Source organism: Falsiroseomonas sp. E2-1-a20 (genome assembly GCF_051433195.1).
Classification (GTDB): domain Bacteria; phylum Pseudomonadota; class Alphaproteobacteria; order Acetobacterales; family Acetobacteraceae; genus Falsiroseomonas.
Map to the genome: position 1 here is coordinate 220,512 of NZ_JBHMFT010000001.1, position 109,960 is coordinate 330,471.

Consider the following 109,960-nt stretch of genomic DNA (forward strand, 5'->3'; position numbering starts at 1 on the left):
AGGATGCCCGAGTTCCTTGAAGGTCGGCAGGTCCGGCCAGCCTGGCACGCGGGCCTCAGCGGTCACGGCCAGCAGCCGGAAGCGCTCGTTGCGCCCGGCCTCGACCAGCGTGGTGATCATGGATTCCAGCGCCCCGCCGGCGACGTCGTTCATCATCGGGCCGCTGCCGCGATAGGGCACATGCGTCGTCTCGATGCCGGCGGAGCGTTGCAGGATCGCCTGCTTCGCGTGGGAGGAGGTGCCGTTGCCGGGCGAGCCCACCGCGAGGCCGGGCCGTGCCTTCGCCGCCTCGATGAACTGCGCCAGGTCGCGGATCGGGCTGGCGACGTTCACCGCGAGCACGGAGGGGATTTCGGCCAGCAGCGCCACATGCGCGAAATCACGGACGGAATCATAGGGCATGGCGGGATAGACGCTTGGCCCGACGCCGAAGCTGGCGATGTTGGACACGATCAGCGTGTGGCCGTCCGGCGGGCTCTTCGCCACATGGTCGGAACCGACCGTGCCGCCGGCGCCGGCGCGGTTCTCCACCACGAAGGACTGGCCAAGCACCACGGCCAGCCGCTGTCCGACCAGGCGGGCGATGAAATCGGTGGTGCCGCCGGGCGGGAAGGGCACCACCATCCGCACCGGCCGCGACGGCCAGGCCGGCTGGGCCTGCGCCAGGCTCGGCGTCGCAATCGCGCCGGGTATCAAGGTCAGCAGGTGGCGGCGGCGCATGGCGTGGGTTCCGGCGGCGGGAAGCGCGAAACCTAGCGCCGATGCCGCGGGGCAGGCAAACCTTCGCCATGCAGCCAGGGACCGCGAATGCCATGACCGTCGAATACGCCCCGCGCGGCCTGGTCGGCGTACTGACGCCGCAGGCCAACACGACGGTGGAGCCGGAATTCGCCATCCTCTGGCCGCCCGGCATCGCCATGCTGAATGCGCGGCTGACCAGCACGAAGCCCAGCATCGTCGCGCGCCTGCTGGACTATCTGCGGGACCTGCCGGGCGCCGCGGCGCAATTCGCCAATGCGCCGATCGGCACGCTCGCCTTCGCCTGCACCGGTGCCAGCTACTACTCCGGCGTGGCGGAGGAGGATGCGCTGGTGGCGCGGATGCAGGATGCGCTCGGCATCCCCGTCATCACCGCGGCCCTGGCGGTGCGGGATGCGTTCCAGGCCGTCGGGGCGGAGCGGATCGGGCTGGTCTCGCCCTATCCGGACGACCTGACGGAGGCCGCGACAACCTACTGGACCGCGCGCGGCTTCGATGTGGCGGCGGTGTCCCGCGGCGCGATGGCCGATGGCAGCTTCCACCCGATCTACGCGATGTCCGCGGCCGGCGCCGCGGCGGCGCTCGCGGCCATGCCATCCGGCCGGGTCCAGGCGGTGGCGATGCTGGGCACGGGGATGCCGACGCTGGGGCCCATCCTGGGCCAGCCCTTCGTCGGGGATGCGCCGGTCACCTCCTGCATGCACGCGCTCGCCTGGCGCAGCGTCTGCGCCGTGACCGGGCAGGCGCCAGGCCGGGACAACTTCCTGGCCTGGGTACGCGGCGAGGGCTGGGGCGCCCGGTACCGGGAGCGGATGGGCTAGGGCGGTTTCACCTGTGCCATGCACAGGTGAAACCGCCCTGGCTTTTGATTTGGCGCATTTTCCGAGCCGTCAGGCGTATCCGCCCGACTTGAAAATTCTCTAGCCGCGCAGCGAATCCGGCACGCGCCCGCCATTCTCGGCCAGCTTCGTCATCACCTGGCGGTGCAGCCAGATGTTCATCGCGGCGGAATCGCTGGTGTCGCCGGAATAGCCCAGCTCCCGCGCCAGCTCCTTCCGCTGCTCCAGGGACGAATCCAGGCCGAGCAGCTTCATCAGGTCCACGATCGAATGCCGCCAGTCCAGCTTCTGCGGGTTCTGCTCCGCCATGCCGGCCAGGATTTCCTCGACATCCACCGGCGCGGTGGGCGCGGCCGGCGTCGTGCCGGGCGCCATGGTGGCGAGGTCGGGCTGCGCCTGTGGCGTCGGGGCCCCATCGGCGGCCGGTGTCTCCGCGGCCTGCGCGGTGCGCTTGCCGAAGATCTTGGACATGATCGAGCTGAAGACACCCATGCGACGCACTCCTGTTGTTGGACGTGCCAACGGTTGCGGAGGCGTCTGGTTCAGTCCCCCCGCCGCAGCCAATCCCGCAGCAGCGCATCCACCTCCGCCGCCGCCTCATAGGCCACCCAATGCCCGGCACCGGGGACCACGGCGATGCGGGCATCCGGCCGGGCGCCGTGCAGCGCATCCACCCGCTCATGCAGGTTGGGCCAGGCGACGGCGTCGCGCTCGCCCCAGATGGCGTTGAGCGGCACGCCCTGCGCCGCGGCCAGCGCGTCGCGCAGGTTGCCGCTGGGCGCGAATTGCCGGCTTTTCAGCCGCGCACCATTCGAGTTGATCTCCTGGATCTCCAGCGCCAGCGCGTCGATCCGGGACGGGTCGCCGAACATCAGGCTGGCCAGGTTGTGGCGATGCGCCTCCACCTTCGCCGCGCCGGTCTTGTCGCGCACCTTCATCATGCTGACCGGGCTGCGCGGCGTGCCCAGCGCGCCGGCCCCGCAGATGGTGACGCTGCGCAGCCGGGGCGCCAGCAGCTTGGCCACGAAGCCCGCGGTCAGTGCGCCAAAGGAGAAGCCGACCAGGTCCATCAGCGAGGTGTCCGGCACGATGCCGGCGAGGCCCTCGATCAGCACCTGCGCGATGGTCGCGGGGTCCTGCGGTTCCGGCGGGTCGTCACTTTCGCCGAGGCCGGGGATGTCGGGCGCCACCACCATGCGCTCTGCCGCCAGCCACGGGATCTGCTTCACCCAATGCCGCCACGACCCGCTGCCGCCATGCAGCATCATCACCGGTGCGCCGCCGCCCGCGTTCCAGACGCGCCACACCATGCGGCCATCGCCGCAGGGCGTTTCATGGCGGGTCGCAGCGGCTTCGAGTTCGGCCAGCATTCAGTAACTCCGGGGAAGACCGAGCACCCGCTCGGCGATGTAGCAGAGGACCAGCTGCGGGCTGACCGGGGCGATGCGCGGAATCAGGCTTTCGCGCAGCAGGCGTTCCACGTGGTATTCCTGCGCGAAGCCATAGCCGCCGAGGGTCATCACCGCCTGCTGGCAGGCATTGAACCCGGCCTCCCCCGCCAGGTATTTCGCGGCATTCGCCTCCGCGCCGCAGGGTAGGCCCTGGTCGTAGCGCCAGGCGGCCTGCATCACCATCAGCCGTGCCGCTTCCAACTGCATCCAGCAGGCGGCGAGGGGGTGCTGGATCGCCTGGTTCTGGCCGATCGGGCGGCCGAATACGACCCGGTCCTTGGCATAGGCGGAGGCCCGGGCGATGGCGGCGTGGCCGATGCCGATGGCCTCCGCGGCGACCAGGATGCGCTCCGGGTTCAGCCCGTGCAGGATGTAGTCGAAGCCGCGTCCCTCCTCGCCGATGCGGTCTTCCTCCGGCACCTCCAGCCCATCGATGAACAGCTCGTTCGAATCGACGGCATGGCGGCCCATTTTTGCGAGTTCACGCACCTGGACCTTGCTGCGGTCCAGCCTGGTGTAGAACAGCGAGAGACCCTCGCTGCGCTTGCGGACATTCTCCAGTTTCGTGGTGCGCGCCAGGATCAGCATGCGGTCCGCCACCTGCGCCGTGCTGATCCAGACTTTCTGGCCGGTGATAACGTAGCCCGCATTGCTGCGAGCCGCGAAGGTCTGCAACTGCGTCGTGTCGAGCCCCGTATTCGGCTCCGTCACCGCGAAGCAGGCCTTCTCGGCGCCCGAGATCAGCGGCGGCAGCATGCGGTCCTGCTGCGCTTCGGTGCCATGCACCACCACCGGCATCGGGCCGAAGATGTTCATGTGGATGGCCGAGGCGCCTGACATGGCGGCGCCGGATTGCGCCACCTCCTGCATCATGATGGCGGCCTCCGTCACACCGAGCCCGGTGCCGCCGACGCGTTCCGGCATGCAGATGCCGAGCCAGCCATCGGCGGCCATGGCGGCGTGGAATTCCTGCGGGAAGCGGTGCGCGCGATCCGCCGCCAGCCAGTAGTCGTCGCCGAAGCGGGCGCAGATGCGGGCCACCGCTTCGCGCAATGCCTCCTGCTGCTCGGTCAGGGCAAAATCCATGGCTGGCTGTCTTCCCGTGTCGCCCGGCTTCTCGCCGCGTCGGCCGCACCGTGCCAAGCTTCCGCCGAAGCGCAACCCCGGCAGGACCCGTGCCCCTTTTCAACCCCGCCGATTTCCACATCCCGCCCGGCCTCGTGCATGTCTGCGCCGCCGGCGAGACGCCCGTGCTGCACGCCCAGGCCATGGCCCTGTCGCGCCACGCACAGGACAAATCCACCGGCCCCGCCGGCCGCGCCAGGCTGGATGCGGAGGTCGAGCGCCTGCGCGCCCGGCTCGCTGGCTTCTGGTCCGTGGCGACCGAGGAGATCGGGCTGGTGTCCTCGGTGGCAGAGGGCATGTCCCTGCTGGTCGAGAGCCTGGACTGGCGGGAGGGCGACAACGTCGTGCTCGACCGCAACGAATACGCCTCCGTCGTCGCGCCGGTGTCGATGCGCCGCGGTGTGGAACTGCGCTTCGCCCGCATGGCGGACCCGGCGGAGGTGGCGCGGGTGGTGGATGCGCGGACGCGGATGGTCGCCGTCAGCGCGGTGTCCTACCTGGATGCGCGGCGGCACGATCTGCCGGCGCTGCGGACGGCGGCGGGCGATGCGCTGCTGGTGGTCGATTTCACCCAGGCCAGCGGCTGGCTGCCGATCGAGGCCTCGGTCGCCGATTTCGCCTTCTCCGCCTGCTACAAATGGATGCTGGGCCTGACCGGCACCGCCATCGCCTACTGGAACCGGGCGCGCCAGCCGGGCTGGGCGCAGGCGACGGCGGGCTGGTATTCCATCGTCACCGGCCCGCGCCCCGACTATGCCGGGAAGCTGGTGCTGCGGCCCGATGCCGGGGTCTTCACCCGCGGCAACCCGGCGCATGCGCCGGCCTACGCGCTGCACGCCGCGCTGGACCATTTTTCCCGATTTGAGCGCGATGCGGTGCGGCGCCATGTACAGGGCCTGACGGTGGCGCTGCTGGACCGGCTGCGGCAGGCCGGTATCGGGAGCATGACCCCGCCCGATCCGGAACATCACGGTGCCAGCGTCTGCATCGCGCATGAACGCGCCGGCGCCATCGTCGCGGCCATGGCGGTGCGCGGCGTGCTGGCCTGGAACGGCCGCGGCCGTATCCGCATCAGCTTCCACGGCTACAACGATGTTTCCGAGATTGACCCCATCATGGTCGCTTTGACCGCCGCCTTGGCCGACTGAGGAACCGACAAAGATGCTGCAAGCCCCACCCGCCGAACCCGGCATGCGCGAGGAGGATGTCGAGACCCCGGCGCTGCTGCTGGACCTCGATGCCTTCGAACACAACCTGGATACCATGGCCGCGATCCTCGCGCCGACCGGCGCGAAGCTGCGCGCCCACGCCAAGACGCACAAATCCCCGGTGGTCGCGTTGCAGCAGATGCGCCGCGGCGCCATCGGGCAGTGCGTGCAGAAGGTGGCGGAGGCGGAGGCGCTGGCCTGGGGCGGCGTCACCGACATCCTGGTCAGCAACGAGGTGATCGCCCCGCGCAAGCTGGCGCGCCTCGCCGCGCTGTCCGGCATCGCCAGGGTCGCCGTCTGCGCCGACCACGAAGCCGGGATAGCCGCCATCGAGGAAGCGGCCGAGCACGCCGGGCTGCGCATGACGGTGCTGGTCGAGATCGACTGCGGCGCCGGCCGCTGCGGCGTGACGCCGGGGCCGGAGGCGGTGGCGCTGGCCGAGCGCATCGCCGGCAGCCGGCACCTGGTCTTCGGCGGCCTGCAATCCTACCACGGCAACGCCCAGCACCGCCGCACGCCGGAAGCGCGCGCCGAGGCGATCGCCGGTGCCGCGGAAGGCACCCGCCGCACCGTGGAACAGCTCCGCCAGCGCGGCCTGGACTGCGCCATCATCGGCGGCGCCGGCACCGGCACCTTCCAGAACGAATTGGCCACCGGCGTCTGGAACGAGATCCAGGCCGGGTCCTACGCCTTCATGGATGCCGATTACGGCCGCAACGAGGACCCGCCGCCGTTCCGGCAATCCCTGTTCGTGCTGGCCCAGGTGATGTCCAGCCCGCGTCCGGGCTTCTGCGTGGTCGATGCCGGGCACAAGGCGGTGGCGATCGATTCCGGCCTGCCGCTGGTGCATGGCTTCCCGGGCGTGACCTACACCGGAGCCTCCGACGAGCACGGCAACCTGAAGGCGGAAGACCCGTCGGCGCTGCCGCGACTCGGGCAGCATGTGCGGCTGGTGCCAGGACACTGCGACCCGACGGTGGATCGCTACGACTGGTATGTCGGCGTCAGGCGCGGCCGGGTGGAGTGCCTGTGGCCGGTGGCGGCGCGGGGCGGCATGGCCTGAAGGCTGACCGCCGCGCCGGGAGACCTCAGCGGCGCTGCGGCGGCCGCATCGGCGTCGCGCGCCGCGGCGCGATGCTGCTGCGGGTCACGACGCGGGCCGGCGCGGCGGCGCGGCGCGGCGGCGTGGCGACCGGGGTACGGGCGGCGCTGCGGTTCGTTGCCGCCGTGCGGGTCGTCGCGGTGCGAACCGCGGGCGCCGCGGCCCGGGACGCCGGGCGGTTCACCACGGCGCGCGGAGCCTGTCGGGCGCCCGCGCGGGGCGCCTGCCGGGCAGCCGCGCGGGAGGTGCGGGCCGGTGCGCGGCGGGACGCGGTGGCGCGGCCGGCCTGGCGGGCCGGTGCCACCACGGCGGCGCGGGCGCTGCGCTGCACCGGCGCGGCACGGGCGCTGCGCAGGATCAGCGGTGCCGCCGGCTGCGCCATCTCGGTCCGCGGCGCGACGCCGATGCGGTCGAAGCCCTGGTCCAGCATGGCCGTCATGTGCTGGTCCCGCTCGACCCAGGAACTGCCGCCGAACACCGCACCCACGATCCGCCTGCCGTCGCGGCTGGCGCTGGTGACGATGTTGAAGCCGCTGGCCCGGATGTAGCCGGTCTTGATGCCGTCCACGCCGTCGTAGCTGGTCAGCATGCGGTTGTGGCTGCGCAGGCGCAGGCCGCGGAAGGCGGCCTCGGTGCGGCCGAAATAGTGGTAGCGGTCCGGGTAATCCAGCAGCAGGCGCCGGCCCAGCGTCGCCATGTCCCGCGCCGTGGTCACCTGGTCCCAGTCCGGCAGGCCGGAGGCGTTGCGGAAGGTGGTGCGCGTCATGCCCAGGCTGCGGGCGCGCTGCGTCATGATCTGGCCGAAGCGCTCCTCCGACCCGCCGAGCAGCTCGCCCACCGCGGCGGCGACGTCGTTGGCGGATTTGGTCACCAGCGCCAGGATCGCCTGTTCCACGGTGACGCTGCCGCCGGCCGGGATGCCGAGCTTGGAGGGGGGGCGGGACGCCGCCTCCTCCGAGATCGGCACGCTGGAGTTGAGCGCGATGCGGCCTTCGGCCAGCGCCTCGAACACCAGGTACAGCGTCATCATCTTGGTGAGCGAGGCGGGATGCCGCGTCTCGTCGGCGTTGGCGGCGACAAGGATGCCGCCCGTGCGGTGGTCCAGTACGATGGCGGCGTAGCGTTCGCTGCCGATCTGCGCCCGGGCGGGCGCAGCGGCGGTGAACAGGCAAGCCGCGAGCGTGACCAGGCCAGCCAGGGTCCCGAGCCGGATGGACATGGCGTTCAACCCCCTGTGTGGCCCACCCCCCGTGCGCCACCGGAAGTTGAGCCTAGGGAGTTTCGGGGCAATTTGTCGACGGGGGCGAAAGCAGAACATGATGTGGCAACAAGTAGTTGGGCATCACGCCTGCCATCGCGACTCCGTCGCCGCCATCGATCTGCGGGCGCATGAGTTCCACCGGGATCATGCTGCACTGCAAAAAAACACTTGCCTCGCCTCGCCATGCCTTGATAGAAGGCGGTCGTGCTGCACCGCAGCAAAAACAGCCCTGGAGCCGGGTCGAAGGCTCCCGCACTGGCGCTTGCGCCGGCGAGCAACAAACCGAGGAGCTGGATCACATGGCCGCAGAACTCAAATCCGACGCGAAGACCGAAGCCAAGCGCGGCATCGCGCTGGTCGACGCCGTCGCCACCCAGGCCGCCGCGCAGGCCGAAGCCCAGATGAACACGCAGGCCGAGCCGGCCCGGAAGATGATGGAAGACGGCGCCGCCAAGGCGCGCGAGACGATGGAGCAGGGCATGCAGCAGGCCACCAAGACCGCCGAGGGCTTCTACAAGGCCGCCGAGCAGGCCGCCGAGTTCAGCCGCGGCAACCTAGAGGCGATGACCAAGGCGACGCAGACCCTGACCACGGGCATGCAGGACCTCGGTCGCCAGTACTTCGCCATGTCCCAGGCGATCACCGACCACGCCATGGAAAGCGCCAAGGCGCTGTCCGGCGTGAAGAGCCTGAAGGAAGCCACTGACATCCAGGCCGCCTTCGCCAAGGCCTCGCTGGAGCGCACGATGGCCGAGACCGCGAAGCTGCAGGAGGCCGCCTATCGCCTGGCCGAGCAGGCCAGCGCGCCGCTGACCGCCCGCATGACGCTGGCCGCCGAGAAGTTCGGCAAGCCGCTCGCGGCCTGACCTTTCGCTGCCTGAACGTCGGCCGGCCCGCGGGCCGGTCGCCGAGATGCCGATGGCCCGTCCGGGTCGTGTCCTGCCGCAAGGCAGGCGCGACCGGGGCGGGCCTTCTGCATTGTGGGCCATGCCGGTTTTCCCGCATCCTGCCCCTGGCCCCGGGGCCTGCGTTAACCCAAATAGTCGCTGGCGCGGGTAGAATTGCGTCAAGCCCTTCCCGTGCGGCCCTGCGCTCCGATATCCTACGGTATCAGGCGCCCTCAACCGGCAACCCGGCAACCGGCCACCAACGACCGGCAAGCCGGGATCAGCAACCAAGGCAGGCATGAGCGACAGCGACAAGCGCCCCGGGCAAGGCAATACGGGGAACAACGGATCGGACGGCCCGAACACCGGCGTGGTGGTCAAGGCGCGGCCGCGCACCCGCAAGCCGGCGATGTACAAGGTGTTGATGCTGAACGACGACTACACGCCGATGGAATTCGTCGTGCACGTCCTGGAACGCTTCTTCCAGAAGTCGCGGGACGAGGCGACGCGCATCATGCTGCATGTCCACCGCCGCGGCGTCGGCGTCTGCGGCGTCTATACCTACGAGGTCGCCGAGACCAAGGTCACGCAGGTGATGGACCTGGCGCGGCAGAACCAGCACCCTCTGCAATGCACCATCGAGAAAGAATGATGGCGAGAACGAGTAACGGCGATTCGCATTGATCCGGCTACGAACGAAGTGCGAGCCTGGACCTGTCGCCGGAGCAGGGGCATGACCACATTGAGGGCAAACCGTGCCGGGGTGCTGCGTTGAGCACCCAGGCCACCCGTTAGGGAGCGTCAGACCATGCTGTCCCGCAACCTCGAGCAGACGCTCCACCGTGCCCTCGGCCTCGCGAACGACCGCCGGCACGAATACGCGACACTCGAACACCTGCTGCTTGCCCTGGCCGACGACGTGGACGCCGCCACCGTGCTGCGTGCCTGCGGCGTCGACAGCGACAAGTTGAAGCGCGACCTCGCCGATTTCCTGGACAAGGATCTCGCGGGCCTCGTCTCCGACCGTGCCGGCGATGCCAAGCCCACCGCGGGCTTCCAGCGCGTCGTCCAACGTGCCGCCATCCACGTCCAGTCCTCGGGCCGGGACGAGGTGTCGGGGGCCAATGTGCTGGTCGCGCTGTTCTCCGAACGCGAAAGCCACGCGGTCTATTTCCTGCAATTGCAGGACATGACCCGGCTGGATGCGGTGAACTTCATCAGCCACGGCATCGCCAAGGCGCCTGGCCGCAGCACGTCCCGCCCTGTGCAGGGCAGCGCCCAGACGCCGGAGGAGCCTGTGGAGAAGGAGGAGAAGCCGACCCGCGGCGGGGCCAACCGCGGCCAGGACGCGCTGTCCAACTACTGCGTCAACCTCAACAAGAAAGCGCAGGCGGGCAAGATCGACCCGCTGATCGGGCGCGACTCGGAAATCGAGCGCACCATCCAGATCCTGTGCCGCCGCACCAAGAACAACCCGCTGTATGTGGGCGACCCCGGCGTCGGCAAGACCGCCATCGCGGAGGGCCTGGCCAAGCGGATCATCGAGGGCGACGTGCCGGAGGTGCTGGCGAAGTCCACCATCTTCGCGCTCGACATGGGCAGCCTGCTCGCCGGCACCCGCTACCGTGGCGACTTCGAGGAACGCCTGAAGGCCGTGGTGAATGAGCTGGAGCAGCAGCCCGGCTCCATCCTGTTCATCGACGAGATCCACACCGTGATCGGCGCCGGGGCGACCTCCGGCGGCGCCATGGATGCCTCGAACCTGCTGAAGCCCGCTTTGGCCCAGGGCACGCTGCGCTGCATCGGCAGCACGACCTACAAGGAATACCGGCAGCACTTCGAGAAGGACCGCGCCCTGGTGCGGCGCTTCCAGAAGATCGACGTCAACGAGCCGAACCTGGAAGACGCGGTGAAGATCCTCCAGGGCCTCAAGACCAACTACGAGAAGCACCACAAGGTCCGCTACACGCCGGAGGCGATCCGCGCGGCGGTGGAGCTTTCCGCCAAGTACATCCATGACCGTAAGCTGCCGGACAAGGCGATCGACGTGATCGACGAGGTCGGTGCGTCGCGGATGCTGCTGCCGGAGGGCAAGCGCCGGAAGACGGTGACCTTGAAGGATGTCGAGGAGATCGTGGCGAAGATCGCCCGCATTCCCCCGAAATCCGTCAGCTCGGACGACAAGGAGACGCTGCGGAACCTGGAGCGCGACCTGAAGTCCATGGTCTTCGGGCAGGAGAAGGCGATCGACGCGCTGTCGGCCGCCATCAAGCTGTCCCGTGCCGGCCTGCGCGACGCGGAGAAGCCGATCGGCAACTACCTGTTCAGCGGCCCGACCGGCGTCGGCAAGACCGAGGTGGCGAAGCAGCTGGCCAAGACGCTCGGCATCGAGCTGATCCGCTTCGACATGTCGGAATACATGGAGCGGCACAGCGTCAGCCGGCTGATCGGCGCGCCGCCGGGCTATGTCGGCTTCGACCAGGGCGGCCTGCTGACCGATGGCATCGACCAGCATCCGCATTGCGTGCTGCTGCTCGATGAGATCGAGAAGGCGCACCAGGACCTGTACAACATCCTGCTGCAGGTGATGGACCACGGGAAGCTGACGGACCACAACGGCAAGACCGTCGACTTCCGCAACGTCATCCTGATCATGACGACCAATGCCGGCGCCTCCGACATGGCGAAGAACAGCATCGGCTTCGGGCGCGACAAGCGCACCGGGGAGGATGAGGACGCCATCAAGCGCCTGTTCACGCCGGAATTCCGCAACCGGCTGGACGCGGTGATCGGCTTCGGCGGCCTGACGCCGGAGATCGTGGCCCGGGTGGTGGACAAGTTCATCATGCAGCTTGAGGCCCAGTTGGCCGATCGCAACGTGACGATCGAACTGTCCTCCGCGGCGCGGGAATGGCTGTCCGAGCGTGGCTACGATCCGCTCTATGGCGCACGCCCGCTCGGCCGCGTGATCCAGGAGGTGGTGAAGAAGCCGCTGGCGGAGGAGCTGCTGTTCGGCAAGCTGGTCAAGGGCGGCTCGGTGAAGGTCGGCCTCAAGGACGGCGCGCTGGTCTTCGACTATTTCGAGGCCGCCCCGCCCGCTTTGCCCAAGCCGGAGGACAGCGGCGACGGCGAGGCGGAGAAGGAGCCGGAGACGGCGGAGTAGGCTCCGCCACCCGACGCCAGGCATATCCGGAAGGTGTCTCCCGCAGGGGAGGCACCTTTCTTTTTGAACGGTCTTCTGGACCGGAAGGACGAACGATGACCACCGATACGCGGATCGAGGACTGGGACAGCTACAGCGCCGGGCTGCGCGACCGCGGCCGGGAGCTGAAGGAATTGCACCCGGAGGTGGTGAAGGGCTTCGGCGCGCTCAGCCGGGCGGCCTCGACCACGAAGCTGCTGGACGCCAAGACCCGCGAGCTGATCGCCATCGCGGTTGCCGTCACCACCCGCTGCCAGGGCTGCATCGACGCCCACGCCCGCAAGGCCAAGGCGGCAGGCGCGAGCCGGGAGGAGATCGCGGAGGCGCTCGGCGTCGCCATCGCCGTCAATGCCGGGGCGGCGCTGACCTATTCCCTGCATGTGCTGGACGCGGTGGCCGGGGCAGGGGAGGGCTGAGAGGCGAGCCGGGACGCGGTTGATCGGCCTCGACCGGATTGAACGATATGGCCCCGATGCAGGTGCCGGTCAGCGGCACCTTCACCCTGGGCGGGCGGACGACGGCAGAGCTGCCCGGCGCGGCGCCGCCTATTGAATCGGCGGCCGGATGCCGACGATGGCGGCGGTCGACTCCAGAAAGGTGTTCGCGTAGCCGCTGTCCTTCCAGTACTTGTCCAGGAAGGCTGCGATCAGCGTGTGGTCCCGCACCACGAAGTGCCCATTATTGGCATCGAAGAAGTGGAAGCGGTTGTCCCGCCCGTGCCGCAGCGCGATGGCGTGGCTGCCGCCCGTGCCCGTCACGGTGATGCCGTAGCAACCATAGGCCTTGGCGGCGATGGAACGGATGAAGCCGCCGGTCAGCATCGTGGCCCGCCTCGCCTTCAGCCCGTCCGACAGCGTCATCTGGAAGGGGCCGGTGGCGGCGGTCCAGTAGTCCAGCCATCTGGCGGCGAGCGTGCCGTCTGACAGCGTCTGCGACATGGTGGATTTCCACGGCGGGTTGTCGCAGACCTTGGCGCCATCGAACGGGAAGTTCTTCGCCTGGTATTGCAGGGAGATCCAGGTGGCGGCGAGGCCGATGCAGTAGCCGTCGGTGGAGGTGCCCCAGGGCCCCGGCTGGGTCATCGCCGGCGTCTGCGCCTGGTTCATGGCGAAGACGAGCTGGCCCTTGGCCTTGGCGGCATTCTGCAGCGCGTTCCATTGCATGGCGATGCACCTTCCGGGGTGATGCACCCTATCCCCCAGGTCGGCCGCCCGCGATCGATGTTTCGTTTCGGGTGTTTCGCGCTACCCCGCCGGGATGCCGACGAAGTCCAGCACCTCCCGGTACACCGGCGCCGCCGCCAGGCCGATGGTCCGCAGCGGCGCGGCGAGGGCGGCCATGATGCCGATATGGCCGACATCCTCATACAGCTGCGCCCGCACCGGCCGGCTGGCGGCCTGGAGCGCCGCCGTCAGCTCGCGGGTGTGGAACGGCCCGACCACCGTATCCGCCAGCCCGTGCAGCAGCAGCATCGGCGGCGCGCCGGCCAGGGTGGCGCGGTCCGGCGTCGCCTGGATCAGGCCACCGGGCGCCTCGGCGAAGATGCTGATGATCGGCTCGTAGTCCGGCTGCCACCAGATCGGCGCGGCCAGCAGGATGCCGCCGGCGAGGCCAGGCTGCACGCCCCAGCCCGGGTCCAGCGCCAGCGATGCCGCCAGGAATCCGCCGGCCGAATGGCCCATGGCATAGGCCGGCCCGCGCGGGACCTGCGGCGCGGTCCGCAGCCAGCGCATGGCGAGCGCCGCATCCTCGACGAAATCCGGCCAGCGTGCCTCAGGCCACAGCCGGTAGTCCGGCACCGCCACCGCGATGCCGCGCACCGCCAGGGTGCGGGCGAGGAAGGCGTAGTCCTTGCGGCTGCCGGTCTCCCAGCCGCCGCCATGGAAGAACACCACCAGCGGCGTCTCCGGCCCCGGCATCGGCGGCAGGGTCAGGTCCAGCCGGTGGCGGGGCAGGGGGCCATAGGCCAGGTCCGGCACCAGCATGCTGCCGCGGCGGGGCGTGAACGCATTTGCCAGGTCGGTCGGCGAGCAGCCCGCGAGCAGCGGCGCGCCGAGCAGGAGGCGGCGGCCGATCAGGCGCCGAGATCCTCGCGCGCCTGCACCAGGGCGCGGCGCTGGGCGTCGGTCACTACCGGATAGTGCAGGGCTAGATCCTCCAGCGCCTTGGCGATGGCGGCGGCGACCACCAGGCGGGTGAACCACTTGCGGTCCGCCGGCACCACGTACCAGGGCGCGTCGGGCGTGGCGGTGGCGCGGATCGCGGCCTCGTAGGCGGCGTGATAGGCGTCCCAGTGCTTGCGCTCCGAGACGTCGTTGGCGCTGAACTTCCAGTGCTTCTCCGGCTCCGCGACCCGCTTCAGGAAGCGTTCGCGCTGTTCCTCCGGGCTGACATGCAGGAAGAACTTCAGCACCACCACGCCCTGCCGGCCGAGGTAGCGCTCGAAGGCGGCGATATCCTCCAGCCGCTCGTCCCAGATGCGCTTGGTCAGCAGCTTCGGCGGCAGCTTCTGCGACTCGACGATGGCCGGATGCACGCGCGCCACCAGCACTTCCTCGTACCAGGACCGGTTGTGGATGCCGATGGTGCCGCGGCTGGGCATGGCAGTGACGTGGCGCCAGAGGAAATCGTGGTCCAGCTCGTTTGCGCTCGGTGCCTTGAAGGACGTCACGTGGCAGCCCTGCGGATTGACGCCGGAGAAGACGTGCTTGATGGCGCCGTCCTTGCCCGCGGCGTCCATCGCCTGGAAGATGCAGAGGACCGCCCAGCGATCCTGCGCGTACAGCATGTCCTGCTGCGTCGCGAGGTAGTCGACCCCGCGCTGCAACTGCTCGGCGGCTTCCTTCTTCTTCATCTCGAGGCCGGCGGTGTCGTCCGGGCGGTGGTCCTTCAGGTGGAAGGCCTTGCCATCCTCCACCCGGAAGCGCGACAGCACCGATTCGATCAGTCGTTCCACCTGTCGCGTTCCCTTGCTCATTCCGGCCGCAGCATCCGCCAGCCGGCCACGGCCTGCAGCGCCAGCGTCATCGCCAGGGCCCAGCCATATCCGGCCGTATTCCAGCCGCCATCCGCGCCGGTCGGCCAGAGGTCGAGGATCCAGCCGATGGCATTCTGTAGCAGGAACACCAGCACCAGCATCGTCACGTTGATGGCGGTGGCGACCCGCCCCGCCAGTTCCGCACCGAAGCGCTGGCCGATGGCGGCATAGCCGGAGGGGCCGGCGGCGCCGCACAGCGCGAAGGCGAACCAGACCAGCCCGAGCGCCACCATCCCGCGCGGCGGCTGCGCGATCAGCAGGACCTGCACCAGCGCGATGCCGCCCATGGCGAGCCACGGCACCAGCATCGGGTGGTGCCCGCGGCGTTGCAGGAGGGAGGCGAGCTGGCCGGTGCCGGCGCTGCCCACCATCAGCCCGGCGGCGTAGCACAGCAGCAGCAGGGCCCGCGCCGCCTCCGCTTGCTGTCCCACGTCGCGCAGCCACGGCCCGGCCCAGAGCCCCTGGTAGGTGAAGTTCAGCGCCGAGAGCAGCGCGACGGAGGGCGCGAAGCGCAGGAAGGCCGGGTGGCGGAAGATGCGGCCGAACTCGCCGATCTCCTGCCCCAGCCGCCGCTTCGGCGGGGAAGCTGCCCCCGGCCCGCGATCCGGCACCGAGATCCAGATCCACAGGCTGACGCCAACGGACATCGCGGTCAGCAGCCCGAAAATGCCGCGCCAGCCGATCTCCGGCACCAGCAGCGCCACCGGCACCGTCGCGGCGATGCTGCCGAAGGAGCCGACCAGGACACCATAGCCGGTCATCCCGGCGACGCGGTCGCGCGGGTACCACTGCGTGTTGACCTTCAGCATGGCGATCAGCCCGGCCGAGATTCCGAACCCCGTCACCACCCGGCCGAGCGCAAGCCCGAAGGTGCCGGTGGCCAGGGCGCACAGCAGGAAGCCGGTGGCCGCGACCAGCGCCAGCACGGCCTGCACCCGCCTTGCGCCCCACAGATCGATGGCGAGCCCGACCGGCAACTGCGCCGCCGCATAGGCCGCGAAGAACATCGCGGCCAGCAGGCCCAACTCGCTGGCGGACAGCGCGAATTCCAGCGCCAGCAACGGGCCGAGCGTCGCGATCATGGTGCGCGACGCCTGGTTGACGAAGTTCAGCCCGGCCAGGGGCAGCGTGATCCGGGCGAATTGCCGCATGAAATCAGGGCAGCCGGAGGCGGACGCTGACGGGGCAGTGGTCGGACAGGGTCTGCCGGTAGCGGTTGCCGCGCTCGGCATAGGCCATCACGGCCAGGCTGCGCGGCACCAGCCACTCCCGCGCCGGCCCGCCGAGCCAGAGATGGCTGACGAAGGGCCGCCCGCCGCGCGCATCGGCCCAGCAGGGGGAGGACAGCCCCTCCGTCGCGCGGATCATGGGTGCTGCGTCGTCCAGGATGGTGCCGAAATCATCGCCGGGCCGGATGCGACGGTTGAAGTCGCCGAGGATGGCGAAGGCCACGCCCTCCCGCTCCCGCGCCGCCGCCCATTCGGCGATGATGCGGCCCTGGCGCGCCAGGTTGTCGCAGTCCCGCGGGGCGGAGGGGCCGAAGCGGTCCTCCCGGCAGCCGGCGTCGAGATGCACGGACAGCAGCCGCAGGCGGGCGCCACCGCTTCCCTCCGTGGCGGGGGCCTCCACCAGGATATCGGCGCCGCGGCGCAGGCTGTAGCGGGCACGCGGAAACAGGTCGAGGCCGCGCAAATCGGGCATCGGCGTGGCGCGCAGGGTGCGGCGGATGGCGAAGCCGGGGCGCTGGACGTCCGCCTCGTCGGTCAGGTGGATGGTCCAGTCGGCCGGGTCGAAGACGCGGGCGGCGGCCTCCGCGCCGTCGATCTCCTGCAACGCCACCACATCGGCGGCGAGGCGGCGGGCGTAGTCGCGCAGCAGCCGGAAATCGGCGGGCTCGCGAGCCGCGATGTTGCGCGGCAGGGCGGGGTGGCCCTCCGGCTTCAGGGTCAGCCAGGCGATGTTCCAGGTGGCGAGCTTGAGCTCCGCCGCCTGGGAAGGGGCGGCGAACAGGACCAGCAGGGCGAACAGGATACGGCGCATGGCGCGGCTATAGCAGCAGGGCGGGCGCGGTGTCCTGCCGCGGCGGGGTCGAAACTTCCAGCGTGCGAGCACCGCATAGCAGTAGAAATTCGGCGACGGCGTCCATCTCCGCCGCGTCGCGCGTCGGGTCGTGGAACGGGTCGGCGCGCGGGCTGCCGCGCGGTACCCAGATGACGGTCTCGTAGCGGGCGCGGGTCAGCAGCACGCGGTAGGTGTTGCGGATGAAGGTCGCGTCCTTCCCAGCCCGCTGCCAGGCCGCGCCCACGAAGCTGCGCGCCTGCCAGGCACCGCCGCGACGGATGAAGTCGCCGCCCCAGGCGAGGCCGGCGACATCCAGTTCCAGCCCCTGGCAGTCATATTCCGTGGCGATGGTCTCCAGCGCGTCGGAGCCGCGCACGTCGGGCCAGCGGCGCAGGAACCAGTCCGCCACATCCTCCAGCTGCACGCCGAGCCCCTCCGCCCGCAGCCGCTTTGCACCCGCCGAGGCCAGCAGCCCGGCGCGGCGCTGCCCGCGCGCCAGGCCGCGCAGCGCGGCGCGCATCGCCGCCAGGTCACGGGTCACCAGGAAGGGCAGGGTGCAGCCGGCAGCGAGAGCCCGCGCCTCCGCCACCGCCCCGCGCAGCACCGCATCCACCCAGGCGGCGCCGGCGGTTTCGCGGATGCTGCGGATCGGCGTCACCAGGTCCAGGGCCGAGTCCAGCGCCAGCCAGCCGGCGCCGGGCACGTCCAGCCCCTGCTGCCCGCGCGGCGCGGCGACGGCGCGCCAGCGCGAATCGGACTCGATGACCCGGCCCCATTCGGCGAGGCCGGCCTCGCCGGTGTTGATCTCCTGTCCCTGGCCGATCAGCGCGACCACCACGGCCCAGCCCTCGTGCCGGCCCATGATGTCCAGCGTATGCCCGGGCTCGCTCAGGCTGAGGCGAGAGGGGCGGTTGCGGGTGCCGAGGCGCGCCTTGGCCGCATCCCAGGCGCGCTGCGCCTCGTCGAAGACGATCATGCGCTCGGGCGGCGCGGCGGCGGCCCCGGCGTTGTCCTCGAGGAACCGGTGCACGTTCTGCAGCGCGGCCTTGACGCGACGTTCGGCCTCCGCCCGCCCGCATTCGCCGCGCAGCACGGCATCCCGCACCAGGGCGGCACGCAGCACGGCGATCAGCGGCGCGTTGCCGGTGAGGAAGGCGGCGCCATCCTGCTTCGCGGCGCCGAAGATGGCGTTGAGGCCGCAGAGGGTCTTGCCCGCGCCCGGAATGCCGGTGACGAACACCACCGTCTTCGCCTTCTCCTGCCGCGCCAGGGCGACCGCGCGGCTGATCGCGGCGGCCGTCCGTGTCAGGTTGGCGGCGTCGGCGCGGGCGCTGGCGATCTCGGCGACGCCGTTGCGGGCGTAGAGCAGCGTCGCCGCCTCCACGATCGTCGGCACCGGGCGGTAGGGCGCGGCGAGCCAGGCCGCGCCATCCAACGCGCCGCCCAGGGGGGCGGTGGACTGCACCCAGGCCAGCAGGTCGCCAAGGCCGGCCGCACCGCAGGCCAGCGGTTGCAGCACGCCGTCCCAGAACAGCGGCGGCTGAGGCGGCGGGCGGAACCCGCCCTCGCCGGCGACCAGCACGGGCAGGATCGGGTGGCGGCGGCTGCCGGCGTGGAAGTCGCGCAGGTCCAGCGCGTAATCCTCGGCCTCCGCCAGCGCGGCGGGGGTGGCGGCGGCCGTCTTGAACTCCAGCGCCAGGATGGCGCGGTCGGTCAGCAGCACCGCGTCGACGCGCTTTTCCAGCCGCAGCAGGTCGTATTCCAGCGCCAGCGTCCAGGCCGCGCCGTCGGCTTCGGCGACCGCCTGCCGCAGCGCCGCCACCTGGCCGCGCCAGGCGAAATCCTGGTCCGGCGAGCCGGGATAGCCGTGCGCCTGCTGCGCGGCGGCAAGACGGCCGACGATATCCGCGGGATCGCGGGCCAGCAGTTCGAACCCCGTGCAGGACAGCCAGGCGCGCATCCGCGCGAGCCTACACGTTGCGCTTCCGGGATGGCCAGGTGGCCAGCAGCATGCTGCCGGTCAGCAGGCAGAAGCCGGCCGCATGCGCGGCGGTGAAGGTCTCGCCCAGGAACGCCACCGCCACCACGGCCGCCGTCGCCGGCAGGAACGCCGTGAAGATCCCGGCGATCCCGGCCGGGGCGCGCTTCATGCCGGCGTACCACAGCAGCAGGCACAGCACGCTGGTGGTCAGGCTGTGGAACACCAGCAGGCCGGCCACCGCCGGGTCCGCCAGTGCCGCGACGCTGCCGAGCACCGGCAGGCAGAAGGGCAGCAGCATCAGCACGGAGAAGCCCTGCATCCACAGGCTGGCGGTCACCACCGGCACGCGCCCGGCGATGCGCTTGGCGAGCAGCACATACATCGCCTCGCCGCAGACGCCGCCGAATACCAGCAGGTTGCCGAGCAGCGACCCATGCCCCTCGGCCCCGACGCGGGCCACCGTGATGGCGCCCATGCCGAAGGCGGCGAGCGCGACCGCGGCCCATTGGCGCGGCGGCAGCGTCTCCCGCAGCCACACCGCGCTGCCGATGGCGACCACGGCCGGCAGCGTCGCCAGTACCAGCCCGGCCTCCAGCGCCGTGGTCAGCCGCAGGCCCGCGAGCAGGCCGGCATTGTAGATCACCGTGCCGAAGGCCGCCTGCAACGCCAGGTTCCACAGGCTGCGGCCATCCACCCGCACGCGCCCATCCATCGCGCGCGCCAGCGGCCACAGCACGGCGACGGCCAGCGCGCAGCGCAGCCCGGCGATCATCGGAATGGGCAGGGAGGCCGCCAGCAGCTTCGCGACGCCGACATTGGCGCCGACCAGCGCCATGGAGGCGGCGAGTTGCGCGTAGGCGGTCAGCACATCGTCAGGCTTCGCCGTCGCGCCTGAACGGCGACATCTGGCCCAGGGCCTCCATCTCCGCCAGCATCGCCGGGCGCTCCCGGTCCAGGAAGTCCGCGATGGCGCGGCGCAGGCCCGGGTGCTGGATCCAGTGTGCGGAGTAGGTCGGCACCGGCAGGTAGCCGCGCTGGATCTTGTGCTCGCCCTGCGCGCCGGCCTCGACGCGGGGCAGCCTGTGCTCGATCGCGAAGTCGATGGCGCGGTAGTAGCACAGCTCGAAATGCAGGAAGGGCGCATCCACGATGCAGCCCCAGTTGCGGCCGTACAGCGCCTCCGACCCCAGCAAGTTCAGCGCGCCGGCCACCGGTTCGCCATCCTGCTCGGCCACCATCAGCACCACCTTGTCGCCGAGCCTCTCGCCGAGCAGTGGCCAGAACGCCTTCTTGAGGTAGGCGCTGCGGCCCCAGCGCTTGTCGGTGGTGGCCAGGTAGAATTGGTGGAAGGCGTCCCAGTGGCGCCGGGTGATCTCGTGCCCGCGCAGCGTCTTCAGCACGAAGCCGGAGGCTTCGGCATCGCGCCGCTCGCGCTTGATCTGCTTGCGCTTGCGGCTGGACAGCGCGGCCAGGAAGTCGTCGAAGCTCGCATAGCCCGGGTTGGTCCAGTGGAACTGCGTGCCGATGCGTTGCAGCCAGCCGGCTGCGCCGAGCGTCTCCCATTCCTCCGGCGTGCAGAAGGTGCAGTGGACGGAGGACAGATCGAGCTGCCCGCAGGCCTGCACCAGACCCTGCGCCAGCGCTCCCGCACCGATGCCCGCATCGGGCCGCACCAGCAGCCGCGGCCCCGGCACCGGGCTGAACGGGGAGGCGACCTGGAGCTTGGGGTAGTAGCGGCCGCCCGCCCGCTCATAGGCATCCGCCCAGGCGAAATCGAACACGTATTCGCCCTGGGAATGCGCCTTGGCGTAGCAGGGCGCGCAGGCCAGCAGGCGCCCGGCCCCGTCCCGCAGCGCCGCATGCTGCGGCAGCCAGCCGCTGCGCCCGCCGGTGCTGCCGGATTCCTCCAGCGCCAGCAGGAAGGCGTGGCTGACGAAGGGGTTCTGGTCGCCGGCGCAGGCATCCCACTCCAGCGCCGGGATCTCGGCGATGGAGCGGTGGAGCGCGAGGCTCAGTTCAGGCTGGTCGTCGGGCATGGCAGGACAGGTTGGGCGCGCGGCGGCCGCCGCAACCGGTCAGCCAATCTCGAACATGCCTTCGACTTCCACGGCCGCATCCGCGGGCAGGGAGGGCACGCCGATCGTGGTCCGCGCATGCCGCCCGGCCTCCCCGAACACCGCCACCGCGAGGTCGGAGGCGCCGTTCATCACCACCGCGTGCTGGGTGAAATCCGGCCCCGCGGCAATGAAGCCACCGAGGCGCACCACCCGCTTCACCCGGTCCAGGTCACCCACCGCCGCCTTCACCTGTGCCACCAGGTTGATGAAGCAGAGCCGCGCCGCCTCCTGCCCCTGTTCCAGCGTCACGCCCTGGCCGACCTTCCCGGTGAAGGCCACCTTGCCGTCCTTGAACGGGATCTGCCCGGAGACCACCAGCAGGCTGCCCACCTGGTTGAAGCCGATGTAGTTCGCCACCGGGGCCGCCGGCTGCGGCAGGGTGATGCCCAGTTTCTGGAGAGTAGCCTCGACCGACATGCCCGTTCCCTATCCCACCAGCTTGAGTTGCCGCCGCCGGGCGCGCGGCGCCGGGGCGGCGGGCAGGTCCATCGGCAGCAGCGGCAGTTGTTCCGCGGCGTGGCCCGTCGCATCCGGCGCGCAATCCGCCTCGGAGGGGTCGGACAGGTCGCGCCGGCCGAGATAATCCAGCGCCAGCCGCCGGAACGCCCAGTCCAGCACGCTGGTGGCGCGGCGGATCGCCGGGTCGCCCTCCACCAGGCCGGCAGGGCCGAAGCGGGTATAGGCATAGGCCTCGATGTAGGCGTCCAGCTTCACGCCGCCGGCGAGCCCGATGGAAACCGCCTGCAGCATCGCGTCCATCAGGCTGCGATAGGCGGCGGATTCCTTGCTCAGCGCGACGGTGACCTCGGCCAGCCGGCCCTCGGCATCCTCCGCCGTCCGCAGCACCACCTTGTGGCCGCCGACCGAGACGCGCCAGACGGCACCGGATGGGCGCAGCGCGCGCGCCGGTTCCAGCAAGGGCGGCGCGGCGCGGGCCGGAGCAGCCTCGGCCACCGGCATCGGCGGCGCCACGTGCAGCCAGGGGGAGGCGGCGCGGGCCATCGCGGCCCAGTCGGCATCCGGCACCGGGGCCAGCAGAGTCTCCGCCGCGGCGCGGCCGATGCGCAGCGCGTTGCGGGTGGGCACCTCGGCCACCCAGCCGCCGCGATCCAGCGAGAGCCGCGTGGCGCCGGGGGCAGGGGCGAGCCCGCCGGTCTCGGCCCCCAGCATCGCCTCCACGGCATCCGGGGCGGCGAGCGCGACCAGGACCTGGTGGCGCAACCCGGGGCTGCCGGCCGCCGCATCCAGCGCGGCCCGCGCCGCCTCGGCCAGGCCCGGCACGACCGTGGCGCCGGGCGGCGGCGGCGCGAACAGCGCCACCGGCTCCTTCGCCCCCAGAAGCTCCGCGATGCGGCCGGATTCGGCTTCCGCCGCGCCGCGCGTCAAGGCCGCGATGGCGGCGCCGACGGCACGCGCCTCGGCCGAGCCGTAGCGCAGGCCAAGGCCTGCGAAGAGCCCGGCCAGGTCGCAGAAGCCGACGCCCAGCCGCGGCGCCTTGGCCCCCGTCCAGATATCGAGCGCCCGCACCGCCACGCCGACGGCCGCGACGTAGCCGGCCGCATCGAAGCCGCCCTCCGCATCCAGGAAGGCCGGCAGGTTCAGCACGAAGCGGGCCGGGCCACGCGCCTCGCCGCGCCAGATGGCGACGCCGGGGGCGCCGCGGCGGGACAGCAGCAGGGCGCGCAGGGCGGCGGCGAAGCGGTCCTGCGCCGCGGCATCGGCGAGCACGCCAAGCTCCCGCCCCCGCAGCGCCAGCCGGCCGATCCAGGCCTCCGCCAGCTTCGGAAACACCACCGGGCCGCTGCCCGGTGCCAGCGCGGCGATGGCCTCCGCCGCCGCCTCGTCCCAGTCGAGCGGCAGGGCGATCGGGCGGGGGGCGGCGTCGGGGTCCGGCGCGGCGCGCACCCGCCACAGCCCGACCCGATCCCACAGCGTTCCGGCGAGTGATGTCATGGGATCAGCCTAGAGCCCCCCGGCGCCCGGCGGAAGCCGTATCTGGTGGGTCGAACCGCCCGTTCGCGCAACATCCTGTGGACAAGCGCCGATTTTGCGCCGGGCCGGGGGTTGTGCGAAACTGCGTGCCTCCGCATCTGCCCGACCGCGGATGCACGGAGCCCGAGGACCGCATATGTCGCTGATGCTGCGCCTGACCGCCACCCTGTCCGGCCGCAAGATCGGCACCGACCGCTTCGGCAATGCCTACTACGAATCCCGCAAGGATTACCTGGGCTATGGCCGCAAGCGCCGCTGGGTGCTGTATGCCGGCACGCCGGAGGCGACTAGCGTGCCGCCGGAATGGCACGCCTGGCTGCACCACACCTCCGCCCTGCCGCTGGACGAGGCGAAGCGCCATCCCTGGATGGTGGAACACCGCCCGAACCCGACCGGCACCGCCCAGGCCTGGCACCCCGCTGGCCATGACTATTCCGGCGGCCGCCGCCAGGTGACGACCGGCGACTACGAGGCGTGGACCCCATGAAGGGCCGTTCCCTCACGGAAGTCCTGGCCGGCGCCCTGGTGCTGCTGGTGACCGGCAGCTTCCTCGCCTACGCCGTCACCAACAGCGGCCGCGGCGGCTTCTCCGGGCCCGGCCTGACGCTGAGTGCGAAGTTCGAGCGGATCGACGGCCTGGCACCGGGTGCCGATGTGCGGGTCGCCGGGGTCAAGGTCGGCAGCGTGGTGGACCAGCGCATCGACCCGACCACCTTCCTCGCGGTGCTGACCATGCGGATCGACGCATCGCTGCGCATGCCGGCCGACAGCTCCGCCGAGATCGCCAGCGAGGGCTTGCTCGGCGGCCGCTTCGTCTCGCTGGTGCCGGGCGGGGCGGATCGTATCCTGGCCGATGGCGGGGAGATCACCATCACCCAGTCCGCGATCAGCCTGGAGAGCCTGCTCGGCCGCTTCATCTTCTCGATGACGGAAGCGCCGGCGCGCGGCGGCGAGGCCGCGCCGACCCAGCCATGACGGCGCTGGACCCGCCCGCAAGCTGGCCCGGCGCCGATGGCACGCCGCTGTCCTGCCGGGAGAAGCTGAAGGTGCTGGCGGAAAACCACCGTGAGGCCGCGCAGGTGCTGCGCGACGCCTTCGAGGATGCGGTGCTGATGGGGGTGGACGAGGCCGCCATGCGGCGCATTTTTGCCGAGATGGTCGCGGCCCTGCCCAGCCCGAAGCGCGGCGCATGATCCGCCTCGCACTGGCCTTCACCCTGCTCGCGCTGCCCGCCATGGCTCAGGAATGGCGGCCGCAGCGCGTTGCAGTATTGCAGGCGCTGGACAAGGTGACGGCGCGCATCACCCTGCTGCGCGCCACGCTGAACCAGCCGGAACGCTTCGGCAGCCTGACCATCACCGTGCGGTCCTGCTTCGCCCGGCCGCCGGACGAGGTGGCGGACGCCTCCGCCTGGATGGAGATCACGGACAGCCGCGCGGCGGCCGATGCGCCGCCCGCCTTCCGCGGCTGGATGTTCGCCCAGGCGCCGGGCGTGAACATGCTGCAGCACCCGGTCTACGACATCCGCATCCTGGAATGCCGGTCTCAATAGCCGGGGCGCAGGTGCCGTTCAGTCGCCGCGCAGCTTCAGGATCTCGGCGCGAACCTGATCCGCGTCCACCGCGTCGTCCCAGCGCGCCTGTTCCTCCACCGCCTCCGACAGCAGGCGCTTGTAGAACTGGCGCGGCACCTCGTGGCAGCCGAACTGCGCGAGGTGGGCGGTCTGGAACTGCGCGTCCAGCAGGGTGAAGCCGAACAGCCGGAGCCGCGCCGCCAGATGCACCAGCGCCACCTTGGAGGCGTCGCGGGCGCGGCTGAACATGCTCTCGCCGAAGAAGGCGCCGCCGAGCGCCACGCCGTACAGCCCGCCGACCAGTTGCGGCCCGCCGTCGCCGGGCAGCCAGGCCTCCACCGAATGGGCATGGCCCATGCGGTGCAGGGCGCCGAACAGGCGCTCGATCTCGGGATTGATCCAGGTGTCCTCGCGCCCTTCGGCCGGGGCGGCGCAGGCGGCGATGACGCCGTGGAAGTCGCGGTTGGTGGTGACGGTGAAGCCGCCGGACAGCACCGTGCGCCGCAGCCGGCGGGACAGGTGGAAGCGGTCCAGCGGCAGCACGCCGCGCTGTTCCGGGTCCAGCCAGTACAGCCGGTCCCCGCGCCGCGTCTCGGCCATGGGGAACAACCCCGCCCGATAGGCGCGGAGCATCAGGTCAGGCGTGATTTCAAACTGGCGCCGGCTCACCCCGCCAGTATGCGCCAACCTGGATGGCGCTGCGAGGGCAGGTTGCCGCAGCGGCTGTCAGGTTTATGTTGGCATTGTCAAGATTGTTGAGAGACGAATTTCTCCAGCCAGTGGATCGTATAGTCGCCGGCCTGGAATTGCGGGTCGGCTACGATGCGCTGGTGCAGCGGCAGCGTGGTCTTGATGCCGCTGACCACCATTTCCGCCAGCGCGCGGCGCAGGCGGGCGATGGCTTCCGGCCGGGTCTGGCCATGCACCACCAGCTTGGCCACCAGGCTGTCGTAGTGCGACGGCACGGTATATCCGGAATACAGCGCGCTATCGACCCGCACGCCGAGCCCGCCGGGCGCGTGGTACATGTCCACCCGGCCGGGGCTGGGGGCGAAGGTCTCGGGGTCTTCGGCCGTGATCCGGCACTCGATCGCGTGGCCGGAGAAGCGCACCTCGTCCTGCGTATAGCCGAGCGGTTCGCCGGCCGCGATGCGGACCTGTTCCTTCACCAGGTCGACGTTGCAGACCATCTCGGTGACGGGATGCTCGACCTGCAGGCGGGTGTTCATCTCGATGAAGGCGAACTGGCCATCCTGCCACAGGAACTCCAGCGTGCCGGCGTTGCGGTAGCCGAGCTGGCGCAGACCGCCGGTGACCTGCGCGCCGAGCGCCATGCGTTCGTCATGCGTCAGCACCGGACTGCCGGCTTCCTCCACCAGCTTCTGGTGGCGGCGTTGCAGCGAACAGTCGCGTTCGCCGAAATGCACGACGCTGCCGTAGTTGTCGGCCAGCACCTGCAACTCGATGTGGCGCGGCCGGTCGAGGTACTTCTCGAGGTAGACGCTGTCGTCGCCGAAGGCGGCCTTGGATTCGGCGCGGGCGACGCGGAAGGCCTCGTCCAGCTCGTCCTCGCTGCGCGCCACCTTCATGCCGCGCCCGCCACCACCGGCGGCCGCCTTGATCAGCACCGGGTACTTCACCTGGTCGGCGACGGCGCGGGCTTCCTCGAAGCTCGTCACGGCGCCCTCGGAGCCCGGCACCAACGGCACGCCGAGCCGGCGCATCGCGTCCTTGGCGGCGATCTTGTCGCCCATCATGCGGATATGCGCGGGCGAGGGGCCGATGAAGGCGAGGCCATGCGCCTCCACCATCTCGGCGAAGTTCGCATTCTCCGACAGGAAGCCGTAGCCGGGATGGATCGCCTCCGCCCCGGTGATCGCGGCCGCCGAGAGGATCGCCGCCATGTTCAGGTAGCTGTCGCGGGCCGAGGGCGGGCCGATGCAGACGCTTTCATCGGCCAGCCGCACATGCATCGCGGTGTTGTCCGCGGTGGAATGCACCGCGACGGTGCGGATGCCCATCTCCTGGCAGGCACGATGGACGCGGAGCGCGATCTCGCCGCGGTTCGCGATCAGAACCTTCCTGAACATCACTCGATGATCATCAACGGCTCGCCGTATTCCACCGGCGACCCGCCATCGACGAGGATGCGCGTCACGGTCCCGGCGCGCGGGGCGCGGATCTGGTTGAAGGTCTTCATCGCCTCGATCAGCATCAGCGTCTGGCCCTGCGCGACCTTGGCGCCGAGCGTGACGAAGGCCGCGGCACCCGGCTCGGGCGAGAGGTAGGCGACGCCGACCATGGGGGAGGTGACCAGGCCCGGATGCGCCGCATCGGCCTCCGCCGCCGACACCGCGGCGACCGGCGCCGCCACGGCGGCCGGCGCGGCCGCGGCCGGCACATGCGCCACCGCCTGCACCGTCACCTGGCGCGCCACGCGGATGCGGCTGTCCTTCTCGACCAGCTCGATCTCGGTGAGGTCGGTCTCGCGCAGGATCTTGGCGAGTTCACGGATCGCGTCCGCGTCGAATCGCACGCCCGACATCAGGGCTCTCCCTCTGCGGCCACGAGCTCGGCCATCGCCTGGAGCGCCAGCGCATAGCCCTGGATGCCAAGCCCGGCGATGACGCCGGTGGCGGCCTTGGAGACGTAGCTCAAGTGGCGAAATTCCTCGCGGCGGTGGATGTTGGAAATGTGGACCTCGATCACCGGCAGGTCGACGGCCTTCAACGCATCCATTAGGGCGATGGAGGTGTGGCTGTAGCCGGCCGGATTGATGATGATGCCGGCGGCGCGGCCGCGGCATTCCTGCACCCAGGTGATCAGCTCGCCCTCGCCGTTCGTCTGCCGGAAGTCGATGGCGAGGTCGAGCTGGTCCGCGGTCTCGGCGCACAGTGCCTCCACGTCGTCGAGCGTCGCGGCGCCATAGATCTCCGGCTGGCGGGTGCCGAGCAGGTTCAGGTTGGGGCCGTTCAGGACGACGATCAGCGGCGGGGTCACGGGAATCCCGGGTTTTTCAGGGTGGGCCGGGCTAGCACGGCCCGAACGGCAGGGGCAAGCCGGCCGCCAGGCTTCCATATGCCAGCCCTGCGCCGGGTGCGTCTTGTTCGCGGCCCGGGCGGCGGCCATCTTCCGGGCATGACAGAGACGCGCATGACGATCTCCATCGAGGTGAACGGCGAGGCCCGGCAGGTGCCGGAGGGCGCCTCCGTGGCCGAGCTGCTGACGCTCATCGGCCTCGCGGCGCCCAAGGTCGCGGTCGAGCGCAACCTGGAGATCGTGCCGCGCTCCGCCTGGGCCGCGACACGGCTGGCCGAGGGCGACCGGCTGGAGATCGTGCATTTCATCGGGGGTGGCTGAGATGGACGGATTGGCACAGGCTGACGAGGGCTGGACCGTCGCCGGCCGGCGCTTCCGCTCCCGCCTCGTGGTCGGCACCGGCCGCTACAAGGACCTGCCGGAGACGCAGCGCGCCATCGAGGCCTCGGGCGCGGAGATGGTGACGGTGGCGGTGCGCCGCGTGAACCTGTCCGATGCCAGCCAGCCGATGCTGCAGGATTTCGTCCCCCCCGACCGCTACACCTACCTGCCCAACACCGCCGGCTGCTTCACCGCGCAGGATGCCGTCCGCACCTTGCGCCTGGCGCGGGAAGCGGGGGGCTGGAACCTGGTGAAGCTGGAGGTGCTCGGCCCGCCGCCCTTCCTGTATCCGGACATGGCCGCGACCTTCGAGGCCGCGGCGGCGCTGCTGGCCGATGGCTTCGAGGTGATGGTCTATTGCGCCGACGACCCGGTGGCGGCGAAGCGGCTGGAGGAGATGGGCTGCGTCGCCATCATGCCGCTCGGCGCACCGATCGGCTCCGGCCTCGGCGTCGCCAACCCCTTCATGATCAAGGCGATCATCGCCCAGGCGAAGGTGCCGGTGCTGGTCGATGCCGGCATCGGCACGGCGTCGGACGCCGCGCTGGCGATGGAGCTCGGTTGCGACGCGGTGCTGCTGAATTCGGCCATCGCCCATGCCGGGGACCCGGTGCGGATGGCCCGCGCCATGAAGGCGGCGGTGGAGGCGGGGCGGGACGCCTTCCTGGCCGGCCGCATGCCGCGCAGCGCGGCGGCGGACCCGTCCTCGCCGGTCTCCGGGCTGATCCGCTGAACGCAGGCTTGTTCCCAGACGTGAACTAAGTTTAGCGTTATTCCCGTGGCGAACGGTTCGCCATGGGAGGAAAGCATGTTCAGCCGTCGGTTGTGGTCCCTGTTCGGGGCCGTTGCGCTCTCAGCCTGCGTCGAGGCGCCGCAGCAGGCCGTCTATGTCCAGCCGCAGGGCCAGATCCAGCAGCGCGCCGTGGTGACCCGGCCGGCCTGCAACACCGCCTTCCGCGTGGTCAACCAGTCCGGCCGCACGGTGGAGCGGCTGTATTTCAGCCATTCGAGCCTGGGCGCCTGGGGCAATGACCAGCTCGGGCGGTCCGTGCTGGCGCCGGGGCGGCAGGTGACCTACCGGGCCGCCAATGAAGGCTCCTACGACTTCCGCGTGGTCTGGAACAACGGCCAGGCCTCCGAACTGCGCCGCATCAATGTCTGCGCCGCGAGCCAGATCACCATCACCAACCGGGGGCTGATCGCCAGCTGAAGGTGATGCGGCCGGTTCAGGCGGATTCGCTTGGAACCGGTCGCCTTTTCAGGAGGCATCACGGGCGCCCCCCGGGGCGGGCAGGGGGGCTTTCCGGCGCTTCACGGCGTTTCGCGGAAAAAAAACGGCCGGCTTGGTGAAAACCGCTTTCCCCCTCGCGGCATCGCGCCTATATGCGCCGCAGACGCAGTACGCACGTGCCGAAGGCCCCAGGCCCACGGAGCAGCCCGAATGATCGGGGTTGCCACCGCGGCGCAAGGTTAACGCAACGACGTCAAGCGTTCTGGCACCCCGGCGGGCTCAACCCCGCCGGTTTCTCTTTGGTCGCTGGTTCGTTCGACCGTTTCGTCAATCTAGGGGCCGCCCCCGCAGGGGCTGTCTCCGCCATTCCAGGGGAGTACGGGCGCGATGAACCCGAAAATCGCTTCGTATCTACGCGACCAATCGCCCGCCACGCCATGCCTGGTGCTGGATGTGGACCGCGTTGCGCAGAACTACAGCAGGATGAAGTCCGCGCTGCCCCTGGCGCGCGTCTACTACGCCGTGAAGGCGAACCCGGCCGCGCCGATCCTGGATCGGCTGAGCGCGCTCGGCTCCTCCTTCGATGCGGCGTCCTGGGAGGAGATCCAGGCCTGCCTCGAGGCCGGCGCGGCGCCCGCCGACATCTCCTTCGGCAACACGGTGAAGAAGGAGAGCGCCATCAAGGCCGCCTTCGCCGCCGGCGTGACGATGTTCGCCTTCGACTCGGAGCCGGAGCTGAAGAAGCTCGCCCGATCCGCCCCGGGCGCGCGCGTCTACTGCCGCATCCTGGTGGAGAACAAAGGGGCCGAGTGGCCGCTCTCGCGCAAATTCGGCTGCGAGCCGGAGATGGCGAAGGCGTTGATGCTGAAGGCCGCCGAATGGGGCCTCGACCCCTACGGCATCTCCTTCCACGTCGGCAGCCAGCAGACGCAGACCGGCGCCTACGAGGCGGCGATCGCGCGCGTGGCGATGATCTTCACCGATCTGCGCGATGCCGGGATCAACCTGCGCATGGTGAACCTCGGCGGCGGCTACCCGGTGCGCTACCGCGCCGAGGTGCCGGAGATCGACCAGTTCGGCGATGCCATCATGGGCGCGATGACGGAGCATTTCGGCAACGCGCTGCCGGAGATGGTGATCGAGCCGGGCCGCTTCATGGTCGGCGATGCCGGCGTGGTGTCGTCCGAGGTGGTGCTGGTGTCGCGCAAGTCGGAAGATGATCCGGTGCGCTGGGTCTACCTGGATATCGGCCGCTTCGGCGGGCTGGCGGAGACGGAGGGCGAGGCGATCCGCTACGACTTCCGCACGCCGCATGACGGCGCCGCGGAAGGCCCGGTGACCATCGCCGGCCCGACCTGCGACAGCACGGATACGCTGTACGAGAAGTCCAACTACCGGCTGCCGCTGGCGCTGGATTCGGGCGACCAGGTGCAGCTTCTGTCGACCGGGGCCTATGTGACGACCTATGCGAGCCAGGCCTTCAACGGCTTCCGGCCGCTGGCCGAACACTACATCTGACGGCACTCGGCGCGGATCGCCGGAAAAGATGCGGCGGGCGAGAGCCCGCCGTTTCTTTTTTTGTCCGGGCTGGGCTAATCTCCGCCCATGGATGAAATCGACCGGAACCTCGTCGTCGCGCTGCAGGAGAACGGCGCGGCCGGACTCGCGGAATTGTCCAAGGTCGCGGGCCTGTCGGTCTCCGCGACCGCCGAGCGGGTGAAGCGGCTGGAGGAACGGCTGGTGATCCGCGGCTGGCGGATCGACCTCGATCCGGTCGCGGCCGGCTGCCCGCTTCTCGCCTTCGTCTTCGTCGCCATGCATCCCGGGCAGGGCGATGCCAACTTCATGGCGGCGATGAAGGACCATGAGGCGGTGCTGGAATGCCACACCGTCACCGGCGCCTGGTGCTACCTGCTGAAGCTGCGGCTGGCCGATATCGCGGCGCTGGAGACCTTCGTCTCCGAGGCCGTGCGCGGCCAGCCCGGCGTCGCGCGCACCGAGACGATCCTGGCGCTGGCCTCGCCCAAGGAAACCGCCATCCTGCCCGTCGCCGACGCCGAGGAGGAGTAAAGCCCTCTCCCCCTCGGGGAGAGGGTTGGGTGAGGGGGCTCCCGCCCGCCTTCAATTGGCCGGCCGCGCCCCCATCGCCACCGTCCGCTCATCCATCCGCGGCTCGTAGGAGATCCCGCGGCGGGTCGCCCAGAAGTTCACCAGCTGGAACAGCGGGATCATCGCCGTCTCGCGGTCCACCATCGCCACCGCCTCCTGCAGCAGCTTCTCGCGCGACGCATCGTCCAGCGTGCCGGCGGCGCGCGCCGTCAGCGCATCCAGCTCCGGGTTCGAGTAGCGGGAATTGTTGGAGGCGCCGGTGCGGCGTTCGCGGTTGTAGGTGCCGAAGATGTTGACCAGCATGTAGCTGGCCTCCCCGGTCACGCTGCCCCAGCCGGCCAGGCGGGCGTTGAACTCCTGGCGGGAATTGCGCGCGGCATAGCTGGTCCAGGGCAGCGCCTCCACCGCCGTCCGCACGCCGACCCGGCTCCACATCTGCGCCACCGCCTGCGCGGTGCGGGCATCGTTCGGGTAGCGGTCGTTCGGCGTCGTCAGCGTCAGCCGGAAGCCCTGCGGGAAGCCGGCCTCGGCGAGCAGGCGGCGGGCACCCTCCGGGTCCACGCGCGGGGTCTGCACCGCCGGGTTGTAGGAGAAGGACCCCGGCGGCAGCCACTGGCCGGTCGGCTTCGCCGTGCCCTCCATCACCCGTTCGGCGAGCGCCTCCCGGTCGATGGCGATGGACAGCGCCCGGCGCACGCGGGGATCGAGCATCGGGTTGCGCGGCAGCGGGCGGCCTTCGTTGTCGCTGACCAGCACCGGCGCGGTGTCGGTGCGGGAGAAGTCGGTCATCAGGTAGATCAGGCGCAGGCCCTGGATCTCCGAGATGTTCAGCCGCTGGTCGCGCCGCAGCCGGGCGATGTCGGTGGACGGCACCTGGTCGATCACGTCGAGGTCACCGGCCAGCAGGCCCGCGGTGCGCGCCGCGTCGTTGGCGACGAAGCGGTAGGAGACGCGGCCCCAGGGCTCGGCGCCCTTCCAGTAGGCCTCGTTGCGGGCGAATTCGGTGCGGTCGCCGGGGCGGTAGGAGACCAGGCGGTAGGGCCCGGTGCCGATCGCGGCGCGGCCGGCATTGTAGTCCTCCGTCGCCGCACCCTCGCCGACATGGCGGGAGATGATCTGGATCGAGGCCAGTTCGGTCGGCAGCAGCGGGTGGGCCTGGGCGGTGTGGAAGCGGATGGTCAGCGGGTCCACCACCTCGACGCGGCTGATGGCGCGGACGAAGCCGCCGAAGCCGCCCGGGCTGTTCGGCACGTTGGGCGCGCGGCCGATGGTGAAGGCGACGTCTTCGGCGGTGAAGTCCCGCCCGTCATGCCACTTCACGCCGGCGCGCAGCTTGAACTCCCAGGTGGTCTCGGACACCGCGCGCCAGCTTTCGGCCAGCGCCGGCTGGATGCGCGCCGTCGCATCCTGTTCCACCAGGCGGTCGAAGATATGCATGGTCAGGCTGATGTTGGGCGAGGCGTTGTAGAAATGCGGGTCGAGCGAAGTCGGCGATCCGCCGATGCCAATGGTCAGGTTGGGTTGCGCCAGGACCGGGGCGGCGCCCAGCAGCAAGCTTGCGGCCAGCAGGGCGCGCCCGAGGCGGGGGCGGGATGGTGTCATTATGCGGATACTCTCGGCAGTGGCAGGAATGCGGCAGCCTAGCCGCATGGCTGCCATGCTGCTACAGGTGCCGCTTCGGGGAAGCTTCGAATGAGGAGAGCGTGATGCGCAACAGCATCCGGAATGCCACCACGGTGGCCGTGTCGGCCTTGGTCCTGGGCCTGGCACCGGTCCACCTCGCATCGGTCCACGCCCAGACCTTGAACATGGGCGTCGGCTCGCCCGTCACGTCGCTCGACCCACACTACCACCAGCTGTCGCCGAACAATGCCGTCAGCGACATGATCTTCGACAAGCTGGTCAGCACGGATGCGGCGGCGCGCAACATTCCGGGCCTTGCGCTGTCCTGGTCCGCGACGGGCCCGACCACCTGGGAATTCAAGCTGCGGCCGGACGTGAAGTTCCACAACGGCAACGCCTTCACGGCGGAAGACGTGGTCTTCACCATCAACCGCCTGCCGAACGTGCCGAACAGCCCGTCCTCCTACGCCGCCTATGCGCGGCCGATCGAGCGGATGGAGATCGTCGACCCGCTGACGATCCGCTTCCACACGCGCGCGCCCTATCCGCTGCTGCCGCTGGACATGACCAATGTCCGCATCCTGGATTCGGAGACGCATGCGGATGCGACGACCGAGGATTTCAACAACGGCCGCGCCGCGATCGGCACCGGTCCGTGGCGCGTCGTCGCCCATCGCAACGGCGACCGCATCGAGTTCGCGCGCAACGATGACTACTGGGGCGACAAGCCGGCCTTCGAGCGTGTGAACTACCGCATGGTCACCAACGACGCGACGCGCACGGCATCGCTGCTGTCGGGCGACCTCGACATCATCGACCAGGTGCCGACCAGCGACCTCGCCCGGCTGCGCCGCGACCCGAACATGAACGTGGCGGAGACCGTCGGGCTGCGGCTGATCTTCCTCGGGCTCGACCATCTGCGCGGGGCGAACGAGAATTCGCCGCAGATCACCGACAACAACGGCCAGCCGCTCGGCCGCAATCCGCTGGCCGATGTGCGGGTGCGCCGCGCGCTGTCCATGGCGATCGACCGCAAGGCGATCGCGGAGCGTGTGATGGAGGGGGCGGCGACGCCGTCCGGCCAGTTCCTGCCGCCGGGCACCTTCAGCCATGTGCCGGACGTGCAGGCCCCGGCCTACGACGCCGACGCCGCCCGCCGCCTGCTGGCCGAGGCCGGCTATCCGAACGGCTTCCGCATCACGCTGTCCGGCCCGAACGACCGCTACATCAACGACAGCCGCATCATCCAGGCGGTCGGCCAGATGTGGACCCGCATCGGCGTCCGCACCGCGGTGGAGGCGCAGACCTGGTCCACCTTCGTCGGCCGCGCCGGGCGGCAGGAATTCTCCTCCTTCCTGATCGGCTGGGGCTCCAACCCGGATGGCAGCCACCCGCTGCGCAACATCATCGGCACCGTCTCGCGCGAGCGCGGCTGGGGCGCGTCGAACCGCGGCCGCTATTCCAACGCCGAGGTCGACCGCCTGCTGACGGAGGCGCTGGTGGAGCTGGACGAGCCGAAGCGCGAACAGCTGCTGATCCGCGCGCAGCGCATCGCCGCCGAGGACGTGGCCGTCATCCCGCTGCACATCCAGACCAACATCTGGGCGATGCGCCGCGGGCTGACGCATACCGCACGGGTGGATGAGCTGACGCGGGCGCAGGATACGCGCCCGGCCGCAGCCCGGTAACGCCCGCCGATGAGCGTCTACCTCCTCCGCAGGCTGATCCAGGCCGTCGGCGTCGTGCTGGCGATGTCGGTGATCGTGTTCATCGGCGTCTTCGCCATCGGCGACCCCGTCGAGATCCTGATCAGCCCCGATGCCGACCAGATCGAGCGGGAGCGCGCGGTGGCGGCGCTCGGGCTCGACCTGCCGCTGTGGCAGCAATACCTGGTCTTCCTCGGCAAGGCGGTGCAGGGGGATCTTGGACGCTCCTTCGTGTTCAACGAACCGGCGCTGCAACTGATCCTGCAGCGCATGCCGGCGACGCTCGAGTTGGCTTTGGCCGCGACCGTCGGCGCGATCATCATCGGCCTGCCGCTCGGCCTGTATGCGGGCCTCAAGCCGAACAGCATCGCCAGCAAGGGCATCATGGCCGGGTCGATCCTCGGCTTCTCCCTGCCCACCTTCTGGGTCGGGTTGATGCTGATCATGGTGTTCGCCGTGCAACTCGGCTGGCTACCCTCCACCGGGCGCGGCGAGACGCGGGAGCTGCTGGGGCTGCAATGGTCCTTCCTGACGCTGGACGGGCTTTCGCACCTGGCGATGCCGGCGCTCAACCTGGCCCTGTTCAAGATCAGCCTGGTCATCCGCCTGACCCGCGCGGGGGTGCGGGAGACGATGCTGATGGACTACGTGAAGTTCGCCCGCGCCAAGGGGCTCAGCCCGTTCCGCGTCACCTTCGTGCACGTGTTCAAGAACATCCTGATCCCGGTCGTCACGGTGACTGGCCTGGAGTTCGGCAGCACCATCGCCTTCAGCGTGGTCACCGAAAGCATCTTCGCCTGGCCGGGGATGGGCAAGCTGATCATCGACAGCATCAACGTGCTCGATCGCCCGGTGATCGTCGCCTACCTGATGATCATCGTGCTGATGTTCATCACCATCAACCTGGTGGTGGACCTGATGTATTCGGTGCTGGACCCGCGCGTCCGGCTCGACAGCAAGTGAGGGGAGGCACGCCATGAGCGCCGTCGTCGGCCAGGAAGCGCCTCCCCGGGATCCCGCGAAGGACAAGGTGGAGACACCGTTCCAGCGCTTCGTCTCGGAGTTCTTCGAATCCAAGCTGGCGGTCGGCGGGCTGGTGGTGATCTCCATCATCATCCTGGTGGCGATCCTGGCGCCCTTCATCTCGCCGCAAAATCCCTACGACCTCGCCGTGCTCGACATCATGGATGGGCGGCTGGAGCCGGGCGAGAAATCCGGCGACGGCGCCACCACCTTCTGGCTCGGCACGGACGACCAGGGGCGGGACATGCTGTCCGGCATCATGTACGGGCTGCGCATCTCGCTCACGGTGGGCGCCGGGTCGGCGCTGATCGCGTGCCTGGTCGGCGCCTCGCTCGGCCTCGCGGCCGCCTATGCCGGCGGCAAGACCGACAGCCTCATCATGCGCATCGTCGACCTGCAGCTGTCCTTCCCCTCCATCCTCGTCGCGCTGATGATCCTGGCCTTCCTCGGCAAGTCGGTGACCAACGTGGTCATCGCGATCGTCGTGGTGGAATGGGCCTACTACGCGCGGACGGTGCGCGGCACGGCGCTGGTGGAACGCCGGCGCGAATACATCGAGGCGGCGGAATGCCTGGCGCTGCCGCGCTACCGCATCCTGTTCCGCCACCTGCTGCCGAACTGCCTGCCGCCGCTGATCGTCATCGGCACCATGCAGGTGGCGCGCGCCATCGCGCTGGAGGCGACGCTGTCCTTCCTCGGCCTCGGCGTGCCGATCACCGAGCCGTCGCTGGGCCTGCTGATCGCCAATGGCTATGAATACATGCTGTCCGGAAAATACTGGATTTCCTTCTATCCGGGCATCGCGCTGCTGGTGACGATCGTCGCCATCAACCTGGTCGGCGACCAGTTGCGCGACGTGCTGAACCCGCGGCTGCAGAAGTAAGGTTGGGAATGGTCGAACCGTTGATCTCGGATGCCGCGCTGACGCCGACGCTGGAAGTGCGGAACCTGCGGACGCATTTCTTCACGCGCGGCGGCGTGGTGAAGGCGGTGGATGATGTCTCCTTCACCGTGGGCCGCGGCAAGGTGCTGGGGCTGGTGGGCGAAAGCGGCTCCGGCAAGACCGTGACGGGCTTCTCCATCATGGGCCTGGTCGACCCGCCCGGCCGCCTCGTCGGCGGATCGATCCTGTTCAAGGGCCAGGACCTGGCGAAGCTGTCCGAGGAGGAGATGCGGAACCTGCGCGGCAACCGCATTGCCATGATCTTCCAGGACCCGATGATGACGCTGAACCCGGTCCTGCGCATCGACACGCAGATGATCGAGACGGTGCAGGCGCATGAGAAGGTTTCCGACGCCGAAGCCCGTGCCCGGTCGCGCGATGCGCTCGGCATGGTCGGCATCCCGTCCCCGGATGAGCGCCTGAAATCCTACCCGCACCAGTTCTCCGGCGGCATGCGCCAGCGCGTCGCCATCGCCATCGCGCTGCTGCACCGGCCCGACCTGATCGTGGCGGACGAGCCGACGACGGCGCTCGACGTCACCATCCAGGGGCAGATCCTGGCGGAGGTGCAGAAGCTGTGCGCCACCACCGGCACCTCCATGCTGTGGATCACGCACGACCTGTCGGTGGTCGCCGGCCTCGCGGACGATATCGCCGTGATGTATGCTGGCCGCGTCGTCGAACATGGCGACGTCGGCGAGGTGCTGGATGCGCCGCTGCATCCCTACACCCACGGCCTGATCGGCAGCGTGCCGTCCCGCAACAAGCGCGGCGTGCCGCTGCGGCAGATCCCGGGCATGACACCTTCGCTGCTCAACCTGCCGGAAGGCTGTTCCTTCCGCACCCGCTGCCCGCGCGCGGCGGCGGATTGCGTGGTGATGCCGGAACTGCATGGCTGGCTGCCGGGCCGCCTGGCGCGCTGCCACCACCCGCATCTCGAGGAGGTGGCGACGGCATGAGTGAAGTCCAGGAAGCGCCCCGCACCTTCACCGACACCGAGACCCCGATGGTGGAGCTGCGCGGCGTCTCGCGCCGCTTCTCCAAGAAGCTCGACATCGCCGCCCGCCTGGCGCGCCGCCTCGGCGCCTCGGTGAAGGAGGAGATCGTCCATGCCGTGGACGGCGTCGACCTCCGCGTCCGCAAGGGCGAGGTGGTGGGCCTGGTCGGCGAATCCGGCTGCGGCAAATCCACGCTCGGCCGCATCGTCGCGGGCATCCTGCCGCAATCGGAAGGCGACGTGTTCTGGAACGGCCAGAACGTCGCGGCGATGCAGGGCGAGGCCGCGAAGATCGCGAAACTGCGCCGGCAGATGATCTTCCAGGACCCCTATGCCAGCCTCAACCCGCGCATGCGGGTGGCGGACATCGTGGGGGAGGCGCCGCTGGTGCATGGGCTGACCAACCGGTCCGGCTTCGATGCCTATGTCGATGCGCAGATGCGCCGCGCCGGGTTGGACCCCGTCTTCAAGCGGCGCTACCCGCACCAGTTCTCCGGCGGCCAGCGGCAGCGCATCGGCATCGCCCGCGCGCTGGCGGTGGCGCCGGAATTCATCGTCTGCGACGAGGCGGTGGCGGCGCTCGACGTGTCGATCCAGGCGCAGATCCTGAACCTGTTCATGCAGCTTCGGCGCGACCTGGACCTGACCTACCTGTTCATCAGCCACGACCTCGGCGTCGTCGAACACCTCAGCGACCGCGTGGTCATCATGTATCTCGGCCGCGTGGTCGAGGAGGCGCCGACCGAGCGGGTCTTCGCCGCCGCGAACCACCCCTACACCCAGTCGCTGCTGGCCAGCGTGCCGCGCATCGGCAACCGCAAGCGGGCCTTCGCGACGGTGAAGGGGGAAATTCCGTCGCCGCTGAACCCGCCGCCCGGCTGCCACTTCCACCCGCGCTGCCCGCACGCCTTCGACCGCTGCCGGGTGGAGGTGCCGAAGCTGCGGGCCATCGCGCCGGACCAGCGCAGCGCCTGCCACCTGAACGACGCGGCCTGATCCCGCCATTCCGCGCACAATGGGAAAGCCGCGGCCTGGTCGCGGACTTCCTGGCGGGGCGTGACGCGGCGACGGACCCGCGCTGGGCCACGAGCGGCGCAGAAGACCAGGGTGAATATGCGCGCTGGGCCGAACACCTCTGCGGCTGCGCCTGCCTGCAGATGGTGCTCGGTGCGCTCGGCCGCCCGGTGCCGCCGATCCATCAGGTGCGGCGCGGCGTGCAGGCGGCGGGCGGCTATGTCGAGACGCCCGAGGGCATCCGCGGCCTGATCTACGCCGGCGCCGTCACCTGGCTGGCAGGGCAGGGCATCCCGGCGCGCATCCTGTTGGAACAGTCGGCGCAGGATGTGGCCCGGCTTGTCGAGGCGCCGGCCAGACTGTTCATCGCCTCCGTCCACCCCGGCATCCGGCGACCGGAGACGCCGCCGCCCGCGCGGGGCGGGCACCTGGTGCTGGTCTTCGGCCTGGACGCGGCGGGCGCGCTGCGCCTGCACAACCCCTCCGGCGACAGCCCCGCGACGCAGGCGGATGCGCGCCTTCCGGTCGCGCAGTTCCAGGACTTCTTCGCCGGGCGCGGCATCCTGGTCGGCTGAGAGACCGTTTGAGAATACCGGGCGGGTCGGCTCCGCGGGTCTTTTCCGCCCCTGGGGCGTCGTCGAACTTGCCGATGCAACCAGCATCGGCGGCGTCCGCCTTCTGCCAGGGACGCAAAATACCCTGCGGATCCTCAGCCGCCGGCATTCTCAAACGCTCTCCGAGGCCGGTCAGGTCCGCTTGGTCTCCGGCGCGCTGCCGCGGCCGCGGCCGGGCGGGTCGGAGGGATCGCTGTCCGAGGGACCGGCGGCAGGCGGGCGGCTGCCGCCACGACCACGACCCGGCGCGTCGGAGGGGTCGCTATCCGTCGCGCCGGCAGGCGCCCGGTTGCCGCCGCGGCCGCGGCCCGGCGGGTCGGACGGGTCGCTGTCGGACACGCCGGCGCGCGGGCGGTTGCCGCCGCGGCCACCACCCGGCGGGTCGTTCGGGTCGCTGTCGGAGACGCCGCTGCGCGGACGGTTGCCGCCGCGCCCCGCGCCCGGCTCATCCGAAGGGTCGCTATCGGTCAGGCCGCTGCGCGCCGGGGGCGTGGGCGTACTGCCCTTTGCGCCCGGCAGGCCGCCGCCACCGGATTTGCTGCCCTGCGCCAGGCCGGCAGCCGGCGTGGCGGCGACGCCCGCGGTGGCGACCCGCAGCACCAGCAGGCGTCGGCCGAGAAACCCATCGGATGCAGACATGCGGCGTTCCTCCATCGGGTCATGTTCGCGGCGCGGCGGGGGTTCCACAAGGGGTTCGCATGTCGCCTCTGTTTCGACGCTGGACACACTTTCAGTGCTTGCGTTCATGTTCTCATTATGTTCCAGTCACCCCATGAGCACAGCAACCTTCCCCCTCCGTCCGGAGATCCCCGCAGACCTCCGCATCCCGCCCCGCCCGCGCGTGCTGCACGCGCCCCTTGCCCGGGAGCCCCTGTGGCGGGAGGCGATGCGCTGGTCGACCCTCGCGCTGTCCGCCAGCCTGGTGGCGGGCGAGGTGGCGCTGGCTTTGTTCGGGCCCTGATCTCAGACCGGTATGGTGGCGATGGCCGCGATGCCGCCCTGCGGCCGGTTGCGCAGCACCACGTCGCCGCCATGGGCGCGGAAGATGTTGCGGGCGATGGGCAGGCCGAGGCCGGTGCCGCCGGTTTCCCGGTTCCGGCTTTCCTCCAGCCGGCGGAAGGGCTGGAACACCGTCTCCAGATCCGCCTCCGGCACGCCCGGCCCGTCGTCTTCCACCGCGATCCGTATGCTGCCCGCGACGGGCGGCGCCAGGGCCAGCCGGGCGGACCCGCCATAGATCACCGCATTGGCGACCAGGTTGGCCAGCGCCCGCTTCAGGGACCCCGGCCGCGCCGCGACGGTCAGGTGTTCAGGCCCCTCATAGGTGATGCTGTCGGCATGGTCTGGCCGCGCATCCGCGGCCTCGTCCAGCACGGTGCGGCACAGGGACGCCAGGTCGACGGGCACGGAGGGCTCCCGCGTCGAATCATCCCGCGCGAAGGCCAGCGTGGCGGCGATCATCGCCTCCATCTCGTCGAGGTCGGCCAGCATCTTCCGGCGCTGTTCGTCATCGTCCAGGAACTCGGCGCGCAGCTTCAGGCGGGTGATCGGCGTCTTCAAATCGTGGCCGATGGCCGCCAGCATCTGCGTGCGGTCGCCGACGAAGCGGCGGATGCGCTCGGCCATGGTGTTGAAGGCGCGGGCGGCGGTGGCGACCTCGGCCGGGCCGGTCTCCGGCAGCGGGGTCGCATTCACGTCGCGGCCGAGCCGGTCCGCCGCGGCCGCCAGCGCCGCCACCGGCCGGGTCAGTCGCCGCACCGCCCACAGCGTCAGCGCCACGGCGGCCAGCGTCATCAGCACGAAGGCAACCAGGAAGGTCTCGGAATGCCAGGGCCGCGGCGGCGGCATTTCCAGCCGCAGGTTCAGCCAGCCCTGGTCCGGGAAGCGCAGGCTGACCATCAGCCGACCCGGGTGGCGGTCCGTCGCGATCAGGACCTCCCGCGGGCGAAAGCGCGGCGGGGCGTGGCGCAGGCCATCCAGCCGCAGCAGGCGGATCAGCTGCGGCGGCGGTGGCGGAAAGCCGGGCTTCGCCAGCGCGTCGTCATCCACCGTGAGCGACAGCCCCGGCGGCATGTCGAGGTCATCCACCAGCCCGCGGCGCCGCTCCGGCGCCACCTGCAGCAGGCTGCGCCAGGCGCCGTAGGACCGCTGGGAGATCTCCCGCGCCTGCTGGAAGCGCTGCAAATCCACGCGGTCCAGCGCATGGATGGTCAGGCCCGCCACCTGCACCAGGATCAGGCCGGTCAGCAGCACCAGCGCGGTGCGCCCCGCGAGGGTCTGGGGCCAGAGCCATCGCAGCCAGCGCATCCCGGCTCAGCTGCGTTCGACGGTGGCGGACAGCACGTAGCCACCGCCGCGCACGGTCTTGATGACCTGCGGGTTGCGGCCGTCATCCTCCAGCTTGCGGCGGAGGCGGGACACTGCCACGTCGATGGCGCGGTCGAACGGCCCGGCCTGCCGGCCGCGCAGCAGGTCCATCAGCATGTCGCGCGTCAGCACCCGGTTCGGGCGTTCCACCAGCACCATCAGCAACTCGTACTCGCCGCCGGTCAGCGGCACCTCCGCGCCCTGCGGGTTGACCAGGCGGCGGCGCGTCGGCTCCAGCACCCAGCCGGCGAAGCGCAGGATGCGGGCGGGCGGTTCCTGGGAGGGTCCGGTGCTGCTGTCGGCGGTGGCGCGGCGCAGCACGGCGCGGATGCGGGCCAGCAATTCGCGCGGGTTGAAGGGCTTTGCCACATAGTCGTCGGCGCCGAGTTCCAGCCCGACGATGCGGTCCGTATCCTCCCCCATCGCGGTCAGCATGACGATCGGCACCTCGGATTGCGTGCGCAGCCAGCGGGCCAGGTCGAGCCCGGATTCGCCCGGCATCATGAGGTCCAGCACCACCAGGTGGTAGCGGCCGAGCGGCCAGAGCTTCCGCGCCTCCCGCGCATCGCGGGCCACGGTGACGCGCAGCGATTGCTTCTCGAGGAACTTGCCGAGCAGTTCACGAATTTCACGGTCGTCGTCGACGACGAGGATGTGGGGGGCGGTGGCGTCCATGGCCGTAACATAGTGCGGCGCGGGCCGGCACCTAACGCCGATTGGCAGATGAATGTTGCAGCATGTGACGGGCGCGGCCGCGGCAACGAAGCGTTGCAATTCAGGTGGTTCCAGACCCTTGGACGGTGGCTGCGTCGGGGCAAATTGCAGGGGGCAGGACGCTGGCCCGGCACGGCCCCGATGGGGCCACGGGGCCACCCCCCTCCCGGCCCGGGCTGGCGTGCTGTAGTGGCGGCGGGGATGAGCCCCCCTCCTGCATCCCCGCCGCCGAACTTCCCCGCGGGCCCTGCCTGGGCGCGGCAGGCGGTGGCGGCGCTGGTCGCGGCGGACCCCGACCTCGCGGCGATCGAGGCGGCGGCCGGTCCGCTGCCCTGGCGGTCGCGCCCGGCCGGCTTCGGCGGGCTGCTGCGCACCATCTGCGGGCAGCAGATCTCGAACCAGGCGGCGGGCGCCATCTGGCGGCGGCTTTCCGCCATTCCAGGCGCGCTGGACCCGGCCGGTCTGGTGGCCATGGAGGATGACGTGCTGTGCGGCGTCGGCGGCCTGTCGCGGCCGAAGGCGGCGCATGCGCGGGCGCTGGCGGCGGCCTGCCTCGACGGATCGCTGCGCCTGGACCGGCTGGGGGCGATGGCGGATGAGGAGGCGGTGGCGCACCTGTCCGCCGTGCGCGGCCTCGGGCGCTGGACTTCGGAGGTGCACCTGCTGTTCGCGCATGACCGGCCCGACATCTTCCCGAGCGGCGACATCGCGCTCGCCGCCAGCGTCGCGCAGTTGAAGCGGCTGCAGGTGCGGCCGGCGCCGAAGGAGCTGGCGCGGATCGCGCTGGCCTGGGCGCCCTGGCGCGGCGTGGCGGCGCGGCTGTTCTGGCATCATTGGCGGCACGTCACGGGCCGTCCGATCATCGAGGATGATCCGGCGGCCGCATTGCCCGCGCCGGCCGGTGGCGGCACGCTGCCCGCATGAACCTCTCCGCCCGCCTTCGCGAAACCGCCGAGCCACCGATCCCCGCCGCCCGCGCCTGGGCCGCGCGCTATGCCGGCGGCGCCGGGCCGGCGCTGGACCTGACGCAGGCGGTGCCGGGCTACCCGCCGCCGCCGGAGTTGCTCGTGCGGCTGGCGCAGGCCGCCGGCAGCCGGGACTGCGCCGGCTATGGCGCCATCGACGGCGACCCGCCGCTGCGCAAGGCGCTGGCCGACGACATGTCCGCCGTCTACCGCGCCGGTATCAAGGCCGCCGACATCGCGATTACCGCCGGCTGCAACCTCGCCTTCGCCATGACCATGGCAGTGCTCGCCGAGCCCGGTGAGGCGGTGATGCTGCCGGCGCCCTGGTACTTCAACCACCAGATGGCGCTGACGATGCAGGGCGTTCGCGCCGTGCCGCTGCCGACCCGGCCGGAGAACGGCTTCGTGCCGGACCCTGCGGAGACCGCCGCGCTGATGGACGCACACCCGGTCCGTGCCCTGGTCCTGGTCTCGCCCAACAACCCGACCGGTGCCGTCTATCCCGCCGCGGTGATCCAGGAATTTTCCGAGATTTGCCGGGCGCGCGGTACCTGGCTGGTGCTGGACGAGACCTACCGGGACTTCCTGACGCCGGAGCAGTCGCCGCCGCACGGGCTGTTCGGCGACCCGTCGTGGCGCGACGGGCTGGTCCACCTGTATTCGTTCTCGAAGGCGTATTGCGTGCCGGGACACCGGATCGGCGCCATCGCGGCGGGGCCGGCCTTCCGCGCGCAACTCGCCAAGGCGCTGGACACCTGGCAGATCTGCCCGGCGCGGCCGGCGCAGGAGGCCCTGGCCTGGGCGGTGTCGGGGCTGCTTGAATGGCGCGAAGGGAACCGTTTGCTGATGGCGGACCGCGCCAAGCTGTTCCGCGCTGCCGTGGCGCAGCTTCCGGGCTGGCGGCTCGACGCCATCGGCACCTACTTCGCCTATCTCCGCCTGCCGGAGGGGGCGCCGGATGCGTTGGAATCCGCGGAACTGCTGGCCTCGACCCAGGGGCTGATGACGCTGCCCGGCCCCTTCTTCGGCCCCGGCCAGCAGCGCCACCTCCGCCTCGCCTTCGCCAATGCGGGGGCGGAGGTGCTGGCCCAGGTGCCGGGGCGGCTGGCAGCGCTGGGCTGAACCTCCCATATCCGCGGCAGCAGGAGAGAGAACCGCCATGACCCAGCCCGTCCGCACGCTCGACATCGTCTCCGACGCGATCTGCCCCTGGTGCTGGATCGGCAAGCGGAACATGGAAGCCGCGCTGGCCGATCTGGCCACGGACGGCCTGCGCTTCGCCATCCGCTGGCGCCCCTTCCAGCTCAACCCGGACATGCCGGAGGAAGGGGTCGAGCGCGCCACCTACCGCGCCCGGAAATTCGGCTCCGAGGCGCGGGGGCGGGAGCTGGATGCGAATGTGGCGGAGGCCGGCCGCGCCGCCGGGCTGGAATTCCGCCACGACCGCATGCTGCGCACCCCCAGCACCGTCCGGGCGCACCGCGTCATCCGCATGGCGGAGGCCGCCGGCGTGCAGGATGCGGTGGTGGAAGCGCTGTTCCGCGGCTACTTCCAGGAAGGCCAGGACATCGGGGACATCCTGGTGCTGGCGACGCTGGCCGATGGCGCCGGGCTCGACTCCGTCGCCGTCACCACGATGCTGCGCGGCGAGGAGCACCTGGCGGAGGTGCTGGCGGAGGATGCCGCCGCGCGGCAGGGCGGCATCTCCGGCGTGCCGTCCTTCCTGATGGACCGGCACCTGCTGTTCAGCGGCGCCATGCCGCCGCCGCGCATGGCGGAGGCGTTCCGGCGCGCCGATGGCATCCTGGCGGCCCGCGCCGCGGCGGCGTAACGTCCCCGGCTTCCGGATGGGGGTCGCCGCATGGAATGGGTGCTGCTCGGTCTCGTCGTCCTGCTGCTGCTGTGGCTGGTCGTCATCTACAACCGCCTGGTGTCGCTGCGGCAGGTCGTGGCGCAGGCCTGGGCGGATATCGAGGTGCAGCTCAAGCAGCGGCACGATTTGATCCCGAACCTGGTCGAGACCGTGAAGGGCTACGCCGCGCATGAAAGCGGCACGCTGGAGGCGGTGATCCAGGCCCGCAACGGCGCCGTCCGCGCCCAGGGGCCGGAACAGGCCAGCGCGGCGGAGGGCCAGTTGGGTGCCGCGCTCGGCCGGCTGTTCGCGCTGTCCGAGGCCTATCCGGACCTCAAGGCCAACACCAACTTCCTGTCTCTCCAGGCCGAACTGTCCGGCATCGAGAACACCATCGCGGCGGCGCGGCGCTTCTTCAACAATGCCGTGGCCGAGTTCAATGCCGCGATCCAGTCCATCCCGGCGGTGTTCTTCGCCGGCAGCCTCGGCTTCCACCCGCGCGGCTTCTTCGAGCTGTCGGAGGCCGAGCGTGTAGCCACCCAGGCGCCGCCGCAGGTGAAGTTCTAGCCCCGGGCCGGAAGGGCACGCGGCGATGCAGGCCGTTGGCCTTCGGACCCACGCCTGGAACACGGCGCTGCGGTCCATCCTGCTGCTGGCCGGCTTTCCCGTGCTGCTGGTCGCCATGGGCTATGCCGTGGCGCTGCTGCTGGTGGCGGGCGACGCGCCGGATGTGCCGACCGGCCTGGTGATGGCGGCGCAGCGCCTGCCTGCCATCATCCCGCTGGCACTGCTGCTGGCCTGCATCTGGTTCGCCATCGCCTGGTTCGCGCATCGCCGCATCCTGGATCTGGTGACCGGCGCCAAGCGGGTGAGCGAGCCGAAGCAGGAGCCGCGCCTGTGGCGGCTGACGGAGGCGCTGTGCATCAGCCGTGGCATGCGCCTGCCGCGACTTTCCGTGATCGAGACCCCCGCCCGCAACGCCTTCGCCGCCGGGATGACGGCCGACCGATCCGCGGTGACGGTGACGCGCGGGCTGCTCGATGCGCTGGACGATGCCGAGATTTCCGCCGTGCTGGCGCATGAGCTTGCGCATATCCGCAACGGCGATGCCCGGCTTGGCGTTGTGGCCGCGGTGTTCGTCGGCGTCATCACGCTGGTGACCGACGGCGCCTGGCAGATGCTGAAGCTGATGCGCTTCCGGCGGATGGGCGGCATCGGGCGCGGCCGTTCCTCCTCATCCTCCTCCCGCACCTCCGGTGGCGGGCGTGGGGGCGGAGCGCTGGTGGTGGTGGCGCTGATCGCCATCGCCATCCTCATCGCCGTGCTGGCGCATCTGCTGGCGGTGGTGCTGCGCATGGCACTGTCGCGCAACCGCGAATACCTGGCCGATGCCGGCGCGGTGGAGATGACGGCGAATGCGGATGCGATGATCTCGGCCCTGCGCAAGGTGGCGCAGCAGCCGGATTTGCCGGCGGTTCCGGACCAGGTGCGCGCGCTGTTCCTGCACGATGCGGTGCTCAGCCGCGGCTGGTCGTGGTTCGCGACGCATCCGCCCATCGAGGATCGCGTCGTCGCCCTGGTGCGCTATGGCGGCGGCCGCGACCCCGGCCCGCTGCCACCCCTCGATCCGGCGCCGCTCAGCCCGCCAGCATCGCCTTCAGCCGACGCACCGCACTCCCCGGCGTCGTCACCACCGGCAAACCCGTGGCATCGGTCACCGCCCGGGCCGCCCGCGCCAGGCTGAACTGGCCGAGCAGGATCACGTCGCAATCCGCAAGCCGCCGCGCCGCCTCCGCCGCCAGCCGGTCATGCGTCGCGCCATCCCCGGCATCGAGCGCCGCCAGCGCCCCCTCCGCCAGGCAGGGCACCACGGTGACGCCGGGCGAAAACTCCGGCGGCATGGAAGTGAGCGTGCCGGGGAAGCTGGCCAGCAGGCCGATGCGGCGGCCGATCGCCACCGCCTCCTCGATCGCCGCCTCGTTCGGCTTCAGCACCGGGATCGGCGCGAGGTCCGCCGCCACCGCCTCGATGCACGGCCCGAAGGCGGAACAGGAAAACAGCACGCCCTGCACGCCGGTGCCGTGGGCATAGCGGCCGAGCGTCAGGAAGCGGTCGGTCATCGCAGGCGTCAGCGCCCCGCCCCGCGCCAGGTCGGCCGAGAGGCTGTCATCCAGCAGGTTCATCAGCCGCGCCTGCGGCCAATGCTCCGCGAAGGCCGCCTCGATCGGCGGCGGGGAATGCCGCAGCGCGTGGATCAGCGCGATCCGCACCGGATCAGTTGCCGACGCAGCGCGTGAGGGGGGAGGGGAACTCGGCGCAGTTCGGGAAGGCGATTTCGTTCTCGCCGCGGCGTTCGACGATCAGCGAATTCGGCCCGCCCGGGCAGCCGAAGCCGACATCGGCGGGCATGCGGGAGGCGAGCGCATTGCCGCCGCCGGCCGCCGGGACGAAGCGGAACTCCAGCGCGTTCGGCGAGGCGGCGACCGTCTCGATAAGCCGCTGGCGATAGGCGACGTCGAAGATCGAGGCGCGCAGCACCACGTCGCGGGTGAAGATCACGCTGGGCTGGCCGGTGCAGCGCGGCCCGCTGGTCTCGCCCGGCGGGAAGATGCCGCCGGTCCAGGAGCCGAACACCCAGGCGTGCGGCGGCTCCGCCCGTGGCGTGGCCGGCTGGGCTCCCGCCTGTTGCGCGGCGGCGCTGCCACCGAGCGCCGCCACCATCGCCACCACCAGGATCGACCGTCGCATCCCGCATTCCTTCACTGATGCGGCGATGATAGCGCGGCCGGGGTGGCCGCGCCTATCGGGGTCGTCCGCGGCTGGCGCCGTGTTGTCCGCGCCTCAGGCCGCCGCCGCCGCGGCCTTGGGCACGCCCGGGTCCTTCACCGGCAGGTGCACCAGCGCCGCGAAGGCGGAGGCGCCGACGCCGATCCACCACATCATGTCGTAGGACCCGGTCATGTCCAGCACCACGCCGCCCATGAAGGCGCCGGTGAAGCCGCCGAGCTGGTGGCCGAGGAAGACCAGGCCGAAGATCGTCGCCAGCCACTTCGTGCCGAAGTTGCGCGCCACCAGCGCCACCGTCGGCGGCACGGTGGACAGGTACAGGATGCCCATGATGGCGGAGAAGACCAGCACGGTGGTGGTGGTCTTCGGCACCAGCATGAAGCCGGTCATCAGCACGCCGCGCGCCGCATAGATGATGACCAGCAGCTCCCGCCGCTTCCAGCGCTGCGTCAACTCGCCGGCCCCGAGCGAGCCCGCGATGTTGAACAGGCCGATCAGCCCGATGGCGCCGGCGCCGACCGCGACCGGCAGGCCGCAGTAATGCACGAAGCCGGGCAGATGGACGGTGAGGAAGGAGATGTGCAGGCCGCAGACGAAGAAGCCGAAGAACAGGTACCAGAAGGTCGGTGTCCGCAAGGCGCGGGACAGCGCCGCGCCCGCGGTTTCATCATCCTGCGCCGCCAGCTTCGCGCGCGGTGGCTCGGCCAGCGGCAGGGCCAGCGGAATCATCAGCAGGGCGACGGCCGCCATCATCGCCAGCGTCACCTCCCACCCCAGCGTGCCGATGCCGAGCCCCGCCAGCGGCACCACCAGGAACTGCCCGAAGGACGACCCGGCGGTGCCGAGGCCCACGGCGCGGCCGCGCTGGTGTTCGGGCAGCAGCCGGGTCAGCGTCGCGATGATCACCGGCATGCCGGCGGCGGAGACCGCGATGCCCATGACGATGCCGGCGAAGAAGGTGAAGACGCCCAGCGCCGAGGCCATCAGCATGCCGAGGATGCCGATGGCGTACAGCACCGCACCACCGATCACGACGACGCGCCCGCCATAGCGGTCCGCCACCTGGCCGCAGATCGGCTGGCTCACCCCGTTCAGCAGCACCTGCAGCGCGATCGCGAAGGAGAAGCCGGAGGCGGTCCAGACATTCGCCTCCGTCATCGGCGCCAGGAACAGGCCGAAGGCGTTGCGCAGCCCCATGGCAAGCGCGGCGCAGAGGACCGCGCAGGTCATGAGCACGCCGGCTGTGACGGCAGGGCGGCTGGTCATCATCTTGCCTCTCCGGGTCGGGCCGCCGCCGATGCAGGTCCGGCCGCGCGACCAGTCAGCACGGAATTCCGGCCCGGTTCCAGCGGCGCGTGGCGCGATGGCCCGCGCCGCTGCCCTGCGCGCCCGGCATGGGTCGCTAGGCCGCCTTGCGAATCGCCAGCCCGAGGGCGGTGAAGACCAGCCCGGCATGCCGCTGCTTCGGCCGCGGTGGGGCATGCGGGCCGATGGAGACCTCGCCGTCCAGCGGGTGCAGCCCCGGGTGGAAGTTCACCGGCAGCAGTTCGTGCCCCATCACCTGGAGCTGCGCTGCCAGCGCCTCCAGGTCCCGCCGGCGCAGCAGGGTCAGGCCGGGGTGCTCCATCGTCACCACGTCGGAGCGGATGTTGAAGGCCAGCGTGTGCAGCGACAGCCCGCCGGGACGCAGCACGCGCAGGCTGTCCTCGAGGAACTGGCTGGCGGCGGCGATCGAGCCCAGGCGGTCCACGGCGGAGGCCGACCAGCAGAAGTCAAACTGCCCGTCGAGGTCGGCCGGCAGGCTGGTCATGTCGATCGGCCGGTAGCCGACCAGCTGCTCGAAATCCGTGAGGTGCAGGATCTCGGGGTGGAACAGCGCCATGAGATGCGCGCCCGGCGGCAACGGCACCTCGGCTGCTTCATGCGGCGTGTCGCTGGCCAGCACCGCGACGCCGCGGGACGCCAGCAGCGCCGGGATGCGCTCGCGCCCCACGCCGAAGCCAAGCCCGCGCCGGCCCGGCTCGATCATCCCGGCGGTGGCCAGCATGGAGACGACCCAGGCCTGTTCCCAGCTGCGCCGCGTCTGCGTCGGCGCCATGCCCATCGCCTCGGCGATCTCGCCGAAGGCCGGATCATCGAATTGCGACATGGTGCAGAACTGGCCGACCGGGTTGTCCAGGTTCGGCGGCTCGAAGCGGAAGGGGAAGCCCGGGTCGGCCGGTGGGCGCATCAGGAACAGCGGCATGCCGTAGCTGGCCGAATTGTCCAGCGCGCGGTCGTAGAAGTCGAAGAACTCCCAGGTATTGGCGAAGACGCGGCGCATCGTGTCGAGGTCGGGCATGTGGCGATGCGCCTCGACCTCCTCCGCCGAGGCCGGCTCGCGCCCGATCAGGTAGCGGAACGCCCAGGTGACCGCCTCGGCGCTCATCGGCTTCGGGGACGCGTCCGGTCCCGCGACGCCCGCTTCCGCCTGTTCGTCCATCACAACCCCTTTGCTGCCTCGATCACCTGCGCCGCATGGGCTTCCGGCTTCACCTTGCGCCAGATCCGCGCGATCCGGCCATCGGCGCCGACCAGGAAGCTCGACCGCTCCATGCCCATGTAGGTCTTGCCATACATCGACTTCTCCACCCAGACCCCATAGGCCTCGGCCACCTTGTGGTCCTCGTCCGAGGCCAGCGGAAAGGTCAGGTTGAACTTGCCCGCGAACTTCTCGATCGGCTTCATCGGGTCGGGGGAGACGCCGATGACGGCCAGCTTGAGCTTGCCGAGCTGCGGCAGCGCTTCCTGGATGCCGCAGGCCTGCTTGGTGCAGCCGGGGGTGTCCGCCTTCGGGTAGAAATACAGCAGGAAGGGCTCGCCCTTCAGCGCCTCCAGGCTGACGGTGCGGCCGCCGGAGGCCGGCATGGTGAAGTCGGGCGCGGCGGCGCCTTCGGCGAGCGTCTCGGACATGCGGGTGGGGCTCCGGCGGATCAGGCGGTTTCGGGGTCGCCGATGTGGCGGGTGAAGCTGGCGCGCACGGCCTGCGCGACCTCGCGCATCTGAGTGCGGAACGAGGCCTGGTCAACCGCGGGCTGCGGCAGGATCGGCGCGGTCGCGGCCAGCAGCGCCAGGGCCACCGGCTCCGGCAGCGCGGGCTCCGGCCAGCGTCCGACGGTCAGGCGCAGATGCGCGGTGACCGCGCGCCACAGCCGGTCGGCCAGGACCAGCGCCTCCGCCTCCTCCGCCGGCAGGATCTTCGCCCGCGCGAGGCCAGCCAGCGCGAGGCGGGTGGTGGGCGACAGCACGGCGGGCAGGCGGTGGGCATGGGCGACCTGCAGGGCCTGGGAGATGAACTCCACCTCTACCAGCCCGCCGGCCATGTGCTTCACATCCCACGGCCCATCCGCCGGCAGGTCGCGCAGCATCCGCGCCCGCATCGCCCGCGCATCGGACAGCACCTGCGCCGGGTCGGCGGCGCGGGTCTGCGCCTGGCGGATCGCCGCCTCCACCCTGCGCTTCAGGGCCGGCGCGCCGGCGACGAAGCGGGCGCGCGTCAGCGCCATGCGTTCCCAGGTCCAGGCCGATTCGACGTGGTAGCGGGTGAAGGCGCCGAGCGAGACGGCGACAGGGCCCTTGGAGCCCGAGGGCCGCAGCCGCATGTCCACCTCGTACAGCCGCCCCTCCGCCCCCGGCGCGGTCAGCGCGCCCACCACCTGGTTGGCGAGGCGGGCGAAATACTGGCTGGCCGGCAGCGCCTTCGGGCCGCCGGCGCTCTCGGTCGCTTCCGCCGCGTGGTCGTAGACCAGGATCAGGTCGAGGTCGGACCCCGGCAGCATGTCCCGCCCGCCGAGCTTGCCGAGCGCCACCACCCCCAGCGCGCCGCCCGGCACCTTGCCATGGCGCCGCGCGAAATCCTGCGCCAGCCGCGGCAGCAGCGCGCCGATGGCGGCATCCGCCAGCGCACTGCGGGCCAGGCCGGCGGCATCCGTCTCCAGCCGCCCTTCCAGCGCCGCCGCGTCGATCTCGAACTTGCCCTCCGTCACCAGGCGCCGTGCCGCCTCCAGCGCCTCCTCCAGGAAGCGGGCATCCTTCACCAGGGCGGGCAGGGAGGCCGCGGGGTCGACCTGCGGCGCGGCATGGCCGGCCAGAAGCCCGTCCAGCGCCGCCGGATTGCGGGAGAAATGGTGCGCCAGGCGGGGCGCGGCGCCGAGCACGAAGGCGAGGCGGTCCAGCAGCGCGGTGTTGCGCGCCAGCAGGCTGAGCACCTGCACGCCGGTGGGCAGGCGGGCCAGCGCGGTATCCAGCCGCATCAGCGCCGCATCCGGCTGCGGCTGCCGCGCGAAGGCGGCCAGCAGCGCCGGCATCAGCGCCGTCAGCAATTCCCGCGCCCGTTCGCTGCGCGTGGCGCGGGTGCGGCCATGGTGCCAGCCGCGCACGGTGGCCGCGACGGCGCCCGGATTCTGGAAGCCGAGGCCGCGCAAGGTCGCCAGCGTCGCCGGGTCGTCCTCCACCCCGGTGAACACCAGGTCGCCGCCGATCTCGTCCCCGGCCGACAGGTCCGGCGCGGTCTCGAACATCCCGGCATAGCGGCGCTCGACGCGGGTGAGGTGGCCGACCAGCGCGCTGGCGAATGCCTCCGGCGTCTCGTAGCCCATGAAGGAGGCGATGTTGGCGAGGCCCGGCGCATCCTCCGGCAGCCTGTGCGTCTGCCGGTCGGCCACCATCTGCAGGCGGTGCTCGACCTGCCGCAGGAAGCCGTAGGCATCGGCGAGGTCCGCCGCCGCGCGCCGGTCGATCTTGCCGGCGGCCGCCAGCGCCGCCAGGGCGCCCAGCGTGGTCGGGTCGCGCAGCGCCGGGTCGCGGCCGCCCCAGATCAGTTGCAGCACCTGCACGGTGAACTCGATCTCGCGGATGCCGCCGCGGCCGAGCTTCACGTCGTGGCCGGCGACCTGCACCTGGGCGTGCGCGCCCTTGTGGCCCTTGTGGGCGTGGATCTGGCGCTTGATGGAATGGATGTCCGCGACGGCGGCGAAGTCCAGGTGGCGGCGCCAGACGAAGGGCCGGATCTCGCGCAGGAAATGCTCGCCGAGCGCCCGGTCGCCCGCCACCGGCCGCGCCTTGATCATGGCGGCGCGTTCCCAGTTCTGGCCCATGCTTTCGTAGTAGCTGATGGCGGCCGGCAGGCTGACCGCCAGCGGCGTCGCGGCCGGGTCGGGGCGCAGGCGCAGGTCGGTGCGGAAGGCGTAGCCATCCTCCGTCCGCTCATCCAGCAGGCGCACAAGATCGCGTGCGAGCCGCACATAGATGGCGCCGGCCCGGTCCGCATCGTAGGTTGCAGTCTCCGGGTCATACAGCACCATGAGGTCGATATCCGAGGAGTAGTTCAACTCCCGTCCGCCGAGCTTGCCCATGCCGAGCACCACAAGGCCCGAGCCCTTGCAGGTCGCCCGTGGATCATGCCGCGCCGCGCCGCCCGCCAGCTTCAGGTCGCCGCGCGCCTGCGCCTCCCGCAGCAGATGCGCGCAGGCGTAGTCGGTGCAGGCATCGGCGAGGTCGGACAGGGCGCCGGTGACGCGGTCCAGCGCCCAGGTGCCGGAGATGTCGGCGACGGCCGCGATCAGCGCCGCCTGGCGCTTGGCGCGGCGCAGCAGCGTGGCGACGCCCGGGCGGGTGGCGGCGGGGTCGGCGCGGCCCAGCGGGTCCAGCGCCAGGGCGAAGGTCGCATCCGGTCCACGGTCCACCAGGCGCAGCAGGGTCGCGGATTCGCGCAGGGCCAGATCGGCCAGGTAGGGGCTGTGGCCGCCCAGCGAGGCCAGCAGCGCGGTTCCCTCGGTGCTGGCGCCGAAGGCCTTCTCCGCCGCGCCACGTTCGGCGAAGCGGGCGGCGAGGCTGGCCGCCGCCTCCGCGTCGTGGGCGCGCGGCAGGGCGGGCGGGGACGCGTCCAGGCTTGGAGCCGGAGCCGGGGTGGGCGCTTGCGGTCTGGGCATTGGCGGGCAGCGTGGCGATGAGGGCCGCCGCCGGTCAAGTGGCGCGGGAGGCGCATCGCGCGCTGCACCTGCTGTTCGGCCTGTTCTTCCTGCTGCTGCTGGCGACGGGCGCGCTGGCCTGGCGGCTGTCCACCGGCCCGGTCGAGCTGCCCTGGCTCGCCAGCACCATCGAGGACCAGGCCAATGCCCCCGGCGCGGATGGCACGCCGCCCGATGCGCTGCTGGAGGTTGGCCGCGCCGCGGTGGGCTGGCAGGGCTGGCGGGAGGGGCGGCTGACGCCGGTGGAACTGCAATTGTCGCAGGTCCGGATGCGCGAGCCGGATGGCAGCCTGCGGCTGGACCTGCCCGATGCCGCCATCACCCTGTCGCTGCCCTGGCTGCTGCGCGGGCAGGTCGCGCCGCAGCAGGTGGAGATGCGCCGGCCCGCGCTGCGCCTGCGGCGCTCGGTGGATGGCGAGGTGACGCTGCTGGTCGGGCAATCCGGCACGGAGGCGCCGGACAGCGCGACCACGGACCCGATGCTGGCCGAGTTGATGCGCGCGCCCTCCGACGACACCTGGCTGTCCGCGCTGCGCCTGGTGCGGATCGTGCAGGCGCGGGTGGTGGTGGAGGATGCGGCGCTCGGCCTGACCTGGACGCTGGACGACGCTGACCTGGTGCTCCGCCGGCGGCCCGGCGGCGGCGTCTCCGGCACCGCGACCGCGACGCTGCTATTGGGCGCGGAGCGCGTGCCGGTCAGCGGCTCCGCCGAGATCGTGGCGGGCGGCGCGGCGGGCGGCGTGGCCGACATCGCCTTCCGCCTGCTGCTGCCGGAATTGCGCCCGGCCCTGCTGGCCGCCGCCGCGCCCGGCCTGGCGCCCCTGGCGCGGCTGGATGCAACGGCGCGGATCGAGGTCGCGGGCCGCATCGACAGCGCGGGCCGCTTCCGCGACCTCCAGGCGCGGCTGGCGGCCGGGGTGGGCTCGATCGATGTCGGGCCCGGCCCGCGCCTGGCGATCGAACGGCTGGAGGTGGCGCTGGAGGCGACGCGGGACCGGCTGCTGGTGCCGGCCGCGACCCTGGTGCTGGCCGGTCCCTCGCCGCCGACCCTGACCCTGGCGGCGGAGGCGAGCCGTGCCGACGACACTTGGCGCGGCACCGCGACCCTCGGCCTGGACGCGGTGCCGATCGCCGATCTCGGGCGGCACTGGCCGGAGGCGCTGGCCCCGCCGGTGCGCCGCTGGATGGTGCAGAACCTGACGGCCGGCACCGCGCGGGACGGGCAGTGGCGGCTGGCCGGGCAGGCCGCGGCGGATGGCAGTGGCCTGCGCGTGACGGAGTTGTCCGGCCGGCTCGCGGTGCAGGATGCGACGGTGCACTGGCTGCGGCCGATCCCGCCCGCCGAACTCGCCAGCGGCACGGTCGATTTCGACCTGCAGGCGATCACCATGCAGGTCACCGGCGGGCGCCAGGCCGGCGTGGTGGTGCGGGATGGCACGGTGCGCTTCCTGCTGCCGCCGCAAGGCCAGGACTCGGCGGAGATCGCCATCAACCTGGCCGGCCCGGTGGCGGATGCCATCGCCGTGGTGAAGCACCCGCGGCTGCGCCTGTTCGAACGCGCGCCGCTGCCCATCAAGGACCCGCGCGGCCAGATGGAAGGGCGGCTGGAAATTGCCTTCCCGCTGCTGTCGGACCTGCCGGTGGAGCAGTTGCAGATCCGCGTGCAGGCGCGGCTGCGGCAGGCGACCATCGCGGATGTGCTGCTCGGCCGGCCGCTGGAGGGCGGCGTCATCGACCTGAACGTGACCAACACCGGGCTGCGCGCCACCGGCACCGCGACCTTCGCCGGCATCGCCGCGCGGCTGACGGTGGAGATGGATTTCCGGGCCGGCCCGGCCAGCCAGGTGGTGCGGCGGGAGACGGTGCGGGCGACCACGAATGCCCGCACCATCGCCGAGCTCGGGCTGGACCTGACGGACCTGGTCGAAGGGCCGGTCGGGCTCGACGTCGCCACCGAGACCCGCCGCAGCGGCCAGGGCCGCGCCACCATAAAGGCGGACCTCCGCAACGCCCGGATGATGATCGACCCGCTCGCCTGGGCCAAGCCGCCCGGCCAGAACGCGGGGGCCGAGGTGGTGCTGCGGCTGAACGGCGAGACGCTGCTGGCGATGGACAGCTTCCGGGTGGAGGCGCCCGCCTTGCTTGTGCGCGGCGCCGCCGCCTTCGGGCGTGGCGCGCGGATGGAACAGCTCATCATCCAGGACGCCGCGGTGGAGGAAAGCCGCCTGAGTGGGGAGGCGCTGCCCCCCGCCGAGCCCGGCGCCCCGTGGGTGGTGACGCTGCGCGGGCCGGTGCTCGACCTGCGCCGGGCCTTCGCCGCCGAGGAGGCCCGTGCGGAGGCGCCGGCGGCGGAGGATCGTTCGCCCGCCTTTTCCGCCAATGCGCGCATCGACCGCGTGCTGATGGGGCCGGGGCGCGAGATCGGCGCGGTGCAGGCGCGGGTGCAGGTGGATGCGCGGGGCGTGGTCCGTGCCGGCAGTGTCACCGGCCGGGCCGGGCCCCGCGGCAATTTCCAGGCCGACATCGCCCCGGCCGGTGCCGGCCGCAGCCTGCGGCTGGAGGCGGAGGATGCCGGGGCGCTGCTCGGCGCCTTCGACGTGCTGCGGACGCTGGAAGGGGGCAGGCTATCCGTGCAGGCGGCCTATGCCAGCAACCGCCCCGGCGCGCCGCTGGTGGGCACCGCCGTGATGAACGACTTCGCCATGCGCAACGCGCCCGGCTTCGCCAAGCTGTTGCAGGCGATGACGCTGTACGGCGTGCTGGAGGCGGTGGCCGGGCCGGGCCTCGGCTTCACCCAGCTCGTCGCGCCGTTCAGCCTGACGCCGGAGGTGCTGACGCTCGGCGAGGCGCGCGCCTTCTCCGCCTCGCTCGGGCTGACGGCGAAGGGGACGCTGAACCGACGAACCCGGCGGCTGGCGATCGAGGGCACCATCGTGCCGGCCTATTTCTTCAACTCGCTGCTTGGCAACCTGCCGATCATCGGGCGCCTGTTCGCGCCGGAAGCCGGCGGCGGGCTGTTCGCGGCGACCTTCCAGTTGAACGGGCCGGCCGAAGACCCGCAGGTCAGCGTCAACCCGCTGGCCGCGCTTACTCCGGGCTTCCTGCGCGGGCTGTTCGGGATCGGGCAGGCGGGGCCGGCGGCGCCGTGAGCAGGGGGGTCTGGTGCCAGCCGGGCGCCAGCACCCACAGCCCGTCGAAGCGGGCCAGCAGGTCGCGGTCCGGGTCATGCCCGGCGCGCGCGGCCTCCAGCATCGGGCCCTCGGCCAGGACATAGAGGCTGCCTGGTTCCGGGTTGCGCCACCGCAGGCGATCCTCGGTGGTCGCATTCAGCGCTGCCACACGGACCGGGTCGAGGCGGGCGAGGTACACCGCATCGGTGGGCAGGCCGTGGGTCGCGGCCAGCACGGCGACCTCCTCCCAATGCGTGGCCTGGAGGCCGGTGGGCGCCAGGCGGATGCGGGCGTAGCGCGTGGTGGCCTCGGACCAGAACGGGTCGGCCAGGCGCAGCGGGGCGGTGGTGGGGGCGGGGCGGAAATAGCCGGCAAGGCGGGCGAAGCCGGGTTGCAGGTCCACCACCTGCACAGCCAGCAGCGCCGCCAGCGCGAAGCCGGTGCGTCGGCCGCCCGACGCATGGGCCAGCGCGGCGATGGCGCCGAACAGCGCGGCATAGGCCAGCGGCCAGAAGAATCGCACGGAAGCGCGCAGCGCATCGGCGAGCGCCAGCACCCGCTCCGGCAGCTCGGCCAGCACAAGCACCACCTGCCCACCGATGGAGACCCGGTGGGTGATGGCGATGGCCAGCATCACGGCGAGCCCCGCCACCAGCGGCCAGCGCCGCGCCAGGCCGGGACGCGGCCGCCAAGCATAGGCCAGCAGCCCCGCCGCGATCAGCAGCAGGCTGCCGAGGCCGAGGTAGCTGTCCTTCGATTCCAGGTGATCGGCACGCGGCAGTTGCGGCAGCAGGCCGCCCCAATGGGTCGGGTCGAAGGGCGCCAGCAGGTCCAGCTGCATTTCGCCGAACCCGCCCCAGGTGCCGCCGAGGCCGCCGCCGAGCAGGAAGAACCCGGCCGCCCAAAGCCCCGCCAGGCCGGCGCCCGGCACGCCAACCGCTTCCACGGCCAGCAGCGCCACCCGGCGCTGCGGTTGCAGGGCGCGGGCGAGCCAATCCGTGGCCCATAATCCGGCGACCATCGGCAGCAGGTAGGCGTGGATCAGGGAGGCTGCCAGCACCAGCCCCGCCCAGGCGAGCGGCCGGCGCCAGGGCGCGGCCGGCGTCAGGCAGAGATACAGGGCCGCCAACAGCAGGAACTGCCCGCCGAGCGCGAAGTGGCCACCCATGCGGTTCAGCAGGATGGGTTGCAGCACGAACAGCGCCGCACCGGCCAGCCGTGCCAGCCCATCCTTCGTCACCAGCCCGATCAGCCGCCAGGCCAGCAGCACCTGCAACGCGCCGCAGGCGAACAGCCAGAGCCCCCAGTATTGCGGCACCTCCACCAGCGGATGCAGCGCCTTGAAGGCGAAGGCCAGCAGCGGGATCGAGTCCGAGTAGAAGATGGAGGAGCCGACCTCCAGCCCCCAATCCGGGTTCGCGCCGGGCGGCCACATCCAGGGCGAGCGGGCGAAATAGGTCCAGCCGAGCCAGTACTGCACCGGGTCCGGCCCGATGGTGCCTTCCAGCATCCATCCGGTGCTTCGGGGCGGCAGGATCTGCCAGCCATAGACCGCGGCCACCACGGCGAGGCCGATCAGGGCGGCGGCGAGCCCCTCGGCCGCAGAAGTCCAACCGCCGCGACGCATGCCCGCAATCTCCACCGTGCCGGCCTTGTGCCGCGGCTTCGTGGCTATTTGTGGATGCTCACCCCGCCTGGCGCACCAGCAAATGCCGCTTGCGGCCGAGTGAGAGCTTCGCCGCCCCATCGCGCAGGTCCGCCACGGTGACCTGCGCCGCTTCGTCGCCGACCGGCGCGTCGTTCAGGCGGACGCCGTTCTGCTTGATCAGGCGGCGCGCCTCGCTTTTGCTGGCCACCAGCTTCGCCTCCGCCAGGATATCGACGATGCCGGCGGGCAGGGCGGTGGCGTGGCTCGGCAGCGTCTCGGCGGCCTCGCCCTGTTCGAACGCGCGGCGGGCGGTTTCGGCGGACGTCTCGGCGGCCGCGCGGCCATGCAGCAGCGCGGTCGCCTCGGTCGCCAGGATCTTCTTCGCCTCGTTCACCTCGGCGCCGGACAGCGCGCCGAGGCGGCGGACCTCGTCCATCGGCAGTTCGGTGAACAGGCCGAGGAAGCGGCCGACATCCGCATCCTCGACATTGCGCCAGAACTGCCAGTAGCCGTAGGGCGCCAGCCGGTCCGGATTGAGCCACACGGCGCCGCCCGCCGTCTTGCCCATCTTGGTGCCGGAGGCCGTGGTCAGCAGCGGCGTGGTCAGGCCGAAGGCCTCGGCCCCCGCCATGCGGCGCACCAGGTCGGCGCCCATGATGATGTTGCCCCACTGGTCCGACCCGCCCATCTGCAGCGTCACGCCCAGCCGCCGGTGCAGTTCCAGGAAGTCATAGGATTGCAGCAGCATGTAGTTGAATTCGAGGAAGCTGAGCGGCTGGTCGCGGCCCAGCCGCAGCCGCACACTGTCCATGGTCAGCATGCGGTTGACGCTGAAATGCCGGCCGACCTCGCGCAGGAAGGGGATGTAGCGCAGCTCGTCCAGCCATTCGGCGTTGTCGAGCATGATGCCCGCCCCATGGCCAAACTCCAACGGGCCGAACTCCAGGAAGCTGTCGAAGGATTTGCGGATCCCGGCCTTGTTCGCCTCGATCTGCGCATCGTCGAGCAGCGGTCGCGCGTCGTCGCGGAAGGAGGGGTCGCCGATCTTCGTCGTGCCGCCGCCCATCAGCGCCACCGGGCGGTTGCCGGTGCGCTGCAACAGGCGCAGCAGCATGATCGACAGCAGGTGGCCGACATGCAGGCTGTCCGCGGTGCAGTCGAAGCCGACATAGGCGCTGACCCGGCCGCTCGCGGCCAGTCCTTCCGCATCCGTCACCTGGTGGATGAAGCCGCGCTCACGCGCGATGTGCAGGAAATCCTGGGTGGCCGTCATGGGTCTTTGGGGCTTCCGAAACTGTGGGCGGCGTAGCACGGTGGCCCCATGCTGAGAACAATCGGGCTGATGAGCGGCACCTCCCTCGATGGAGTCGATGCCGCCTGGGTGGAGACGGACGGAGAGGCGATCGGGCGGCTCGGCCCGGTGCTGACGCTGCCCTACGCGCCGGCGCTGCGCCGCGACCTGCGCGAATTGCTCGACCGCGCGCCGGAGCTGGCGGGCGACGACCCGTTCCTGGCGAGCTGCGTGGCGCGGCTGACCGAGCGGCACATCGAGGCGGTGCGCGCCATCGGCTGGCCGGCGGACCTCATCGGCTTCCACGGCCAGACCATCCTGCACCGCCCAAGCCGACCGGGATCCAACATGCCGGGCTTCACCTGGCAGGTCGGCGATGCGCAGCGCCTGGCGCGGGAGACGGGGATCACCGTCGCGCATGATTTCCGCTCCGCGGATGTGGCCGCCGGCGGGCAGGGGGCGCCGCTGGTGCCGGTGGTGCATGCGGTGATGGCCGCCCGCCTGCCGAAGCCGCTGGCCATCCTGAACCTGGGCGGGGTTGGCAACGTCACCTGGATCGGGGAGGACGGCACGCTCGTGGCCTTCGACACCGGCCCGGCCAACGGCCCGCTGGATGACTGGGCGCGGCGTTCCACCGGCGAGCCCTATGACCGCGACGGCAGGCTCGCGCTGGCGGGGCAGGCGGATGGCGGCGTGCTGGCGCCGCTGATGGCGCATCCCTGGCTGGCCGCGCCGCCGCCGAAATCGCTCGACCGTCTGGATTTCGACCGCGCGCTGAAGGAGGCCGGCGCCGGCGCGCTGTCGCCGCAGGATGGCGCCGCCACCCTGGTCGCGTTCTGCGCCATCTGCGTCGCCGCCGCGGCGCGGCACTTTCCCGCCCCGCCGGTGCAATGGCTGGTGGCCGGCGGCGGGCGGCGCAACCCGGCGATGATCCGCGCGCTGGGGGCGGCCCTGGCGGAGCCGGTGCGGGCGGTGGAGGTGGCCGGCTGGAACGGCGATGCGCTGGAGGCGCAGGCCTTCGGCGTGCTGGCGGCGCGGGTCTGGCGCGGGCTGCCGCTGACCTTTCCGGGGACGACCGGCGTGCCGGCGCCATGGCCGGGAGGGCGGCTGGTCGGGCCGCTGCTCTGAGGAGCGCGCATCTGCGATCTACGCCGCCGGCGCCTGCGCCAGTCGATCCAGCGTCGACAGTTCCTCGGCCAGTTCCTCGACGCTGACCGGCTTGCGCATCACCCGCAGGAGCGGATCGGTCGCGGCCCGTTCGGAGAACTGGCGGTCGAGGTCCTGCTCCAGGTTGCCCGTCAGCAGCAGGGCGGGAAGCCGGGCGAGCGATGGCGAGCCGCGAACCGACTCGATCAGCGCGAGGCCGTTGGTCCCTGGCATCCCGTAATCCGTCACCAGGACATCCGGCTGTTCCCCGGCCGACAGCAGCGCCAGGGCGCCATCGCCGCTGCTGGTCCGCAGGACCGAAAAGCCCTGGTCGGCCAGGCTCTCGGCCAGGAAGTTCCGGACCAGCGCGTCGTCATCGACCAGCAGGATGCGCAGGGGGCGCGTGGCCATGGTCGACGACGTTCGCGGTTTTTCGACCAGCTTCATCGCCGTGGCGGCGGGGAGGCGGATGGTGACGGTGGTCCCGGTGCCGAGGGCGCTCTCGATCAAAAGCGTGCCAGATGATTGTTCGACGAAGCCGCGCGCCATCGCGAGCCCGAGCCCGGTGCCTGCTCCGGCAAGCTTGGTCGAAAAGAATGGCTCGCCGACCCGTGCAAGGACGTCGGGGGCCATGCCCTCGCCGGTGTCACCTACGCTGATCCGGACATACCTGCCGGCATCCAGCCCGAGGGCGCGCGCGCCCTCGGGAGACAGGTATTCCTCCGTCGCGCTGATGCTGAGGGTACCGCCCTGCGGCATCGCGTCCCGCGCGTTCGTCGCCAGGTTCACCAGAACGGTCTCCAGCTGCCCGCGGTCGGTGAGCAGCGCGGGAAGCGGGCGGTCGGCGTCGATCTCGGTCCGGATCTGCGCGCCGAGCGTATGCCAGAGGATCTCCCGCAGGCCGCGCACGAGGCCGGCCGGGTCGACCGGCTCCAGCCGCAGTTCGCCGCGGCGCGCGAAGGACAGGAGCCGCCGCGTGACCGAGCCGCCGCGCTGGGTGGCTTCCTCGACCATCTGCGCCAGGTGCCGCACGGCATCGGGACTTTCCGCGCGCCGGCGGATGAGGCTCGCGCCGCTCTGGATCGCCTGCATGATGTTGTTGAAGTCGTGGGCCACGCCGCCGGCGAGCTGTCCCAGGGCGCGCAGCCGCTGGTCCTGCGCAAGCTTGAGCTGGGCCGCCTCCCGCGCCGCGACCTCGACGCGGACCCGTTCCTCGAGCGAGGTGTTCAGGCGCTGCAGTTCCTCGGCGAGGTGGGCGCTGCGGGCCTTCTCGTCCTCCACCCGGTTGACCGCGGAGTTCATGAGGTGGACCACGACGATATCGACCAGCACGACCGCCACGAAGAAGACCAGGGCGATGACCTCCGGCGTGGTGACGAGCGCGAAGGAGCCGTAGGGCGCGATGAAGAAGTACCAGGCCGCCATCGTGCTCAGCGCCCCGGTGACAAGGCCGGGGCCCATGCCGCCGAAATAGGTCGCCAGCAGCACGGCCGGGAAGAAGGTGAGGAAGGGAAAGCCGAGCGGGGGCAGGATCGGGCCCAGGGCATAGCGCCCGGCGAGTGCGGCGCTGAAAAGGCCGATGCCGAGGAGATGCCCGCGCGCGGTGCCCGTCCCCACGGCCCGGCGGGACTGCAGCCCGGACCGGAAGCTGGAGAGTGACAAATTGGGCCTTTCTCGCGCAGAGGAATCAGGCCCTGCGTGCGCCTGGTTGCGCCCGCAAAAAACCCGGCCGGACCCGAAGCGCGAGGCTTCGGGTCCGGCCGGGTCCTTGCCGCCGGGAAACGTCAGTCGGCGGCGAGCGCCATCCGGTTGCGGTTCAGCATGCCCATGACGTGGTCTTCCGCCGCATCGGCCACCTGTTCCGCCTGGGGCGGGGTGTAGATGTGGCCGGCGCCGGGCATCACGCGGTAGTCGATGGCGATGCCCTTCTGGGTGTTCAGCTTGTCCACCAGCTTCCGCACGCTGGGCTCCGGCACCAGCTCATCGTCGGAGCCATGCAGGATCAGCCCGTTGCAGGGGCAGGGCGCCAGGAAGCCGAAATCGTAGTGGCTGGCGGGGGCGGAGACGCTGACGAAGCCGCCCATCTCCGGCCGCCGCATCAGCAGCTGCATGCCGACATAGGAGCCGAAGGAATACCCCGCGACCCACAGCGAGGAGGCGTTCGGATTCACCGCCTGAAGGAAGTCGAGCGCCGCCGCCGCATCCGAGATCTCCCCGATCCCGCCATCGTAGCGGCCCTGGCTGCGGCCGACGCCGCGGAAATTGAAGCGGAGGGTCGAGAAGCCCATCGCCTGGAAGCGCTGGTACAGCGCGTGAACGACGCGGTTGTTCATGGTGCCGCCATGCAGCGGATGCGGGTGCAGGATCAGCGCGACCGGCGCATGCGCCTGCTTCGCGTGATGATAGCGGCCCTCGAGCCGGCCATCGGGCCCGGCGAACATGACTTCAGGCATCGTTCAAAAGATCCAGTCCATGTTGGGTCCGCGGTGCGCCGGGGAGAACCGGCTGCCACGAACCATGGCCGGGGAGGGATGAGTGCAGCGCATCCGCCCCTCGGCCGTTTGGGGAACCACCACGCCGCCGCCGCGACGCGCCTCGGGCCAGATCGAATCTGAAAGCCGCGCCCATTTCCCGTCCGGCCCGCATAGTTGACGGCGCAGGTCGGGAACAATAGCCTTGGCTTGGCAGCGGCGTCCCGGGGTTGCGTCCAGGGCGGCTGCCTCGCAAGGCGACAGGGGTCGCGGTCATTCGGCTCCGGTCGTAGCTCTGGTGGGTGCGGCAGGCCGCGCCCGAGGACACCCCCGGGCAGGCTCCCGAACCCAGGGGTCCAGCCAATATAGGTGAGGTGCCCTCAGCTTTCATATCGGATTTACGGCATGGCCCGCATGTTCCTGTCTTTGGGCTCCTTCACCGGCCGGTCGTCCGGTCATTTGCGCTGCCCCAGCTTCGGCGGGAGCAGCGATAATGCAGGCTGACACGCAGGGCGGGAGACCCGCATGAGGCTTTCCACCCGCGGTCGCTACGCCGTGATGGCGATGGTCGAACTCGCCGCGCGCCAGCAGGGCGAGTCGGCGGAATGCGGCGCGGTGACGCGGCCGCAGGTCAGCCTGGCGGAGATCGCGCAGGCGCAGCGGCTGTCGCTGGCCTACCTCGAACAGCTGTTCGGCCCGCTGCGGCGCGCGGGGCTGGTCGCCTCCGTCCGCGGCCCGGGCGGCGGCTACATGCTGGCACGGCCGGCGCGGGAGATTTCCATCGCGGTGATCGTCGAGGCGGTGGATGAATCGATCCAGGCGACCCGCTGCGAGGAGGGCGGGCCAGGGTGCCTCGCCGGGGATCGCTGCCTGACGCATGATTTGTGGGCGGAACTCGGCAGCCAGATCAAGATGTTCCTGGAGGGCGTGACGCTGGCCGACGTGGTCTGCGGCCAGGTGATGGGGCGCGCCACCTGCCCAACCGCCGCCGGGCGCTCGCCGGAGCCATGACCCTTTACCTCGACGCCAACGCCTCCGAGCCGCTGCGGCCGGCGGCACGGGCGGCGGTGCTGGCGGCGCTGGACCTGGCGGGCAATCCGTCCTCGGTCCATGCCGCCGGGCGGGCGGCGCGGCGGCTGCTGGACCGGGCGCGGGACCAGGTGGTCGCGCGCTTCGGCCCGGCCGAGGTGGTGTTCACCGCCGGCGGGACGGAGGCGAATGCGCTGGCAATCCGGGGCCTGGCCGCCGGCCGCCGGGTGCTGGTGGGGGCGACGGAACACCCGGCCGTGCTGGCCGCGGCCCCTGGCGCGGCCCTGCTGCCGGTGCGGCCGGACGGCACCCTGGACCTGGATGCGCTGGAGGCGGCCTTGCGCGGGGCGCCCGCGCTGGTCTGCCTGATGGCGGCGAACAACGAGACCGGCGTGATCCACCCGGTCGCGGCGGCCGCGGCGCTGTGTCGCCGGCACGGCGCGCTGCTGCATGTGGATGCGGTGCAGGCGGCCGGGCGCATTCCGGTGACGCTCGAAGCTTTCGGCGCCGACAGCCTGGCGATCTCCGGCCACAAGCTCGGCGGGCCGAAGGGCGCGGGCACGCTGCTGCTGCGGCCGGGGCTCGGCCTGGCGCCGCTGATCGCCGGGGGCGGCCAGGAACGCGGCCGGCGCGGCGGCACCGAACCACTGCCCGCCATCGCGGGCCTGGGCGCGGCGGCGGAGGCGGCGGACCCGGCGGAGGCGGCCCGGTTGGCGGCGCTGCGGGACGCCATCGAGGCCGGCTGCCACGGTGCCGAGGTCTCCGGCGCCGGCGCGCCGCGCCTGCCCAACACCACCAGCCTGATCCTGCCCGGCCATGCGGCGGAGACTCAGGTGATCGCACTCGACCTCGCCGGGATGCAGGTCTCGGCCGGCGCCGCCTGTTCCTCGGGCAAGGTCGGGCGCAGCCATGTGCTGGCCGCGATGGGCCTCGCGGAGGGCGCGATCCGCGTCTCGCTGCCCTGGGATGCGCCGCCCGACGCGGCGGAGCGTTTCGTCCAGGCTTGGTCCGCCATGCGCGACCGCCTCTCCCGCCGCACCCTGGCCGGGGCCAGATGAGCTTCATGACCAGCCGTCCGAACCGCCCGATCTACCTCGACAACCACGCCACCACGCCGTGCGACCCGCGCGTGCTCGCGGCGATGCGGCCGTGGTGGGAGGAGAACTTCGCCAATCCCGGCTCCGTCGAGCACGGCATGGGGCGGGAGGCGGAGGCGGCGGTGGACCAGGCGCGCGCGCAGGTCGCGGCGCTGATCGGCGCGGAGCCCACGGAAATCCTGTTCACCTCCGGCGCGACGGAGGCGAACAATTTGGCGATCAAGGGCGCCGCCCGCTTCGCCGCGAGCCAGGGCACGGAGCGGCGCCGGGTCGTCACGCTGGTGACCGAGCACAAATGCGTCCTGGAAAGCGTCCGTGACCTGGCCGCGGAGGGCTTCGAGCCGGTGCTGCTGCCGGTGCGGCCGGACGGGCTGCTGGACCTCGCGGTGCTGGAGGCGGCGCTGGCCGAGGCGCCGACGCTGCTGGTCTCTGTCATGGCGGTGAACAACGAGATCGGCGTGGTGCAGGACCTCGCCGCCATCGGCGCCATGGTGAAGGCGCATGGCGCGCTGTTCCATACCGATGCGGCGCAGGCGGCGGGGCGCCTGCCGCTGGATGTGGGGGATATCCGGGCCGACCTCCTCTCCCTGTCCGGCCACAAGGTCTATGGGCCGAAGGGCATCGGCGCGCTGTATGTCCGGCGCCGGCCGAGGGTGCGCCTCGCGCCGCTGTTCTCCGGCGGCGGGCAGGAACGCGGGCTGCGCTCCGGCACCCTGCCGGCGCCGCTGGTGGTCGGCTTCGGCGAGGCCTGCCGGATCGCGGCGCTGGAGGGCGCGCTGGATGCCGGGCGCATCGCCGGGCAGCGGGCGCGGTTCCGGGATGCGCTGGCGGCGCAGGTGCCGGGGCTGCTGGTGAACGGGTCGGAGGCGGCCCGCGTCGCCGGCAACCTGTCGCTGTCCTTCCCGGGCGGCGTCACCGCGCAGGCGATCATGGCGGCGGCGCCGGAGCTGTGCGTCTCCACCGGTTCCGCCTGTTCCTCGGCCGAGGTCGAGCCCAGTTATGTGCTGGCCGCGCTCGGTTTGCCGGAGGCGCAGGCCCGCGCGACCTTGCGCATCGGCATGGGGCGCTTTACCTCGCCGGCGGATGTGGATCGAGCCGCCGCGGCCCTGGGCGCCGCCTGGCGCCGGGCCATGGAAACCTCGAACAGGTCCGACAGCCCCCGGACACGCGCGGCGGAGTAGAGTCGAAGATGCCGAAGATGACCTTCATCGAGCGGAACGGGATTCCGAAGGAAGTCGATGCCCCGCTCGGGCTTTCGGTGCTCGAGATCGCGCACAAGCATGGCGTGGATATCGAGGGCGCCTGCGAGGGTTCGCTGGCGTGCTCCACCTGCCATGTCGTGGTCGATGCCGGCTGGTACGGCAAGCTGGCCGGCGCGACGGAGGATGAGGAGGACATGCTGGACCTCGCCTTCGACCTGCAGGAAACGTCCCGCCTCGGCTGCCAGATCATCATGACGGATGCGCTCGACGGGCTGGTGGTGAAGCTGCCCTCCGGCACGCGCAACGCCGGCGGCTGATGTCGGCCTGGGAGACGGATTTCGGCGCGGAGGGCGGGCTGTTCCGCCGGCTGCGCGCGGAAGCTGCCGCGGATTGGCAGGCCTACACCTGGCACGACTTCGTGCGCCGGCTGTCCGACGGCACGCTGCCCCTGGCCGCTTTTCGCAACTTCCTGATCCAGGACTACCTGTTCCTGATCCACTTCGCCCGCGCCCAGGCGCTCGCGGTGTTCAAGGCCGAGAGCCTCCCGGCCATGCGGCAGAAGTCGGGCTCGATCGCGGCCATCCTGGAGGAGACCGCGCTGCATCTCGGCTACTGCGCCGAATGGGGCATCGCCGAGGATACGGTGCGCGCCACGCCGGAATCGGCGGAGACGGTCAGCTACACCCGCTACGTCATCGACCGTGGCCTGGCTGGCGACATCCTCGACCTGGAAGTGGCGCTGGCGCCCTGCACGGTGGGCTATGGCGAGGTCGCGCTGCGCATCCTGGCCGACCCGAACCGCAGGGTGCAGGGCAACCCCTACCAGAGCTGGATCGAGGCCTACGCCGCGCCCGCCTACCAGGCGCTGGCGCGCGGTGCCGCAGCGCGGATCGACGCGCTGGGCGAGAGCCATGGCGGCCACGCGCGGTTCCCCATCCTGGCCGCGACCTTCGGGGAAGCCGCGCGGCTGGAGCAGCGTTTCTGGCAGCAGGGGCTGGACGCGGCGGCATGAGGGTTCTTGTGGCCCCCCTCATGGCGAAGCCATGAGGATCCTTGTTGCCATGTCGGGTGGCGTGGACAGCAGCGTCGTCGCGGCGCTGCTGGTGGAGCAGGGGCACGAGGTGATCGGCGCCACCCTGCAATTGTACGACCACGGCGCCGCCATCCAGAAGAAGGGTGCCTGCTGCGCCGGGCAGGACATCCACGATGCGCGCCGCGTCGCCGACAGCCTCGGCATCCCGCACTACGTGCTGGACCGCGAGCAGCGCTTCCGGGAAGCCGTGATCGACGATTTCGCGGATACCTACGCCCGCGGCGAAACCCCCATCCCCTGCATCCGCTGCAACCAGACCGTGAAGTTCCAGGACCTGGTGGCGCTGGCCGAGGATCTGGGCTGCGAGGCGCTGGCCACGGGCCACTACGCCCGCCGCGTGGAAGGCCCCCAGGGCGCCGAGCTGCACCGCGCCGCGGACCCGCTGCGCGACCAGTCCTATTTCCTATTCGCCACCACCCGCGCCCAGTTGCAGTTTTGCCGGTTTCCGCTCGGCGACATGCCGGACAAGGCTGCGGTGCGGGAGGTGGCGCAGCGGCTGGGCCTGGCGGTGGCGGCGAAGCCGGACAGCCAGGACATCTGCTTCGTGCCCAAAGGCAGCTACGACCGCCTGGTGGCGAAGCTGCGGCCGGAGACGGCGGAGCCGGGCGAGATCGTCGACCTCGATGGCCAGGTGCTCGGCCGGCACCAGGGCATCGGCCGCTACACGGTCGGGCAGGGGCGCGGCCTCGGCCTGGGCGGTGGCGCCGGGGAACGCCTGTTCGTCACCGCGATCGAGCCCGGCCGCCGCCGCATCGTGGTGGCGCCGCGCGCCGCGCTGGCTCGCACCGAGGCCACCGCCGGCGAGGTCAACTGGCTGGTCTCGCCACCCGCCTCGCCCCGCGCGGTGCAGGTGAAGCTGCGGGGGCGGGAGGCGCCGCGCACGGCGGAGGTGGCGTGGGATGCCGATGCGGGCCTGCTGCACCTGACGCTGGCGGAGCCCAACATTGTCGCCGCAGGCCAGGCCTGCGTGCTGTACGAGGGCGACCAGGTGCTCGGCGGCGGCTTCCTGCGCGCCGCCAGCGTTGACAGGGGCGGGGTGGCGGCGTAATCGCGGCGCCGCTTCAGCGACATCCCGAGCGGAGTCCGGGGCGGCGTAGCTCAGCTGGTTAGAGCACGGCACTCATAATGCCGGGGTCAGCGGTTCAAGTCCGCTCGCCGCTACCATCACCCCTGTGGCGCCAGCCGTGCGGGAAAACCTTCCCAAAGTGTGAGCGACAACTTCTTGGGAAGACCCGATTCGCGACTCCGGCAACCGGACGCAACCGACTAACGTTGATGCAAACGTGGGCAGACTGCAATTCCCCGGAGCACAGCGTGGCCTTTGCACGACAGGTCCTGGTGGTTGAAGACGATGTCGGGTTGCGTCGGCTCCTGACCGACGTCATCGCCACCGATCCGGCCTTCACCGCCGATGGCGCCGGCAGCATCGCGCAGGCGGAGGCGCTGCTGGCCGCATCGGGAAGTGGCTATGACGCCATCCTGCTGGATCTGGGCCTGCCGGATGGCGATGGCGGCGAATTCTGCGAGCGCCTGCGGCACCGCGGCGTCACCTGTCCCATTATCATGCTGACCGGCTGCGTCGCGCGGGGCGACCTGGGCCGGGGCCTGGATTGCGGCGCCAGCGACTACCTGGCCAAGCCGGTCGGCGTCGCCGAATTGATGAGGCGTCTGCGGCTTCAGTTGGACCTCGCCCTGCCGCTCGCCCGCTGAAGGCCCTCAGGCCGGCGGCAGCCGCAGCGCGCCGTCCAGGCGGATCGTCTCGCCGTTGAGCAGCGGGTTCGCCGCGATCGCCAGGACCATCGCCGCGTATTCGTCCGGCCGGCCCAGGCGGGGCGGGAACAGCGGCATCTTCCCCAGGCTCTCCCGCGCCTCCGGCGTCAGCGTATCCATCAGCGGGGTGTGGAACAGGCCGGGCGCGAGCGTCACCACGCGCACGCCGAGCCGCGAAAGCTCCCGCGCCGCCGGCAGGGTCAGCGCCACCACGCCGCCCTTGGAGGCGGCATAGGCGCATTGGCCGATCTGGCCCTCATAGGCGGCGATGGAGGCGGTGGCGACGACGAGGCCGCGCTGGCCATCGGGCAGCGCCTCGTTCGTCGTCATCCGCGCGGCGGCCAGGCGCAGCAGGTTGAAGGTGCCGACCAGGTTCACGCGGATCACCCGCTCGAACAGCGCCAGGTCGTGCGGGCCCTGGCGGCCGGCGACGCGGCCGGCGGGGGCGATGCCGGCGCAGGCCACCGCGAGGCGCAGCGGGCCGAGGCCGGCGGCGGCCTCCACCGCCTCGGCCATCGGCGCTTCCTCCGCCACGTCGCCGGCGACCGCGAGGCCGCCGATGCGCTCGGCCACCGCCTGCGCGGCGGCTGCGTTGATGTCCAGCACGACGACCTTGGCGCCGGCGGCCGCCAGCGCCTCCGCCGTCGCGGCGCCGAGGCCGGAGCCGCCGCCGGTGACCAGTGCCGATGCGCCACGAAGATCCATGCTCAGGCCTCCCCCGCCTTGGCCGCCCGCTTCTCCAGGAAGGCGGCGAGGCCAGCCTGGGCTTCCGGGCCGGTCTGCGCCAGGGCGGCCATCATGCTCTCGACGAACAAGCCATCCTCCTCCGACATGTCCTGGATGCGCGGCAGCGCCTGCAGCACGCCGAGCACCGTCAGCGGCGCCATTCTTGCCATTTTGGCCGCCAACTCGCCGGCCTTGTCCGGGGCCGCGCCGGGCGGGGTGACATGGGTGACGAGGCCGGCGCGTTCCGCCGCCGCCGCATCCAGCGCGCGCCCGGTCAGCATCATGTCCGCCATCCGCGCGGCGCCGATGATGCGGGCGACATGCACGCTGGCGCCGCCGCCGACGAAGATGCCGCGCGATCCCTCGGGCAGGGCGAAGAAGGCGGTCTCATCCGCCACGCGGATGTGGCAGGCGGCGGCCAGTTCCAGCCCGCCGCCGACGCAGGCGCCATGCACCGCCGCCACCGCCGGCACCCGCCCGCCCCGGATGCGCCGGAACACCGCGTGCCAGCCGCGCGAATGGTGGAACACCGCGGCCGCATCGCGCGCGGTGTGCTCGGACAGGTCGAGGCCGGCGGAGAAGCAGGGGCCATGGCCGAACAGCACGATGGCCCGCGCGGCATCCTGTGCCTGCGCCACCGCGGCATCGAGCGCGGACAGCAGCCCATCGTTGATGGCGTTGCGCTTGGCCGGGCGGTTCAGGCCGATCCAGGCGACGCCGTCGCGAAGCTCCAGGCTGACCGGGTCCATCGGCGCGTCCCTTTAGTTATGCGCCATAACGATAGGCGCCGAGGCGGGGGCTGGGCAAGCCTCAGCCGCGGGCGATGCGGCGGAGCGCGGACAGCAGCGCGGCGCGTTCGGCGGCATCCAGGGCCGCCGCCAGATGCGCCTCGGTCCGCGCCTCCGCCGCCTCGCCCTGCCGCAGCAGCGCGGCCCCGGCCGGCGTCAGGCGCAGGCGGTTGGCGCGGCGGTTGCCGGCTTCCTCCGTACGCCGGATCAGTCCCTCCGCCTCCAGCGCCGCCAGCAGCACGGTGAGGTTGGAGGGCTTGATGTGCAGCGCCTCCGCCAGCACCGCCTGGCGGATATCCGGGTTCGCCTCCAGCAGCAGCAGCACGCCGAGGCGGCCGGGCGTCAGGCCGAGCGGGCCGATGGCGCGGTGCAGCGTGTCGAAACTCGCCTGTTGCGCCAGGCGCAGCCAGAAGCCGAGCTTGTCGTCGAGCGGCGAAAGGTCGGCGTCTGGCGGCGCCGGGGCTTCGGCGACGCGGCGGCGGGGGATGGCCATGCGCATCTGTTACAGGATGCCGGGTGGGCCTTAAAGGGGGCGCGGGGTTCTTGTTATGATGCATAACAATAATCGCGTCGGGGGGATTGGGATGTCCGCAGCTTCCAGGTCGCCGGCCCCGAGACCGATGGGGGCGGCCCCGGTGCGTTTTGCGCCGCGGCCGGATGGCACGCTGCTGGTCGCGCCCGTCCCGGCGCTCGGCGCCTATCCGCGCAGCCTCACCGAGCGCCTGGCGCAGTACGCGGCCGAAGCGCCGGAGCGCACGCTGATCGCGCAGCGCGACAAGGCGCTGGGTGGCGACTGGCGACGGATGTCCTATGGCGCGATGTGGCAGGCGGTGCAGTCGCTGGGCCAGGCGCTGCTGGATCGTGGGCTGTCGGCGGAACGCCCGCTGGTGTTTCTTTCGGGCAATTGCCTGGAACAGGCGATGCTGACGCTTGCGGCGCTGCATGTCGGCGTGCCGGTGGCGCCGGTTTCGCCGAGCTATTCCCTGCTGGCGACGGATTTCGTGAAACTGCGGCACTGTCTTGCGCTGCTGACGCCCGGGATGGTGTTCGCGAATGACGGCGCCCGCTTCGCCACTGCAATGGCCGCCTGCGTGCCGCCGGGGTGCGAGGTGGTGGCGACGCGCAACGGGGCGCAGGGAACCACGGCTTTCGCCGACCTGCTCGCCACCCCGCCCACCGCCGCCGTCGCTGAGGCCGCCGCACGGGTCGATCCCGATGCACCCGCGAAAATCCTGTTCACCTCGGGGTCCACGGGGCAGCCCAAGGGCGTCATCAACACGCAGCGCATGCTCTGTTCGAACCAGCAGATGCTGCGGGAGGCGTTTCCCTTCGTGGCGGAGGAACCTCCCGTGCTGCTGGACTGGCTGCCCTGGCACCACACCTTCGGCGGCAACCACAATGTCGGCCTGGCGCTGTACAATGGCGGCACGCTGTACCTGGATGACGGCCGGCCGGTGCCCGGCGGCTACGCCGAATCGCTGCGCAACCTGCGCGAGATCGCCACCTCCATCCACTTCAACGTCCCGCGCGGCTTCGAGGAACTGGTGCACCACCTGGGCGAGGATGCGGCGCTGCGCGCGCGCTTCTTCTCCAGGCTGCACATCATGTTCTACTCCGCGGCCGGCCTGCCGCAGCACATCTGGGACGCGCTCGACCGTCTGGCGCTGGCCGAGTGCGGCCGGCGCATCCCGATGTTCACCGGCCTCGGCGCGACGGAGACCGCGCCCTTCTGCCTGATCGTGCGCGAGGCGTTTTCCCAGTCCGGCGCCGTCGGCCTGCCGGCGCCGGGGATCGAGATGAAGCTGGCGCCGGTGGCGGGCAAGATGGAGGCGCGGGTGAGGGGGCCTTCCATCACGCCCGGATACTGGCGCAACCCGGAGGCCACGGCGGCGGCCTTCGACGAGGAAGGCTTCTACCGCTTCGGCGATGCGCTGGTGCCGCTCGACCCCGAAGACCTGCACAAGGGCTTTCGCTTCGACGGGCGGATCACCGAGGACTTCAAGATGGCGACCGGCACCTGGGTCAGCGTCGGCCCGCTGCGCGCGCGCGTGACGGAAGCCTGCGCGCCCTATGTGAAGGACGTGGTGATCGCCGGCCAGGATCGCGACGCGCTCGCCGCGATCCTGCTGCCGGAACGCGAGGCGGTGGCGGGGCTTCCGGCGGACGCGTTGCGCGCGCGCCTGGCCGAAAAGCTGGCGGCGCTGGCGGCGACGGCGACCGGCAGTTCCAACCGCATCGCCCGCGCCGTGCTGCTGGACGCGCCGCTGTCGCTGGAGGCCGGCGAGATCACCGACAAGGGCTCGATCAACCAGCGGGCGGTGCTGGCGCAGCGCGCGGCGCTGGTCGAGGCGCTGTACGCCGATCCGCCCGGCGCCGACATCATCATCTGCACGGAGCCCTCCGCATGACCGCGCTGCACACCGAGTGGCAGGATGCCTGGCTGCTCGCCGGCGCCCGCACGCCCTTCGCCGATCTCGGCGGGCCGCTGGGGAAGGTGTCTCCCATCGACCTCGGCATCCGCGCGGCGCGCGGGTCCATCGCGAAGGCGGGTGTGACTCCGGCGGAGATCGGCCATGTCGTCGCCGGCTCCGTCGCGCAGGCGAGCTTCGACGCCTACATGCTGCCGCGCCATATCGGGCTGTATGCCGGTGTGCCGCAGGACGTGCCGGCACTGCTGGTGCAGCGGGTCTGCGGCACCGGGATCGAGGCGCTGGTGCAGGGCGCGACGGCCGTGGACCGACAGGGCGCCGGGGTTTCGCTGTGCGTCGGCGCGGAGAGCATGAGCCGCAACCCGATCGCCGCCTACACCCATCGCGGCGGCTTCGACCTCGGCGCGCCCGTCGGGTTCAAGGACTTCCTGTGGGAGGCGCTGGACGACCCGGCCTGCGGGCTGAGCATGGGCGGCACGGCGGAGGAACTCGCGAAGCGCCACGGCATTTCCCGCGCCGAGGTGGACGCCTTCGCGGCCCGGTCCTTCGAGCGCGCGCTGGCGGCGCGCGAGGCCGGGTTCTTCGACGACGAGATCGTGCCGGTGGTGTCCGAGACATTCTCACGGGAGGGCCTGCGCGACCGCGGCATAGCCCTGCCGCGCCGGGTGGCGGAGGTCGCGGCCGACACGCATCCGCGACCCTCGCCCATCGAGGCATTGGCAAAGATCCGGCCGGCCTTCGGTGGCGTGCAGACCGGCGGCAATTCCTCCGCCGTGGTCGATGGCGCCGCGGCCGCGCTGGTGTGCAGTGGTGCCTATGCCAAAGGCCGCGCGCCGCTGGCGCGGCTGGTGGCGGCGGCGGCGGTGGGCTGCCCGCCGGAGATCATGGGCATCGGCCCGGTGCCGGCGATCCGCGCCCTGCTGGAGCGCGCCGGGCTGCGGCTCGACCAGATCAACCTGGTCGAGATTAACGAGGCCTTCGGCGCACAGGTCATGGCCTGTTCGCGCGAACTCGGCCTGGATGAGGCGCGGCTGAACGTGCATGGCGGCGCCATCGCGCTCGGCCATCCCCTGGCCGCCACCGGGCTGCGCCTGGCGCTGACCTGCGCGCGGGCGCTGCGGCTGCGCGGCGGGCGCTACGGCATCGCCTCGGCCTGCATCGGCGGCGGGCAGGGCATCGCGCTGCTGATCGAGGCGGCATGACCACGCTGCTCAACACGCGCGCCGTCACCATCGCCTGGGGCGACTGCGACCCGGCCGGCATCGTCTTCTACCCGCGCTACTTCGAGTATTTCGACGCCTGCACCGCCGCCCTGTTCCAGCGTGCGCTCGGCATGCCGAAGATCCGCTGGACGGCAGCGCACGGCATCATCGGCATCCCGATGGTGGATACCCGATCGAAGTTCTCCGTCCCCTCGGTGTTCGGGGACGAGGTGGTGGTGGAAAGCCGCGTCGCCGCCTTCCGCCGTTCCAGCTTCGACATCCACCACCGCCTGCTGCGCCCGGATGGCGCGCTGGGGGTGGAGGGGTTCGAGACCCGCGTCTGGGCCGCCCGCCACCCGGACGACCCCGGCCGCATCAAGGGCGTGCCGATCCCGGCGGAGGTCATCGCCGCCTTCGGCTGAGGTTCTCAGCGGCCCGGTCGCTTGACCGGTCCGAGGCCGCGAATGCGGCCCGCCGCTTATGCGACGAAGCCAAGGAAACCGGAGGTTTCCGCCCGGCGTGTGAGGGCCTTCGGGATTATGCCACATAACAATGGTGCCGCCCGGCGGCACCGTGCAGAGTGTGAACAGACACCGGCGCAACGACGCCGACAGGAGGAGCATCAAGGATGAACATCGTCATCGGGCGCCGCGGCGCAATGGGACTCGGCGCGGCCGCCATCGCCGCATCCGGCGTCCGGCCGGCCTCGGCGCAGACCATCAACCGCACCGTCCGCGCCATCGTCGGCTTCCCGGCCGGCGGATCGTCGGACGTCGTCGCGCGGCTCTATGCCGACAAGCTGCGCGGCATCTACGCGCAGAACATCATCGTGGAGGGCCGCGTCGGCGCCGCGGGGCGCATCGCGGTGGAGGCAGTAAAGGCCGGCGAGGCGGATGGCAGCATCTATTTGCAGACCCCCGCCTCCATGCTCACCCTGCAGCCGCACGTCTTCCCGCGGGAGGTGCGCTACGACGCGCTGACCGACCTGATCCCGGTCTCCACCGTCTGCACCTTCCCCTTCGCCATCGCCGTGCCGAGCAGCCATCCGGCGAAGACACTGGCCGAATTGATCACCTGGCTGAAGGCGCAGAGCGGCGACGTGCCCTTCGCCTCCCCGGCCGCGGGATCGGCGCCCCATTTCCTCGGCGTGATGCTGGGCAAGAAGATCGGCGCGCGGCTGACCCATGTGCCGTATCGCGGCGCGGCGCCGGCGATGCTGGACCTGGTCGGCGGGCGGCTGCCGGTGTTCGTCGGCGTGCTCGGCGACATCTCGCCGCAGCATGGCAGCGGGGCGCGGATGCTGGCGGTGTCCTCCGTGCAGCGCAATCCGCGCTACCCGGACCTGCCGACCTTCGCCGAACTCGGGCACCCCGAGATGAACAAGGACGAGTGGTTCGGCGCGCTGCTGCCGGCCAATACGCCCGCCAACATCGTGGGCGCCCTGCACGCCGCCATCGTGCAGGTGGCGCGAAGCCCGGACATGGTGGCGGCGCTGGACCGGCTGGAATACCTGCCGACGGTGTCCGACAGCCCGGCCGATTTTGCGGCGCGCATCCGGCGGGAACGCGAAGAGTGGGGACCCATCGTGCGGGAAAGCGGCTTCCAGCCCGAGAACTGAGCAATTGCGGCCGGGTGCCTTCGCGGCGCCCGGCTGTGGCCATGGCCATCCGCGATACCGGCGGGAAGATCGGTTGCGCTCCGGCCCCGGCTTTGGGATGGGTAGGGCTCCGGTCATCACGGCCGCGTGAGATGCCATGCTGGATGGACCTGCCCTGACCGCGCCGACCCGCGCCGCATCGCCCGCCACGGCCGATGCCGTGGCCATCCTGCTGCTGCTTGTCGCGGTGGCGCTGCTGCGGCTGAGTTCCTTCGTGCCGGCCGTCGTCGACACCGACGAGGGCCTGTACATGGTGCAGGCCCGCGAATGGCTGCGCGGCGGCTGGCCGCTGGTCGCCGCCTGGGACATGCATCCGGTCGGCGCGCCGGCGATGTTCGCGCTGGCGTTCCTGCTGTTCGGCGTCTCGGTGGAGGCGGTGCGGCTGCTGGGGCTGATCTGCGTCTTCGCCACGGCCTGCGGGTTGTTCGCGGCGGCGCGGGCGGCGGGGGCGCCGCGCGCGGTGGGGGCGGGGGCCGGGGTCACCTATGCCGCGCATACGCTGCTGCTCAGCGGGCTGTGCACCAACACCGAGTTGCTGATCGCGCCGTTCATCACCGCCGCCATGGCGCTCGGCATCCGTGCCGCCGCGCGGGCGGAGCCTCCGGGATTGGGTGCGCTGGTGGCGATGGGGCTGCTGGTGGGCTGGGCGCTGCTGGTGAAGCAGGTGGCGGCGCCGGCCGGATGCCTCGCCTTCGCGCTTCTGGTCGGGCCGGCCTGGTGGCGCGGGGCGCTGCCGGTGCGGCGGGTGCTGGCGATGGCGGCGGCCTATGCCGGCCTGTGCGCGGCGCCGATCCTGCTGATGGGGCTGGCCTACTGGGTGCAGGGCTGGCTGCCGCAGTACCTGGATGGCTCGCTGCTGGCGCCGTTCCGCTATTCGTTGGAGCGTATCGCCCCGGCCGAGGCCTGGCGCCGGATCGGCGCGGCCGCGCTGCCGCTGGGACTCGCCCTGGGTGCCGCGCTGGTGGCGCTGGCGGCGTGGCGGCCGCGCGGGCCGATGGCGCTGCTGACCGTGGTGGCGCTGGCCTGGTTCGTCACGGAATCCCTGGCCATCGCCGGGCCCGGCTTCTACTTCGCGCACTACTTCCTGCTGTGGCTGCCGCCCTTGTCCCTGCTGGCGGCGATCGGCGCCTGGGGGCTGGCGCGGGCGGTGGCGCAGCCGCATCGGGTGCGCGCGGCCTTCGCCGTGCTGGTGCTGGTGCTGGCCAGCCAGGGCTGGCTGCCGGAGGCCACCGCGCGGCTGGAACGCGGCCCCGGCCTGATGCATCGCGACCCGGTGCGGGAGGTGGCGGCGGCGGTGGCGCGCGAAGCCGGGCCGGACGGCGATGCCTTCATCGCCAACTACCACACCAGCGTCTACGTCCTCGCCGATGTCCGCACCGCCACCCGCTTCCCCTTCCCGCCGCACCTGACCGGGGAGTTCGAGGATCTGTCCGACACCAACACGCAGGTGGAACTGACCCGCGTGCTGGCCGCGCGCCCCAGGGTGATCGTGGTGGATCGCGGCTGGATGCAGACCATGCGCCCCGCCGCCGCGGCGCAGGTGATGGCGACGGTGGCCGAGGCCTACGATTTGGCGGCCAGCGTGGCCGAGCAGCGCGGGCCGGTGGAGATCTACCGGCTGCGGGATCTGGGCGCCGTTCAGGGCCCGGGAAACAACGCGTCCGTCCGCCCCATCAGCCAATAGGCCGTCAGTCCGACATATTCCCGCAGCGCCCATTCCGCCTGGTTCAGCCGCGCCGGGAAAGGGCCGTACCACCACAACGAGGGGTCGCGGCTGGCGGTGTAGTTGACCGGCCAGGGCGTGATCCGCCAGCCAGCCTGCCGGAACACGCCGACCGAACGCGGCATGTGGCTGGCGGAGGTTACCAGCAGCCAGGTCTCGTCGGGCTTCGGCGCCAGCATCGCATGGCTCAGGACCGCGTTTTCATGCGTGTTGCGGCTCTCGCTTTCGAACACCAGCCGCTCCGGCGGCAGGCCGAGGCTGGTGAACAGGCGGCGTGCCGTATCGGCCTCGGTGGGGCCGCCGGGCAGCACGGCGGCGGTGCCGCCGGTGAAGACCAGGCGCGCGGCAGGGTGTCGCAGCGCCAGCGCCACGGCTTCCGTCATCCGCTCCGCAGCCCCGTTCAGCGCCGGGATGCCGTGCGCGTTGGTCAGGTCCTGTTCCACCGCGCCGCCCAGCACGACGATGCCGGTGACCTGCGCCGGCTCCGCCGCCGGCCGGGCGAAGCGTTCCTCCAGCGGCAGCGTCAGGAAGGCCGCGACCGGCAGGCAGAACACGGCCAGGTACCAGCCGAGGCCGAGGGTCAGCGGCCAGCGCCCGAAGCGCCGGCCGCGCCAGACCAGCAACAGCCCGAGCGTCGCCAGCACCAGGGCCAGGGTGTTCGGCCGCAGCAGCGCCCACAGCACCTTGGAGGCGACGAAGGCGACACCGTCCATCTCAGAAATCCAGGATGCGGTTCGGGTGCGCCCGGCCGCGCAGCAGGTCCGCCACCGCGCGCAGGTTGCCGCGCAGCCGGCCGAAGCGGTCCACATGCGGCTCCGGCACCAGCGAGCGCAGCGCGTTCATCGCCAGGTGCCGCGCGGCGGAGGGAATGGCGTGGCTCCAGGGAAACGTGCCCTTGCGCGCCAGGTAGATCGGGTTCGCCACCTGGCTGTAGCCCAGCCGGTCGCCGGCGACGCGGCCCGACTTGGCGCCGAGATGCACGCCGCGCGCGCCGGCCAGCCGCAGGATCGAGCCGTGCCGGCCGAGCGCCCGCGTCACGTCGATATCCTCGTACCAGGCATACAGCGGCAGCGCTTCGTCCACCCGGATGCCATGCGCGCGGAGCGGCGCCATGCGAAAGGCCATGTTGCAGCCATAGCCGTTGAAGTGCGGGGTGACCGCAAGCGGATCGTCCTCGTAGTGGTCGGCGGCGAGCACGGCGCGGCCTTCGGCGACGCTCAGGCCGGGGCCCTTGGCGCCATCGGCCAGCACGGTGCCGGTGGTGACGACGCAGCCGGGCTGCGCCTGCAACACCCGTTCCGTCACCAGCAGGTAGTCCGGCGCCGGCAGGAAGTCGTCATCCAGGAACAGCACCGCGTCGCAATCCGTGGCGGCATCCAGGATGGCATTGCGCTGCCGCGGCAGGCCGGCGGGGCTGGCCAGGAACTCGACGCGCAGGAAACGCTCCCGCAGGCCGGCGATGTCGTCCTCCGTCACGTGGCAGACCAGCACGCGGTCGGGCGCGCGGGACTGCCGCAGCAACTCGGCCAGCACCTCGCCCAGGATGGCGGCGCGGCCGCGCGTCGCGATGCCGATGGCGAGCCGCATCAGCTTGGGTCCGAGGCGCGGCCGGTGATGGCGGGGCGGATGCGGCCGGCGGTCGCCTCCCGCTGAACATAGCCGCGCAGGCGGCCGAGGAAGGTCATGGCGTAGTAGCCGGCATCGCGGGGCCGCAGCCGCACAAGGCTCAGCGCCACGCCGCCGAGCGGGCGGATGGCGAAGGGCAGCCAGACCCGGGCCGGCACCGAATGGCGGCGCAGCGCGAAGCCCAGCCCGCGGCCATAAAGGAAGGCCCGCGCCACCGCGACCTCCGACAATCGCTTGTCCGGGTGGATGACGCGCAGCGCCGGGTCGTAGATGGCACGATGGCCCACGGTGACGGCGCGCAGCACCAGGTCGTTGCCCTCCGCCGAGCCGATCGGCGTGCCCGGCCCCATGGTCTCGTCATAGCCGCCGAGGCGCAGTGCCAGCGGGCGGCGGAGCCAGAGGTTGAACTCGATGACGCTGGTCCAGGCGTTCTCCGCGGTGATGGGGCCGGCATCCTGGCGCCAGCGGCCGGAGCCAAGCCCGCCCTCGGGCGCCTCGGCCGGGCCGGTCAGGATGCCGAGGCCGGGGTCGGCGGCGAAGGCCGCCGCGACACGGTCCAGCAGGCCGGGCGGGTACAGGCAGTCATCGTCCGGGAAGCTGACCAGGTCGCCCGTCGCCTGCCGCAGCCCGAGGTTGCGGGCGTGGTTGGCGCGGGCGATGCCGGACCGCATGTGGGTCAGCGGCATCAGCGCCGCATAGGGCGCCAGCAGCGGGACCAGTCGGCCATCCTCGTTCTGGTCGACGACGATGACCTCGATGTCGTCGCGCTTCTGCGCCACCACGCCGTCGAGGAACGCGGCCAGTTCCGTGGTGCGGCCGCGGGTGGCGACGATGAGGCTGAAGCCGGTCAAGGCAGCGGCATCCGAGGCATCGGCATCCCGCGCGCGAGGCTGGCATCTCGCACCACGGACAGGATGCGGTCGCGGAAGGCGGCCTGGGAGAAGCGTTCCGCATTGGCGCGGCAGGCTTCGGGCGAAATTCGCAGCGATTCGAATCGGGTCACGCCGTCGACAATGCCTGCGGCGGACTGCTCGGGGAACAGCACGCCGGTTACATCGGGCTGGATGATGTCCGCGGCCCCGCCGCGCGCGAAGGCGATCAGCGGCGTGCCGCAGGCCTGCGCCTCGACCATGCCGATGCCGAAATCCTCCTCCGCCGCGAAGACGAAGGCGCGGGCATCCGCCAGCAGCCGCACAAGGTCGGCCTGCGGCACACGGCCCAGGATGCGGATGTTCGGCGCATCCCCGGCCGCCGCGCGCACCCGCGCCATCTCCGGCCCGTCGCCGGCGATGATCAACTGGCGGTCGGGCATGGCCCGGAAGGCCTCGGCGATCAGGTCGATGCGCTTGTAGGGGACGAGGCGGGAGGCGACGACATAGGCCTCGCCCTTGCCGGCCTGGAAGGGAAAGCCATCGAGGTCCACCGGCGGGTGCACCACCAGGCTTTCCCGTCGCCAGGCCTTGCGGATGCGCTCCGCGATCCAGGCGCTGTTGGCCAGGATGACGTCCGGCCGCGCGGCGGAGGCATGGTCCCAGGCCCGCATCTTCGCCAGCAGCCAGCGGGTCAGCAGGCCCTTCACGCCCCTGTCCATGCGGGATTGGCGCAGATACTGGTGCTGCAGGTCCCAGGCGTAGCGCATCGGGCTGTGGACGTAGGAGACATGCAGCGTCGCCGGGCCGGTCAGCACCCCCTTGGCAACTGCGTGGGAGGAGGACAGCACCAGATCGTAGCCGGAGAGGTCGAACTGCTCCACCGCGATCGGCATCAGGCCGAGATAGTAGCGGAACCAGGCCCGCGCCCGCGGCAGGCGCTGGATGAAGGAGGTGCGTGGCACCCGGCCGCCGAGGAAACCGCGCTCATGGTCCGGCAGGAAGTCGCAGACGGCGAACAGGTCCGCCTGGGGGAATACCTTGAAAAGCTGCTCGAGCACGCGCTCGGACCCGGCATAGCCGTCCAGCCACTCATGGACGATGGCGATCTTCATCGGGACTCCAGCAGGCCGAGCAGCGTCCCGGCGGCAGCGGACCAGGAATAGGTGGCGGCGCGGGCGCGGCCGGCGGTGCGGAGATGCTCCGAAAGAAGCGGCTCGTCCAGCAGCCGGGCGAGGGCGGTGGCCGGGTTGCGCGGGCCGTTGGCGTCGAACCACAGGGCCGCATCGCCGCAGACCTCCGGTACCGCGCCGGCGGAGGCCGCCAGCACGGGGCAGCCGCACCACATCGCCTCCAGCGGCGGCAGGCCGAAGCCTTCATAACGTGAGGGGAACAGCAGGCAGATCGCGTTCTCGTACAGCGCGCGCAGCTCGGCATCGGTGACGCGGCCGAGGGCGATGGTCGCATCCACATCGGTGGCCCGGCGGAACACGCTGGCATCGGCCGCGCCGGCCACCGCCAGCTTCAGGCCACGGGCGCCGAGCAGCCCCACCGTCTCCCGCAGCATATCCAGGTTCTTATGGGAGGCGCGGGTGCCGACGGCCAGGGCGTAGCCCTGTGGCGCCAGGCCGTGGCGGGCGAGGATGGCGGGTTCCGCCGGCTCGCGCAGCGCATGCTCGCCGCCCTCCGGCATCACGCCGATCATGGCGGGCGGCAGGCCGAGATGCAGCGCGAGGCGGCTGCGGGAAAAGTCGGAGACGGTGACGATGCGGGTACCGCGGCGCGGCAGCGCCCAGTGCAGGGCGCGGTACCAGGCGCGGAAGGCAAAGGAATAGCTCTCCGGCGTGTCGAAGACCCCGGCATCGTGGATCACCACGGTCTGCCGCGCACCCAGCCGCAGCGGGGCGGTATTGCCGAGGTTCAGCAGGTGGTCGCCGCCGATGGCCCTGGGCAGGTCGAACTGCTCCCAGGGCTGGCCGGCGCGGCGGCCGATATGTTCCACCGGCAGGCCGGCGAAGCTGGCGGGCGCATTGCGCGGGGCGAGCAGCCGCAGCGGGGTACCGGTGGCGGCGAGCGCCGTCACCACCTCGCGCGAGAAGCGCTGCACGCCGCTGAGTTTCTGGGTCAGGAAGCGGGCGTTGATGGCAAGCGTCATGCAGTCTCCCCGCGCAGCACGGCCCGCAGGCGCCACGGGCGGCGCAGCAGGCCGCGCGCGTCGCGGCGTTCGGTGGGGGTGAGGGCCTGGAATCCCGCGGCGGCGAAGCCGGCGAGCGCGAGCAGGGCGAGCGGGATGGGCAGCACGCCGGGCAGCAGCAGCGCCAAGCCGATGCCACCCGCCAGCAGCGGCAGGGCAAGCTGCCGGGCGGCATCCCCGGCCACCGGATACAGCCGGGCGACCAGCCAGAGCCGGCCAAAGACATCGGTGGCGCAGCGCAGCGCCCAGGCAGCGGCGGCGCCCTCGATCCCTGCCCATAGCAGCAGCACGGCCGACAGCGGCAGAAAGACCAGCGCCTGCAGCAACTGCCACTTCGCATTGGCATCCGGCCGCCCGATCGCATCCAGCAGCGCGCCCGGCGCGAAGGCGGCGCAGGAGAAGAAGATGCCGACCGACAGGATCTGCAGCACGCGACCGCCACCGGCGGCGAAGTCGGCGCCGAGCCAGAGCCCCAGGATCTCCGGCCCATAGGCCACCAGAACCAGGCAGGCCGGCAGCACCGCCGCCATCACCATCAGCGCGCCGCGGCGCAGCAGCCCGGCGGTGGCCTCGGCGTGGGAGAGGTAGGCGCTGGCCATCGCCGGCAGCAGCGCCTGCGCCACCGCCACCGGCAGGATCCACATGCGCATCACCAGGTCGAGCGGCGTGGCGTAGTAGGCGACGGCGGCGAGCGTCAGCAGAGCGCCGACCAGGAAGCGGTCGGCATAGAGCAGCGCCTGGGTCAGCACGCCGGAGGCGCTCATCCAGCCGCCAATCCGCAGCAGCGGCGCGACCAGGACCCAGCTTGGCCAGACGGGGCGCAGGCCGGGCAGGTCGCGCCGCGCCAGCCAGGCATAGGACAGGGTGTTGGCCAGCCGGCAGGCGAGCAGCGCCAGGATGACGCCGACCAGGCTCTGCCAGACCAGCAGCACCAGCACCGGGCCGAGATAGTAGAAGATGGCGACGGGGATGGCGGCCAGGTTCGCCTCCCGGAACCGCTGGTGCGCCGCCAGCGTGCCCCACAGCGCGGCATTCACCACCACCAGCGGTGCGGCGGCGCAGAGCCAGCGGAAGGCGGTGATGGCCTCGGCCTGCAAATCGGGCGGGGTGTTCAGCACGCCGGTGACCAGCAGCGGCACGAAGGCAAAGGCGAAGGCGGCGATGACGGCACTCAGCAGGCCGAGTGCGCTGATCGCGGCGCCGGCCAGGTCCGTCGCACCCTCAAGCTGCCCGGCGCCGATGCGGGCGGACAGGGCCCGGGTCAGCGCGGCACCGACGCCGAGGTCGAAGACGCCGAAGACGCCGACCAGGGCGAGCGCCAGGGTGAACAGCCCCCAGCGGTCGATGCCCATCTGGGAGACCAGCACCGGGGTCAGCGCCAAAGCGAGGAGAAGCGGCAGGCCGCGGCCAGCGGCGTTCCACAATGTGCCGGACAGCAGCCGGCCGCCGGAAGCGCGGTCCTCAGTCCCAGCCATGACCTGCGCCATTTCCTTGCAATCCGCGGCCGGGGCCGCGGACCCGACGAGGCTCGGCCTCAGTACGCGCCGCGGCGCGCCAGCACCGCCATCGGCGTGCGCAGCAGGATCTTCACATCGTTCAGCAGCGAGGGCTGGCGGGCATAGGCCACATCCAGCGCCACGCGCTGGGCGTAGGAGGTATCATTGCGGCCGCTGACCTGCCAGGGGCCGGTGATGCCGGGGCGGACCGTCATGTAGTGCTGCGCCGCCGGGCCATAGAACACGGCGAGTTCGGCGGCCTGCACCGGGCGCGGCCCGACCAGGCTCATCTGCCCGGCCAGCACGTTGAGGATCTGCGGCAGCTCGTCCAGCGAGCTGGCGCGCAGGAAGCGGCCGAGCGCCGTGATGCGGGGGTCAGACTTCAGCTTGCGCGTCGCCTCCCACTCCGCCCGGGCCTGCGGGTCGCGATCCAGCAGCGCGGCGAGGCGGCGATCCGCATCGGCGACCATCGAACGGAACTTCAGGCAGCCGAACAGCCGGCCGCCGCGGCCCACCCGCTCATGCGCGTAGAAGGCCGGGCCGCCATCCATCCGCACCAGGGCGGCGAGGACCAGGAAGACCGGCAGGCACAGCAGCAGCAGCGTGCCGGCGCCGAGGATGTCCAGCGCCCGCTTCGCAACCTCATGCACCCGGTCCGCATCCTGGCGGACAGAGGGGACAGCCTGCGCCTCCGTCGCCGGAAGGGCGTAGACAAACATCGACCGCCGATCGTCGGGCGAGCGCAGAAGTGTCTGGGCGACTTCCAGGCCAGGCATGAAGGGTCCTCGTGAACGGTGGGAGGAACGCGGAGGGGGAGCCGAGGGGACGAAAGGCTGGGGGAGGCTCCCGTGCGAAGGGTAATAGTCACGGGGCCGGGCGGGTTTGCGACGTGCTTGCGGCGGGATTGTGGCGCCGGAGCCGGGCCGATCCGGCCGCGTAAAATATTTTCCCAAAGATTGTTTTGGAGCGACCCGCGCCTCCAGCCGTGACAGGATGCGGCATGCGACTCCCGGCACGCCGCGCACCACAGCGGCCGACCCTGGTGGAGCCGCCGGAGCCCGCCTTCAGGCGCGGCAGCAGGGCGGAGGCGGAACGGCCACCGGGCAACGCGGCCCGTGGCATGCTTGTGGCCGTCCTGCTTTCCTCGCTGTTCTGGCTCGGGCTGGCCTGGGCGCTCTGACGGCTTGCCGCATCCTTGGTGCGGCGCCTACACAGCCGCCTCGACAGACCGGCCAGTGCGGACCCGTGATGCAACCGATTGACCTTATGGGAAAACCGCGACCTTCCGATCACGCTTTTGCGTTCGGATTCCGGTGCTGACCCGTCGCGCCGAGGCCTCGCTCGCGTATCTGGCGGCGCTGCTGCTGGGCGTCGGGCTGGCGGCCTGGGTCTTCCCGGGCGACTTCCTGTTTCCGGTGGCGGGCCAGGACTGGCGGCCGGCCGGGGATGCGGCGCAGCACATGGTGGCGCAGCGCTACCTGCTGCAGGATGCCTGGCGCTGGCCGCCGACCCTGGCGCTGAACCTGAACACCCAGGAAGGCGGGCTGAATACCGCCTTCGCCGATTCGATCCCGCTGCTGGCATTGGCGCTGAAGGCCCTGCGCGGCTTCCTGCCGGAGGGGTTTCACGGAGTCGGCCTGTTCTACGGCCTGGCCTGGGTGGCGCAGCCCATCGCCGCCGTCTTCGCACTGCGCAGCGCGGGGGAGCGGCGGTGGCTGCCGGCGCTGGGCGTCGCGCTGGCGGCCGCCTCCATGCCGGCCTGGATCGGGCGGTTCGGCCATGCGGCGCTGTGCGGGCATTTCCTGCTGCTGGTCGGGCTCGGCGTCTACCTGCGGCTGGTGACCAGGCCATCCGTCGCGCTGTGGGTCGGCGCCGGCGTGCTGCAGGTGCTCGCGCTGCTGGTGCACCCCTACCTGGCCGCCATGACCCTCGCGCTGCTCGGCGCGGTGCCGGCGACGCGGCTGCTGCGCGGCGAGGCGTTCATCGGCCCGGCGCTGGCGGTGGGCGCGGCCTTCGCGGCGGTGGTTGGCGTGATGGCGGGGTTCGGCTACCTCGGCGCCGCCGGCGGCACCGGCTATGGCAACTACGCCATGAACCTGCTCTCGCCCGTATGGCCGGCGGGGTCGCTGCTGTTCGGCTGGCCCTGGTCGCCGCAGCTCGATGCCACCGGCTTCGGCGGGTGGGAGGGCTACAACTGGCTCGGGCTCGGCCTGCTGGCGGCGCTGGTCGTGGGCGTGGTGCTGCGGCCCGGCTTCGCCTGGCGCCGGCTGTCCCGCCATGCCGGGCTCGCGGTGGTGCTGCTGGCGCTGACGGCGCTGGCGGTCTCCCACAAGGTCGGCTTCGGCGAGGGCATCGTGCTGGACCTCGGCGAGGCACCGGGCACGCTGGAGCAGTTCCGCGCCTCCGGTCGCTTCTTCTGGCCGGTGTCCTATGCGCTGCTGGTCGGCGGCATGGTGCTGCTGGCGCGGGTGCATCCGGTGCTGTGCCTCGCCGCCGGCCTTCTGCAATTCGCCGATGCCACGCCGCTGCGCGCCGCCATCGCGGAGTGGGCGGCGCTGCGCCCGGCCTGGACCATCGAGGCCCCGGCGCTGCGGGCGGAACTGGTGACGGCGGGTCGGCTGACCCTGCTGCCAAGCTGGCCCTGCGTCACCGAAGCCGAGGCGGCGGAGGTGCACCCCCTGCAACTCGAAGTCCTGGCCCTGGCCTCCGAGCGCGCGGTGCCCGCCAACACCATGTATGTCGCCCGCTGGAAAACCCCGCCCGCCTGCCGCGACGCCCAGGTGGCGGCGGCGCCGCTGGCGGAGGGCGAGTTGCGCCTGTTCCTGCCCTCAGTCCGGGACACCCTGCTGCCGCTGGTGCCGGATGGCGCGGCGCGCTGCCGGCCGATTGGTCAGGTCACCGCCTGCCGCTGATGGGTCACGTCGCTCGGGACGTGGCGTTCCACGATGTAGAGCGGCCGGCGCTTCGTCTCGTTGAAGATGCGGCCGAGGTATTCGCCGATGATGCCCAGCGTCATCAGCTGCACGCCGCCGAGGAACAGCACCACCGCCATCAGGCTGGGGTAACCGGCGACCGGGTTGCCGTACAGGATGGTGCGGATGATGATCAGCATGCCGTAGCCCAGCGCGACGACCGCGGTCAGCAGCCCGAGATAGGTGGCGATTTTCAGCGGACCCACGGTGAAGGCGGTGATGCCCTCCAGCGACAGGTTCCACAGCCGCCAGTAGTTCCACTTCGTCTCGCCGGCCGCCCGCGGCGCGCGGTCGTACAGCACCGGCGTGGAGGGGAAGCCGACCCAGGCGAACAGCCCCTTCATGAAGCGGTGCTGTTCGCGCAGCGCCAGCAGCGCATCCAGCGCGCGGCGGCTCATCAGCCGGAAATCGCCGGTATCGGGCGGCAGGTCCACCTTGCCGCCGATGCGCTGCATCACGCGGTAGAAGGCGGCCGCGCTGGCCTTCTTCAGCCAGGTCTCACCCTCCCGCGCCCTCCGCCGCGCATAGGCGACGTCGAAGCCCTGCTGCCAGGCGGCGACGAGGTCCGGGATCACCTCCGGCGGGTCCTGCAGGTCGGCGTCGATCACCACCACCGCCTGGTCCGCCGCCGCATGGTCCAGCCCGGCCGTCAGCGCGATCTCCTTGCCGAAGTTGCGGCTGAGGTTCACCACCGAAACCCGCGCATCGCCAGCGCGCAGCGCCAGCATCAGCGCCAGCGTGCCGTCGCGGGAGCCGTCGTTCACATACACCACCTCCCACGGCAGGCCGATCGCCTCCATCACCGGGACCAGCCTGGCGTGGAAGGCGGGCAGCACCTCCTGCTCGTTGTAGGCGGGCACGACGACGGACAGCGCCGGGCGCACGGTTTCGAGCAGCGGGGCGGGGCGGGTGGCGAACTGGGTGGACATGGGGCGCAGCCTGCCACCCGCTTGCGGCAAATCCGGGGCGACGTTCGGCCCGATTGACGGCGCCGGGCGCGGCCTGGAAGCTCGGGCGGATGTCATCCCCTCCGCCGGCGACGATCCGGGACCTGCTGTCCTTCCGCATCCACCGCCTGGCCAATGCGCTGAGCCGCGGTGCCGCGCGGCGCTACCGGCGCGACTTCGGCGTGAGCCTGATGGAATGGCGCATCCTGGCGCTGCTCGGCGGCTTCGCGCCGCTGACGCTGCGCGACCTGGCGCGCGAATCCGGCCTGGACAAGGCGCAGGCCAGCCGGGCGGTGAAGGCGCTGGTGGCGCGCGGCCTGGTGGAACGCGCGGCCGGCGCCACCGATGCGCGGGAGGTGGCGCTGCGCCTTTCCGCGGAGGGCGCGCGGGTGGAGGCCGGGCTGATGCAGGCCGCCCGCGAACGCGACGCCGCCTTCCGCGCCGCGCTGCCCGATGGGGCGCTGGAGGCGCTGGACGCCGCCATCCGCCTGCTGCACGCCGAAGCTCGCCGCCAGACCCCCAAGGAGTAGGACGCCATGGAACTCATCGACCTGTCGCGGGAGATTTTCCACCGCACCCAGACCCACCCCAGCCACCCGCCGGTGGTGCTGACGGTGTGGAACGACCATGCGGAGAAGAAGGTGGCGGGCGCCACCACCTTCAGCAGCAAGGCGATGTCGCTCGCGATGAGCGACCATGCCGGGACGCATGTGGACGCGCCGGTGCATTTCGACCCTCGGCCGGGGGCGGCCAGCATCGACCAGGTGCCGCTGGAGAAGTTCTACACCAGTGCCATATGCCTCGACCTGTCGCATGTGCCGCTGCGCCATGCGGTGACGGTGCCGGAGATGGAGGCGGCGCTGGCGGAATCGGGGCAGGAGATCCGAACGGGCGACACGGTGCTGATCCACATGGCGGTGAATGCGCGGCTGCTCGGCACGCCCGGCTACCTGCACGACTTCCCGGGGCTGGCGACGGAGAGCGTGCATTGGCTGGCGGACCGGGGCATCGGGATGTTCGGGGTGGAGGCGATCAGCCCGGCACCGGAAGGCGAGTTGAATTTCCGGGCGCATATGGCGTGTGCGGAGCGGGGCATCACGCATATGGAGTGCCTGGCGAATCTGGAGGCGGTGGTGGGGCGGGGGCGGTTCCGGTTCATCGGGTTTCCGCTGAAGATCAGGGGCGGGACGGCGAGTCCGATCAGGGCGGTGGCGGTGTTTGAGTGACGGAGGAATCAGGACGGCGCTCCCGGAAGTATCGGTTCTTAAGCGCGCATCGTGCTCAATCGAGTTCGAATCGAGGGCACTCCCGAATGTACCGTGTGCCTCTGCTAATGGTGCAGCGCAATCAATTCGATGATGACATCGTTTCTAAATCGGTGTAGAATCGTGATAATCTAGTTGAGGCTTGTAGCAATGAATATTGAGGCTGCTGCGGTCGAAAACGCTAAGCTTGTCGTTCTGCGAAATCTTGAACTTGGTGCCCGAACGGCTGAAGAAGAAGCAGGCGCGCTCATAAAGTATTTTGTGGAGACTGATCAGTGGAAAAGGATGCTGAACGGCAGAATTGATGTTGTTTACGGCGCAAAAGGAGCCGGGAAAAGCGCCATTTACACACTTTTAGGCAACGCTGAAAAAGAGTTACGCGCCGGTAAGATTATCACCGTTACGGCGGAAAGTCCGCGGGGTGCGACTGTCTTTAGAAATATCGCATTCGATCCGCCGGCCTCTGAGCGAGAGTTCATCACGCTTTGGAAAATTTACTTAGTATGTCTGCTGGGCAAGGCGTTGCAAGAAGCAGATAAAAGAGGCGATATTGCTCAAAAATTTGTGGACAAGCTTGTTGCAATCGAGCTTCTCCCGCCGGGGGGAGGGCTCGCGCGCCTCTTCAAGGCCGCGCGTGAGCTGGCCCAACGGCTTTTTCGTACGCCAAAAACAGTAACGTGGACGGCTGCAGTCGACCCAAACTCGGGGATGATTGTTCCAAGTCGAACTGCTGAATACAGCCCATCACCTCCGGCTAAACAAGAGTTGGAGCTTGATGATTTTTCTCCAGACGACGCACTTGAGGAGGCGGACAAGGCGTTCGCTGAACTAGGACTGAATTGCTGGGTTCTTTTCGACCGGCTTGATGTCGCTTTCGAAGAAACTCGAGAATTAGAGAAGAACGCTCTGCGCGCGCTGTTTAGGGCTTATAATGATATTAAGGGATTGAATAATATCGCACTTAAGATTTTTGTGCGAAGTGATATTTGGCGACGTATAACAGAGGCGGGTTTTGCAGAGGCAAGCCACATCACGCGGACGGTTACCATCAGATGGGACAATGAATCGCTGCTTAATCTCGCTGTTCGGCGCTTGCTGAACAACCAATGTGTAATTGATCTCTTAGCCGTGGATCCGAATCATGTCCTCAAAAGCCTAATTCGTCAACGTGAAATATTCTATAAATTATTCCCGCGACAAATTGATTCTGGGCCGAATAAGCCTGATACCTTCGAATGGATGCTTGGAAGAACGAAAGACGGGACCGGAGGAAATGCTCCCCGAGAGCTGATCCATTTTATGACCGAAATCCGTGATGAGCAAATTCGCCGGCTTGAGCGTGGCGAAGCGCTCTCTGCCGACTCTGTTTTGTTTGACCGCTCAATCTTCAAGGTGGCACTCAAAGCTGTTTCGGAAACCCGTCTAAATCAAACATTTCTCGCGGAGTACCCAGAACTGCGACTCTACGTTATGGCCCTGCAAAGAGAAAAAACGCTGCACAATCTGGATACATTGGGTAAGATTTGGAATGTGTCCAAAGAGGAAATTGCGAGCAAAGCTGCTGCATTAGTCGCGGCTGGATTTTTCGAAGCGCGCGGTACGAAAGATGATCCTGAATTTTGGGTCCCTTTTCTATACCGCGATGCCTTGGAAATGGTCCAGGGAACCGCTGATTAGCGAACACGCCAACACAGCAGCGCCCTGTTGGGTCGCTTTACCGCGAACAGCTCGCCCCACCCAGCACACAAAACTTCGCGCAATGCGGGTGGTTCAGCGCCACCGGGCGGGCCGCCTCCGCCAGGGTCGCGCCCAACTCGAATTGCGGGTCGTAGGGCAGCAGGGTGCAGGCCACCACCGCCGGCGCCGCCGCATCCCGCCGCTTCACCACCATGCGGGAGGAGGCGCACATCAGATCCTCCGGCCGCTTGCCCAGGATGCCCCAGCAGGCGGTGGTGATTTCCGGTACGTCCACCGCCGCATCCATCTCCGGGAACAGCATCAGCGCCACCGGGTCCGCGGCGTCGATCGGCACGTCATGTTCGGCGAAGACCCGGGCGAAGCCTTCGCGCATCGCCGCCTCATCCTCCCCGCCGAAGCCGGCGCGGCCGGCGACGTGCACGCGAAACCCCTCCCGTGCCAGCCAGCCGAGGCCTTCCAGCGTGGTCGCGAAGCTGCCCGCGCCGCGCTCGAAATCATGGTGGCGGGAATCGTGGTGGTCGAGGCTGACGCGCAGCGTCAGGCGATCCGTCCCGAAGCGGTCGCGCAGCGCCAGCAGGCCGGCGGCGTGGCGCTTCATCGGCCGCATGGCGTTGGTCAGCACCAGCGCGTGCAGCGCGCCGGGGCGGGACAGCACATCGGCCAGCATCGGCAGCAGGCCCGGGTTCATGAAGGGCTCGCCGCCGGTGAACCCCACCTCCCGCAACGGCAGGCGGTCCCGCGCCGCCTCGTCCAGGAAGGCGGCAACCTCGGAGAGGGAGATGTAGACCAGCGCGTCGTTGCGCGGGCTGCTCTCGATGTAGCAGGCGCGGCAGGTGATGTTGCACAGCGTGCCGGTGTTGAACCACAGCGTCTCCAGCCCCACCGGCGCCACGCTGGCGCGCGCCTCGCCCTTGGCGGTGGTCAGCGGGTCCCGAAACTTCTCGGGGGCCAGGCGGCGCGGCAGGGTCGGGCTGAGGAGGGACAAGCGGCGCGGTCCTTTTGGGCGAGGGCAGGGGAATAACCCCGCGCGTGTTTCGCCGCATCCAGGGTTCAGGTTACGCCGGCATGTCGGGGCCCGGCGGAGGCTTTTCAGGGTGCCAGCAGGAATTCGCGCACCGGGGCGACGGAAGCCGCCGGGGCTTCCTCCATCGGCACATGGCCGAGTCCGGGCAGCACCACCAGGCGGCTGTCGGCCAGGGCGCGCTGGTAGTCCGCGGCGTTGGTCACCGGCACCATGCCGTCCCGTTCGCCCCACAGCAGCAGGGTGGGGGCCTGGATGCGGGCGAGGATGGGCTCCGGCTGGGGGAGGCTCTGCTGGGCGGTGCGGTCCAGGATGGCCTGGCGCACGCCGGGGGCCAGCAGCATGTCGCGGTAGCGCTCGAACAGGGGCTGGGTGAGGACGGCCGGGTCGCCATAGGCGGGGGCGAGGCTGGCGCGCAGCAGGGATTCGGGCAGGACATAGGGCAGCACGCGCATCAGCAGCGGCACCCGGCCGGGCGTGTCGTAGCCGCGGCCGGGGCTGGCGAAGCCGTCGGGGGCCATGAGGACCAGTTTCGCGACGCGGTCGGGATGCGCGGCGGCGAAGCGCCAGGCGAAGCGGCCGCCCATGGAACTGCCGAGCAGATGCGCGCGCGGCAGGCCGAGGCGGTCCATCAGCGCGGCGATCAGGGCGATGGTGCGGGCATCGGTGTAGTCGCCGGAGGGATCGGCGCCGGTCAGGCCGAAGCCGGGGATGTCGAAGCGGATGACGCGGAAATCCGGCTCCAGCCGGGGTGCCCAGGCGTCCCAGGCGTGCAGGCTGGAGCCGAAGCCGTGCAGCAGGATCAGGGCGGGGGCGTCGCCCAAATTGGTAGAGATGGGGCCGGTGTCGCGGAGGTGGAGGCGGACGCCGGCGACCTCGAGGAAGGAGGAGGGTGGGGCGGCGTAGCGGGCCTCGAGGGCCGCGCGCGGCTTGTCGGGGGCGTAGGCCCACAGGAACAGCGCCAGCAGCAGCACGGCGAGGGCCGCCGCCGCAATCATTAGGAAAAGGCGCATCCAGGGTCTTTCGCCGTGGGGAGGATTGGTATGTGCGGGCGGGGGCGTCGGCTGTCGAGGTTGCTGGGCGGGGCGGGGTGGCGGATAGTGGCCAGCGTCGCAACGGGGGCCGCCTGAAGGCGCCCGGCGGCGGGGGGAGAAGATGGTCCAGAACCAGCCGGGCGGCGCGCCGCCGGATGCCGTCGCCGATCTGCGCATCCGCAGCGTGCAGGCCTTCCCGATCTCCTTCGCCATGCCGCAGGACCGCATCGTGCGGCACGGCATCGGCGCGGCGGTGAAGCGGGATACCGTGCTGGTGAAGGTCCAGACGGAATGCGGCGTGGTGGGGTGGGGGGAGGCGCATCACGGCCGCGGCCCGACCAGCATCGCGGACCTCATCAACAACACGCTGGCGCATTTCCTGGCGTGTCGGAGTGCGGCGGCGCCGGTGGATGCGTGGGGCGCGGTGTATGCGCGGCACCTGGCGAGCCATGGGCAGGGCGCGGGCACGATGATCGCGCTGTCCGGCATCGACATGGCGCTGTGGGATGCGCGCGGGCGGTACTGGAACACGCCGTGCCATGTGCTGATGGGCGGCGAGAGGCGGCCGGTGCGCGCCTATGCCGGCGGCGTGTCGCTCGGCTTCCAGCCGGCGGAAACGCTGGTGGAGGAAGTGGCGGCGCTGGTGGCGGCGAACTGGCGCGCGGTGAAGCTGCGCTTCGGGGATGGCGTGGGGCGGGACGTGCCGCGGCTGCAGGCGGTGCGGCGGGCGTTTCCGGACCTCACCATCATGGTCGATGCCAACTGCGCCTATGGCCTGGCCGACCTGCGCCGCGCCGCCGATGCGCTGCGCGACTGCGGCGCGGAATGGCTGGAGGAGCCGTTCCCGGCGCATGACCACCGCTCCTACGCCGAGGCGAAGCCGTTGATGGGCGGCGTGCCGCTGGCAGCGGGGGAGAACCACTACGGCCGCTTCGAATTCCACCGGCTGCTGGAGGATGGCAGCGTCGGCATCTTCCAGCCGGACCTGTCGAAGGCCGGCGGGCCGAGCGAGGTGCTGCGCATCGCTCACATGGCCGGCGCCTGGAAGATCCCGGTCTGCCCGCACATCGCGACCGGCGGGCTGAACCACGCGGCGACCGTGCACCTGCTGTCCGCCATCGACAATGGCGGCTGGTTCGAGGGCGACGCCTCGCCGGGCAACATCTTCCGGGACGAGTTGTGCCGGATTGAGCCGGATGCGGATGGCATGGTCTTCGCGCCAATGGGTGCGGGCTGGGGTGTCGAGGTGGATGAGGCGCTGATCCGCGCGCATCCGGTCATCGCCGGGCCAGGCTTCGTTTGAAATCGACAGGGAGGAACCAAGAATGATGAACCGCCGCAACCTGCTGGCCGCCACCGCCGCCGGCCTCGCCGTGCCTGACGTCGCACGGGCGCAAGCAAACTGGCCGGAACGGCCGATCCGCATCGTCGTGCCGTATCCGCCGGGCGCCTTCAACGATTCGCTCGGCCGGCTGGTGGGCGATGGGATGCAGGCCGCGGTTGGGCAGCCGGGGGTGGTCGAAAACCGCTCCGGCGCCGGCGGCACGGTAGGCTCGCAGGTGGTGGTGCAGAGCCCGCCGGATGGCCACACCATCCTGGTCTGCAACAGCGCCAACCTGGTGTTCAATACCTTCATCTACCCGAACCTGGGCTACAACACGCAACGCGACCTGGCGCCGCTCGGCGTCAGCGCGCGGCTGGCCAACGTGTTTGTCGTAAACCCTGCGGTGGTGCCGGCCACTTCCATGGCGGAGGTGATCGCGCGCGCCAAGGCGCGGCCGGGCGCGCTGAATTACGCCAGCAGCGGCAGCGGCTCCTCGCCGCACCTGGCGGCGGAGCTGTTCAAGGCGCGGGCGGGGATCGACATCGTCCACGTGCCTTATCGCGGCAGCGCCCCGGCCGTGACGGACATGCTCGGCGGCAGCGTCGGCATGATGTTCGACAACATCCCGAACGTGCTGCAGCACATCCAGGCCGGCCGCATGCGCGCCCTGGCGGTGACGGGGACGGAACGCGACCCGGCGCTGCCCGACGTGCCGACGATGCAGGAGGCCGGGGTGCCGGACTACAGCATGTATGTCTGGTTCGGCTTCGCCGCCACGGGAGCGACGCCGGCGCCGATCGTGGCGCGCCTGGCTGCGGCGATCCGCGGCATCGTCACCGCACCCGCGATCCAGGCGCGTATCCGCCAGCTTGGCGCGGAGCCCTGGGTGCAGACGCCGGAGGAGATGAAGGCGCTGATGGCGCGGGAACACGAGGTCTGGGGCCCGGTGATCCGCAATGCGGGGATCACCGCCTGATGAAGATCACCGACGTCACGCTGACGCTGTTCGCCTGGGACGGCATCCCGCCGACGATCTATGGCGGGCACACCGGCAAGTTCTCGGGCAGTTCGTCGCTCGGCCTGCTGCGGATCATGACCGACGAGGGCATCGAGGGGCAGGCCCTCCTCGGTTCCGCGATGAACCCGGCGACGACGGACGGGCAGGGGCTGATCACGCATCTCAAGCCCGTGCTGATGGGCCGCGACCCGCTGCTGCGGGAAGTGCTGGTGCGCGACATCTGGCGGCGCCAGCGCAGCGCCGGCGTGCGGGCGATCGGCGCCGTGGACGTCGCGCTGTGGGACCTGGCGGGCAAGGCGTTCGGCCAGCCGATCCACCGGCTGCTCGGCACCTTCCGGGAGAGCATCCCGGCCTATGCGTCCTCCGCCGTGATGACCTCGCCGGAGGCCTATGCGGAGGAGGCGCTGTCCTTCCAGGCGGCGAACTGGGCCGCCTACAAGATCCACCCGCCGGCGCGGCTGCGGGAGGATATCGCGGTGTGCGAGGCGGTGCGCCGCGCGGTCGGCGATGACTACATCCTCGCGCTCGACAGCACCTGGAGCTACGATTTCCCGACCGCGGTGCGCGTCGGCCTGGCGGTGCAGGAGATGGGCTACCTCTGGTATGAGGATCCGCTGTCCGACCAGGACATCTACAACTACGTGAAGCTGAAGCAGAAGCTGCACATCCCGATCATGGCGACGGAGTACCCGGTGACGGGGCTCGATGGCTACGCGCCCTGGATCATGGCGCAGGCGACGGACTACCTGCGCGGCGACGTCGCGGTGAAGGGCGGCATCACCACGCTGGTGAAGGCCGCGCACCTGGCGGAATCCTTCCGCATGAACCTGGAGGTCCACCACGGCGGCAATTCGCTGAACAACGTGGCGAACCTGCATGTCATCATGGCAATCCGCAACACCGACTACTTCGAGGTGCTGCTGCCGGATGCCGCGCAGAAATACGGCCTGGCCGAAGACATCACCGTGGATGCCAACGGCCTTGTGCATGCGCCGATGCGCCCCGGCCTCGGCCATGTGCTGGACGAGGCGCTGATCGCGCGGAAGACGATCGCGACGCTGCGCTGAACCTCTACTGCGCAAGCCCCAGGTCGCGCAGCACCGTGCGGTTCATGTCGCTCTCGGCCTGGAAGCGGGCGCGGAAGCCCTCGCCCGGCAGGTAGCGCGGCACGGAGTTCAGCCGCTCCGCCGCCTGCCGGAAGCTGTCGCTGGCCACCGCCGTGGCGCAGGCGCGCTGGATGGTGGCGGCGGCGGCATCCGGCATCCCAGCCGGGCCGATGAGGCCGCCGGCCGAACTGCCCTCGATGGCGTGGCCGAGTTCGGTCAGCGTCGGCGTCTGCGGCAGGTTCGGCATCCGGTCCTTGCTGAAGGTCGCGAGCACCGGCAGGCCGGTGGCGGCGGGGATGGAGGCGCTTTCGACGAAGACCTGGATCTGCCCGCCGAGGGCTGCCTGCGACATCGGCCCGGCGCCGGTGAAGGGCACGTGCAGCCCCTCCACCCCCAGCGCCTTCAGCAGCGCCGCCATCAGGATGTGCTGCGTGCTGCCCTGGCCGGGCGAGCCGAACACCAGCGCCTCCTTCGCCGAGCGCGCATGGGCCACCATGCCGGCGAAGTCGCGGAACGGCGCATTGCGGCCGAGCACCAGCACCTGCGGGTTGTCATAGACCAGGCAGAGGAAGCGGAAGCTGTCGAGATTGTAGGTCAGCGACATCAAGTGCGGCTGCGCCGTCAGCGGATTGTTCGGCGACATGCCGATGGTGTAGCCATCCGGCGCCGCACGGGCGACCTGCGCATCGCCGATGGTGCCGGCGGCGCCGCCGCGGTTGACGATGACGACGGTCTGCCCGAGCGCCCGTGTCAGTTCCGTCTGCAGCGCGCGCGCCATCAAATCCGTGTTGCCGCCGGGCGGGTAGGGCACGACGAGCTGCACGGGGCGGCTGGGGAAGGCGTCCTGCGCGCCGGCCTGCTGCATCGGCGCGAGGCCTGCGAGCAGGGCCAGCGACAGCAGGCCGCGTCGTGTGGTGCCCATCATGATTCGTCTCCCATGTTCATGCGCCCTCGTTGGGGTCGTACATCACGCCCGCGGCCGCGAAGCCGCCATCGACGTTGAGGATATGGCCGGCGATGAAGCCGCATTCGTCGCCGCACAGGAAGGCGACGGCGGCGGCGATCTCGGTCGGCGTCGCGTAGCGCTTCAGCGCCATGCGATCGAGGAAGGCGGCGCGCTGGCGCGGGCCGTGCGCGGTACGCGCGATCTGCGTCGGGCCGGGCGCCACGCCGTTCACCAGGATGCCGAGCGGGGCGAGTTCCACCGCCAGCACTTTCGTCAATGTCTCGATCCCGCCCTTGCTGGCGCCATAGGCGGCGCGGCCGGTGCCGCCAAACTGGCCGGAGACGGAGGAGATGGTGACGATGCGCCCCTCGCCGCCGAGCGCCATGGCGCGGGCGGCGGCCTGGGCGGTGACGAAGCAGCCGACGAGGTTGGTGCGGATCACCTTCATGAAGGAATCGACCGGCATCTCCAGCACCGGCACGCGGTCCGTGATGCCGGCGTTGCAGACGGCGATGCGCAGCGTGCCGAAGCGCGCCTCCGCGGCGGCGACGGCGGCGGCGGCCTCGGCAGGCTCCGCGGCATCCATGCGGAAGGCCAGGGCCTGGCCGCCCTGGCCGGCGATCTCCGCCGCCACGCGCGTCGCGGCGTCGCCATCGAGGTCGGCCACCAGCACCGGCGCGCCATCCCGCGCCAGGCGCATCGCGATGCCGGCACCGATGCCGGACCCGCCGCCGGTGACCAGCGCGGTGCGGCCCTGCAGGCTCACGCCGCATCCTCGATGGCGATGACGCGGGCCGGCGCACCATCCGACTCCGGAAGCCGGATCGGCAGCCCCACCACCTGGTTCCGCGCCTGCGTCAGCGCGCCCATGTTGCAGAGGTATTCGAACATGATGACGCCGCGCGCCAACAGATGAAAATGCGTCACGTGCTCGGGCAGGGGCGGGCGCGGTGCGCCGGTCAGGAAGTTGCGGATGCAGTGGTCCTGCGGGAAGTCGAAGCCCACTGCCTTGATGCCGCGATCGCGCAGCCAGACCGAACCCTCCGCCGTCATCCACGGCGCCTTGAGCCAGAAATCCGGCGAATCGAGGCTGGCGCGCTCGTCCCAGCGCGTGCGGATCAGCGCGAAGTCGCCGCGCCGCAGATGCGCGCCGGCGGCGGCCAGGCGTTCGACCGCGATCGGCGCATCCGCCGGCACGTCGGAGACGTCGAGCACCGCGCCGGCACCGACCGTCATGTCGAGGGTGATCGCATCCGTGGTGAAGCCCTTGGGGTCGACGTGGCGCGGGCTGTCCATGTGGGTGAAGGCGTGCACGTTCCAGCCGGCCCAGGTCGCCTGGCCGGCGCCGGCGTCATGCGACTTGGCCAGGCGGCGTTCCACCGCCCAGCGGAAATGCCCGGTGCGGACCGGCGTCGAGAGGTCGATGTATTTCGGCATCTAGGAATCCCGCCACGGCTGCTGCCGCCAGACGCCGCGCAGCGCATCGGCTTCGCGGAAGACGATGTCGCGGGTTTCCCGCGGCGTGCGGTATTGCAGCGGGATGAACAGTTTTTCGGCTTCCGCAATCCAGGCGGGATCGCGCATCGTGGCGGCGATGGTCTGCTCCAGCCGCCGCAGGATCGGCTCCGGCGTGGCGGCGGGCGCGACCAGGCTGCGCACCACGCCGGTATCCAGTGGGAAGCCGGATTCGCGGAAGGTCGGCACCTCCGGCGTCATGCTGAAACGCTGCGGACCGGCGGAGGCCAGCGGGCGCACGCGGCCATCGCGGATCAGGCCGACACTTTCGCCCATGTTCATCGAGGCCACCTGGATGTGGCCCGCGATCAGCGCCGTGACGGTGGGCGCCTGGCCGGCGTAGGGGATGTGGTTCAGCCGGATGTCGGCGGCACGCGCCAGACCGATCATCAGCAGGTGGTCGTCGGAGCCGATGCCGGCGGTGCCGACCGCGACGGCGCCCGGATTGGCACGGGCGTGGGCCACGAGATCCGCCACGCTGCGCAGCGGGCTGTCGGCCGCCACATGCAGCCCGCCGGGGTCCTCCACGATGGTGCCGAGATAGGCGAAGTCGTCCAGCGTGTAGCGCGGCTGGCGCTCGATGGTGATGGTCTGCAGGCTGGGCGTGATGACGGTGCCGATGGTGTATCCATCCGGCGGCGCGGTCGCCATGGCGGTGTAGCCGATCTCGCCGCCGGCGCCGCCGCGATTGTTGATGACGAAGCGCGAGCCGGGCAGGTGGCGCTGGAAGTGGCTGGTCATGGCGCGCAGGTTGATGTCGGTGCCGCCGCCGGGCGGGAAGGGCACGATGATCTGGATCGGACGCTCCCCGGGCCATCCGCCCTGTGCGGCGGCGATGCGCGGGGCGGCCAGCGATGCCGCAATTCCTGCCAACAGCAGGCTGCGCCGAGGTGCCCTCATGGCCATGCTCCCTTGATGCCGTACCGGATTCTGCGACCGGATGTTGGGCCTGCCGTGGGGAGGCGGCTGGCATGGCGCGGAGACTAGGCATGCGCGCGCCGGCCCGGCAAGCGCGCCACGCCGCGCCGAGCCTCGCTTTCAGTTCGTGCAGGACAGCAGCGGGCCGAGTTGTGCGACGCGGCGCTGGATGGCGGCGGCGCGCTGCGCCAGCCAGGGCGTCGGCGCGCCGGCATCGCGCGTCAGCGGGCTGGGCAGCACCGCGGCCAGCAGCGCCGCCTCCCGCCCCGTCAGCGCGGCCGCCGGCTTGCCGAAATGGGCGCGGGCGGCGGCCTCGGCGCCGTAGATGCCGGGGCCGAATTCGACGATGTTGAGGTAGACCTCGAGCACCCGCCGGCGCGGCCACAGCAGGGCGATCTGCGGCGTCAGCCAGGCCTCGATCACCTTGCGGATGGGGTCGCGGCCGGGCCACAGCAGCAGGTTCTTGGCGGTCTGCATGGTGATGGTGCTGGCGCCGCGCGGGGTTTCGCCATCCTGCCAGGCTTCGAACTGCTCGCGCAGCGCGCCGAAATCGAAGCCCAGCGCCTGGCGGCAGAACAGGTTGTCCTCGGCGGCGATGACCGAATGGGCCAGGGCCGGGGCGATGCGGGAATAGTCCACCCAGTCGCGGTCGATGCCCTGGCCCTGCACGGCGCGGATCAGCATCAGCGGCGTCACCGGCGGCGGCACGAACCGGAACAGCAGGATCAGGGCCAGCGGCGTCACCACCAGCAGCAGCAGGGTAAGGCGGATCAGGCGGCGCATGGCGGCAGGTTCCCCTTTCGGCACGGGCCTGCGAGGCTGCGCCGGTACAACGGAGGAAGCGGCATGTGGATGATAGAGGCAACCCGGCGATGATGCGCCTCAACGCCTTCGACATGGCGACCCCCGGCCACATCCAGCAGGGGATGTGGACGCATCCGCGCGACAACAGCCGGGGCTATGCGCGGCTGGACCACTGGATGGACCTCGCGCGGTTGCTGGAGCGCGGGCTGTTCGACGGCCTGTTCCTGGCCGATGTGCTGGGCGTCTATGACGTGCAGGGCGGCAGCCCGGATGCGGCGCTGCGCGGTGGCGTGCAGGTGCCGCTGCTCGACCCGCTGATGACCATCCCGGCCATGGCGGCGGCCACCACGCATCTCGGCTTCGGCGTCACCTGCAACACGGCGTATGAGCCGCCCTACCTGTTCGCGCGGCGGATGAGCACGCTGGATCACCTGACGCAGGGCCGCATCGGCTGGAACATCGTCACCGGCTACCTCGACAGCGCGGCGCGGGCGCTGGGCTATGCCGAGCAGATGCGCCACGACGACCGCTACGACCTGGCGGATGAATACATGGCCGCCGTCTACGCGCTGTGGGAGGGAAGCTGGGCGGATGACGCGGTGCGGCGCGATGCGGCCGGCGGCGTCTACACCGAGCCTTCCCGCGTGCGTCGCATCCTGCACCAGGGCAAGCAGCACCGGATCGATGCGGTGCACCTGGTGGAGCCCTCCCCGCAGCGCACGCCGGTGCTGTACCAGGCCGGCGCCAGCGAGCGTGGCCGGGCCTTCGCGGGGCAGCATGCGGAATGCGTCTTCGTGAATGGCAGCAACCCGGCGGTGGTGGCGAAGCTGGTGGCGCAGTTGCGCGCGGCGGCGGCGCCCCGGCGCATCCTGGTCTTCGTCGGCGCCACGGTGGTGGTGGGGCGGACGGAGGCCGAGGCGCGCGACCTGCTGGCGGATTACGCCGCGCACGCCAATGCGGAGGCGACGCTGGCGCACGCGTCGGCCTCCCTCGGCATCGACTTTTCCCGGTTTGGCATGGACGAGCCGGTGACGGCGGGGCCGGGCCAGGCGATCCAGTCCAACGTCGCGGCGATGGCGAAGGTGGCGGGGCCGAACTGGACGAAGAGAAAGCTGCTGGAGCAGTCGGTGCTCGGCAGCCGCCAGCCGCCCATCGTCGGCGATCCGGTGCAGGTGGCGGATGCGCTGCAATCCTGGATGCGGACGGCGGATGTGGATGGCTTCAACCTGTCGCGCACCGTGATGCCGGAAGGACTGGAGGCCTTCATCGAGCTGGTGATCCCGGTGCTGCAGGAACGCGGCCTGTACAAGACCGGCTACGCGCCCGGCACGTACCGGGAGAAGCTGTTCGGCGCCGGGCCGCGCCTGCCGGGGGATCACGCCGCGGCGCGGCACCGCTGGGGGTGAGGCGCGTGCCGGGGAAGTGGCGCAACCTGGCCGTCATCACGCTGGCGCAGGTGCTGGCGCTGTCGATCTGGTTTTCCGGGACGGCGGCGGGGCCGGGGATGCTGGCGGAGGCGGGCGGGATCGGCGCCGGCTTCCAGGCGCTGCTGACCAGCGCGGTGCAGGCCGGCTTCGTCTGCGGCACGCTGGCCAGCGCGGCACTGGCGCTGCCGGATCGCTACGACCCGCGCCGTGTCTTCGCGGCCGCGGCGGTGCTGGGTGCCGGCGCCAACGCGCTGATCCTGGTCCTGCCGGTGGGCGGGGAGGCTGCGGTCGTGGCCCGCTTCGTCACCGGCACGGCGCTGGCCGGGGTCTATCCCGTCGGCATGAAGCTGGCCGCCGGCTGGGCGGATCGCGGCGACATGGGGCTGGTGGTGGGGCTGCTGGTCGGCGGGCTGGTGCTGGGCTCGGCCTCGCCGCATCTGGTCAACGCGCTGGGCGGGGTGGAGTGGCGGCTGGTGCTGGCCAGCGCGAGCGGCGCGGCGCTGGCCGGGGCGGCGCTGATGGGGCTGGTGCGGCTCGGCCCGCGCCATGCGCCGGCGCCACCCTTCCGCGCCGCCGCCGCGCTGGAGCTGTGGCGCAACCGCGGCACCAGGCTCGCGACGCTCGGCTACCTCGGCCACATGTGGGAACTCTACGCCATGTGGAGCTGGGTCGGGCTGTTCCTGGCCGCCAGCTTCGCGGCCTGGCGCGGTGGGCCCGCCTCCGCGGGCGAGGCGTCGCTGACGACCTTCGCCGTGATCGCGGTGGGCGCGCTGGGCTCCGTGGCGGCGGGGCTGGTGGCGGACCGGATCGGGCGGGTGCGGGTGACGGTGGCCGCGATGGCGGTCTCCGGCGCCTGCTGCCTGCTGGCGGGGCCGGCCTTCGGGCTGCATCCGGCGTGGGTGACGCTGCTGTGCCTGGTCTGGGGCGTCGCGGTGGTGGCCGATTCGGCACAGTTCTCGGCCAGCGTGGCGGAGCAGTCGGAGCCTGGCCTGACCGGGACGATGCTGACGGTGCAGACCAGCCTCGGCTTCGCGCTGACGCTGGTGACCATCCACCTGATGCCGGTGCTGGTCGCGCGCGCCGGCTGGGGCGGCGCCTTCGCGGTGCTGGCGATCGGGCCGGCGCTGGGCTGCGTCGCCATGCTGCGGCTGCGCCGCTGAGCCTCACTTCTCCGCCAGGATTTGCACCAGGGTTTGCTTCGGCGACGTGTTGATTGGCCGCCCCCATCCCGCTTGCCCTAGCAGCGTCCCAGGCAGCGGGAGACGGATCTTGAAATTGCGCGCCCTCATCGGCTTCGCCTGCGTCATGGTGCCCGGGGTTGCGGCGGCCCAGCCGCCGGCCGGCGAACTCTGCCTGCCCGCGATCGCGACGGCGGAGCGGGAGGGGCGACTGCCGGCACATCTTCTGCGCAGCATCGCCCATGTCGAAAGCGGACGGCGGGACCCGGAGACGGGCCGCTCGGTGCCCTGGCCCTGGGCGATCAACGCCGCCGGCGCCGGGCATTATTTCGAGACGAAGGAAGCTGCGATCGCGGCGGTGCAGGGCTTCCTGGCCAGCGGCATCCGCTCCATCGATGTCGGCTGCGCGCAGGTGAACCTGCTGCACCACCCGGCCGCCTTTGCCTCGCTGGAGGAGGCCTTCGACCCGGCGACCAACACCGCTTACGCCGCGCGATTCCTGAATTCGCTGCGCCGGGCCACGGGAAGCTGGCCGCTCGCCGCCGCCGGCTATCATTCGATGACGCCGACGCTCGGCATTCCCTATGCGCGGCGGGTGATGGCGGTGTGGCCGGGTTCGGCCCGCCACGGGACATTGCCCGAACTCGCCGTGGATGATGCGGCGCCCGCCACGGACTACAGCGCCTATACGCCCGGCTTCGCGGCCGTGGCGCGTCGCATCGATGCGGCGCGGCAGGGTGCGGCACAGGTGCCCGGCCTGCCGCCCGGCCCGGTCTGGATCAACCGGCCGCCGGAGCCGGTGCGGGTGCTGCCGGCAGGATCGCGCTCGGTGGCCGGCGACGGGCCGGGTCGCAACCCGGGCTGAGGCGGCTTCAGGCCGCCGTCGGCACGGCGCGGCGCCACGCCAGGTAGTCGTCCAGCGCCGCCTCCATCCCGAAGCCGGCGCGGAAGCCGGTCAGCGTGGCCAGCGCCTCCGGATCCAGCGGCGCACGGTCGTTCGGCAGCGGCTCGGCGCGCGGATCGGCCGGATCGTGCCGCCAGGCGAGGCCGGGCAGCCGCGTGGCGAGCGCGCCGCACCAGTCGCGCATCGACCAGAGGCCGCCGGTCGGTGTCAGGTGCACCGGGGCGGCGACGGCCCGGCCGTGGTCCAGCACGCTGGCGAGGCCCGCGGCCACGTCGGCGGAATAGACCCAGTCGCGCGGCTTCTCATCGGCGACCACCACCGTCGCGCCACGCAGCGCCGCCTCCGTGATCCGCATGATGGGGGAGGCCACCGGGCGGGCGGGCGTCGCGCGTTCCCAGCGGCCGAAGACGGTGGAAAGGCGCACGGCGGCGACGGCCACGCCGGCTTCGAGCCCGGCCAGCAGCCCCAGCCTTTCTCCGGCGAACTTGGCGACGCCATAGGCGCTGCGCGGGTCCGGGCGGATGGTCGCATCCAGCCGCGCCGCATCGCGCCCCGCGCCGCCGAACACGGCGCCGGAGGAAGCCAGCACCAGGAAGCCGGTACCGGCCGCCTCCGCCGCCGCCACCGCGTGCAGCGGGCCGAGGATGTTCACCTGCGCGGTGCGGATGGCCAGCGCCGTGGGCACGCGGCCGAGCGGGGTCAGCGCCGCCAGGTGCAGGATGGCGCGCGGCCGGTGCTGCGCCACCAGCGCGGCGAAGGCCGCGGCATCGGTGACATCGAGCCGCGCGGTCTGCAACTGGCCGGGCAGGGCGGCGAAGGCGCGCAGCGCCGGCTCGGGCAATGCCTCCAGATCCGCCGCGAGGACGGCATCGCCACGGCGCAGCAGGTGTTCGATGGTGGCGAGGCCGACGAAACCGGCGGCGCCGGTGACAAGGATGCTCATCGGAGCGGGATCTGGGGCATGGGAGGCCTGCTGTGCGGTGATGCGCCAGTGTGCCCCAGGGGCGCCAGGCCGCAAGGGCATCACGGGTGGGGGTTGCGCGCCCGCCCGTCGGCGGCTAGGAACGGCTCGGCCTGCACACCGGTCCGCTGCTGTAGCTCAGTGGTAGAGCACTCCCTTGGTAAGGGAGAGGTCGACAGTTCAATCCTGTCCAGCAGCACCACCGCATCCCGCCCATCCGCCCGCCGAACCGTCCCGCCCCAGTGGCGCGCGGCCTGCGCCGCGCGCGTTCCGTTGGTCAGCCGATCAACTCGGCGACCGAATAGGCCATGCGGCCTTCCGCGACGCCGTAGCGCAGGAAATGATCCAGCGGGTTCATCCCCTCCGCCGCGACGTCGGAATTGGCGGCCAGGTAGCGCGAACTGTCGAAGAAGCCGGAGCTGTCGCGGTCCTCCAGGTGGCCATATCGGGTGAAGTGGTGCAGCGGGTTCATGCCCGCCGACGCGACGTCGGCATAGGTGCCGAGGTACCAGCCGCCGTCGAAGAAGGCGTTGGGGGCACGCCCCTCCAGGCCACCATGCGCCATGTAGTGCAGCCGCGCCGTGTCCAGATTGAACCCTGCAGCGCTGACATCGGCGTTCTGCGACAGGTAGAAACCGGCATCGAAGCCGTCCGGGCCGACGCCGACCGGGCGCCGCGCGGCGGTGTTGCCGTCCTCGAAAACCAGCACCTCGATGCTTCGCAGCACATCGGTACCGGTGCCGGTGAGGATCACGCTGCCATCGGCCTGCTCCAGGATCGCGTGGGCGGAGCGGCTGCCTTCATACAGGGCGGCATCCAGTCCCACGCCGCCATCCAGCAGGTCGTCCCCGCCGCGGCCTGCCAGCAGGTCGTTGCCACGACCGCCATGCAGGTGGTTGGCGGCGTCGTTGCCGAACAGCCGGTCGTTGCCGTCGCCGGTGGTGAGGTTCTCGATCGTGGTTCCCCCGTCGATGCGGAAGCTGGCACCGCCGATGCTGCCCTCGGCGCCGGGGGCAAGATCCACGTGGACCGGGCCCAGGACGGCGGCGGCATTGATGGTGTCCGTCCCGCCATCCGTATCGGCCAGCACGCCGCGCGCCGGGTCCAGCGCGACGAGTTCCGCGTACTGGCTGGTATAGACGTAGCGGTCATCGGCGCTTGCGGCCGCGCCGGCCAGCGTCAGGTTCCAGCCCTCCAGCGTGCCGACCGTCCCGGCCCTGGTATCGACCACCTGCAGCGTCCAGGTGCCGAGTGAGCTTTCGCCATAGACCTGGGTGCTCATCAGCGAAGCCGTGTTGCCGCCGGACACGAAGGTGCCCTTGTCCAGCTCGGTCTGCGGCACGGCGCTGTTCGGCCGGAGCTGGTTGTAGATTTCGTAGTCCGGGTTGTGGATCAGGTAACTGACCGTGCCGTGTGGCGAAACCAGGCGGATCTGCAGGTCGCCGATGGCGCCGTGCGGCAGGTTCACCTCCACCACCGCGGCCTCGACCCGGATGTCGGTCTCGATGGTCACGCTCTGGCTGATGCCGTTCGGATCGGCATCGGGAATCGCCTCGGGGGCATCGCGACCGGCCTGGGCGATTGCCAGGTTCGCGGTGGTGCGTGGGGCGGCATTCCAGGTTTCCGCCAGGCGCACCGCGGCGCGTGCATCGACCTGGCCCAGGCCGAAATCGTGGCTGACGGTCAGCCCGCCGCCGTTCCAGTCCGTGGCGCCATTGGTCACCACCGTCCAGGGGTAGGTGGTGACACGCAGCGCCGCCGCCTCGATCGCCTGCCGCTGCGGGTCCGGCACCTGGCCCGGGATCGTGGGCGTGCCGAGGATGTCGCGGTAGACGTCCTCGATCGTCAGCGGTGCGCCGTGGGTGTCGTAGGCCGACAGCCCGAGGATATCGAAGACGTCCCGGTAGCCGAGCCCGGGATTGGCCTGCAGCACCAGGGCCGCGACGCCGGAGACGATCGGCGTGGCGAAGGATGTGCCATCGGTCAGGCCGTAGCCATGCGTCTCCAGCCCATCGACCCCGAGTACGCGCGCGCCTGGGGCCGCGACGAAGACATTGGCCCCGGGGCTGGAGAAGGCGGCGATGCGGCCATCATGGTCGGTGGCGGCGACGGTGATCTGGTAGGGCGAATTCTGCGCATCGCCGTGCGTTGCCAGCACCACCAGCGAACGCTCGTTGCCCGCGGCAAAGACATGCACGGTGCCGAGGCCGCCGCGCCCGAGCGTCACGCCCGGTGCCAGCGCATCGAGACCGTTGTCAGGCACGGCGAAAACCTCGTTGCCGTAGCTGTTGTTGGTGATGTCGAAGCCGATCGCCGCGTTCAGGCCCTGCGGGATCGTCACGTAGTCGCCATCCGCATCGGCAATGTTGTAGGCGGTGAAGCGGGCGCCGTGGGCGACGCCGACGAGGCCCACGCCATCCAGGGCGGCACCGAGGAAGCCTGCGACCTGCGTGCCGTGCGAGTAGGTGCCGAGGCGCGGCGTCGCATCGCCCAGGCCGGACACGAAGTTGAAGTCGGCCACGGTTTCGTAGTTCGCGGCGAGGTCGGGGTGCAGGTGGAAGACGCCGTCGTCGATGACCACGATGCGCACGCCCTGCCCGGAATAGTCGCGCCAGGCCCCATCGATCCGAATGTCCATGCCGGGCGTGCCACCGGATTGTCCGGTATTCCGCAGGTACCATTGGTCGGCGAACAGCGGGTCGCGGGGCGTGAGGGTCATGACGGGCCGGCTCCATCTCCGATGCCGGACGGTATAAATTATCCTAGGCGTAATCAAGTTACTTAATAACAAATTTTCTTAAGCTTCTCGCGTGCTGCCGGCAGTCGGGCCTGCCTTGGCAGCACGCGGACCTGATCCCGGTCGGTCGTTATTCCGGCGTGACCGTCAAGGCATTTCCGGTGAAGATCGCGACCCCCGGCCCCGCAACCGTGAGCGGCGCCTGCAGCGTCGACCAGGTCAGCGGGTTGCCGCCGGTCACGGCATCGAACAGCCCGATATGCGTCATCGTGCCCGCCGCGCCGGTGAAGGTGAAGCGGATCGCGTCCACGTTGCGCTGCATGCCGGTGCCCGTGAAGGTGGCACGCTGGCGGGCATAGCCGGTGCCGGCGGGCTCACCCGTCAGGCCCGTCGCATCGCTGCCGCCGGTGCCGAGCGCGGCGAAGACGGCGGTCGGCAGCGTCGGCAGCCGGGCACACAGGGCGCGGGCCAGCAGGTTCTTGGCGTGGTCGGTCAGGTCGGTCATCCGGGGGATCCTCCGCAGATAGGGTCAGAAGCTTCCGAGCAGGGCACGGAACAATTCTGGGCCAGCAGGCGAAAGGCCGGGCGGCGCCTCAATGGCGGCGTTGGCGGCCACGCCGACGTAGGCGACGCCGTCGAAGCTGCGCATCGCGGTGCCGGCTGCGGGCAGGAAGCCGCCGATGCGGGGGTCCGGCAGCGCCGCCGGCGCCTCATCCGGCCCGAACCAGCCAAGGGTGCGTAGCGCCGCCGCAGCGGCCTCGGGGGTGCCCTGCCAGGCATGCATCGTCCATTCGTTCATCGTCGATGTCCTGTCGTCTTGAAGGGAAGGGGTGGCGGCCCGCCGGCTACGGCGCCGCGGCGCCGGCCAGCAGCAGCAGCCGGGTGGTGCCGCCGTCCGGGCTGAAGGCGAGCAGCGTGGCCAGGCCGCCGGCGCGGATCTTCGTCAACCCGTCGGGATTGATCGGCGTCGTGCCGGCGAAGCCGGTCATCGTCACGGCAAGGTCGGTGGTGCCGCGATTGACGACCAGGCAACTGAAGCCGTCGCCGGTCGCGGCCCAGTCGATGCTCAGGCTGGTACCGGCATTGGCGCTGACCAGGCGGCCGTTGTGGGCGGCCAGGGTCAACCCCGTGGCGGTGGCGGTCGCCAGCACCGGCAGCCGCCGCGTGGTGAACTGCGCATCGACATAGCCCTTGCTCGCCGCCTGTGTGGCCGCGGTCGGGTCGCCCGGCAGCACCAGCGGCCCGGTGAGGGTCACGGTGCCGGAGGAGGCGACGCGGAAGCGTTCCGCAAGCCCGCCGCCGCCACGGGTTTCCACCACGAAGGCGCCGGCCTCCGCCCCCGTCGTCACCACCTCGCTGATGCCGCCGGCGCGGGCATATTCGGTCTGCGTGCCCGCCGCGTTGCCGCCGCTGAAGGCGAGGCGCCCCAGCGCATGGCCGGCGGCGGGGCTGGTGGAGGCGCGGCGCAGCGTCACCGTCATCGGCGCCGTCATCCCGGATGCGGCGCCGAACACCACGCCGCCATTCGGGTTGCCATCGGCCTCCCCGCCGATGGTCAGCGGCGCCAGCGCGCCGGACCCGACGGTGAGC

General features: G+C 71.2%; 109 protein-coding genes and 2 tRNA genes (2 of these 111 only partly in view). 55 read left to right on the forward strand and 56 right to left on the reverse strand.

Annotation, left to right across the window (positions count from 1 at the left end; genetic code table 11):
• Nucleotides 1-720, reverse strand: partial view of a Bug family tripartite tricarboxylate transporter substrate binding protein gene (locus ACFHPP_RS01075; protein WP_437161412.1) — the 5' portion only. It extends 240 nt beyond the left edge of the window; the window shows 720 of its 960 coding nt (coding positions 1-720); the start codon lies at nt 718-720; the stop codon falls past the left edge of the window.
• 92 nt (nt 721-812) lie between these two features.
• Between ACFHPP_RS01075 and ACFHPP_RS01080 the strand changes: the two genes are divergently transcribed.
• Nucleotides 813-1,580, forward strand: coding sequence for a maleate cis-trans isomerase family protein (locus ACFHPP_RS01080; RefSeq protein ID WP_437161413.1), 768 nt, complete (start codon nt 813-815; stop codon nt 1,578-1,580).
• A gap of 99 nt (nt 1,581-1,679) precedes the next feature.
• Here the strand turns inward: ACFHPP_RS01080 and ACFHPP_RS01085 are convergent, their stop codons facing one another.
• The 3 genes from ACFHPP_RS01085 to ACFHPP_RS01095 are packed head-to-tail and all read right to left on the reverse strand — an operon-like array spanning nt 1,680 to nt 4,135.
• Nucleotides 1,680-2,090, reverse strand: a complete 411-nt coding sequence (locus tag ACFHPP_RS01085; RefSeq protein WP_437161414.1) for a DUF3597 domain-containing protein — start codon at nt 2,088-2,090, stop codon at nt 1,680-1,682.
• 50 nt (nt 2,091-2,140) lie between these two features.
• Nucleotides 2,141-2,968, reverse strand: coding sequence for an alpha/beta fold hydrolase (locus tag ACFHPP_RS01090; protein WP_437161415.1), 828 nt, complete (start codon nt 2,966-2,968; stop codon nt 2,141-2,143).
• Complete coding sequence (locus tag ACFHPP_RS01095; protein WP_437161416.1) at nt 2,969-4,135, reverse strand: acyl-CoA dehydrogenase family protein; 1,167 nt, start codon at nt 4,133-4,135, stop codon at nt 2,969-2,971. It lies immediately after the preceding gene.
• A gap of 89 nt (nt 4,136-4,224) precedes the next feature.
• On the opposite strand from ACFHPP_RS01095, the gene ACFHPP_RS01100 reads away from it, so the two are divergent.
• Together ACFHPP_RS01100 and ACFHPP_RS01105 are read left to right on the forward strand one after the other, a co-directional pair.
• Nucleotides 4,225-5,322: an aminotransferase class V-fold PLP-dependent enzyme gene (locus tag ACFHPP_RS01100; protein ID WP_437161417.1), complete on the forward strand. Its 1,098-nt coding sequence runs from the start codon at nt 4,225-4,227 to the stop codon at nt 5,320-5,322.
• A 13-nt stretch (nt 5,323-5,335) separates the two neighbouring features.
• The gene (locus ACFHPP_RS01105) at nt 5,336-6,445 is read left to right on the forward strand and encodes a DSD1 family PLP-dependent enzyme (RefSeq protein WP_437161418.1); all 1,110 of its coding nucleotides are present in this window, start codon (nt 5,336-5,338) and stop codon (nt 6,443-6,445) included.
• A 25-nt stretch (nt 6,446-6,470) separates the two neighbouring features.
• Here the strand turns inward: ACFHPP_RS01105 and ACFHPP_RS01110 are convergent, their stop codons facing one another.
• Nucleotides 6,471-7,703, reverse strand: coding sequence for a D-alanyl-D-alanine carboxypeptidase family protein (locus tag ACFHPP_RS01110; RefSeq protein WP_437161419.1), 1,233 nt, complete (start codon nt 7,701-7,703; stop codon nt 6,471-6,473).
• Nucleotides 7,704-7,819: 116 nt separating this feature from the next.
• On the opposite strand from ACFHPP_RS01110, the gene ACFHPP_RS01115 reads away from it, so the two are divergent.
• From ACFHPP_RS01115 to ACFHPP_RS01130, 4 genes are all read left to right on the forward strand, one after another.
• Nucleotides 7,820-8,611, forward strand: a complete 792-nt coding sequence (locus tag ACFHPP_RS01115) for a phasin family protein (protein ID WP_437161420.1) — start codon at nt 7,820-7,822, stop codon at nt 8,609-8,611.
• A gap of 319 nt (nt 8,612-8,930) precedes the next feature.
• The gene (gene clpS / locus ACFHPP_RS01120) at nt 8,931-9,284 is read left to right on the forward strand and encodes an ATP-dependent Clp protease adapter ClpS (protein WP_437161421.1); all 354 of its coding nucleotides are present in this window, start codon (nt 8,931-8,933) and stop codon (nt 9,282-9,284) included.
• A 156-nt stretch (nt 9,285-9,440) separates the two neighbouring features.
• On the forward strand, nt 9,441-11,795 hold the full coding sequence (clpA, locus tag ACFHPP_RS01125) for an ATP-dependent Clp protease ATP-binding subunit ClpA (protein WP_437161422.1): 2,355 nt from the start codon (nt 9,441-9,443) through the stop codon (nt 11,793-11,795).
• 113 nt (nt 11,796-11,908) lie between these two features.
• Complete coding sequence (locus ACFHPP_RS01130; RefSeq protein ID WP_437161682.1) at nt 11,909-12,250, forward strand: carboxymuconolactone decarboxylase family protein; 342 nt, start codon at nt 11,909-11,911, stop codon at nt 12,248-12,250.
• A gap of 129 nt (nt 12,251-12,379) precedes the next feature.
• Here ACFHPP_RS01130 and ACFHPP_RS01135 read toward each other — a convergent pair whose 3' ends face one another.
• The 10 genes from ACFHPP_RS01135 to ACFHPP_RS01180 form a co-directional block, all read right to left on the reverse strand.
• Nucleotides 12,380-12,997 (reverse strand): YopT-type cysteine protease domain-containing protein, encoded by a 618-nt coding sequence (locus ACFHPP_RS01135; RefSeq protein WP_437161423.1) that lies wholly within the window; start codon nt 12,995-12,997, stop codon nt 12,380-12,382.
• A gap of 81 nt (nt 12,998-13,078) precedes the next feature.
• Entirely contained in the window at nt 13,079-13,819 is a 741-nt protein-coding gene (locus tag ACFHPP_RS01140) for an alpha/beta hydrolase (protein WP_437161424.1), read from the reverse strand.
• Nucleotides 13,820-13,908: 89 nt separating this feature from the next.
• Nucleotides 13,909-14,790 (reverse strand): polyphosphate kinase 2 family protein, encoded by an 882-nt coding sequence (locus ACFHPP_RS01145; RefSeq protein ID WP_437161425.1) that lies wholly within the window; start codon nt 14,788-14,790, stop codon nt 13,909-13,911.
• A gap of 17 nt (nt 14,791-14,807) precedes the next feature.
• Nucleotides 14,808-16,022 carry an MFS transporter gene (locus ACFHPP_RS01150; protein ID WP_437161426.1) on the reverse strand — a complete coding sequence of 405 codons (1,215 nt, stop codon included), beginning with the start codon at nt 16,020-16,022 and terminating at the stop codon, nt 14,808-14,810.
• A 4-nt stretch (nt 16,023-16,026) separates the two neighbouring features.
• Nucleotides 16,027-16,911 carry an endonuclease/exonuclease/phosphatase family protein gene (locus tag ACFHPP_RS01155; RefSeq protein ID WP_437161427.1) on the reverse strand — a complete coding sequence of 295 codons (885 nt, stop codon included), beginning with the start codon at nt 16,909-16,911 and terminating at the stop codon, nt 16,027-16,029.
• A gap of 7 nt (nt 16,912-16,918) precedes the next feature.
• Nucleotides 16,919-18,892 carry a DNA/RNA helicase domain-containing protein gene (locus ACFHPP_RS01160; protein ID WP_437161428.1) on the reverse strand — a complete coding sequence of 658 codons (1,974 nt, stop codon included), beginning with the start codon at nt 18,890-18,892 and terminating at the stop codon, nt 16,919-16,921.
• Nucleotides 18,893-18,902: 10 nt separating this feature from the next.
• Complete coding sequence (locus tag ACFHPP_RS01165) at nt 18,903-19,781, reverse strand: DMT family transporter (RefSeq protein WP_437161429.1); 879 nt, start codon at nt 19,779-19,781, stop codon at nt 18,903-18,905.
• A 4-nt stretch (nt 19,782-19,785) separates the two neighbouring features.
• On the reverse strand, nt 19,786-20,949 hold the full coding sequence (locus tag ACFHPP_RS01170; RefSeq protein WP_437161430.1) for a GNAT family N-acetyltransferase: 1,164 nt from the start codon (nt 20,947-20,949) through the stop codon (nt 19,786-19,788).
• 39 nt (nt 20,950-20,988) lie between these two features.
• Nucleotides 20,989-21,447 carry a RidA family protein gene (locus ACFHPP_RS01175; protein ID WP_437161431.1) on the reverse strand — a complete coding sequence of 153 codons (459 nt, stop codon included), beginning with the start codon at nt 21,445-21,447 and terminating at the stop codon, nt 20,989-20,991.
• Nucleotides 21,448-21,456: 9 nt separating this feature from the next.
• Nucleotides 21,457-22,983 carry a TSCPD domain-containing protein gene (locus ACFHPP_RS01180; protein WP_437161432.1) on the reverse strand — a complete coding sequence of 509 codons (1,527 nt, stop codon included), beginning with the start codon at nt 22,981-22,983 and terminating at the stop codon, nt 21,457-21,459.
• Nucleotides 22,984-23,167: 184 nt separating this feature from the next.
• Here ACFHPP_RS01180 and ACFHPP_RS01185 point away from each other — a divergent pair, with 184 nt between their 5' ends.
• The 4 genes from ACFHPP_RS01185 to ACFHPP_RS01200 are packed head-to-tail and all read left to right on the forward strand — an operon-like array spanning nt 23,168 to nt 24,574.
• A complete protein-coding gene (locus ACFHPP_RS01185) occupies nt 23,168-23,509 on the forward strand; it encodes an NADH:ubiquinone oxidoreductase subunit NDUFA12 (RefSeq protein WP_437161433.1) in 342 nt (113 codons plus the stop codon).
• Nucleotides 23,506-23,997 carry an outer membrane lipid asymmetry maintenance protein MlaD gene (gene mlaD / locus ACFHPP_RS01190; protein ID WP_437161434.1) on the forward strand — a complete coding sequence of 164 codons (492 nt, stop codon included), beginning with the start codon at nt 23,506-23,508 and terminating at the stop codon, nt 23,995-23,997. Before ACFHPP_RS01185 ends, mlaD begins: the two co-directional genes overlap by 4 nt.
• Nucleotides 23,994-24,215 carry a hypothetical protein gene (locus ACFHPP_RS01195; protein ID WP_437161435.1) on the forward strand — a complete coding sequence of 74 codons (222 nt, stop codon included), beginning with the start codon at nt 23,994-23,996 and terminating at the stop codon, nt 24,213-24,215. The genes mlaD and ACFHPP_RS01195 overlap by 4 nt, the downstream gene beginning before the upstream one ends.
• Entirely contained in the window at nt 24,212-24,574 is a 363-nt protein-coding gene (locus ACFHPP_RS01200) for a DUF2155 domain-containing protein (protein WP_437161436.1), read from the forward strand. The genes ACFHPP_RS01195 and ACFHPP_RS01200 overlap by 4 nt, the downstream gene beginning before the upstream one ends.
• Before the next feature lie 18 nt (nt 24,575-24,592).
• Here the strand turns inward: ACFHPP_RS01200 and aat are convergent, their stop codons facing one another.
• From aat to aroQ, 4 genes are all read right to left on the reverse strand, one after another.
• A complete protein-coding gene (gene aat, locus ACFHPP_RS01205; RefSeq protein WP_437161683.1) occupies nt 24,593-25,228 on the reverse strand; it encodes a leucyl/phenylalanyl-tRNA--protein transferase in 636 nt (211 codons plus the stop codon).
• A 113-nt stretch (nt 25,229-25,341) separates the two neighbouring features.
• A complete protein-coding gene (gene accC, locus ACFHPP_RS01210) occupies nt 25,342-26,685 on the reverse strand; it encodes an acetyl-CoA carboxylase biotin carboxylase subunit (RefSeq protein WP_437161437.1) in 1,344 nt (447 codons plus the stop codon).
• Entirely contained in the window at nt 26,685-27,140 is a 456-nt protein-coding gene (gene accB / locus ACFHPP_RS01215; protein ID WP_437161438.1) for an acetyl-CoA carboxylase biotin carboxyl carrier protein, read from the reverse strand. The genes accC and accB overlap by 1 nt, the downstream gene beginning before the upstream one ends.
• Nucleotides 27,140-27,595: a type II 3-dehydroquinate dehydratase gene (gene aroQ / locus ACFHPP_RS01220; RefSeq protein ID WP_437161684.1), complete on the reverse strand. Its 456-nt coding sequence runs from the start codon at nt 27,593-27,595 to the stop codon at nt 27,140-27,142. Before aroQ ends, accB begins: the two co-directional genes overlap by 1 nt.
• A gap of 153 nt (nt 27,596-27,748) precedes the next feature.
• On the opposite strand from aroQ, the gene thiS reads away from it, so the two are divergent.
• From thiS to ACFHPP_RS01245, 5 genes are all read left to right on the forward strand, one after another.
• Nucleotides 27,749-27,955 carry a sulfur carrier protein ThiS gene (thiS, locus tag ACFHPP_RS01225; protein ID WP_437161439.1) on the forward strand — a complete coding sequence of 69 codons (207 nt, stop codon included), beginning with the start codon at nt 27,749-27,751 and terminating at the stop codon, nt 27,953-27,955.
• 1 nt (nt 27,956) lies between these two features.
• Entirely contained in the window at nt 27,957-28,748 is a 792-nt protein-coding gene (locus tag ACFHPP_RS01230; protein ID WP_437161440.1) for a thiazole synthase, read from the forward strand.
• A 75-nt stretch (nt 28,749-28,823) separates the two neighbouring features.
• Nucleotides 28,824-29,225 carry a hypothetical protein gene (locus ACFHPP_RS01235; RefSeq protein WP_437161441.1) on the forward strand — a complete coding sequence of 134 codons (402 nt, stop codon included), beginning with the start codon at nt 28,824-28,826 and terminating at the stop codon, nt 29,223-29,225.
• 408 nt (nt 29,226-29,633) lie between these two features.
• Nucleotides 29,634-30,764 carry a type III PLP-dependent enzyme gene (locus tag ACFHPP_RS01240; protein WP_437161442.1) on the forward strand — a complete coding sequence of 377 codons (1,131 nt, stop codon included), beginning with the start codon at nt 29,634-29,636 and terminating at the stop codon, nt 30,762-30,764.
• An 87-nt stretch (nt 30,765-30,851) separates the two neighbouring features.
• Complete coding sequence (locus ACFHPP_RS01245) at nt 30,852-31,316, forward strand: Lrp/AsnC family transcriptional regulator (RefSeq protein WP_437161443.1); 465 nt, start codon at nt 30,852-30,854, stop codon at nt 31,314-31,316.
• Between the two features lie 51 nt (nt 31,317-31,367).
• Here ACFHPP_RS01245 and ACFHPP_RS01250 read toward each other — a convergent pair whose 3' ends face one another.
• Complete coding sequence (locus tag ACFHPP_RS01250; protein ID WP_437161444.1) at nt 31,368-32,957, reverse strand: ABC transporter substrate-binding protein; 1,590 nt, start codon at nt 32,955-32,957, stop codon at nt 31,368-31,370.
• A gap of 104 nt (nt 32,958-33,061) precedes the next feature.
• On the opposite strand from ACFHPP_RS01250, the gene ACFHPP_RS01255 reads away from it, so the two are divergent.
• The 6 genes from ACFHPP_RS01255 (at nt 33,062) to ACFHPP_RS01280 (ending at nt 39,236) form a co-directional block, all read left to right on the forward strand.
• Nucleotides 33,062-34,666 (forward strand): ABC transporter substrate-binding protein, encoded by a 1,605-nt coding sequence (locus ACFHPP_RS01255; protein WP_437161445.1) that lies wholly within the window; start codon nt 33,062-33,064, stop codon nt 34,664-34,666.
• Nucleotides 34,667-34,675: 9 nt separating this feature from the next.
• Nucleotides 34,676-35,647 carry an ABC transporter permease gene (locus tag ACFHPP_RS01260; RefSeq protein ID WP_437161446.1) on the forward strand — a complete coding sequence of 324 codons (972 nt, stop codon included), beginning with the start codon at nt 34,676-34,678 and terminating at the stop codon, nt 35,645-35,647.
• Nucleotides 35,648-35,660: 13 nt separating this feature from the next.
• Entirely contained in the window at nt 35,661-36,590 is a 930-nt protein-coding gene (locus tag ACFHPP_RS01265) for an ABC transporter permease (protein ID WP_437161447.1), read from the forward strand.
• Between the two features lie 8 nt (nt 36,591-36,598).
• The gene (locus ACFHPP_RS01270) at nt 36,599-37,609 is read left to right on the forward strand and encodes an ABC transporter ATP-binding protein (RefSeq protein ID WP_437161448.1); all 1,011 of its coding nucleotides are present in this window, start codon (nt 36,599-36,601) and stop codon (nt 37,607-37,609) included.
• On the forward strand, nt 37,606-38,643 hold the full coding sequence (locus ACFHPP_RS01275; protein WP_437161449.1) for an ABC transporter ATP-binding protein: 1,038 nt from the start codon (nt 37,606-37,608) through the stop codon (nt 38,641-38,643). The genes ACFHPP_RS01270 and ACFHPP_RS01275 overlap by 4 nt, the downstream gene beginning before the upstream one ends.
• A gap of 161 nt (nt 38,644-38,804) precedes the next feature.
• Nucleotides 38,805-39,236: a hypothetical protein gene (locus tag ACFHPP_RS01280; RefSeq protein WP_437161450.1), complete on the forward strand. Its 432-nt coding sequence runs from the start codon at nt 38,805-38,807 to the stop codon at nt 39,234-39,236.
• 171 nt (nt 39,237-39,407) lie between these two features.
• Here ACFHPP_RS01280 and ACFHPP_RS01285 read toward each other — a convergent pair whose 3' ends face one another.
• Nucleotides 39,408-39,914 carry a hypothetical protein gene (locus ACFHPP_RS01285; protein ID WP_437161451.1) on the reverse strand — a complete coding sequence of 169 codons (507 nt, stop codon included), beginning with the start codon at nt 39,912-39,914 and terminating at the stop codon, nt 39,408-39,410.
• Nucleotides 39,915-40,047: 133 nt separating this feature from the next.
• Between ACFHPP_RS01285 and ACFHPP_RS01290 the strand changes: the two genes are divergently transcribed.
• The gene (locus tag ACFHPP_RS01290) at nt 40,048-40,236 is read left to right on the forward strand and encodes a hypothetical protein (RefSeq protein ID WP_437161452.1); all 189 of its coding nucleotides are present in this window, start codon (nt 40,048-40,050) and stop codon (nt 40,234-40,236) included.
• Nucleotides 40,237-40,238: 2 nt separating this feature from the next.
• On the opposite strand, the gene ACFHPP_RS01295 is transcribed toward ACFHPP_RS01290, so the two are convergent.
• Together ACFHPP_RS01295 and ACFHPP_RS01300 are read right to left on the reverse strand one after the other, a co-directional pair.
• Complete coding sequence (locus tag ACFHPP_RS01295; protein ID WP_437161453.1) at nt 40,239-41,582, reverse strand: ATP-binding protein; 1,344 nt, start codon at nt 41,580-41,582, stop codon at nt 40,239-40,241.
• A 6-nt stretch (nt 41,583-41,588) separates the two neighbouring features.
• Nucleotides 41,589-42,317, reverse strand: coding sequence for a response regulator (locus tag ACFHPP_RS01300; RefSeq protein ID WP_430669981.1), 729 nt, complete (start codon nt 42,315-42,317; stop codon nt 41,589-41,591).
• A 240-nt stretch (nt 42,318-42,557) separates the two neighbouring features.
• On the opposite strand from ACFHPP_RS01300, the gene ACFHPP_RS01305 reads away from it, so the two are divergent.
• From ACFHPP_RS01305 to ACFHPP_RS01325, 5 genes are read left to right on the forward strand one after another with little or no spacing between them, the layout of a single operon-like run.
• A complete protein-coding gene (locus ACFHPP_RS01305) occupies nt 42,558-43,280 on the forward strand; it encodes a DNA-3-methyladenine glycosylase family protein (protein WP_437161454.1) in 723 nt (240 codons plus the stop codon).
• Nucleotides 43,277-44,443: an aminotransferase gene (locus tag ACFHPP_RS01310; RefSeq protein WP_437161455.1), complete on the forward strand. Its 1,167-nt coding sequence runs from the start codon at nt 43,277-43,279 to the stop codon at nt 44,441-44,443. Before ACFHPP_RS01305 ends, ACFHPP_RS01310 begins: the two co-directional genes overlap by 4 nt.
• Nucleotides 44,444-44,480: 37 nt before the next feature.
• Nucleotides 44,481-45,152, forward strand: a complete 672-nt coding sequence (locus ACFHPP_RS01315) for a DsbA family oxidoreductase (RefSeq protein ID WP_437161456.1) — start codon at nt 44,481-44,483, stop codon at nt 45,150-45,152.
• A gap of 30 nt (nt 45,153-45,182) precedes the next feature.
• Complete coding sequence (locus ACFHPP_RS01320; RefSeq protein WP_437161457.1) at nt 45,183-45,740, forward strand: LemA family protein; 558 nt, start codon at nt 45,183-45,185, stop codon at nt 45,738-45,740.
• A gap of 25 nt (nt 45,741-45,765) precedes the next feature.
• Nucleotides 45,766-46,917, forward strand: coding sequence for a M48 family metalloprotease (locus tag ACFHPP_RS01325; protein ID WP_437161458.1), 1,152 nt, complete (start codon nt 45,766-45,768; stop codon nt 46,915-46,917).
• On the opposite strand, the gene ACFHPP_RS01330 is transcribed toward ACFHPP_RS01325, so the two are convergent.
• From ACFHPP_RS01330 to ACFHPP_RS01355, 6 genes are all read right to left on the reverse strand, one after another.
• The gene (locus ACFHPP_RS01330) at nt 46,811-47,443 is read right to left on the reverse strand and encodes an aspartate/glutamate racemase family protein (RefSeq protein ID WP_437161459.1); all 633 of its coding nucleotides are present in this window, start codon (nt 47,441-47,443) and stop codon (nt 46,811-46,813) included. The two genes, ACFHPP_RS01325 and ACFHPP_RS01330, sit on opposite strands and share 107 nt — an antisense overlap.
• Nucleotides 47,444-47,447: 4 nt before the next feature.
• Entirely contained in the window at nt 47,448-47,921 is a 474-nt protein-coding gene (locus ACFHPP_RS01335; RefSeq protein WP_437161460.1) for a hypothetical protein, read from the reverse strand.
• Nucleotides 47,922-48,014: 93 nt separating this feature from the next.
• Nucleotides 48,015-49,229 (reverse strand): MFS transporter, encoded by a 1,215-nt coding sequence (locus tag ACFHPP_RS01340; protein WP_437161461.1) that lies wholly within the window; start codon nt 49,227-49,229, stop codon nt 48,015-48,017.
• 133 nt (nt 49,230-49,362) lie between these two features.
• Entirely contained in the window at nt 49,363-50,442 is a 1,080-nt protein-coding gene (locus tag ACFHPP_RS01345; protein WP_437161462.1) for a hypothetical protein, read from the reverse strand.
• Nucleotides 50,442-50,912 carry a thioredoxin-dependent thiol peroxidase gene (gene bcp, locus ACFHPP_RS01350; RefSeq protein WP_437161463.1) on the reverse strand — a complete coding sequence of 157 codons (471 nt, stop codon included), beginning with the start codon at nt 50,910-50,912 and terminating at the stop codon, nt 50,442-50,444. The genes ACFHPP_RS01345 and bcp overlap by 1 nt, the downstream gene beginning before the upstream one ends.
• A 20-nt stretch (nt 50,913-50,932) precedes the next feature.
• Nucleotides 50,933-53,929: a bifunctional [glutamine synthetase] adenylyltransferase/[glutamine synthetase]-adenylyl-L-tyrosine phosphorylase gene (locus ACFHPP_RS01355; RefSeq protein WP_437161464.1), complete on the reverse strand. Its 2,997-nt coding sequence runs from the start codon at nt 53,927-53,929 to the stop codon at nt 50,933-50,935.
• 17 nt (nt 53,930-53,946) lie between these two features.
• Here ACFHPP_RS01355 and ACFHPP_RS01360 point away from each other — a divergent pair, with 17 nt between their 5' ends.
• Nucleotides 53,947-57,117, forward strand: coding sequence for a DUF3971 domain-containing protein (locus ACFHPP_RS01360; protein ID WP_437161465.1), 3,171 nt, complete (start codon nt 53,947-53,949; stop codon nt 57,115-57,117).
• Here ACFHPP_RS01360 and ACFHPP_RS01365 read toward each other — a convergent pair.
• Both ACFHPP_RS01365 and tyrS read right to left on the reverse strand, forming a co-directional pair.
• A complete protein-coding gene (locus ACFHPP_RS01365; protein WP_437161466.1) occupies nt 57,056-58,765 on the reverse strand; it encodes a DUF6311 domain-containing protein in 1,710 nt (569 codons plus the stop codon). The two genes, ACFHPP_RS01360 and ACFHPP_RS01365, sit on opposite strands and share 62 nt — an antisense overlap.
• Before the next feature lie 58 nt (nt 58,766-58,823).
• On the reverse strand, nt 58,824-60,059 hold the full coding sequence (gene tyrS, locus ACFHPP_RS01370) for a tyrosine--tRNA ligase (RefSeq protein WP_437161467.1): 1,236 nt from the start codon (nt 60,057-60,059) through the stop codon (nt 58,824-58,826).
• A 51-nt stretch (nt 60,060-60,110) separates the two neighbouring features.
• Between tyrS and ACFHPP_RS01375 the strand changes: the two genes are divergently transcribed.
• A complete protein-coding gene (locus ACFHPP_RS01375; RefSeq protein WP_437161685.1) occupies nt 60,111-61,205 on the forward strand; it encodes an anhydro-N-acetylmuramic acid kinase in 1,095 nt (364 codons plus the stop codon).
• Between the two features lie 18 nt (nt 61,206-61,223).
• Here the strand turns inward: ACFHPP_RS01375 and ACFHPP_RS01380 are convergent, their stop codons facing one another.
• Both ACFHPP_RS01380 and ACFHPP_RS01385 read right to left on the reverse strand, forming a co-directional pair.
• A complete protein-coding gene (locus ACFHPP_RS01380) occupies nt 61,224-62,840 on the reverse strand; it encodes an ATP-binding protein (protein ID WP_437161468.1) in 1,617 nt (538 codons plus the stop codon).
• A gap of 167 nt (nt 62,841-63,007) precedes the next feature.
• The gene (locus ACFHPP_RS01385; protein ID WP_430669997.1) at nt 63,008-63,676 is read right to left on the reverse strand and encodes an alpha/beta hydrolase; all 669 of its coding nucleotides are present in this window, start codon (nt 63,674-63,676) and stop codon (nt 63,008-63,010) included.
• Between the two features lie 543 nt (nt 63,677-64,219).
• On the opposite strand from ACFHPP_RS01385, the gene ACFHPP_RS01390 reads away from it, so the two are divergent.
• The 8 genes from ACFHPP_RS01390 (at nt 64,220) to ACFHPP_RS01425 (ending at nt 69,825) form a co-directional block, all read left to right on the forward strand.
• The gene (locus tag ACFHPP_RS01390; protein WP_437161469.1) at nt 64,220-64,705 is read left to right on the forward strand and encodes an Rrf2 family transcriptional regulator; all 486 of its coding nucleotides are present in this window, start codon (nt 64,220-64,222) and stop codon (nt 64,703-64,705) included.
• A complete protein-coding gene (locus tag ACFHPP_RS01395) occupies nt 64,702-65,781 on the forward strand; it encodes a cysteine desulfurase family protein (RefSeq protein ID WP_437161470.1) in 1,080 nt (359 codons plus the stop codon). Before ACFHPP_RS01390 ends, ACFHPP_RS01395 begins: the two co-directional genes overlap by 4 nt.
• Nucleotides 65,782-65,786: 5 nt before the next feature.
• Nucleotides 65,787-67,001: a cysteine desulfurase family protein gene (locus ACFHPP_RS01400; protein WP_437161471.1), complete on the forward strand. Its 1,215-nt coding sequence runs from the start codon at nt 65,787-65,789 to the stop codon at nt 66,999-67,001.
• Between the two features lie 8 nt (nt 67,002-67,009).
• Nucleotides 67,010-67,339, forward strand: a complete 330-nt coding sequence (locus ACFHPP_RS01405; protein ID WP_430670001.1) for a ferredoxin family 2Fe-2S iron-sulfur cluster binding protein — start codon at nt 67,010-67,012, stop codon at nt 67,337-67,339.
• Complete coding sequence (locus ACFHPP_RS01410; RefSeq protein ID WP_437161472.1) at nt 67,339-68,034, forward strand: TenA family protein; 696 nt, start codon at nt 67,339-67,341, stop codon at nt 68,032-68,034. The genes ACFHPP_RS01405 and ACFHPP_RS01410 overlap by 1 nt, the downstream gene beginning before the upstream one ends.
• A gap of 31 nt (nt 68,035-68,065) precedes the next feature.
• On the forward strand, nt 68,066-69,163 hold the full coding sequence (gene mnmA / locus ACFHPP_RS01415; RefSeq protein ID WP_437161473.1) for a tRNA 2-thiouridine(34) synthase MnmA: 1,098 nt from the start codon (nt 68,066-68,068) through the stop codon (nt 69,161-69,163).
• A 39-nt stretch (nt 69,164-69,202) separates the two neighbouring features.
• Nucleotides 69,203-69,279, forward strand: a tRNA-Met gene (locus ACFHPP_RS01420).
• A 150-nt stretch (nt 69,280-69,429) separates the two neighbouring features.
• A complete protein-coding gene (locus ACFHPP_RS01425) occupies nt 69,430-69,825 on the forward strand; it encodes a response regulator transcription factor (RefSeq protein ID WP_437161474.1) in 396 nt (131 codons plus the stop codon).
• A gap of 6 nt (nt 69,826-69,831) precedes the next feature.
• Here the strand turns inward: ACFHPP_RS01425 and ACFHPP_RS01430 are convergent, their stop codons facing one another.
• The 3 genes from ACFHPP_RS01430 to ACFHPP_RS01440 all read right to left on the reverse strand — a co-directional run bounded on the left by ACFHPP_RS01430 (nt 69,832) and on the right by ACFHPP_RS01440 (nt 71,892).
• The gene (locus tag ACFHPP_RS01430) at nt 69,832-70,590 is read right to left on the reverse strand and encodes an SDR family NAD(P)-dependent oxidoreductase (protein ID WP_437161475.1); all 759 of its coding nucleotides are present in this window, start codon (nt 70,588-70,590) and stop codon (nt 69,832-69,834) included.
• A gap of 2 nt (nt 70,591-70,592) precedes the next feature.
• Nucleotides 70,593-71,360 carry a crotonase/enoyl-CoA hydratase family protein gene (locus ACFHPP_RS01435; RefSeq protein WP_437161476.1) on the reverse strand — a complete coding sequence of 256 codons (768 nt, stop codon included), beginning with the start codon at nt 71,358-71,360 and terminating at the stop codon, nt 70,593-70,595.
• A gap of 61 nt (nt 71,361-71,421) precedes the next feature.
• Nucleotides 71,422-71,892: a MarR family winged helix-turn-helix transcriptional regulator gene (locus ACFHPP_RS01440; RefSeq protein WP_437161477.1), complete on the reverse strand. Its 471-nt coding sequence runs from the start codon at nt 71,890-71,892 to the stop codon at nt 71,422-71,424.
• Between the two features lie 142 nt (nt 71,893-72,034).
• Between ACFHPP_RS01440 and ACFHPP_RS01445 the strand changes: the two genes are divergently transcribed.
• The 5 genes from ACFHPP_RS01445 (at nt 72,035) to ACFHPP_RS01465 (ending at nt 78,371) form a co-directional block, all read left to right on the forward strand.
• Complete coding sequence (locus tag ACFHPP_RS01445) at nt 72,035-73,807, forward strand: feruloyl-CoA synthase (protein ID WP_437161478.1); 1,773 nt, start codon at nt 72,035-72,037, stop codon at nt 73,805-73,807.
• On the forward strand, nt 73,804-75,030 hold the full coding sequence (locus ACFHPP_RS01450) for a thiolase family protein (RefSeq protein ID WP_437161479.1): 1,227 nt from the start codon (nt 73,804-73,806) through the stop codon (nt 75,028-75,030). The genes ACFHPP_RS01445 and ACFHPP_RS01450 overlap by 4 nt, the downstream gene beginning before the upstream one ends.
• Nucleotides 75,027-75,452: an acyl-CoA thioesterase gene (locus tag ACFHPP_RS01455; protein WP_437161480.1), complete on the forward strand. Its 426-nt coding sequence runs from the start codon at nt 75,027-75,029 to the stop codon at nt 75,450-75,452. The genes ACFHPP_RS01450 and ACFHPP_RS01455 overlap by 4 nt, the downstream gene beginning before the upstream one ends.
• Nucleotides 75,453-75,658: 206 nt before the next feature.
• Nucleotides 75,659-76,648: a Bug family tripartite tricarboxylate transporter substrate binding protein gene (locus ACFHPP_RS01460; RefSeq protein WP_437161481.1), complete on the forward strand. Its 990-nt coding sequence runs from the start codon at nt 75,659-75,661 to the stop codon at nt 76,646-76,648.
• 136 nt (nt 76,649-76,784) lie between these two features.
• Nucleotides 76,785-78,371: an ArnT family glycosyltransferase gene (locus ACFHPP_RS01465; RefSeq protein ID WP_437161482.1), complete on the forward strand. Its 1,587-nt coding sequence runs from the start codon at nt 76,785-76,787 to the stop codon at nt 78,369-78,371.
• Here ACFHPP_RS01465 and ACFHPP_RS01470 read toward each other — a convergent pair.
• From ACFHPP_RS01470 to ACFHPP_RS01500, 7 genes are read right to left on the reverse strand one after another with little or no spacing between them, the layout of a single operon-like run.
• Nucleotides 78,326-79,123 (reverse strand): YdcF family protein, encoded by a 798-nt coding sequence (locus tag ACFHPP_RS01470; RefSeq protein ID WP_437161483.1) that lies wholly within the window; start codon nt 79,121-79,123, stop codon nt 78,326-78,328. The two genes, ACFHPP_RS01465 and ACFHPP_RS01470, sit on opposite strands and share 46 nt — an antisense overlap.
• A gap of 1 nt (nt 79,124) precedes the next feature.
• Nucleotides 79,125-79,997, reverse strand: coding sequence for a glycosyltransferase family 2 protein (locus ACFHPP_RS01475; RefSeq protein ID WP_437161484.1), 873 nt, complete (start codon nt 79,995-79,997; stop codon nt 79,125-79,127).
• Entirely contained in the window at nt 79,997-80,887 is an 891-nt protein-coding gene (locus tag ACFHPP_RS01480; RefSeq protein WP_437161485.1) for a glycosyltransferase family 2 protein, read from the reverse strand. Before ACFHPP_RS01480 ends, ACFHPP_RS01475 begins: the two co-directional genes overlap by 1 nt.
• On the reverse strand, nt 80,884-82,020 hold the full coding sequence (locus ACFHPP_RS01485) for a glycosyltransferase (protein WP_437161486.1): 1,137 nt from the start codon (nt 82,018-82,020) through the stop codon (nt 80,884-80,886). Before ACFHPP_RS01485 ends, ACFHPP_RS01480 begins: the two co-directional genes overlap by 4 nt.
• Nucleotides 82,017-83,060 carry a glycosyltransferase family 4 protein gene (locus tag ACFHPP_RS01490; RefSeq protein ID WP_437161487.1) on the reverse strand — a complete coding sequence of 348 codons (1,044 nt, stop codon included), beginning with the start codon at nt 83,058-83,060 and terminating at the stop codon, nt 82,017-82,019. The genes ACFHPP_RS01485 and ACFHPP_RS01490 overlap by 4 nt, the downstream gene beginning before the upstream one ends.
• Nucleotides 83,057-84,574 (reverse strand): flippase, encoded by a 1,518-nt coding sequence (locus ACFHPP_RS01495; protein WP_437161488.1) that lies wholly within the window; start codon nt 84,572-84,574, stop codon nt 83,057-83,059. Before ACFHPP_RS01495 ends, ACFHPP_RS01490 begins: the two co-directional genes overlap by 4 nt.
• A 59-nt stretch (nt 84,575-84,633) precedes the next feature.
• Nucleotides 84,634-85,371 carry a sugar transferase gene (locus ACFHPP_RS01500; protein ID WP_437161489.1) on the reverse strand — a complete coding sequence of 246 codons (738 nt, stop codon included), beginning with the start codon at nt 85,369-85,371 and terminating at the stop codon, nt 84,634-84,636.
• Between the two features lie 224 nt (nt 85,372-85,595).
• Between ACFHPP_RS01500 and ACFHPP_RS01505 the strand changes: the two genes are divergently transcribed.
• A complete protein-coding gene (locus ACFHPP_RS01505) occupies nt 85,596-85,775 on the forward strand; it encodes a hypothetical protein (RefSeq protein WP_437161490.1) in 180 nt (59 codons plus the stop codon).
• A gap of 133 nt (nt 85,776-85,908) precedes the next feature.
• Nucleotides 85,909-87,507, forward strand: coding sequence for a DUF6311 domain-containing protein (locus ACFHPP_RS01510; protein WP_437161491.1), 1,599 nt, complete (start codon nt 85,909-85,911; stop codon nt 87,505-87,507).
• Here the strand turns inward: ACFHPP_RS01510 and ACFHPP_RS01515 are convergent.
• Nucleotides 87,486-88,496, reverse strand: coding sequence for a glycosyltransferase family 2 protein (locus ACFHPP_RS01515; RefSeq protein WP_437161492.1), 1,011 nt, complete (start codon nt 88,494-88,496; stop codon nt 87,486-87,488). The genes ACFHPP_RS01510 and ACFHPP_RS01515 overlap by 22 nt on opposite strands.
• 89 nt (nt 88,497-88,585) lie before the next feature.
• Between ACFHPP_RS01515 and ACFHPP_RS01520 the strand changes: the two genes are divergently transcribed.
• The 3 genes from ACFHPP_RS01520 (at nt 88,586) to ACFHPP_RS01530 (ending at nt 91,456) form a co-directional block, all read left to right on the forward strand.
• A complete protein-coding gene (locus ACFHPP_RS01520; RefSeq protein ID WP_437161493.1) occupies nt 88,586-89,044 on the forward strand; it encodes a MarR family winged helix-turn-helix transcriptional regulator in 459 nt (152 codons plus the stop codon).
• 6 nt (nt 89,045-89,050) lie between these two features.
• Nucleotides 89,051-89,740 carry a cyclase family protein gene (locus ACFHPP_RS01525; RefSeq protein WP_437161494.1) on the forward strand — a complete coding sequence of 230 codons (690 nt, stop codon included), beginning with the start codon at nt 89,051-89,053 and terminating at the stop codon, nt 89,738-89,740.
• A gap of 189 nt (nt 89,741-89,929) precedes the next feature.
• The gene (locus tag ACFHPP_RS01530; RefSeq protein WP_437161495.1) at nt 89,930-91,456 is read left to right on the forward strand and encodes a P-loop ATPase, Sll1717 family; all 1,527 of its coding nucleotides are present in this window, start codon (nt 89,930-89,932) and stop codon (nt 91,454-91,456) included.
• A 37-nt stretch (nt 91,457-91,493) separates the two neighbouring features.
• On the opposite strand, the gene ACFHPP_RS01535 is transcribed toward ACFHPP_RS01530, so the two are convergent.
• Both ACFHPP_RS01535 and ACFHPP_RS01540 read right to left on the reverse strand, forming a co-directional pair.
• Nucleotides 91,494-92,462, reverse strand: a complete 969-nt coding sequence (locus ACFHPP_RS01535) for a radical SAM protein (protein ID WP_437161496.1) — start codon at nt 92,460-92,462, stop codon at nt 91,494-91,496.
• A 104-nt stretch (nt 92,463-92,566) separates the two neighbouring features.
• Nucleotides 92,567-93,511, reverse strand: a complete 945-nt coding sequence (locus ACFHPP_RS01540) for an alpha/beta fold hydrolase (RefSeq protein ID WP_437161497.1) — start codon at nt 93,509-93,511, stop codon at nt 92,567-92,569.
• A gap of 142 nt (nt 93,512-93,653) precedes the next feature.
• On the opposite strand from ACFHPP_RS01540, the gene ACFHPP_RS01545 reads away from it, so the two are divergent.
• From ACFHPP_RS01545 to ACFHPP_RS01555, 3 genes are read left to right on the forward strand one after another with little or no spacing between them, the layout of a single operon-like run.
• Nucleotides 93,654-94,835, forward strand: a complete 1,182-nt coding sequence (locus ACFHPP_RS01545) for a mandelate racemase/muconate lactonizing enzyme family protein (RefSeq protein WP_437161498.1) — start codon at nt 93,654-93,656, stop codon at nt 94,833-94,835.
• A 22-nt stretch (nt 94,836-94,857) separates the two neighbouring features.
• Nucleotides 94,858-95,832: a Bug family tripartite tricarboxylate transporter substrate binding protein gene (locus ACFHPP_RS01550; RefSeq protein WP_437161499.1), complete on the forward strand. Its 975-nt coding sequence runs from the start codon at nt 94,858-94,860 to the stop codon at nt 95,830-95,832.
• Nucleotides 95,832-96,941: an enolase C-terminal domain-like protein gene (locus ACFHPP_RS01555; RefSeq protein ID WP_437161500.1), complete on the forward strand. Its 1,110-nt coding sequence runs from the start codon at nt 95,832-95,834 to the stop codon at nt 96,939-96,941. The genes ACFHPP_RS01550 and ACFHPP_RS01555 overlap by 1 nt, the downstream gene beginning before the upstream one ends.
• A 4-nt stretch (nt 96,942-96,945) precedes the next feature.
• Here ACFHPP_RS01555 and ACFHPP_RS01560 read toward each other — a convergent pair whose 3' ends face one another.
• The 5 genes from ACFHPP_RS01560 to mtgA all read right to left on the reverse strand — a co-directional run bounded on the left by ACFHPP_RS01560 (nt 96,946) and on the right by mtgA (nt 101,142).
• A complete protein-coding gene (locus ACFHPP_RS01560) occupies nt 96,946-97,905 on the reverse strand; it encodes a Bug family tripartite tricarboxylate transporter substrate binding protein (protein ID WP_437161501.1) in 960 nt (319 codons plus the stop codon).
• 16 nt (nt 97,906-97,921) lie between these two features.
• A complete protein-coding gene (locus ACFHPP_RS01565) occupies nt 97,922-98,692 on the reverse strand; it encodes an SDR family NAD(P)-dependent oxidoreductase (RefSeq protein WP_437161502.1) in 771 nt (256 codons plus the stop codon).
• Nucleotides 98,689-99,363, reverse strand: coding sequence for a cyclase family protein (locus ACFHPP_RS01570; RefSeq protein WP_437161503.1), 675 nt, complete (start codon nt 99,361-99,363; stop codon nt 98,689-98,691). The genes ACFHPP_RS01565 and ACFHPP_RS01570 overlap by 4 nt, the downstream gene beginning before the upstream one ends.
• Nucleotides 99,364-100,341 (reverse strand): Bug family tripartite tricarboxylate transporter substrate binding protein, encoded by a 978-nt coding sequence (locus ACFHPP_RS01575; protein WP_437161504.1) that lies wholly within the window; start codon nt 100,339-100,341, stop codon nt 99,364-99,366. It abuts the gene before it with no gap.
• Between the two features lie 138 nt (nt 100,342-100,479).
• Nucleotides 100,480-101,142 carry a monofunctional biosynthetic peptidoglycan transglycosylase gene (mtgA, locus tag ACFHPP_RS01580; RefSeq protein WP_437161505.1) on the reverse strand — a complete coding sequence of 221 codons (663 nt, stop codon included), beginning with the start codon at nt 101,140-101,142 and terminating at the stop codon, nt 100,480-100,482.
• Nucleotides 101,143-101,231: 89 nt separating this feature from the next.
• Between mtgA and ACFHPP_RS01585 the strand changes: the two genes are divergently transcribed.
• From ACFHPP_RS01585 to ACFHPP_RS01595, 3 genes are all read left to right on the forward strand, one after another.
• Nucleotides 101,232-102,569, forward strand: coding sequence for an LLM class flavin-dependent oxidoreductase (locus tag ACFHPP_RS01585; protein ID WP_437161686.1), 1,338 nt, complete (start codon nt 101,232-101,234; stop codon nt 102,567-102,569).
• A gap of 5 nt (nt 102,570-102,574) precedes the next feature.
• A complete protein-coding gene (locus ACFHPP_RS01590; RefSeq protein ID WP_437161506.1) occupies nt 102,575-103,750 on the forward strand; it encodes an MFS transporter in 1,176 nt (391 codons plus the stop codon).
• Between the two features lie 109 nt (nt 103,751-103,859).
• The gene (locus ACFHPP_RS01595) at nt 103,860-104,633 is read left to right on the forward strand and encodes a transglycosylase SLT domain-containing protein (RefSeq protein WP_437161507.1); all 774 of its coding nucleotides are present in this window, start codon (nt 103,860-103,862) and stop codon (nt 104,631-104,633) included.
• A gap of 7 nt (nt 104,634-104,640) precedes the next feature.
• Here the strand turns inward: ACFHPP_RS01595 and ACFHPP_RS01600 are convergent, their stop codons facing one another.
• On the reverse strand, nt 104,641-105,615 hold the full coding sequence (locus ACFHPP_RS01600; RefSeq protein WP_437161508.1) for an NAD-dependent epimerase/dehydratase family protein: 975 nt from the start codon (nt 105,613-105,615) through the stop codon (nt 104,641-104,643).
• A gap of 145 nt (nt 105,616-105,760) precedes the next feature.
• On the opposite strand from ACFHPP_RS01600, the gene ACFHPP_RS01605 reads away from it, so the two are divergent.
• Nucleotides 105,761-105,835 (forward strand) — tRNA-Thr (locus ACFHPP_RS01605).
• A 75-nt stretch (nt 105,836-105,910) separates the two neighbouring features.
• Here the strand turns inward: ACFHPP_RS01605 and ACFHPP_RS01610 are convergent.
• From ACFHPP_RS01610 to ACFHPP_RS01625, 4 genes are all read right to left on the reverse strand, one after another.
• Nucleotides 105,911-108,352, reverse strand: a complete 2,442-nt coding sequence (locus ACFHPP_RS01610) for a S8 family serine peptidase (protein WP_437161509.1) — start codon at nt 108,350-108,352, stop codon at nt 105,911-105,913.
• A 148-nt stretch (nt 108,353-108,500) separates the two neighbouring features.
• Nucleotides 108,501-108,875 (reverse strand): phage tail fiber protein, encoded by a 375-nt coding sequence (locus ACFHPP_RS01615; RefSeq protein WP_437161510.1) that lies wholly within the window; start codon nt 108,873-108,875, stop codon nt 108,501-108,503.
• Between the two features lie 24 nt (nt 108,876-108,899).
• The gene (locus ACFHPP_RS01620; protein ID WP_437161511.1) at nt 108,900-109,169 is read right to left on the reverse strand and encodes a hypothetical protein; all 270 of its coding nucleotides are present in this window, start codon (nt 109,167-109,169) and stop codon (nt 108,900-108,902) included.
• Between the two features lie 46 nt (nt 109,170-109,215).
• On the reverse strand, nt 109,216-109,960 hold the end of the coding sequence (locus ACFHPP_RS01625) for a glycosyl hydrolase family 28-related protein (RefSeq protein ID WP_437161512.1). Its footprint extends 1,613 nt past the window's final position; 745 of the gene's 2,358 nt are visible here — the last part of the coding sequence; its start codon lies off the right edge, out of view; the stop codon is at nt 109,216-109,218.

Coding starts and splice junctions, on each gene's coding strand:
- ACFHPP_RS01405 (WP_430670001.1), top strand. CDS start 67,010: ATGCCGAAGATGACCTTCATCGAGCGGAACGGGATTCCGAAGGAAGTC.
- ACFHPP_RS01460 (WP_437161481.1), top strand. CDS start 75,659: ATGAACATCGTCATCGGGCGCCGCGGCGCAATGGGACTCGGCGCGGCC.
- ACFHPP_RS01255 (WP_437161445.1), top strand. CDS start 33,062: ATGCGCAACAGCATCCGGAATGCCACCACGGTGGCCGTGTCGGCCTTG.
- ACFHPP_RS01610 (WP_437161509.1), bottom strand. CDS start 108,352: ATGACCCTCACGCCCCGCGACCCGCTGTTCGCCGACCAATGGTACCTG.
- ACFHPP_RS01435 (WP_437161476.1), bottom strand. CDS start 71,360: ATGGACCCGGTCAGCCTGGAGCTTCGCGACGGCGTCGCCTGGATCGGC.
- aat (WP_437161683.1), bottom strand. CDS start 25,228: ATGCTCCGCGCCTATCGGGCGGGGTTGTTCCCCATGGCCGAGACGCGG.
- ACFHPP_RS01335 (WP_437161460.1), bottom strand. CDS start 47,921: ATGCGACGGTCGATCCTGGTGGTGGCGATGGTGGCGGCGCTCGGTGGC.
- ACFHPP_RS01515 (WP_437161492.1), bottom strand. CDS start 88,496: ATGTCCACCCAGTTCGCCACCCGCCCCGCCCCGCTGCTCGAAACCGTG.
- ACFHPP_RS01355 (WP_437161464.1), bottom strand. CDS start 53,929: ATGCCCAGACCGCAAGCGCCCACCCCGGCTCCGGCTCCAAGCCTGGAC.
- ACFHPP_RS01185 (WP_437161433.1), top strand. CDS start 23,168: ATGCTGCGCCTGACCGCCACCCTGTCCGGCCGCAAGATCGGCACCGAC.
- ACFHPP_RS01320 (WP_437161457.1), top strand. CDS start 45,183: ATGGAATGGGTGCTGCTCGGTCTCGTCGTCCTGCTGCTGCTGTGGCTG.
- ACFHPP_RS01585 (WP_437161686.1), top strand. CDS start 101,232: ATGATGCGCCTCAACGCCTTCGACATGGCGACCCCCGGCCACATCCAG.
- ACFHPP_RS01140 (WP_437161424.1), bottom strand. CDS start 13,819: ATGCTGGTGCCGGACCTGGCCTATGGCCCCCTGCCCCGCCACCGGCTG.
- ACFHPP_RS01290 (WP_437161452.1), top strand. CDS start 40,048: ATGAGCACAGCAACCTTCCCCCTCCGTCCGGAGATCCCCGCAGACCTC.
- ACFHPP_RS01575 (WP_437161504.1), bottom strand. CDS start 100,341: ATGAGGGCACCTCGGCGCAGCCTGCTGTTGGCAGGAATTGCGGCATCG.
- ACFHPP_RS01240 (WP_437161442.1), top strand. CDS start 29,634: ATGAACCCGAAAATCGCTTCGTATCTACGCGACCAATCGCCCGCCACG.
- ACFHPP_RS01400 (WP_437161471.1), top strand. CDS start 65,787: ATGACCAGCCGTCCGAACCGCCCGATCTACCTCGACAACCACGCCACC.
- ACFHPP_RS01560 (WP_437161501.1), bottom strand. CDS start 97,905: ATGATGGGCACCACACGACGCGGCCTGCTGTCGCTGGCCCTGCTCGCA.
- ACFHPP_RS01485 (WP_437161486.1), bottom strand. CDS start 82,020: ATGAAGATCGCCATCGTCCATGAGTGGCTGGACGGCTATGCCGGGTCC.
- ACFHPP_RS01495 (WP_437161488.1), bottom strand. CDS start 84,574: ATGGCTGGGACTGAGGACCGCGCTTCCGGCGGCCGGCTGCTGTCCGGC.
- mnmA (WP_437161473.1), top strand. CDS start 68,066: ATGAGGATCCTTGTTGCCATGTCGGGTGGCGTGGACAGCAGCGTCGTC.
- tyrS (WP_437161467.1), bottom strand. CDS start 60,059: ATGACGGCCACCCAGGATTTCCTGCACATCGCGCGTGAGCGCGGCTTC.
- ACFHPP_RS01600 (WP_437161508.1), bottom strand. CDS start 105,615: ATGAGCATCCTTGTCACCGGCGCCGCCGGTTTCGTCGGCCTCGCCACC.
- ACFHPP_RS01135 (WP_437161423.1), bottom strand. CDS start 12,997: ATGCAATGGAACGCGCTGCAGAATGCCGCCAAGGCCAAGGGCCAGCTC.
- ACFHPP_RS01390 (WP_437161469.1), top strand. CDS start 64,220: ATGAGGCTTTCCACCCGCGGTCGCTACGCCGTGATGGCGATGGTCGAA.
- ACFHPP_RS01095 (WP_437161416.1), bottom strand. CDS start 4,135: ATGGATTTTGCCCTGACCGAGCAGCAGGAGGCATTGCGCGAAGCGGTG.
- ACFHPP_RS01395 (WP_437161470.1), top strand. CDS start 64,702: ATGACCCTTTACCTCGACGCCAACGCCTCCGAGCCGCTGCGGCCGGCG.
- ACFHPP_RS01325 (WP_437161458.1), top strand. CDS start 45,766: ATGCAGGCCGTTGGCCTTCGGACCCACGCCTGGAACACGGCGCTGCGG.
- ACFHPP_RS01160 (WP_437161428.1), bottom strand. CDS start 18,892: ATGCGCGCCTGGCTGTCCTGCACGGGGTTCGAACTGCTGGCCCGCGAT.
- ACFHPP_RS01450 (WP_437161479.1), top strand. CDS start 73,804: ATGACCGCGCTGCACACCGAGTGGCAGGATGCCTGGCTGCTCGCCGGC.
- ACFHPP_RS01280 (WP_437161450.1), top strand. CDS start 38,805: ATGGTGCTCGGTGCGCTCGGCCGCCCGGTGCCGCCGATCCATCAGGTG.
- ACFHPP_RS01620 (WP_437161511.1), bottom strand. CDS start 109,169: ATGAACGAATGGACGATGCATGCCTGGCAGGGCACCCCCGAGGCCGCT.
- ACFHPP_RS01550 (WP_437161499.1), top strand. CDS start 94,858: ATGATGAACCGCCGCAACCTGCTGGCCGCCACCGCCGCCGGCCTCGCC.
- ACFHPP_RS01500 (WP_437161489.1), bottom strand. CDS start 85,371: ATGCCTGGCCTGGAAGTCGCCCAGACACTTCTGCGCTCGCCCGACGAT.
- ACFHPP_RS01440 (WP_437161477.1), bottom strand. CDS start 71,892: ATGGCCATCCCCCGCCGCCGCGTCGCCGAAGCCCCGGCGCCGCCAGAC.
- ACFHPP_RS01470 (WP_437161483.1), bottom strand. CDS start 79,123: ATGGACGGTGTCGCCTTCGTCGCCTCCAAGGTGCTGTGGGCGCTGCTG.
- ACFHPP_RS01175 (WP_437161431.1), bottom strand. CDS start 21,447: ATGTCGGTCGAGGCTACTCTCCAGAAACTGGGCATCACCCTGCCGCAG.
- ACFHPP_RS01250 (WP_437161444.1), bottom strand. CDS start 32,957: ATGACACCATCCCGCCCCCGCCTCGGGCGCGCCCTGCTGGCCGCAAGC.
- bcp (WP_437161463.1), bottom strand. CDS start 50,912: ATGTCCGAGACGCTCGCCGAAGGCGCCGCCGCGCCCGACTTCACCATG.
- ACFHPP_RS01520 (WP_437161493.1), top strand. CDS start 88,586: ATGTCATCCCCTCCGCCGGCGACGATCCGGGACCTGCTGTCCTTCCGC.
- mlaD (WP_437161434.1), top strand. CDS start 23,506: ATGAAGGGCCGTTCCCTCACGGAAGTCCTGGCCGGCGCCCTGGTGCTG.
- ACFHPP_RS01340 (WP_437161461.1), bottom strand. CDS start 49,229: ATGATGACCAGCCGCCCTGCCGTCACAGCCGGCGTGCTCATGACCTGC.
- ACFHPP_RS01305 (WP_437161454.1), top strand. CDS start 42,558: ATGAGCCCCCCTCCTGCATCCCCGCCGCCGAACTTCCCCGCGGGCCCT.
- ACFHPP_RS01085 (WP_437161414.1), bottom strand. CDS start 2,090: ATGGGTGTCTTCAGCTCGATCATGTCCAAGATCTTCGGCAAGCGCACC.
- ACFHPP_RS01410 (WP_437161472.1), top strand. CDS start 67,339: ATGTCGGCCTGGGAGACGGATTTCGGCGCGGAGGGCGGGCTGTTCCGC.
- thiS (WP_437161439.1), top strand. CDS start 27,749: ATGACGATCTCCATCGAGGTGAACGGCGAGGCCCGGCAGGTGCCGGAG.
- ACFHPP_RS01430 (WP_437161475.1), bottom strand. CDS start 70,590: ATGGATCTTCGTGGCGCATCGGCACTGGTCACCGGCGGCGGCTCCGGC.
- ACFHPP_RS01105 (WP_437161418.1), top strand. CDS start 5,336: ATGCTGCAAGCCCCACCCGCCGAACCCGGCATGCGCGAGGAGGATGTC.
- ACFHPP_RS01200 (WP_437161436.1), top strand. CDS start 24,212: ATGATCCGCCTCGCACTGGCCTTCACCCTGCTCGCGCTGCCCGCCATG.
- clpS (WP_437161421.1), top strand. CDS start 8,931: ATGAGCGACAGCGACAAGCGCCCCGGGCAAGGCAATACGGGGAACAAC.
- ACFHPP_RS01155 (WP_437161427.1), bottom strand. CDS start 16,911: ATGCGCCGTATCCTGTTCGCCCTGCTGGTCCTGTTCGCCGCCCCTTCC.
- ACFHPP_RS01365 (WP_437161466.1), bottom strand. CDS start 58,765: ATGCGTCGCGGCGGTTGGACTTCTGCGGCCGAGGGGCTCGCCGCCGCC.
- ACFHPP_RS01230 (WP_437161440.1), top strand. CDS start 27,957: ATGGACGGATTGGCACAGGCTGACGAGGGCTGGACCGTCGCCGGCCGG.
- ACFHPP_RS01265 (WP_437161447.1), top strand. CDS start 35,661: ATGAGCGCCGTCGTCGGCCAGGAAGCGCCTCCCCGGGATCCCGCGAAG.
- ACFHPP_RS01275 (WP_437161449.1), top strand. CDS start 37,606: ATGAGTGAAGTCCAGGAAGCGCCCCGCACCTTCACCGACACCGAGACC.
- ACFHPP_RS01195 (WP_437161435.1), top strand. CDS start 23,994: ATGACGGCGCTGGACCCGCCCGCAAGCTGGCCCGGCGCCGATGGCACG.
- ACFHPP_RS01270 (WP_437161448.1), top strand. CDS start 36,599: ATGGTCGAACCGTTGATCTCGGATGCCGCGCTGACGCCGACGCTGGAA.
- ACFHPP_RS01260 (WP_437161446.1), top strand. CDS start 34,676: ATGAGCGTCTACCTCCTCCGCAGGCTGATCCAGGCCGTCGGCGTCGTG.
- ACFHPP_RS01490 (WP_437161487.1), bottom strand. CDS start 83,060: ATGACGCTTGCCATCAACGCCCGCTTCCTGACCCAGAAACTCAGCGGC.
- ACFHPP_RS01360 (WP_437161465.1), top strand. CDS start 53,947: ATGAGGGCCGCCGCCGGTCAAGTGGCGCGGGAGGCGCATCGCGCGCTG.
- clpA (WP_437161422.1), top strand. CDS start 9,441: ATGCTGTCCCGCAACCTCGAGCAGACGCTCCACCGTGCCCTCGGCCTC.
- ACFHPP_RS01310 (WP_437161455.1), top strand. CDS start 43,277: ATGAACCTCTCCGCCCGCCTTCGCGAAACCGCCGAGCCACCGATCCCC.
- ACFHPP_RS01300 (WP_430669981.1), bottom strand. CDS start 42,317: ATGGACGCCACCGCCCCCCACATCCTCGTCGTCGACGACGACCGTGAA.
- ACFHPP_RS01385 (WP_430669997.1), bottom strand. CDS start 63,676: ATGCCTGAAGTCATGTTCGCCGGGCCCGATGGCCGGCTCGAGGGCCGC.
- ACFHPP_RS01235 (WP_437161441.1), top strand. CDS start 28,824: ATGTTCAGCCGTCGGTTGTGGTCCCTGTTCGGGGCCGTTGCGCTCTCA.
- ACFHPP_RS01345 (WP_437161462.1), bottom strand. CDS start 50,442: ATGGACGAACAGGCGGAAGCGGGCGTCGCGGGACCGGACGCGTCCCCG.
- ACFHPP_RS01465 (WP_437161482.1), top strand. CDS start 76,785: ATGCTGGATGGACCTGCCCTGACCGCGCCGACCCGCGCCGCATCGCCC.
- ACFHPP_RS01285 (WP_437161451.1), bottom strand. CDS start 39,914: ATGTCTGCATCCGATGGGTTTCTCGGCCGACGCCTGCTGGTGCTGCGG.
- accC (WP_437161437.1), bottom strand. CDS start 26,685: ATGTTCAGGAAGGTTCTGATCGCGAACCGCGGCGAGATCGCGCTCCGC.
- ACFHPP_RS01180 (WP_437161432.1), bottom strand. CDS start 22,983: ATGACATCACTCGCCGGAACGCTGTGGGATCGGGTCGGGCTGTGGCGG.
- ACFHPP_RS01295 (WP_437161453.1), bottom strand. CDS start 41,582: ATGCGCTGGCTGCGATGGCTCTGGCCCCAGACCCTCGCGGGGCGCACC.
- ACFHPP_RS01170 (WP_437161430.1), bottom strand. CDS start 20,949: ATGCCCGACGACCAGCCTGAACTGAGCCTCGCGCTCCACCGCTCCATC.
- ACFHPP_RS01455 (WP_437161480.1), top strand. CDS start 75,027: ATGACCACGCTGCTCAACACGCGCGCCGTCACCATCGCCTGGGGCGAC.
- ACFHPP_RS01150 (WP_437161426.1), bottom strand. CDS start 16,022: ATGCGGCAATTCGCCCGGATCACGCTGCCCCTGGCCGGGCTGAACTTC.
- ACFHPP_RS01505 (WP_437161490.1), top strand. CDS start 85,596: ATGCGACTCCCGGCACGCCGCGCACCACAGCGGCCGACCCTGGTGGAG.
- ACFHPP_RS01555 (WP_437161500.1), top strand. CDS start 95,832: ATGAAGATCACCGACGTCACGCTGACGCTGTTCGCCTGGGACGGCATC.
- ACFHPP_RS01475 (WP_437161484.1), bottom strand. CDS start 79,997: ATGCGGCTCGCCATCGGCATCGCGACGCGCGGCCGCGCCGCCATCCTG.
- ACFHPP_RS01530 (WP_437161495.1), top strand. CDS start 89,930: ATGAATATTGAGGCTGCTGCGGTCGAAAACGCTAAGCTTGTCGTTCTG.
- ACFHPP_RS01245 (WP_437161443.1), top strand. CDS start 30,852: ATGGATGAAATCGACCGGAACCTCGTCGTCGCGCTGCAGGAGAACGGC.
- ACFHPP_RS01315 (WP_437161456.1), top strand. CDS start 44,481: ATGACCCAGCCCGTCCGCACGCTCGACATCGTCTCCGACGCGATCTGC.
- ACFHPP_RS01545 (WP_437161498.1), top strand. CDS start 93,654: ATGGTCCAGAACCAGCCGGGCGGCGCGCCGCCGGATGCCGTCGCCGAT.
- ACFHPP_RS01090 (WP_437161415.1), bottom strand. CDS start 2,968: ATGCTGGCCGAACTCGAAGCCGCTGCGACCCGCCATGAAACGCCCTGC.
- ACFHPP_RS01615 (WP_437161510.1), bottom strand. CDS start 108,875: ATGACCGACCTGACCGACCACGCCAAGAACCTGCTGGCCCGCGCCCTG.
- ACFHPP_RS01110 (WP_437161419.1), bottom strand. CDS start 7,703: ATGTCCATCCGGCTCGGGACCCTGGCTGGCCTGGTCACGCTCGCGGCT.
- ACFHPP_RS01080 (WP_437161413.1), top strand. CDS start 813: ATGACCGTCGAATACGCCCCGCGCGGCCTGGTCGGCGTACTGACGCCG.
- ACFHPP_RS01570 (WP_437161503.1), bottom strand. CDS start 99,363: ATGCCGAAATACATCGACCTCTCGACGCCGGTCCGCACCGGGCATTTC.
- ACFHPP_RS01525 (WP_437161494.1), top strand. CDS start 89,051: ATGGAACTCATCGACCTGTCGCGGGAGATTTTCCACCGCACCCAGACC.
- mtgA (WP_437161505.1), bottom strand. CDS start 101,142: ATGCGCCGCCTGATCCGCCTTACCCTGCTGCTGCTGGTGGTGACGCCG.
- ACFHPP_RS01540 (WP_437161497.1), bottom strand. CDS start 93,511: ATGCGCCTTTTCCTAATGATTGCGGCGGCGGCCCTCGCCGTGCTGCTG.
- accB (WP_437161438.1), bottom strand. CDS start 27,140: ATGTCGGGCGTGCGATTCGACGCGGACGCGATCCGTGAACTCGCCAAG.